Here is a 105,652-nt window from a genome sequence, read left to right on the forward strand (position 1 = left end):
ATTTTATTAAACATACAGTATAAAGAAATTGGCGTTCATTTAGGTTGAGGGGTGGATTTAAATTCACTCCACCCCAACATTTGATTTAGAACCGGTTTTTTACGTAACTAAACAGAGATGGATGTTTTCTAATAAATCTGCAAACATGCTATACTAGCAGGAATGTAGAAAAGGGGGTTGAATAAAACGTGTTGCAAACAAATCAAACGGTTTTCGTACTAGTAGATGTTCAAGGAAAGCTCGCACAAATCGTCAATGAAAGTAAGGAATTGCATGATAACCTGGAAAAACTGATTAAAGGATTACAAGTATTGGATGTGCCGATTCTATGGCTAGAACAATACCCTGATGGTCTAGGGCCGACTACTGAAACGTTATCGAACTTGCTTGAAGGCCAGCAACCGATTGCAAAAATGACATTCAGCGCAATGGGCAATGAAGAATTTGTTAATCAACTGGAGAAGCTGGGAAGAAAGCAAGTATTAATTGCGGGAATTGAAACGCATATTTGCGTTTACATGACAGCGGCTGATCTTGTGAAGCGTGGCTATGAAGTAGAAGTAGTAGTAGATGCAGTCACTTCCAGAACAGAAGCTAATAAAATGATTGGCTTGCAAAAGATGAAACATCTTGGTGTCTCAGGTACGTGTGTGGAAACAGCTTTGTATGAGTTGCTTGGCAAGGCAGGGACAGATGAATTTAAGCAAGTTTTAAAGGTAATTAAGTAAATTCAAATAGAAAAAGCGAAATGCCAGTTTTGGCATTTCGCTTTTTATTATTCCCATTGTTCTCGCTGTAAATCTTCCGCGATGAGTTGTAAATCATCAGCGGTTATAGACAATAACTCATAGTTGGTTGTCTCGGCTAATTGTACCGCCATTTTTTTAAGGAATTTCGGTGAACCTTCATTTTCTTCATCATATAGAAGTAATAAAGCATCCGAATTTCGAAGTAGAAACTTATTCTTCTCTACAAACTGCCAAGGTGCTTCATACGGTTTGTTGGTCAGGCTCACTGAATAATCTGCAAGTGATATGATTTGTTCATATGTTTCTTGCTTTATTTCATTCCATTTCGACTGTTGATCAAGAAATGGTGTAATGACTGCGTATTGTAAATTCGGGTAGTCTTCTTGCAACTCCCACACACATTCAATAATCCACGTTTCCACTCCAAGCTGTCCACTGACTATAACCCATTCGAGTCCTTGGTCTAGAAGAGATAGCAATTGATCTGTTAACGCTTTTTTGATGATAGGAATACCTTTATGGTCTTCATTGAAAATACCTAATTCATGGGCTTTATAACCGCTCACGAGTAGACGTTTAATCATTGTTGCCCACTAATTGCTGCCTGCGCCAGCTTTGTAATCGTCATGTCATCCATCGGCGGATTGTGAAGACCAGCCCGCACATCACGATAATATCGTTGAAGGGGATTCGACATTTCCAAACTTTTTGCGCCTACAATCCTCATTGCTAAGTTAACAATTTCTATCGCACTATTCGTTACAATGGATTTAGCTACGCCAAGTTCATTTTGTAAATGAACTCGACGAGCAGGATCATCGTAAATTCTCGCGATATCATAAAGTAAATGACGTGCTTTAATCAGCTCTAAATCCATCTTCCCGATTTGTGTTTGAATACTGAAAAGGGAAGCAATAGGTTCATTGAGGCTGTTTGGCTGATAAGTTGATGCAAAGTGTACCGCGTAATCACGTGCCGCTTGGGCAATTCCCATGTAACATGCGGGAATATGAAGAAGCCAGCCGTTTTGGTTGTTGCCACGTGGTGCTTCATTTACTTCGACTAACTGATCATCCGTTGCTACCACTTGATCTAGTACAAGTGTCTGACTTTCTGTACCGCGCATGGAAATCATATGCCAAGTATCTCTGATGGAAAGTCCCGCTGTATCACTTGGTAACAAGAAAAAACCTGTTTTTTGTTTTTCTTCAATCCAAACAGACACGAGGATATGGGTAAGGGCAGGTGCCATAGTCGTAAATGTCTTTTCGCCTGAAATCATCCATCCGTTATTAGTGCGTACAGCTGTTGTTTGTGGTCGGCCACCACGTGTAGGGCTACCGGTTTGCGCTTCAGTGACGGAGCGATTCACAAGGGCACCTTGCTGAATTGCCTCACTGAACTGAGCTAATTGTTCTTCCGTCCACTTACGATTCTCATACAGTTCCCCAACGACTCCTTGATGCCAACCAATGGCAAGAGCGGTAGCACTATCGAAACGAGCAATAGTCTCCTGGAAGAGCACCATGTCCGTTACTGTGGTACCCGCACCCCCGAACTCTTTAGGTAGAGTTAGTGTCGTATAGCCCATATTGATAAGCTTTTCTATATTCTCTAATGGGAATTTTGAGAGCTCATCCGATCGTTCTGAAAAGCTGCTGAAAAACGGACCTGCCTCAGTCAATTCATTGACCCATCGGCGTTGAAAGTCCGTTGTGATAAAAAGTTCTGTTGACACGAGTAACACATCCTAACCACTTCATTCTTATACTACTGATTTACTGTGAATTTATGTAGAAATGCAAAATTACCTTGAGTACATCTCTCAAGGGTCATGATATTCTAGTATACTAGAAAAGCGAAAAAAATACCATTCTGACGAAAGAAAAAAATTTATGTCATACTATGCGGGTTTTTACTGAATATTTAAGAGAATTGTAAAAAGATTCTTAGTAACAACGATAATGTTTAACACAAGTTGAAATTCATTTATAGACTATTTAAAGTCAATTTTAGCTTTGATCAGTATATCCTCAGATTTACTTATTGTATTTGTAGTGTATAAAGATATATTAATTGTGCTTACTTAAATATTAAGTATAACCAAATAACTATAACTGGGAATACGTATGTGATTCATTAAACCTATATATATAATACTTTATTTTAATAGAAACGCTAAATATACCTGTACGAATATGAATAGTGTGGAGTATAATTGGAAGTGCATACCAAATACATGCATATATTGATAATTGAATAAGGGAGAATGTAGAATATGAAGTTCACAGTAGGAAAAAAGTTATGGATTGGATTTATGAGTCTGGTCATTATTATCATTATTATCGGTTCAATAGGGTTCCTAGCATTGAAGAGTGTTAACGAAAAGTATTCATTTTTAATTAACGATCGAATGCATAAAGTTATATTGCTAGAGCAACAACAAAGCGATCAAAATAATTTAGCGAAAGATATCAGAGGATTTATGTTATATGGTTCAGAATCTTACATAAAATAATTAGAAGAAACTCAATTACGTATAGAAGACCGCTTAACTGAATTGGAGAAAATCCTTAGTAACAACACTATGCAGACTGCATTGGTATCTATTCGGGAAGCGAGTGTAGAATACGATAAAGTACTACTTTCTATAATAGAAGAGAAACGTGCAGGAAAAGATGATCAAGCGCTTGTGATTGGAACGAATGGAGCAAGTTATCAACAAACGATTTCTGATAATATCAATAAAATGACGAATTATCAGAGACAACAGCAAGAAGAATTGGAAAAAGAAGTGGCGAGCTATACTAAAAGCGCTAATATGCTAATGGTTATCTTAATTGTATTAGGAATCATTGGAAGTGTAGTAATCACGACGATCATCAATCGTTTGATTAGTCGTCCGGTAGGCAGAATGACACACGCGCTGGCTGAAGTATCGGCAGGAAACTTTGCTATAGAAGAAGTGAAAATCAAAAATAATGACGAAATTGGCGATATGTCAATTACGCTAAATGAAATGGTTGCTGATTTACGAGGCATTATCGATCGAGCGAAAAATTCCGCTTTGCATTTAGCGGCACAGTCGGAACAATTGTCTGCCAGTGCAGAAGAAAGTTTGGCAGCTTCTGAAATGGTAGCAGAAATCTCGGAAAAAAACCTACAGACGAGTGACATGCAAGCCAATATTGTCAATCAATCTACTGTATCCATGGAAGAGATGATAACAGCCATTGATGTTATTACACAGGATAATGAAGAGATGTTGAATTCAGCAGAAGACGTGGCACGATTGGTGAAGGAAGGTTCTGCTTTAATGGGAGAAACGACCGAACAAATGACCAATATCAGCGAGACGATTGATGACTCCATGGAAACCATCAATAAAATGTCCAAACATACTGAGAGTATCCGTGGCGTTACATCAATGATTGCAGCAATTGCCGAACAAACTAATTTACTTGCACTTAATGCAGCGATTGAAGCAGCGCGCGCAGGAGAACACGGTAAAGGTTTTGCTGTCGTAGCTGAAGAAGTACGGAATTTGGCGGAACAATCCAAGCAATCTACACAAGAAATTGGTCGAATGATTGATACGATTATTCATGATGTAGAAACAGTAGTAATGAGTACGGATGAAGGTAGAAAACGTGTGGCAGAAGGTTTATTCTCAACAGAGAAAACAAATGCCATCTTCATGGATATAGAGCATGCAACATCAGATGTCAGTGAAAAAGTATCTACAGTATCAGCGGCAATCGAGGAGATTCGCGCGATGACAGATGAAGTAACAGATGGAGCTAAACGAGTGGAAGAATTGGCAATCCAAGCCGCGGCGGAGGCTCAATCCACTAGTGCTGCAACAGAAGAACAGTTAGCGGCTAATGAAGAAATTACATCTAGTTTACAAACATTGGCAGAACTTGCAGAACAACTTCAAAATGACATGTCACGATTTAAAGTGTAATAACACAGTAAGGAGTTGATTGCGTAGTTTGCAATCAACTCCTTTTTAATGGGAAATAAGCGAGGGCTTCATACGAGGGGCTTGCTTTGGGATGAATCTTAAATAAAGTAAAACCTTCTATTATAAGGGGGACAGGTTCTATAGACTTTTTTTCTAATTGCAATTTATCTGTAGTCTTGCGCTTTTTAGCTATCGTAATGTGTGGAACGAAACGAGTATCTTTTTCTAACTCAAGTATCTTTTCTGTACGCCTGGCGATTTGCCTTTGTAATTCGTATAATGTCTCGGAAGCCTGAACCGCTAGAAAAACGACACGTGGTCCACTTGCGGATCCGAAAAATGATAAGCCTTGTAAATACACTATGAATTCTGTATGCGAATTAGCGATTTTCTGTAGATTGGATTTTAGCCAAGGAATTTTGTCGTCATCAAGCTCTCCGATATAGCGCATGGTCATATGCAAGTCCTTAGCATGTGGAATGTTTCTGTATTTCTCATTCAATTGATATTCTTTTCGAAATTGCTGGGCTATGTCATCGACAGGATGAGCAATAGAGATGCCGATAAAATAATGTTGTACCAATTCCAGCTCACCTCCTATTCAGTAGGTTCCCTTACTCTCCAAAATGTATGCATACTAGCACAAAAAAATCTGTGTATAGCCTTTGGTTTAGGGAACGTACTAACAAATCATGTAAGTAATGTGTATAATAAGAGAAGGAGATAACTGAATTATTACAATTGCAAAGGGGCTGTCACGATGATTAAAACCTTGATTTTTGATCTGGATGATACATTGATCTGGGACGCCAAGAGTATTTCTATGGCTTTTCAAAAAACATGTGAGTATGCGACGAAGAAAACAGGAGTCAATCCAGTAGAACTTGAGCGTGCGGTACGCCAGGAAGCAAGAGACTTGTATGCTACATATGAGATATTTCCACATACTCAAAATATCGGAATTAATCCCTTTGAAGGACTCTGGGGTGTTTTTGACGATGAGGGGGAAGAATTTCAGAAAATGAAAGAAATTGTTCCTGGCTATCAAAAGAAAGCTTGGGTCAATGGATTGAAGAAATTAGGCATTGATGATGAAGCGTTTGGTTGGGAATTAGCTGATGTATTTCCAAAAGAGCGCAAGAATAATCCATATATATACGAAGAGACGTTTGAAGTGTTGGATAAATTGAAAGGGACCTACCAGTTAATTTTATTGACAAATGGGTCGCCAAGTTTACAACAGATTAAACTAACAATCTCACCTGAGATACCTGGTTACTTTGATCATATTATCGTTTCTGGGGCATTCGGTAAAGGAAAGCCTGATGCTTCTATATTCAAGCATGTTCTTGATTTAAGTGGGATCCAAGCAGATGAAGCGCTAATGATTGGTGATAACTTGATGACAGACATTTTAGGTTCAAGTCGTGTGGGTATGCGTAATGTCTGGATTAATCGTGAAAATAAGCTTCCCAATGATGAAGTGAAACCTACGTATGAAATTGACAACTTACATGGTTTATTTTCTATACTTACCACATTAGAAAACCGATGAGATCATCTCATCGGTTTTGATTCTGTTATACTTATTTTTAATTGTTCGTACAGTAAGGAGGTAAATCATGTTAAGCTATTTCTTGGTGTTTTTTGGAGCGGCTATACCGTGGATTGAAATCATGATTGTCGTTCCGTTAGGGATTATTCGAGGTCTATCACCTATGTGGGTGATCATTCTTTCATTTGCGGGCAATATGGCAACTGTTCTTCTTTTGATTGTTGGTTTCCAACATATTAAAGAATGGATGGCACGTAGAAAACAAAAGAAGGGGAAAAGCCAGTCGAAACGCCAACAACGTGCAGAACAAATTATGAACACCTATGGATTACCGGTTTTAGCACTTGCGGGACCAATATTAATTGGAACACATATCGCGGCTTTTATTGGTCTAGTATTAGGTGCGAAAAAAATGAATACCGCAATTTGGTCGGCGGTAAGCATTGCACTATGGTGTTTAGTGTTCGGAATACTGACTGCTATGGGGTTTGATTACTTCGTTGATCGTACATAAAAAATCCAGCTGAATATCAGCTGGATTTTTATATTCTTATAAATCGATTGCTTTTGCATCATTTATATTTTGAACTTCTTTAATACGCTTGATAGAAGCTGATTCGACGTGGTTATCAACAGCTAGCATCATAATAGCATATCCGCCTTCAGTGGAACGTCCAACCTGCATCGCTGCAATGTTGATATTCTCTTCTGCTAGAAGTGTACCTACACGACCGATTGCTCCTGGTTGGTCCATGTGGCGGATAAATAATAAATGACCGCTTGGAATCACATCTACTACATAATCGTCTACTTTTACAATACGTGCGCCAAGCCCGTTTAGTAGTGTACCCGCTACTTTGCGAATACCTTTTTCAGTAACAATTTCTACTGTGATCAAGTTCAAGAAACCTTTTCCAGTAGTTGTCTTTTGCTCGTTCACTTTGATGCCATAACGATCGGCTAATAACTTCGCGTTTACATCATTGACAGTTTCTCCAAGATTACGCTTCAAAATACCTTTGACTGTGTTACGCGTTAATGCGCGTACATCGTAGTTTGCCAATTCACCAGCATATTGAATATTGATTTCATGGATAACCGAGTTTTGGATTTGTGATAAGAACATACCCAATTTCTCTGTCAGATCGAAGAAAGGCTCGATTTTTGCCAACACATCACGAGAAACAGACGGCAAGTTTACTGGGTTACGAACAGATCCGATTGTCAAGAAGTTCACTACATCACGGCTTACGTCGACTGCTACTGATTCCTGTGCTTCGAATGTACTCGCTCCTAAGTGTGGAGTCGCAATTACTTCTGGTAAAGTTAATAATTTGTGGTCAAGGAATGGCTCTTCTTCGAATACGTCCAATGCTGCACCCGCTACTTTACCGGCAACGATTGCATCGTAAAGTGCATCTTCATCAATGATTCCACCGCGTGCACAGTTGATAATTTGTACGCCGTCTTTCATTTTCTCGAATGCCTCTTTATTGATCATTCTACGCGTTTCTTTTAGTAAAGGTGTGTGAACTGTAATGAAGTCCGCTACTTTAAGCACTTCATCAACTGTTCCAATTTCAATACCTAATTTCTTTGCAACATCTTCCGTTAGGTACGGGTCATATGCCACTACGTTCATACGTTGTCCTCTTGCCCGTCTTGCAACTTCAGCACCGATACGGCCAAGCCCGATGATTCCCAAAGTTTTGTCTTTCAATTCTACACCAAGGAATGACTTTCTATCCCATTTATTGTTCTTCAACGAGTTGAAAGCTTGAGGGATTTTGCGTGCCATAGACATCATCATTGCGACTGTGTGCTCAGCTGCAGAGTTTGTGTTACCGTCAGGAGCATTCACAACAATAATTCCTTTTTCGGTAGCTGCGTCCAAATCAATATTATCAACACCTACACCTGCGCGACCGATAATCTTTAATTGATCAGCTGCTTCGAGCAATTCTTTTGTAACTGTCGTCTGACTACGAACTAATAGTGCATCGAAATCTTTGATACGTACTTTCAACTGATCGGGTGTCATGTCAGTTTCCATTACAATTTCAAATCCTACTGCTTGTCGTAATGGGAAAATTCCATCCTCGCTAAGTGGGTCACTAATAAGTATTTTAAAAGCCATAATATTCATTCTCTCCTTCGATTGTTTGTAGTGTTTTTGTTTGGAAAAATGTGAAGCAATTGACCGTATATGTATGTTTCGTGCTACCCCCCTTAAAGGTAAAATAAAAAAGCCTTCCATCCCTTACGTATAAGTAAGGGGCGAAAAGCTCGATAAACTAACGCGGTACCACCCTTGTTTCGCTGCAATTGCAGCCTTCATTCAGCATGCGTAACGTGCACGTGACGGATCAGCCTACTAGATGTTCAGCTAATCAATTCGGAAGTGCCCCCAACCGCGGAATTTGCTAACTTTCACCACTGCGTCAGCTCTCTGGAAAATTCTTTTTAGGAAGGTATCTCTTCGTCAAAATTGTTTAACAACTATTAATTTAGAATTAATCATAACACGTCAAAAACTATTGTCAATTGCTTTTCCAGAAAAAACGAAAAACTGTCAAACGCGAACGTAGTTATTGAATTATTTGTGAACGTTCGTGTTTGGGCGGTTAATTATAAAAAAACAACTTGAATTGAACTAAGTGGTAGGAAATAGCCTAAGTCGTCTGAAGGGGAAAAGTGCAGGTAAGAGTGTTATAGTGAGCTTATACTATTCAGTTAGAGGAGTGTTGGAAATTGAGAAAATTAGAATCTCTAGAGCAATTTGAGCAACTTAAACAACAAGAAAGAGTGATTTTCTTATTCACTGCAGACTGGTGTCCCGATTGCAGAGTGATAGAACCATTCTTACCGACACTAGAAAAAGAATTTGCAGAGTATGAATTTGTTTCGATTGATCGAGATGAATTTATAGATCTTTGTAGTCAGTTGGATATATTCGGTATTCCTAGTTTCGTGGCATTCAGCGAAGGAACAGAAACAGGCCGTTTCGTTAGTAAAAACCATAAAACTAAAGAAGAGATCGAAGAGTTTATTAATAGTCTAACGTAACGCATTAATTCTCCATGAGGGAATATTGGAGCAATTTAACAAGAGAACTGAAGACAACTGTAAAAGTTGGTTTCAGTTCTCTTTTTTATAAAAAGATATTCTAGCATAAGCTTTTAAGTCTTATGTTATGTGAAATCTTTCAGTTGCTCTATAAGGATTTTTGCGCCTTGTGGACTGATGTATAGACCGTTTGACAATTGTTTGTTTTCATCCATCACATCACCGGTGATAAAACACGCTCTGTTAACCTGATATTTTCTCAAAATGATTCTATCATCTTCTACGAAAATTTCAATCGGATCACCCTTATCGATCGACAAAGAATTTCGAAGTTCTTTTGGAATGACAATCCTCCCGAGATGATCAACTTTTCGAACAATACCTAAAGACTTCATAAGCTCCTCCTCGAAGAAAAGTAATTGGTATTTTCTATTATACACCAAAAAATACTATCTACAATTTACAAAACTTGAATGCGCAGAACAATTTGATAATTCTGCTATACAATTAAATTATTAATGCTATAATAGTCAGTAATTAAATATTTCTTATCAAGAGAAGCTGAGGGATTTGGCCTGATGAAGCTTCAGCAACCTCTGTGCATACAGGAAGGTGCTACCTCCAACAAGATTGTTGTCTTGAGAGATAAGAACGATGAACGGTCAACCCTCATTTTCTTATCTAAGAGAATTGAGGGCTTTTTTGTATAGAAATAGTAATAAAAGAACGTCAAGGGGGAAATGGCATGCCGATTAACATACCAAAACATCTACCAGCAGGAGAATTACTGAAAGAAGAAAAAATCTTTATTATGGATGAAGAACGTGCGATCACACAGGATATCCGTCCAATTAACATATTGATTTTGAACTTAATGCCTGAAAAAGAGAAGACGGAGTTACAATTGCTTCGATTGCTTGGCAATACACCTTTACAAGTAAATGTCACGTTCCTTAATACAGCTACCTATGTTTCGAAAAACGTCAGTCAGACCCATCTAGAAACCTTCTATACTACTTTTGAACATGTCAAAAATCGTCGTTTTGACGGTATGATTATTACAGGTGCCCCAATTGAGCTTCTACAATTTGAAGATGTAGTCTATTGGCAAGAGTTAGAAGAAATCATGGAATGGACAAAAACGAATGTTACATCTGTTCTGCATATTTGCTGGGGTGCTCAAGCAGCGCTTTATCATCATTACGGAATTGATAAGTTCGAATTGACAAAGAAGTGTTTTGGAGTATTTTCACATGACATTACCGATCCGACAGTGAATTTGGCACGCGGATTCAATGATGTATTTGTAGCGCCACACTCACGCCATACGGGTGTTTCATTAGAAGAGATAAAGAATCATCCCGATTTGACTCTTCTCTCATCTTCTGAAGAGGCAGGTGCATTCATCGTGATCTCAAATGATGCAAAGCATATTATGGTAACTGGACATTTAGAGTACGATGCACACACGTTGGGAGATGAATATTCTCGAGATGTAGAAAAAGGTGCCGATATTGATATTCCTGTAAATTATTATCCAAATGATGATCCATCAAAAGAACCTATGAATACATGGCGTTCCCACACGCATTTATTATTTTCCAATTGGCTCAATTACTATGTCTACCAGAAAACACCTTATAACTGGAGTTAAAAGAATTGCTGTATAAATTGCTATAATTTGCACATACTCCGAATACTGGAGGTGTATGCAGTGAACATAGATGAATTTTGGGAATTGGCTTTTTGGGAAATGACTTTACGAACGGTGATTTCATTTATTGTACTGTTAATCTTGGCGCGTTTCATGGGGAAGAAACAAGTGTCTCAATTGACTTTCTTTCATTATGTGACAGGTATTACAATCGGTTCGATTGCAGCCAACTTGGCAGGAGAGTCGGAAACACCTTTCTTAAATGGTTTGTATGGAATGGTTTTATGGGCAGTGTTAACGATCATTGCTAACTTTTTATCATTCAAATCCATCAAGCTTCGCGTATTACTTGATGATAAACCAATGATTGTCATTCAGAATGGAAAAATTCTAGAAGGTTCCATGCGTAAATTACGGTTAAGTTTCAATGATCTAAATATGATGTTACGAGAGCAGTCGGTATTTTCAATGAAGGATGTAAATTACGCGATATTCGAAACGAATGGTAATTTGAGTGTCATGCTAAATGCAGGCGAGAAGTATGCGACAAAGAAAGATGTCAAAGCCCCATCACCACCGCCAAAATATATTCCAACTGAAATCATTACTAACGGGAAAGTAGAAGAAAAGAATATGCGGGAACTTCAATTGACCGATACGTGGCTAACAGAACAATTAAAAAAGCAGGGGATTTCTAAGCCTGAGCATGTTCTCTATGCAGAAATTCAGACAGATGGTAGTTTATATATTAATACATTAAAATCCACTTAACGTGAAGAGCTCTGAAACTATCAGAGCTCTTCGCGTTTTTTTATAATATTTCCCAATTTCTTTGTTTGGCCACAGCAGTAAGTTTTTCATCTGGACGAACTGCCACAGGGAAGCCAACTTTCTCTAAGACTGGAAGGTCGGAAATGCTGTCTCCATAGGCATAGCTATTGACCCAGTCGATAGTTTCTCCATGTAGTGCTTGGTAAATTTGTTCATTTTTACGTGTACCTTGAATATGTAATAAGGGCTGATCCATAGCGAGTTGTTCGCCATTTGAAGGGATATCTGTGCCAATAATTTGATCAAATGTCAGGTGACTTGTAACTGCTTTTAAGAAAGGAGTGTAGGCTCCAGAAACGAGCAAGACATGGTATCCGTCACTACGATGCTTTGCCAGTCGATTAATGACTTGTTCATTGAAGTCCGGCAACATTACGGTATGCATGCTTTTAAAAAACTCTTGAAGTTCCGTTATCGTCAATGAGTCTAAGGCTTTAAGATAAATGTGCATCGAGCGCTCTTTCATAACAGATTCAGGCAGTATCTTTAATTTATAGCGAATGTAAAGTGGTAATATCGAACGATAGAACTTTCTATAATGCTGCTTGTACGTAGGATGATTCTTTAATTGTTCCATGAGTAATTTAAAGGTTTCTTTAGTGTACAACGTACCATCAAAATCAAAGATCGCAACTTTCATATAGACACTCCTCTATTGTATTCTTCTACATAGTATACAAATATAACGAGTGTAAAAGCAAAAAGCAGATGGAGAAAAACTCCATCTGCTTGAATCGTTAACTTATTGAAGGTTATTCGGCATACCCGGTTGACCTTGAAAAGATGCAAAAGAATTAAGCAACATATTCATATCCTGATCATTTAATTGTGGAACTTGATAATACTGATGCTTGTTTTGGTAAATGGACAATTCGTATGCCATCTCTATACAGTTGGGCACAGAATCTGCAAGTACACGGCGGACGACTGGATTACATACTTCTAATGAAGCAGCGGTTTTGCCTGTAGCGCCTTCTTTTGTAGCGCCTAGCAAAAAGCCGGAGATGATTTCATCATTGATTTCACCTGTAGATTGAATAGGTTTAGACGGTGCTTTTTCTTTCATCCCGTAAATGAAATCGCTGCCTGCTTTCATTTGATAGCGCTGTGTAGGATGTGAAGGGTCTTTTCCAGTCTTAAAACTTTCGACAAGGATATTGTACTCATCCAGCGTGAATCGGTATTGTCGATCAAGAATATCGAGAAGTTCTGGATCTTGGACATGTGGACGTAAAATCATCGCTTGGTTCAATGCTCCAAGAGTAGCGCTTAAAACCTCTTTGACATCAAATAACTCATGTCCACCGTGATTCATCGATGGGGGAACCGCTCCGCCTTGCATGTTTTGAGATGTTTCGAATTGATTTGTCAAATATATTTCCTCCTTTAAGAGTCATGTGCATCGAGAGTATTATGTGGAGTCATCGAAATTTTATACATATGAAATGACATTCACCACTCATGCATAGTTCGTAACGCACTAACATATCATAAGGATAGAACTCAAGAAGGGTAGTGGAGATACATGCAGATTCATGTAGTTTCGCAAGGTGAGAGTTTATATAAAATTGGTAACATATACGGTGTGCCATACGAGCAAATAGCCGAAGTAAATGAATTAGAAAGTGATATACGATTAGCTGTAGGACAAGCGCTTGTCATTCCAATAATAGGTTCTTATTACTGGGTGCGACCTGGAGATAGCCTATATACAATTGCACAAAAATACGGTTTAACAGTCGCACGCTTGGCGGAAATTAATGCAATTGACCCTACTAGAAGGTTAATGATTGGTCAGCGTTTGTATATACCACAAGAAGAGAAAACATTGATTGATTCATTATTATATGTAGAACCGCGTAATCCTGTCAGTCAAGATATGCTGGCAGAAGTTCGTGACCGTGTGGATGGTCTAACGTATCTTGCGATGTTCAGCTATGAAGTACAACGTGATGGATCGCTCAAAGCACCGGCACTCGCTGATATTCCGACTATCGCAAAAAACGCAGGTGTAGTAAATATGCTAGTTGTGACAAATTTGGAAGATTATTCATTCAGTGCAGATTTAGCGCATGTGATTTTTACCAATCAAGCGGCACAGAACCAGATGATTCAAAGTGCCATTGAAATAGCAAAAGAAATCGGTTATGGGGATATTCACTTCGATTTTGAGTTATTATTCCCTGAAGATCGGGAATTATATAATCAATTATTACGAAATGCGCGCGATCAAATCCATAAAGCTGGCTTGACGATTTCCACAGCACTTGCACCAAAAGCAGGGGAAGTAACTACAGGTATTTATGGTGCCCATGATTATAAAGTGCATGGAGAGATTGTAGATTTCGTTGTATTGATGACGTATGAATGGGGATATACGTATAGTGCACCACAAGCTGTGAGTCCAATCGGTCCAGTCACGAAAGTAGTGGAATATGCTGTAAGTCAAATCCCGAATGAAAAAGTTTTTTTAGGTCAAAATCTATACGGTTATGATTGGACCGCACCATTTGGTCAATCGGACAGTAAAGCCGCCAGGGCATTAAGTCCACGGATGGCGACCAATTTGGCAATCGAGCAGAATGTCGCTATAGAATACGATGCATTAGCCCAAGCGCCACATTATACGTATTATGATGAACAAGGAACCGAACATGCAGTGTGGTTTGAGGATGCACGAAGCATCAACGAGAAGTTTAACTTGCTGAAGAAGTTCAAGTTGCGAGGGATCATGTACTGGAAACTCGGCCTTGCATTCCCGCAAAATTGGTTGTTATTAGAAGATCGGTTTACTATTCGCAAGCTATAATTATAGGAGCCTTTCCTTAAGAAAAAGGAAAGGCTCTGTCATATGAGTTCTCACTCGTTATTTAATAATTTCATAGCACTTTGGAACATATCCATATCTGGATTTACGAGTAAAGCAGGTAGGAAAGCAAAAGTCATGATGAGGAGTAGGTTCGCTCCCAGGAATGATCGAATTGTACTTGTTTTCTTTGTCATGGCGCTTCGCCTCTTTCTTTTCGTATTGTTCTCACTAGTATGTGTATGCGCTTACATTTATGACTTCACATAGTTTGTTTGAATAGTTTAATAATACTCTGAATTCAGTCGAATGTAAATGATAAAGTTTAATATAGTACATAAAATTGACACAAAAGTTAAGTCAAAATAGAGATATTCTAAAAAAATCTTGTAACTTGCTATCTTTTCAGTGATAATATTGGAATACAAAGAAATATTTTGAACAATTAAAATTCAATTTATCTAGTAGAATTTACTCTTTAATCATATAAGTTAAGTATTTTTAAAATCATAGCCACTGAGTAAATGAGCGACTGGTCAGTCGACAGTTTTTAATGAACAACTAAGGAAAGGGATGATTGCAGATGACGAAGATTGGTGAGGTAGAATATAATAATCGTAAACGAGCAAATGATTACGTTCATAATGTATACGAATTGGTAAAGAAAAGGAATCCAGATGAGAAGGAATTTCTACAAGCGACAAGAGAGATTTTTGATTCTCTTCGTCCGGTCTTTGCAAAGCATCCCGAATTTATGGAAAATGGAATACTAGAGCGTATTACAGAGCCAGAAAGAATCATTTCCTTCCGCGTAGCGTGGGAAGATGATAAAGGTAAGGTGCAAGTAAACAGAGGTTTCCGCGTTCAGTTCAATAGTGATCTCGGACCTTATAAGGGAGGACTTCGTTTCCACCCATCTGTAAATAATAGTATTATGAAATTCCTCGCTTTCGAGCAGATTTTCAAGAATGCTTTAACAGGACAGCCAATCGGGGCTGGTAAAGGTGGGTCTGATTTCGATCCAAAGGGTAAGTCTGACCGAGAAGTCATGCGCTTTACGCAAAGCTTCATGACAGAACTTAGTAGACATATTGGACCGGACATCGATGTGCCCGCAGGGGATATTGGTGTCGGTAAACGTGAAATTGGCTATCTATTCGGTCAATACAACCGGATTAAAGGTGGCTATGAAGCAGGTATTTTAACTGGGAAAAATCCTGACCATGGTGGAAGCCTTGGTCGTAAAGAAGCAACTGGTTACGGTACAGTGTATTTCGTAGATGAGATGCTGAAAGAAAACAAACTTTCATTGGAAGGTCAGACTGTTGTAGTTTCAGGTTCAGGTAATGTATCGACATACGCAATGGAAAAAGCTATGCAACTTGGAGCGAAAGTTGTCGCGTGTAGTGATTCTGATGGCTATATTTATGATAAGAACGGAATAGATCTTGAATTAGTGAAGCAACTAAAAGAGTACGGCAATAAACGTATCTGGGAATATACGAAAGAACATCTTGATGCAGAATATCATGCAGATTGTACAGAAATTTGGTCTATTCCATGTGATATTGCACTTCCGTGTGCTACACAAAATGAAATCGATGAGATTGCAGCGCATATGCTGATCGCAAATGGCGTCAAAGCTGTTGGTGAAGGCGCGAATATGCCTTGTACAATTGAAGCGATTATAATTTTCCAGGAACACAACGTATTATTCGCACCTGCAAAAGCTGCCAATGCTGGCGGTGTAGCTGTTTCCGCTATGGAAATGTCTCAGAACAGTCAGCGTCTATCATGGTCAGCAGAACAAGTAGATATGCATTTGAAAGAAGTTATGCAAAATATCTATAAAGATTGCAGTACGGCGGCAGAGGACTACGGAAAACCAGGCAATCTCGTAATGGGCGCTAACGTAGCAGGCTTCCTGCGAGTAGCTGATGCAATGGTGGCACACGGAATTCGATAAGTGATATAAAGCAGACACATTTTTTTACATAATGTGTCTGTTTTTTTATTCTTTCCTATTGCGTTTCAATTGAAATATGTTATTATAAAAATACATTAAGTTGAATAAACATACATGCATGCACTTGCATGAAAGGGGATTTACCCATGGAAAAGAAGAAAGTTGTTTTAGCCTACTCAGGCGGTTTAGACACATCAGTTGCAATTCAATGGTTAACGGATCAAGGATATAGCGTAATAGCGGTTTGCTTAGATGTTGGTGAAGGTAAAGATCTCGACTTCATTAAGGAAAAAGCTCTTACAGTTGGCGCAGTTAGCAGCTATGTCATTGATGCACGTGAAGAATTTGCACAGGATTTCGTCCTTCTTTCATTGCAAGCTCAAACATATTATGAGAATAAATATCCACTTGTCTCTGCTTTATCCCGTCCTCTTATTTCCAAAAAGCTGGTGGAGATTGCCCATCAAGAACAAGCAACCGCTGTAGCTCATGGTTGTACAGGAAAAGGGAATGACCAAGTACGTTTCGAAGTGGCGATCAAGTCACTGGATCCAACGCTTGAAGTGGTAGCACCGGTGCGTTCGTGGAGCTGGTCACGTGAAGAAGAAATTCATTATGCACAAGAACATAATATTCCCATTCCGATTGACTTGGATAATCCGTACTCGGTGGACCAGAATTTGTGGGGGCGTGCAAATGAATGTGGAATTTTGGAAGACCCATGGGCAACACCTCCAGAGGACGCATTTGGTTTGACGGTTTCCATTGAAAATGCACCGGATACGGCTGATGTTATTGAGATTGGCTTTGAACAAGGTGTTCCGATTACAATTGATGGAGAAAAATATATATTAAGCGAATTGATCACAAAGTTGAATGAAATTGCTGGTAAACATGGTATTGGACGTATCGATCATGTAGAAAATCGTTTAGTCGGTATCAAATCTCGTGAAGTGTATGAAGCGCCTGGAGCCATCACGTTGTTAAAAGCTCATAAGGAACTTGAAGACTTAACGCTCGTAAAAGAATTAGCGCACTTTAAGCCAATCATTTCTCAAAAACTCGGTGAATTGATTTACAACGGTCTTTGGTTCTCTCCTTTACGTAATGCGCTTGAGGCGTTCATTAAAGAGACGCAGCAATACGTCAATGGTACAGTTCGTGTGAAGTTGTTTAAAGGTCATGCAATAGTAGAAGGTCGTAAATCTCCTAATTCGCTATATGATGAGAAATTAGCAACTTACACATCTGATGATGAGTTTGATCAAGCGGCAGCGGTCGGTTTCATTAAGCTATGGGGACTACCTACTGAAGTGCATAGTATGGTCAATAAAGAGCAAATCGTTAAGAAGTCTTAAGGTGGATATCAAGAGCAGAGTGGCGAAAAGATTCGCTGCTCTTTTTTTGGAACTACTTTTCATTCATCACCGTCTTATGAATATAGCAGGGGGTGTCTGAATGAAGAAGTTATGGGGTATAGCCATAATGGTAGTTTTCATCATTGTAGGACTGGGGATGTTTTGGATGTTACCAGGAGATCGAATAAAACAAGCGCAACAAATGAAAGCGAATGGAAACTATGACTATGCAATTATTCTAGGTGCTAAAGTGAACGGAGAAGTTCCTTCGCTATCATTACGTTACCGATTGGAGAGCGCTGTGGAGTATGCTACGCAATATCCGCATGTACAGCTGGTGCTTTCTGGTGGACAAGGAAAAGATGAGGGCATTAGCGAAGCCGAAGCTATGTATCGTTATTTACAAGAACATGGTATTGCGAAAGAACGCTTAATTATGGAAGATCAATCCACTTCTACAAATGAGAATCTACAATTCAGCCAAACTATCATTCCTGAAGTGGAAGGCGTGACCATAATCAGCAGTGATTATCACTTGGCTCGAGCGAGATTTCTTGCTAGACAGATCGGATGGGAGTCTGATGTCGTTGCAGCGAAGACTCCGGAATCTGTCAAAGCAAAAGTAGGATTTCGTGAACGCTTGGCTTTGTTGAAAACATGGTTGTTTAGACGATAGGAATATATTGAAAATTAAAAGTGACGAAACTCCAAAGAAGTTTTCGTCACTTTTCTATATCTCTTATAAAGAAGAGATTTTATGGAATTCTGGCTGACCTTCCGTAAATGTAGCCAAATAGTTAAAGCCGATCGACTGATATAACTCTAATGATTCTTTGAACTCATGTGCGATTTCTGTTGTCCTATGCGCATCTGAACCAAGTGTAATGATTTCGCCTCCGCATTGTTTATACAAACGCAAAATATCTTCACTTGGCATATTGTGTGGCAATCCGTAGCGAGTACCCGAAGTATTCAGTTCAATCCCTTTACCATCTGGTATAATAGTATTGAAGATCTTTTCTAAATAGTCATGAAATAAATTGGCTGGCGGCTGATCGGTATAGCGTTTGATCAAATCCGTATGCCCAAGCACGCTGTAACGCTTGTAATGCTGAACACAATATAATAGTTCTTTATAATACGTCTCAAACGCAGCCTCTGTTGAACGATCTTCAAATAGCTCGCGATAGTGTAAGGATTTATTTTCGACTGTGTGCAATGAACAGATGACGAAGTCAAATTCATGCTCGTCCATCAACTCTTCATAAAGATGCAATAGGTCAGGTTGTAAGCCGATTTCAACCCCTTTTTTAATCGTCAGTTGGCCATCGAATTGTTCATTCAATTGGAGTATCTTTTGTGCATATTCAGTTTTGTCAAAATCGAAATGAATCGTTTCATCCGGGTATTCATAATCAATGTGATCGGTAAAGCAGATTTCGGTAAGTCCTTTAGCGATAGAAGCTTTGGCCATCTCTTCCATAGGGATTTCACAATCCGCTGAAAATGCGCTGTGCATATGATAATCAAACATAGTTTCCAGTCTCCTTTTCTTTACTACATATTGTAGCAGATGAACGATGCTACTAACAGTTGACAATGCTCTACATAACCATTATAGTAATAATTAACTTTAGCGTAGTAAAGCAGTGAAGTATATTTTTCGCATGGAAGGCGGTAGAAGAAATCTTGTATTCTGAAATTCTTGGAAATGAACATGAAAAGCATGAAAAAATCATCGGCACACTAGGAAAAAGATTCACTACATACGGTTATAAGCGTATTAAAACATCCGCATTTGAACAATATGATCTGTATTCTAATGTCCGTACCTCAATCAATCAAAATGAAATGATCAAGGTGATTGACTATACCGGTGAAGTACTCGTATTACGACCGGATGTTACGATACCATTGACACAGCAACTCGTTCAGTTGAATGATAAATTACCCGAAGAAATGCGTTATTATTACGTACAGGAAGTCTTTAGACAGACATTCCAAGAAAGTGAACGTATCGGTAAAACGCAGGCGGGAGTCGAGTTCTATTGCAAGAGTTCACCCGCATCAGATGCAGAAACGATTATGCTTGCATGTCACGCATTACGGGACGTTGGTTTCACAGATGTGAAAATTGAAATTGGTTATGCAGGGTTCTTTAATGAATTAATTGCAGGCTCTGATATCACTGCAGAACAAACGACTGAACTCAAGACGTTGATTCAAGCAAAAAACGTCGTGGAAATAGGTCCGTTCTTACAGCGATTATCTATAGATCCTTCTATTAAAGAAGTACTCGAGCAATTACCTCTATTATACGGTGCACCTGAAGTAGTGTTTGAAAGACTACAAAACTTACAGGTTAGTGAATCGGTACAGGAAGCCATTAACTATTTACAGCGAACGTGCGATATCGTCGAACTATATGGCTTGAAGAAGCATATCGTCATCGATCTCGGCTTGATCAACCACATGGGGTATTACTCGGGAATCATCTTTCAAGGCTATGTAGAGAATTTCGGCAAGCCCGTACTGATGGGTGGCCGCTATGACGCATTAAGCGAAGAGTTTGGAATGAAATTACCGGCGATTGGTTTTGCATGTGAAATCGAATCATTAGTAAAAGCCTCATCTACTAGAGAACAGAAGGAACGATATAGTATCGACGTGACTGTATTATATGAAGAAAGCCGTATTAAATACGCAATCGATATTACGAATGAGTTGAGAGAACGTGACTATCGGGTCATTTCCAAACCTATGATCGATGAGAAACACCAGACAGACAGTCTCTACACAATTCAATTAACAGAACAACAAAACAAACTAGTGGATCTAGAAGAAGTAAATAAGTTCATCGACTTCAAACAATTGCTTGATTTGATCGCAAGCAAGAAAGGGGTACCTGAATGGATTATTTAACAGTAGCAATGGCAAAAGGACGAACAGCAGAACGGGCGATGAAGTTTCTCGAGAAATCGGATGTGCATTTCTCCGAATTCACAGATGAAAGCCGGAAGCTCGTCATTTATGATGACAAACAAAAGATCAAACTGATTTTTGTCAAAGCAGTGGACGTTCCAGTGTACGTTGAAAAAGGCGCAGCGGACGTGGGGATTGTGGGAAAAGACGTCATGATGGAAGACCCTCGTGATGTCTATGAATTACTAGACTTAGGAATTGGGCGTTGTAAGCTGGCTGTGGCGGGATATCCCGATACACCAATTGAAAACATTCCATTTCTGACGGTTGCTTCAAAGTATCCATTAGTAGCGAAAGAGTTTTTCGACAAAAAAGGTATCCGTACTGAAATGATCAAATTGAATGGATCTATTGAACTCGCGCCGTTGATTGGCATGTCAGATGTCATTGTCGATATCGTCGAAACGGGTACAACATTAAAAGAAAATGGTCTTGTTGTCTTGCAAGAGATGGCAGATGTTAGTGCACGTTTGATAGTGAATAAAGCAAGTTATGCTACGAAGACTGGTGATATCCAGCAGTTCATCAAAGATATGAAGGAAGGCTTGGAGGTGCGTTCATGAAGATCATTCGCGGAGCTGAGTTCATTGAAGAACTTCTAAGGCGCAATGATTCCAATCAAACGGATTTGGAATTTGATCGCAACGTCTTATCGATTATTGACAAAGTCCGTTCTGAAGGGGATAGCGCAGTTCTGGATTTCACTGAACGTTTTGACGGCGTGAAGCTAGACAGCTTAATCGTCACAGAAGAAGAAATTAATGAAGCGGAACAAGCAGTTCCAGCTGGTTTTTACCGTGCATTACGCGCAGCAAAAGAGCGTATCACGACTTATCATGAAGCGCAAAAAGAACAATCATGGTTCTTGAATCCAAATGAAGGTATCATGCTCGGTCAGAAAGTAACACCGATCGATAGCGTTGGACTATACGTCCCAGGCGGGAAAGCTGCCTATCCGTCGACGGTCTTAATGAACGCATTACCAGCGAAGATTGCGGGAGTCGGACGAATTTCCATGGTGACACCACCACAACGTGACGGCAAGATTAATCCCCACGTTTTAGTTGCGGCGAAAGAAGCGGGTGTCGATCGAATCTATAAAGTAGGTGGGGCACAAGCGATAGCTGCACTAGCTTACGGTACAGAGACAATTGAAAAAGTTGTCAAAATTACTGGCCCTGGGAATGCATACGTTGCAAGAGCGAAAAAGTGGGTGTTCGGTGATGTAGCCATCGATATGATTGCTGGGCCAAGTGAAATTTGTGTCGTAGCCGATGCCCACACAAATCCTATTTATGCGGCAGCAGATTTGTTATCCCAAGCAGAGCACGATGAGCGCGCTGCGGCAGTGTGCATCACGACAAGCGAAACATTTGCTTCTAAGCTATCTAATGAGGTAGCACGTCAACTGGCGGAACTTGAGCGCAAAGAAATCGCAACTCAATCAATAGAACAATTTGGCCGGATCATTATTGTCGATTCATTGAAAGAAGCATTTGATATCGTGAACCGTTTAGCACCAGAACATTTGGAGCTAATGATTGATCAGCCTATGGAACACTTGGCAGCTATACGAAACGCGGGAGCCATCTTCCTAGGCCAGCACTCACCTGAAGCATTAGGTGATTATATGGCTGGACCGAATCACACATTACCGACGAGTGGAACTGCAGCATTCTCTTCACCATTAGGTGTGTATGACTTTATGAAAAAGTCGAGTATTATCTACTATTCGGAGAACGCTTTGGCAGAAGTGGCGGAAGACGTCATTACATTAGCAGATGCTGAACAATTAACAGGACATGCCAACTCGATTAAAGTACGAAAGGCAGGATACTAATGCGCAAACAACAACTAACACGTAAGACAGGCGAAACATCTATTGAAATGGACTTTTCGTTAGATGGCACGGGAAAAACAAATATCAACACGGGCGTTGGCTTCTTTGACCATATGTTGACGGCATTCGCAAAACACGGACGCTTTGATCTTTCCGTAACATGCGATGGCGACATTGAAGTGGACCAACACCATTCTGTAGAAGATATCGGTATCGTACTTGGACAATTATTCAATCAATGTATTGGCACAAAAGAAGGAATAGAACGCTTCGCCTTAGTTTCCACACCAATGGACGAAGCACTATCCACTGCATCAATCGATATAAGCGGTCGCTCATTCCTCGTCTTTAACGTAGACGGAATGAAAGACAAAGTAGGGGAATTCGACACAGAACTAGTCGAAGAATTCTTCCTAGCGTTTACCAACAACGCCAAAATTACATTGCACATCAACTTGAACTACGGAAAAAACACACATCACATTATAGAATCCGTATTCAAAAGCTTCGGCCGCGCCCTACGCGTAGCCAGCACCATCAACCCAGACATAAAAGGCATTCCTTCTACTAAAGGGTCTTTGTAATTAAATATTTTACGGTTTTGAACTCTGAAAGATATTCTAGTTGGTCTTCACTGCGGGCGGCGACTCCTGCAGGAATGCGTCCGCCCAGAGTGCAGATCAACGCGCTTAATTCTTATTTCATTTATTAGGAGGACTAGTTGATGATTTTATTCCCAGCAATCGACATTAGAGACGGCAAATGCGTTCGCCTTATCCAAGGTGACTATGCACAAGAAATAATTTACAATGATTCACCAACAAACATGGCACAAGAATGGCAAAACCAAGGAGCGGAGTACATTCACGTCGTAGACCTTGACGGCGCAAAAACAGGAAACTCTGCCAACAAACAAGCCATCGAAGCCATTGCAAAAGCAGTCAGCGTACCCGTTCAAGTAGGCGGCGGAATTCGCAACATGGACATCGTCGACTCGCATATCGAAAACGGCGTGGCACGTGTCATTATCGGCACTGCGGCTATCCAAGATCCTGAATTCTTGAAAAAGGCCGTTGAAAAATACGGTGATAAAATTGCTGTCTCAATCGATGCGCGTAACGGTTTAGTCGCAACTGATGGCTGGACAGAAACTAGTGACGTCAAAGCAGTTGATTTATTACAAGACTTAGCGGAAATAGGCGTTAAAACTGTTGTCTATACAGACATCATGAAAGACGGCATGCTCCAGGGACCAAACTTTGAAGAACTGAAAATAATGGATGAAGCATCTTCAATTGATATCATCGCATCAGGTGGTGTATCGACAGAAGAGGATATTAAGAAACTCGCTGCTGAAGACATGTACGGCGCTATTATTGGGAAAGCATTATACGAAGGCAATCTATCCTTAAAAAAACTATTGGGGGACGACAGTCATGTCAACAACTAAAAAGATCATTCCGTGTTTAGACGTAGATAATCGTAAAGTTGTAAAAGGAAAGAAATTTCTAGACGTTCAGGAAGTAGCAGATCCCCTAACTTTAGCAAAAAAGTATGTTGCAGATGGTGCAGATGAACTCGTCTTCTATGATATTTCTGCATCGACGAAAAACCGTGGTATGTTCCTCGATTTAATTGAGGAAATTGCAAAAGAAGTGCCAATCCCATTCATCGTAGGCGGAGGAATTCGCACGCTTGAAGATGTGGACAAAGTATTTGAACTCGGTGGTAACAAAATATCTATTAATAGTGCAGCTTTGACTAATCCGGAACTAATTAAAGAAGTAGCAGATAAATACGGATCAGAGCGTGTGATGTTATCAATGGATGTTCGTCAAGAAGGCGAAAATAAGTGGTCGGTTTATGCAAAAGGCGGCATGGAAGAAACAGGGATTGATGCGATCGAATGGGCGAAGAAAATGGAAGCACTTGGCGCTGGCGAGCTAGTCGTCAATAGTGTGGACGAAGATGGCGTCAAAGACGGGTATAATCTTGCACTCAACCGTGCTATGGCCGAAGCTGTCAATATTCCAATCATCGCAAGTGGTGGCGCAGGAAAACCTGAACACTTTAAAGATGTACTGACAGAAGGGAAAGCAGATGCAGCTTTGGCCGCGTCCGTATTTCACTTCAATGAAATCAATATTCGCGATTTAAAAAAATACTTGGCAGAAGAAAATATTGCAGTTAGGAATGACTAAAATGACACTAGACATCAATGCATTACAATTCGACGATAAAGGTCTAATCCCAGCGGTTGTACAAGATGATCGCACAGGGGAAGTCCTAATGCTTGCTTATATGAACAAGGAATCAATTGAAAAGACGTTGGAAACAAATGAAACGTGGTTTTATAGCCGTTCAAGACAAGAACTTTGGAATAAAGGCGCAACATCTGGAAATACCCAGCAAGTGCAACGTATTTCTGTAGACTGTGATCAAGATACATTGCTAGTCCAAGTCACGCCACAAGGTCCTGCTTGTCACACAGGCGAAAAAACATGCTTCTTTACAACAGTAACCGAAAAAGAAGAATCTTTACGTGAAGTCGTCTATGAAGTAATTGACGAAATTGCAGATCGTAAAGCTAACCCAATAGACGGCTCGTATACGACGTATTTATTCAACGAAGGTATCGACAAAGTGTTGAAAAAAGTCGGAGAGGAATCTACAGAAGTCGTAATCGGTGCAAAGAACGCGGACAAAGAAGAAGTGTCCAATGAAATTGCAGATCTGGTCTACCATACACTTGTATTAATGAACATTCTTGACGTAGATCTAACAGATGTTCAGCAAGTGCTACGGGAAAGACGACCGAAAAAGGAAGTGCCACGCAAATGAGTAGATTTCTGAGCACAGTTGCGCGCCGTACAGAACCTTATGTTCCGGGTGAGCAGTTGAATCAGCCAGATATCATTAAATTAAATACGAATGAAAACCCTTATCCACCAAGCCCTAAAGTATTACAAGCTATTCAAGAGGAATTGAGCGGCAACACATTGCAACGCTATCCTTCACCAACAGTAGACCCATTGCGTCACGCGATAGCGGAGACGTACGGACTGACAAAAGATCATGTCTTTGTTGGTAATGGCTCTGACGAAGTGCTGGCCTTTTCATTTATGGCATTTTTCGAACCAGGAAAGACCATTAAGTTTCCTGAAATTAGCTATAGCTTTTATCCGGTCTATTCCAAGCTATTTAATATTTCATTCGAAAAAGTTCCATTAAATGCTGATTTCACATTACCTAAAAAGCAGTTCTATAACTCACCAGGCGGCGTCATTCTACCAAACCCGAATGCACCGACAAGTATTTATGCTGAGTTGGATGTAATCGAAGATATTTTGCGGAACAACCAAGATCAAGTAGTCATTATCGATGAAGCGTATATTGATTTTGCAGGTCCGTCTGCGATGAAGTTGATTGATCGCTATCCGAATTTACTTGTGATTCAAACCACATCTAAATCTCGTGCACTCGCAGGATTGCGTGTTGGATTTGCACTTGGACAACCTGAATTGATTGCAGGATTAACGCGCATCAAAGATTCATTCAACTCCTATACAATTGATCGTTTAGCTATGGCAGGGGCTACTGCTGCTTTTGTAGATCATGCATACTTTTCGGAAAGTACGAACAAAATTATTCGCACACGTGAATCTACAGTCCATACTTTAAAAGAATTAGGTTTTGAAGTGCTGCCTTCTGATGCAAACTTTGTTTTTGTGAAGCCTTTGCATAAGGAAGCAAAAGTATTGTATCAACAGTTAAAAGACCGTGGAATTTTAGTCCGCCACTTTGATCAAGCGGATATTCGTGAATATTTACGTATTTCCATCGGTACTGACGAACAGATGAATACACTGTTTGAAGTGCTTAAACAACTTAGTAAATGAATAAATCGACTAAAAGCCATTCGAGACTGAATGGCTTTTTCTTGTCTTTAATGTATATATAGAAGCATAAATTCTTGTTATAATAGCTTTTATGACGATATTTGACGTATAAAAGATGTATATGTATACAAAACCGTGTATTTTTAACTTTTTCTATTGTATTTTTATACATCTTGCCTTATAATAATAAAAAGAAGCTTGATTGGAGAGATAAACTTATGAAAACTAAAAATATAATCATTATTGGTGCAGCAGGAAGAGACTTCCACAATTTCAATACATACTACCGTGGTAAAGAGGAATACAATGTTGTAGCATTTACAGCTACACAAATCCCGGATATCGATGGACGTAAATATCCGACTGAATTAGCCGGCGAATTGTATCCTGAAGGAATCCCTATCTATTCACAAGATCAGTTACCGGAGTTAATTAAAGAACTAGAAGTAGATGAATGTGTATTTTCTTATAGTGACCTTAGTTATGAAAAAGTTATGGGAATTGGTGCAATTGTAAACTCTGCAGGCGCTAACTTTACACTGCTTGGATCAAAAGCAACAATGATCAAAAGTAATAAACCAGTTATTTCAGTTTGTGCGGTTAGAACTGGAACAGGGAAGAGCCAGACATCACGTAAAATCATCGAAACATTGCTTGAGCATGACTTGAAAGTAGTAGCGATCCGTCACCCAATGCCTTATGGCGATTTGGCTGAACAACGTGTACAGCGTTATGCAACAGTAGAAGATTTCAAAAAACATAAATGTACGATTGAAGAAATGGAAGAATACGAGCCGCACGTTGATCGTGGAAATATCATCTATGCAGGTGTAGATTACCAGGATATTCTAGACGCTGCTGAAAATGATCCAGACGGCTGTGACGTAATCCTTTGGGATGGCGGAAACAACGACTTTTCATTCTATGAGCCAGACTTGGCAATCACAGTTCTTGATCCACACCGTCCTGGCCATGAATTGAAATACTATCCAGGTGAAGTATGCTTGCGTACAACAGATGTATCCATCATCAACAAAATCGATAGTGCATCGGAAGAAGCGATTCAGACGGTTGAAAACAATATTAAATTTGCGGCACCAAACAGTACAATCATTAAAGCGGAATCGAAAATCTCTGTAGATAATCCAGAAATTATCACAGGCAAGCGTGTGTTAATTGTTGAAGATGGTCCGACATTGACTCACGGTGAAATGAAACTTGGTGCGGGTGTGATTGCAGCACAGCGTTTAGGTGCAGCTGAAATTGTCGATCCGCGTCCATATGCAGTAGGAAGTTTGATCACTACTTTCAATAAGTATCAGCACATTGAAAATATCTTACCTGCAATGGGCTACGGCGAAGAGCAGTTAAAGGATTTGGAAGCAACGATCAATGCAGCGGATGTAGATGCAGTCATTATCGGTACACCTATGGATCTTTCACGTGTTATCAATATCAATAAGCCATGCACACGTGTTTATTATGACTTGGATGAAATCGGAACGCCAAATCTTGAGACAGTTCTTACAGATTTCATCAAAAAGCATAATCTTACTGCAACAAATGTGTAACAATAGATAGCTTATCCAGCACCTACGTCGAATGGGAATTCGGTTGTAGGTGCTTTTTTCTGATATACTACGGTTAGGATAGTAAGGGGGTAGTAACTTGTTTAATTCAAAAATCATTGATCTCGTCATTGGTCTGGTGATGGCGTACTTTGCATATGACCGAATCGCTACAGGACATACCGGAATGGGAATATTCTTTGTCGTGCTTGCGGCATTAAATCTTTTGGCATTTTTCATGAAACTTAGAACGGACAAAGATGTCCAACAAAAACAGTAATAAAACGAATCAGTTGTTCCTTTCACCACAATCTTGTAGTATAATTAAAAGATTGTAATTTTTGAAATGAGGCTAGAAATCATATGAAAAAATCGATATACGGTTTGACAATTGAACAATTGACAGACTTTCTTATAGAAAATGGACAAAAAAAGTACCGTGCAGCACAAGTTTGGGACTGGCTCTATAAAAAACGTGTCTTATCTTTCGATGAAATGAATAACATTAATCAAGAAACCATTGATGTATTGAATGAAAACTTCTCGGTTCAAACACTTGAGCAAAATGTTAAGCAAGTTTCACAGGATGGCACAGTGAAATTCCTGTTCAAAATGCATGATGGCAACTTGATCGAAACGGTTTTGATGAAATTCCCTTATGGTCATTCTGTTTGTGTTACAACACAAGTTGGATGTAATATCGGATGTAGTTTCTGTGCAAGCGGACTCTTACGCAAAAATCGTGATCTTGATGCAGGAGAAATTGTGGGTCAAATCATGAAAGTGCAAGAGTATCTCGATGGCAAAGGCGAAGATGAACGCGTAAGCCATATTGTAGTCATGGGTATAGGCGAACCATTCGATAACTATTCCAACTTGATGGACTTCCTTCATGTCGTAAATCACCAAAAAGGTCTATCAATCGGTGCGCGTCATATTACAGTTTCAACAAGTGGTCTGACAGAGAAAATCAAGGACTTCGCAGATGAAAAACTACAAGTGAACTTGGCGGTTTCATTACATGCGCCAAATAATGAGTTACGTTCATCGATTATGAAGATCAACAAAGCATTCCCGATTGAAAAATTGATGGATTCAATCAACTATTATTTAGAAAAAACAAATCGTCGGATCACATTTGAGTATATTTTATTGCGTGACGTGAATGACCACGTTAAAGAAGCAGAAGAGTTGGGTCGATTGCTTGCGGATAAGCGTCACCTTTCATACGTCAACTTGATCCCGTACAATCCAGTAGATGAACATGGCCAGTATCAGCGGAGTGAACCGGAAGCGATTAAATCGTTCTACGAAGCTCTCAGACGCAAAGGTATTAACGGTGGGGTACGTCTTGAAAATGGTACGGATATCGACGCGGCGTGCGGTCAACTACGAAGTAAACAAATCAAAAAAACAAAAAAACAACCGGTCGGAGAATAATTCTCCAACCGGTTTTTACTTTTTACGCGCTAATTTTACGATAAATTGAACGATCACAGAGATGGCTAGTCCGAATGATGAAATAATGAACAGCGATAAAATACCAATAGCTTCCGAAAATTCATTATCCATCATCAGGAAGCTGCGGAACATCTCAGCAAACGCTAGAACCAGAACGACCATGAACATTTTAAATGCAATCGATAGCTGATAGAACAATAAAAGGGAAGTGACAATCCCGACCATCAGACCGAATACGGCAAACGTCAAATAGTTATTGACGACCAAGTCATGTCCAAGAACTGTCCGTACGCCTAAAATGAGTAGAACAAATGAAGTCAGCGCAGTAAAAAAACCGGCTTTCCAATAACGAGAATCCAACACGTACACCTGCTTTCCTTACCTAGTATAGCGGAATTGACGAAATTCGTCACGCAACCCGACTGTTATTTCATGCGGTTTAGATCGGCCAGTAACTCTTCTTTATAGGATTCATTCGAGAAATTATACTCCTTCAGAATATAGCCTTCCGAATCCAGTAGATAGAAGTTTGTACCATGGACAACTTGCGTAGAAGATTTATGTTTCAGCACAAAAGTCTGGAACTCTTCCCGAGCAAACGCTTCAAATTCTTGTTGTGAGTAGCCCGTTAGAAAATGCCAGTTTGATTCATCATCAGTAAAGTTTGCGATATAGTCTTTTAATACTGCAGGTGTATCGGTATCAGGATCTACAGTAAAAGAGACGAAGTTCATTTCGATGTCCTGATCTTTCAACTCTGCTTGTAGATCTGCCATCTCACTCGTCAAGGTCGGACAAACTGTTGTACAATTTGTGAAAATGAAGTCTGCAATCCATGGCGAACCAGAAAGCTCCTTGGAACTAAATGGTTGATCATGCTGATCCGTGAAGGTGAATTCACGGACTTGTTTCCCACGTTCGAGAGGTTGGCTGCACCCATTCATAAATAGTACGAGCATCAACAGAAAAGGAATCAGACGTTTCAACTCTTTTCACTCCTTTGTATTTGCTCAGGTAATTCAATGATCACAATGGTTTCTGTTAATTCATTGAAAATGGTGAATGTACCTCCGTGTAACCGGACAATCTCTTTGACGATCGATAGACCAAGTCCCGTACCGCCTGTTGTGCGAGTTCGTGCTTTATCGGTACGGAAAAAGCGTTCTCCGATTCGCTCTACGTCCTCTTCTTCTATGGTCACGCCGTCATTGGCTATGCGATATTGTACACCTTGCTTACTGGCGGTCAGATGAATAGTAATGGATTGCTCAGCATATTTTACTGCATTATCGATCGTATTATAAAAGACTTGTTGCAATCGTTTAGGATCACCTTCCAAAATCAATTCCTCATCAATCGATGTACGCAACTGAATATTTTTGTCCTGTAATCGAATCGCAAATAATTCCAACGTATCCAATAGTAATTGCGCAATCGCAATCGGTTCAGTTTCCAGTGTATATACATCCTGTTCCAAATGGTTTAGCTCGACTAAATCATGTATGAGCTTCTTTAGGCGTTCCGTTTCTTTCTCGATGGTTGATAAGTAGTGTTTTACATCGTCAGGAGACGAATCGATTTTATTGCGTGAAAGTTGCGCGTAGCCGCTAATATATGTCAATGGTGTCCTGAGCTCATGTACAATATTTGAAGTGAAATCTTTCTTGCGCTGATCTTGTTCTTCAAGGGAACGACTCATTGAATCGAATGCAGTCGCCAGTTTACCTATCTCATCTGTCCGTCCTGTATTGAGTCGATTCGAATAATCACCTTTAGACACTTCTTCTGAATAGGTCTGCAATGTTTGCAACGGTTCGAATAGCGAACGCCACACACGCCGCAAAATTAAAAATAGAACGAGGAAGAATAGGCTCCCGACGAGTATCATAATGGGTAAACTGTCATGAAAAACATCTTGGATCGCAGCGAGCGGAACATATATATATATGAAACCAATCAGTCCATTTTCTCCTTTAATAGGGAAAATGCCACCGAAGATTTCACGATTTAATTCATCTACGTAGCCTTCTTTCATAACGGGCTTGCCTGTTTCTAGGATCTTCTCATCACTATCATTGATGAGTGATTGATAATCGATCTGATAAGGGAAATAGGACGTTAAATCATCTAAGCGATCTACGACGATGATTTCATACTCCGAGACGATATTATACCATTGAATCTTTTCGATGATCGAATCACTGAGCTCACCGTAATGATAATGGGAAGCTGTTCGATTTCCTTGATATATGATCGACTCTTTAATTTGTTCTTTATATAATTCGGTATACAAGTAATGAATGAAGAAGAATGAAAATAATATGGTACACGTGATGCTTCCTAAAAATACAATCAACATCTTTTTGCTTAGATTTAAATTATTCATTCAGAGTCCTCTAACTTGTAGCCGATCCCCCATACCGTTTCAATCATTTTACCAGCGTCGCCTAATTTTAGACGAAGCGTTTTAACATGTGTATCAATTGTCCGCTCACTGCTTTGATGATCATCGCCCCAGACCAATTCAAGTAATTGTTCTCGGGAATAGGCACGTCCTTTATGTTTGACTAACAACAACAGCAAGCCAAATTCCTTCAAAGTTAGATTTAAAGGTTTTCCGTTAAGCTGTGCTGTATACGAGTCTTCATTAATGGTAAGTGGACCAGCTTGTAATACAATTGGTTCAGGATTATGACGGTATGTTCTACGCAAGACGGCTTCGATCCGCGCGACCAGTTCTCCTGGTAAGAAAGGCTTGACGATGTAGTCGTCTCCACCAAGTTTTAGACCTTGAACTTTATCCCATTCCTCACCTCGCGCAGATAGGAAAATCAATGGGATCGATGAAGTGCGTTTCATCTCCTCTGCAAATGTGAAGCCGTCCATATAGGGCATCATCACATCGACAATGCATAAATCTATCGTATGTTGTTTGACGACAGAGAGAGCCTGTAAACCGTCGCTGGCTTCAAATACGCTATATCCGGCATCCTCGAGGATCACACGAATTAAATCACGCATTTGCTGTTCGTCGTCAATGACTAATAATTGGTAACTCAATTTACTACGCCTCATTTCATAAAAGCTTATAGTTTAATTTTCCGTAAAAGATGTGAAATCTACATGAAGTTTCGAGAAGTTGTTAAAACTTCATTGAAATTTCGTAATCATATTTTATAATCATAACAGCTAAACGAATAGATAGGAGAATGAAAAGATGAAACGTTTCGGAATGTTAGTAATGAGCACGGCGATGATCGGAATTCTTGCTGGATGCGGTCAAGATGAAGATGTACCGACGGAAGCTGTTTTACCTGAACCAATTGAAGTAGAACTTACAGTACCCGAACAAGGAAATGTCAATGAACCGGTGATGATCACTACACTGGTGACACAAGGTGAAGAAAATGTAGAGGATGCATCGGAAGTAGAGTATGAAATTTGGGAAGAAGGCAAGAAAGAAGACAGCATTCACGTGGAAACAACCAATGATAAAGAAGGCATTTATTCAGCAGAAAACACATTTGAGACTGACGGGTTGTATCACGTGCAGGTTCACGTTACTGCACGGGGCATGCACGTCATGCCTGTAAAGCAAATCCAAATTGGAGAAGCTACCCAACATGCGGATGAACACGAAAGTGCACAAGAAGGTCAACATCATGAACATGGCGAAGGAGTAGAAGGACTTGCTCTTCACTTTATGCAACCTGAGGGAGCAAAAGCAGCAACAGAAACAGAGTTGATGACGCATGCGCAGCTCGATGGAGAAGCAATAGAGGCGCAGGTTCGTTATGAAATCATCTCGGCAGATAAAGAAACCACATGGGTAGATACGGAAGAATCCAAGCCGGGTGAATATACAGCAAACTATCAATTCCCTAAAGTGGGCAGCTATCAAGTGATTATTCATATTGAAAATGAAGATATTCACGAGCATGAAGAACATACAGTAGAAGTAAAATAAGTACCACCCCTCGTCACTCCGGTGGTGAGGGTATTTTATTGGGAAGTAAAAGCTGTAATTCATTGATGAAAAGGGTTACACTAGTATAGGTGAAAGATTAATGAATCAAGAGGAGTGTTAGCATGACAAATTATCCAGAAAAAACATGTTCCATTGAAAGACTTGTAACTATTCCGGAGGACGTACAAAAGGTACTCAACGGTGAAAAGTGGGCTACTAGACGTAATGGTGTCTATGCATACCCAGGCGAAACGATGACGTTAGAAGGCATAGAGTTCAAAGTTGAAAAATTATATGAACAAACACTCGGAGAACTAACAGATGAAGACGCCAAATCAGAAGGTCATGAAACAGTTGAAGAATATAAACAGGCGATGCTGTCGATCCACGACAAAATGCCTTGGCTTCCTAAAATGAAGGTTTGGGTGCACGAATATAGCCCAATTCAGAAATAATCTCTTAAATGAACTTTTATTACGGAGCGATTGTCTTTGCACACGTAGTGTCGGCCATAATTTCAGTAGGACCTTTATTCCTCCTGCTGCCATTAATACGCCGGCTACGTTCTGCTAAAGCAGAAGCAGAAGACATCTATCTGGCGATTATCCGAGTCATTATACGACTCGTTATGCATTCAGGCCATGTGCTAGTTGTGACTGGTATATTATTAATTTTATTTGGTCCGTGGCCATGGAACACGTCGTGGATTATTCTCACAATAGGCGTCATGTTGCTGTCCGGGTTCTTCCTGGCAACTGGTTTCTCTTCTGTATTGAAAAGATTCCATGAACCAAGCAATGACAGGGAAGCGGTACTCAACAAGTTACAACGCACTGCCTGGATTTATATTGGATTGCTTATGGTGATGCTTTGGCTTATGGTACAAAAACCGGCAGTCTGGTGAAATTACATAGCGAGCAAAAAGATGTGTACAATGTTGCACATCTTTTTAATTGCAAGATTTGGTTTGACAGTGAAAATTACAGCGAATATGATGAAGATAGCAGTTTTTTGAAAGGAACGATTTGAAGATGAAAATAAAAGTACTCGGTCTGATGACGATCGTTGGATTGCTATTAACAGCGTGCAGTCCAACCGACAGCAATGAGACGATAAAAATTGGTACGACGGCAGGAATTTATGCTAAAGTCATCGATCAGGCATTAAAACCGGCACTTGAAGAACAAGGGTACAAAGTCGAAGTAGAATCGTACGTAGATTTAATTGAACCGAACAAAGAGTTGGCTGATGGAGAAATAGATGCCAACATCAACCAACAACAAATTAATCTTCAACAGTTTAACGAAGAATATGATTTGCCTATAGTGGCTTTGACGGAAGTTCCAAGTGTGGGACTAGGCTTATATTCTAACTCGTTGACGTCGATGGATGATATTCCTAACGGTTCATGGATTACTATTCCGAATGATGAACTAGGCACAGCGAGAGCCCTACGTTTCCTTGAACAACAGGGATTAATTTCATTGAATCCAAGTGCACCCACTTATGCAGTTACAGAAAAACATATTGATAGTAATCCAAAAAACTTGAACATCCAGCCTATCTTGATTGCACAGCTGATACCATCTATGGCAAGTGGTGATTTAGCCATCATTCCAGACAATTATATTATGGTCAATGAAATGGAATTGGAAGACGCACTAGCACATGAAGAGCTTGGTGAAGAGTTGCAATATATCGTTGCGGTCAGAGAAGAAGATCGTGAGAAGGATTTTGCTTTAGCGATTAAAGAAGCAGTAGCATCAGAGACGTTCCAAGAAGCTATTGATGAACATTTCCAAGGCTTCGGAAAATAAAAACCACGTATGGACTCAACTATGAGCCATACGTGGTTTTTTCATCTACCTTATCTTTGCTGTCGCTTCAAAAAGTCTACATTTGGATAATAGGCATCTTTTACGAGTAAATTCGGTCCAAGACAACGCACTGCAGGACAATGACAGCTTACGCTTTTTGCTAAGGGATGTTGTTGCCATTTCGTATATAAATCCGTTAACTGGTCGGTTTGAATATTCCCTAGTGGAGGAACATCTCCGAAATCTGTCACGATCACGTCTCCGGTAAACATATTGACATTCAACCGAGAACGACCGTCTGGATCATTTCGCACCGTGACGTTTTCACTTGCTGCAAGTTTCGCAAACAATTCTTGATCTTTTGCGTCGTTACTACAATTATAAAACGGTAAAGTCCCAAATAGCATCCACGTTTGTGGATCACGGTATGACAGCAGATCGAACATTGCTGTACGTGTTTCATCCAAAGTTAGTACATCCAATGAAGAAGCGAAATCGCTAGGATACATAGGGTGTATTTCATGGCGACCACATTTCATTTCATGGACAATTTGTTCATGGATGGTCTGTAAATGAGGTAATGTTCGGCGATTCAACATCGTTTCCACAGATACCATAACACCCATTTCAGACAATGCGCGGCTGTTTTCGATCATTCGTTCGAATTGTGCTGCACGACGCTCACGTGGCGGCTTGCGTTCCATCCGAGCGAATCCACCATCGATGAAATCATCCACTGTACCCCAGTTATGTGAAATATGCAGGACATTCAAATACGGTGCAATTAATTCATAACGTTCAATAGGCATAGTTAGATTCGAATTCATCTGCGTCTGAACTCCGCGTGCATGTGCATACTGCAATAACGGTACGACATACTGCTCGACAGATTTCTTCGAAAACATCGGCTCGCCACCTGTTAAGCTAATCGTTCGCAAGTGGGGGATTTCATCCAACCGCTGTAATAGCAACTCGATTGGTAATGCTTGTGGATCTTTCGGTTGTAGCATATATCCTACCGCGCAATGTTCACAACGCATATTGCATAAATAGGTCGTCGTGAATTCTATGCTGGATAGAACTTGCTTCCCGTGCAAATCTACATCTTGATATGCTTCCCATGCATCTGATAAACGGGAATGTGATAGTACCATGTTCGTAACTCCTTATATCAATTAATTTTTATCACTAGCATATTCTGCTAGGTCCTTCGCATATTTACTCATCGATGAGGTAGAAACATCAAATGCTTCTGCGATCTCTTTTAATGTCATATCAAGCGGTTCGAAATATTTATTGTCTAAACCATAACGGATTGCACCGGCCGCAATCGCTAGTTTCTTTCGGGCTTTTGGCTGCTCATCTACTAAGAAATCTTCAAGCACTTCTAGCAAAGCTTGCGATTCTCGGTTATGTTGCTTTAAAAATTCAGCAGCCGACTCTATAACGCCTGCTTCGAATTCAGTAAACTCATCTCCGGTATAGCCACTTTCACCAAGCGCAATCCAGAATTTCATGATGGAGTCTTTGAGTGAAGGGTTTTCCGTGTCTGCAAGAGTTTTAGCAAACTGTTTGATCGCTTCCGAATGATCAGTCGGGAAGAAGATTAAACTGGAAACTGCTAGATAATTACCTTTAGACGTACCATCGGAAAGTATGAAGCAATAGAAGTGGACACCTACGGGAACAGGCTTATCGCTTTCTTTCCACAAATCAATCGTTTCATCACCTAGAATACTTGTAGCTGTTAAATATGTATCTCCAACAGCAGTTACTTCACCGACAAATACCCTCGGCTCTGACCATCTATCAAGTAATTCTAGAATCGATGGGCGAATATGTTTTTTCTTCTGCTTGGCCAAATAGTCGTCCCAAATATCTCTCCGTTGATGGAAGAAGAATTCATCAAGCGCAATCGTTTCAATCATTTCTTGTGGTAAATAACTATTCAATGAAGATTTCCATGTATTTGCAAATTCCACGAACGCCGGTACATCTGGTCGCTCTGGATGAATATCATAAAACGTCTGTAGTATATTCTCCATTTCATCTGTCAGTAAATCTTCGACTGTTACAGCATCTTTTCGTTCACAACACTTTTTATATTTCTTGCCACTGCCACAAGGGCACGGATCATTACGTCCAACCATAAAAACACTTCCCTTTTTAAAATTACTACATCTCTAAGTGTACCAAACGAGAGGCGAGTTCGCATGATATATGTGTGATGAATAACCTGCAGTGAAGTATTGGCATATTTGTACTAAATAATAGTGCTAGTAGTAATCAAGTAAATGGAAGAAAGCAAAGTACGTAGTTTGATTCTCTCATATATTCCCGGAAAAAATTAGGTAAACAGGTTACCATTTTGTTTAATCTTCCATATGCTAGTTCGAGGTGACCTATGGAGCAGTCTAACTTGCTGTTTTTATTGTATGCAGACATCTGTTTAATCATTGGCTTTTATATGTACATCCGAAAAATGAGGAAATTGATAGGTTTCCATTTAGGTATGAATATGAGCATGGTAATGGGCGGGATGGCTGCTTTGTTGTTTGGAATCATACTCATTACTCATATGCCGTTCCATTTCACGTATATTACATTACTCTCGGCGAGTATCGGAGGGGCAGTAGGGGCTTGCTTTGGCATGCTAATTGATTATCAGACGTTTGTGACTGGTTTGACGAATGGTCTGATTGTCGGACTAATGGCACCAATGATTGGCACGGTTATGGAAATGCAAATGTTGTTTATTTGGTTTCTACATGCATTCTTCATTGGTAGTTTAGGTATTTTATTTATTTCAATAAAAAGGGCGTGAAGGGGGCAATGCTACTTCTAATCTTGCTATTCATGTGGTGTGTTGGTGAAATACTAGTCAACTATCGAGTTGTAAAAAAGAAAAGACTGTTGTTTGATGACCGATTCACAAAAACTATTTGTATGGCGATTGCGTCCATCTCTTCTCTCGCGATGGCATTGTACCTAGAATTATTGTTGTCAGATAATCAACTAGTTACTTACTTATTGCCGGTACTTCTTGGAGTGTTTATCGGTTGGCGATTTGGTTCGCTTATTAAAGCACCCGCTTCCTTAAATGGTCTGTATAACGGCGCGATGGGAGGAGTAATGGGCATGATGCTTGGTGCAGTGCTGAAAAATCCTGCACTATGCAATATACCCATTGACGCTAATTCATTGATTGCGAGTAATCTTTTCATCATTACTATATTTATTGCCTTTTCCCATTCAGTAGTTTGTTTCTTCATCCGCTATTCAATGAGAGGGTGATGATCATGTTGGCAGGAGAGGAGTACAGTAGTGAAAAAAGTCATTATTATAATGATGTTGCCCATCATTTTCGGGCTTGTATATGCGATGTGGTCGAAGGCGGTGGAACTACCCCAAATTGGAAAAGTAATCGAATGGCCGTTTACAGAAGTGAGCGGGAGCGAAACGAACTTCCAGGGTAAACCGAAACTCGTCACATTTTTCTACACAAAATGTCCCGATGTTTGTCCGACTACTATGTGGGATCTGACCGCTTTACAGGAAGTAATGAAAGATAGGGGAATCTCTCAAGATGAGTACTTCATCATAGCTATCACCGTAGATCCTGAATATGACACGAAAGAGAAAATAGTGCGTTATAAAGAACTATTTAATATAGAAGACCCAAATTGGTTATTTTTTAGAGGGACAGAAGAAACAACCAAAGAATTTTCGAAATACCTGAATTTTTATTACGACAGGAATGAAGATGGATTCGTTACCCACTCGACGTCTATGTATATTGTGGATGGTCAGGATTTAGTAAGAGCTCATCATAATATGGCAACAGGGAAAAATAACGTAGCCATTGAAGAGATCGCTAATCATTTACAACAACTTATTAAATAGTTTTAGTGTTACTTTTCGAATGATAGTAAGGAGGTGATCTTCATGAAGGAAGCTAGTAGTAATCCCGCTTTTTCCTCGCCAACAAGTAATGGGCCTGATGAACAAACGAGAGTCTTAACAGATTATATTGGTCAGAAAAATTTATTTAAGATAGCCGGAATTCATGAACCACTCAGGAAATCATTAACACTTAAAAAGTTTTTCAAAAGCAAACGAAATCAGCAAGTTGTCATTGCATCACGCGGTGAAATGGACGGCTGTTTGGAAACTGAAGGTAAAGTCGCAGCCATCGGCAGAGATTTTGTTATGTTGACGAACCTACAGAAACGGATTTGGATTCCCTTTACGTATATTGAAACAGCAAATATCCCCTTTGGCTTTCCTTCTTATTCGAACACGCATCAGCATCACCTATATGATAATCATCTGCAAAAAAGACTAACTCTTCGATTTGGCGAAACCGTCAACGAAAGAGAAGCACTTGTGCAACAATTTTTCGAGGAGTCTTTTCGGACCAACTTTCTTTCATGGAAAGGAACAAGAGTGGAAGTCATTTCGCGCGAAGAAACGGTCAGTGGAAAGATCGTGAATACGACCAAGAGCGAACTAGAGCTTACAAGCTTTGGCACAGTGCGTAAAATCCCTTTAGAAAATATTCGCTTTGTATCTACTTTTTCCTTCGTTTCATATTTGAAGAAAGAGTTGAGAACACTGCTCCGATCATGGGATGAAAAAGTAAGAGGAGGCTGGAACAATGAAAAATAATAAAGGAATTCAATCTCAAGATTTCTCGGGTTTGATAAATCAAGAAGTACTCATTATCACTCAGGCGGTGCAGCTTAATCTATTAGGCCAAGTTTTTAGGCCGATTTTTTGCGGAACTGTTTCAGAAGTGGGGATAGGGCATCTCACCTTAACGCCTGTTACCGTCAAAATGGTAAATGCCCCTTTTTATAAGTTTCCGACACCCATCAGTATACCGCTGGAGAAAATTGTTTCATTCTCGACAGAAGTGCCTTGTGATTTAGTCTTTCCGTTAACGTGAAAAGGAGATGGATATATGACGCAACCAAACGAATGTCAACCAATCAATATAATTCGTGAAGAAGGGATTAGTACCCATTTCAGTCAGAACATTAACAAAAAAGTTCTAATTCTAACTGAAGCTTTCCCGTTTATGTTTATAGGGGAAATTATAAGTGTAGTGGATGATTTTGTGGAAATGAAAGTTCAGAATACATCCATTCCTGCATTGGAAGGAAAAACTTGGTTTGTGCATATCGATTCAATTGAAGTGTTCTATATCGAGACAGAAACAGGAATTAAAATCCCTGAATTAAAAGAGTAGAAAATGAGGTGAAGCGAGTGAAAAGACACTACCATGTAGTAGCCATTCCCATACGAATTGTCCTGAATACATTTGGGGACCACAATCCGAATGGCATGATGTATGTGCTGAAGGAAAATGAAGAAAAAGTGAAAAGGCTCGTAAAGAAAAACCCTTTCATGCCTGTCGATCTCGTTCAGCCGCTCTTTATCCGAGCGAATGAAGGAGACGTCGTGGAAATACTGTTTGAAAATAAACTCCCATTCCATGCAGGTATGCATTTTCAGGAAGCAGAATACGATGTCTGCCAATCGGATGGAGCGAATGTTGGATACAATAAGGAAACGACTGTAGCACCATGTGAAAAAATCTTATATAAGCTGCATTTGATGAAAGAAGGAAACTATTATTTCTCTGATCTAGGAAATGTCTCGAGTGACCAGAACGGTTCCAATTCAAATGGTCTGGTAGGAGGCTTATGCGTGCAAAGTCGTTTCTCCTGGTGGACCGATCCTGAAACAGGCAAGCCAATAAACAGCGGACAATATGCGGATGTCCATCACCCTTTGCTACCATCCTTCCGAGAATATGTGTGGATGTTTACAGATGAAATGGAAGTGGATGATTTAACAGGCAACAGACCGATCAATCATTTCTCCAACCAGGAAGAAGAGTCCTTCCACGGTGCGAATTACCGTTATGAACCGGAAAATAGACGTGAACAATTAGTGGCGGAAGGCGTCGTCTGTCCAAACTGCGAAGGGGAGGAAGTACACCATGATTCATGGGTATTCGGAGACCCATCGACTCCAATTTTGCGAGGGTATGTTGGTGACCCTGCAAAAATCCGGCTTTTCCATGGCGGAGTAAAGGAAACGCATGTATTCCATTATCACGTCCATCAGTGGTTTAGTGATCCGAGTGATTTGGCGTCAGAAATTTTTGATGCACAGGCTATTAGTCCGCAAAGTCACTATACAATTCAGCCCCTATACGGTCTTGGTAGCTTGCAAGGCTCTTTTGGTGACGCAGTGATCCACTGTCACCTCTACCCACATTTTGTTGCAGGGATGTGGGGGATGAACCGGGTCTTTAATACCCTTCAAGATGGCAGTCAGTGTTATCCGAACGGGGTTCCAATAAAGTCACTGAAGCCTCTTCCGGACAGACCTGCACCGCCAAAACCAACTAAGATGAAGCCTGGATTCCCGAATTTCATTCCAGGAAAAGTCGGTATGAAAGCACCACGTCCTCCAATGGGGATTGTTGGAGGTAGGGGACTAACAGAACTGGAGAGAAACGCAGCCATTACAAATCCGCGACCGGGTGCTGTTTTCACCGATCCATGTCCTGAGGGGGCCCCTGTGAAGGAGTTCAATATCTCTTTGATTGAGATCCCTCTTATTTATAACCGTGAAGGTTGGCATGATCTAACTGGCCGCATTTTCGTACTGGATGAAGATCTGGAGGATATTTGCTTGGGGAAGAAAGCGCCCGAACCGCTCGTCATCCATGAATCCAGTCATACTCGCTATCAAATTAATTTCACAAATCGGCTGCCGCATATTCTGGATGGTGATGCCTTCCAGCTTGTTACGCGAACTTATGAGGCGGGTATGCATATCCATTTTGTAAAGTTTGATGTGCTCGTAAATGATGGGGCGAATGTCGGCTGGAACTATGATTCTTCCGTTTTGTCAGGTGAGACCATTCAATACTCTTACTATGCAGATACAGAGCTTAAAGCATGGTTCTTCCATGATCATTTATTCCCTGGTGCCCATCAGCAGCATGGCGTCTTTGGAACGGGCGTTGTTCATCCGCGATTTACTAAATATCTTGATTCGACGACTGGAGAAGAAGTAGATCAAGGAACGGAAGTCACTTGTGTCAATCCGCTAATACCTGATTACAGGGACTTTGTGATCTTTGCACAGGATTTCACACATTTAGTCAATAAAGACGGTAAACCATTAGCACCTCCGCCATTCCCAGGTTCACCGGATGATCCAGGATTATTTGGAGTGAACTATAAAAATGAACCACTGCAATTCCGGTTAGGCAAAGACTGTGATCCTGCTTATAGTTTCAGTTCTTATGTAAAAGGCGATCCAATTACTCCGATTTTTAAAGCGTATGAGGGAGATTCCATCCGGATTCGGCTGCTGCAAGGGGCACAGGAAGAATCTCACAGCTTTAATGTACATGGTCTTCGTTGGCTACATGAACGAGGCGATCTGAATTCCAGATTGGAAAACCAACAGCATATCGGCATATCTGAATCATTTACGATGGAGATGAATGTGCCGCGATCGGGTGATTATTTATGGACTTTCGAAACAGAAGAGGATTTATGGAATGGGTTATGGGGTCTAATCCGCGCATTCGATGAAAAAGTGCCTGAATTGATCAAATTGCCAGATCGGCCTGAACCAAAAGAGCGTTCAACACCTTTGCCGGAATGTACAGGGATCAGACCGCCGTCAGCTGCTGATCCAACTGTGGAGATAGTGAAGGGGCCACTGAGGAAGTACGATGTTGTAGCCTTTCAAACCTCGATCCAATATAACTCGTTCGGTGATCATGATCCGGATGCCATCATCTTTGCATTGCGTGAGGATATGGAAGCGATACAGAATGGCGAAATAGAACCAGTACCACTCATCTTACGTGGCAATGTGGGCGATACAGTAGATGTTACGTTAACTAGCTATCTGAAACCAGAGCTGTTTCCATTCAAAGACGGAATCTATCCATATCCAATAGTGAAGGAGCAAGCATTTTATCCACCGTCTTTACGTATTTCCCTGCATGCACAATTACTTGATTATGACGTGAAGACGTCTGCAGGAGAGACAGTTGGATTCAATGGGGATCAAACAGTTGGACCTGGAGAATCTAGGACGTATCGCTGGTATGTCGATTCGGCTGTCGGTGTGTGTGGCATGTGGGATATGGCAGATATCCGCAATCACCGTTCGCAAGGCGCGTTCGGAGCATTCATTGCTGAGCCTAGGGGGACGGAATATTTGGATCCGTATACACTACAGCCCGCGTCGACCGGAGCAAGTGTTATTTTGCGGAATCCATACTTACCAGATACTAGGGAGTTCGTAATTGTGATGCATGACGGTGTAAGGTTGCTTGATAAAAATAACCAGGTCATTTTTGATCCTGTGGATGGTATATTGCTCGCTCCGCCTGGAATAGACGAAGATTTGCTTGATACGTATGATCAAGGATCGCGTGGCTTTAACTATCGAAGTGAGCGTCTAATCAATCGTTATCTAGAGCATGCAAAAATTCATGATTTATTTAGCTCAGATGTTTTTGGCGATCCTTCAACTCCTATATTTGAAAGCTATGTGGGGGATCCAGTCACTATTCGGCTAGTTACACCTGCCGAAAGACGTAGATCTCATACATTCCACTTACACGGCCATCGTTGGAAATCTGATTCGAAAAATATTCATTCTCGAACAGAATCAAATGTCGGATTTAACGTAGCGGGTGCTAAGAGAAATCTGCAATTGCTTGGCGGTGCGGGAGCTTATAACGGATTCTCGGGCGATTTCATGTATCGGTCAGGAAACATTCGCTGGGATATCGAGCAAGGGATGTGGGGGATTATGCGGGTGTTCGAAGAGCTTAAAAAACATCTCCCTAAACTAGATCAATAGTTTGTTAAGAACGGGGGGGTGTGAAAATGGGGAACAAGAGAATAAGGAAGAAACAAAAGAAAAAACAAAAGAAAAAACCAGACTTTTTCATACCCGTAAAATGCTGTCCAGAAAGGGCGGATAGTCCTGAACTGCCATCTCCAGAAAGCTGTCTTCCTCCTGAAAAGCGTGAGGAAGTAGACAGAAAAATTGCAGAAGCCAATAGATTATTACTGGATCTGGCACTTGATGATAATCGATCCATTCAAGAGACGTATCAACGGGCGTTTGACGGCTTGATTGGTCTGGAAGTAGAGATAGTAAATCCTTTAGATGAAACGATTTCGGGAGTAGTGATGATGGCGGCATTTGATTTCATTCTGTTAAGTCGAGACGATTATAAAATCATCGTGCCATATGAACAGATTGAATCGGTCAAAGCTTCCGGCTGCTATGCTGAACTAGTACCGGTGGCCAATTTACTGAATATCGGTCCACGCTTACGTAGGAAGCTGACATTTCAGTTTGGAAAAGTTGTCGGCTCATCTCCAGAGCTTATTCAGCTATTTTTCAAAATCCCGCTAGCAGTTTATCTATTGTTGTTCGAAGATCAAACTATAAAAGTTCGAGTGGGACGGTCACTAATTGAAGGGGTGCTAGTGGATGTGAATAAAGAGTCCATTGTACTGGAGATGAATAAAGAAAAAAGCATCATCGCCATTGGAAATATTGCCCACATCATGGTAGGTAAATAAGAAATCAGTCCCTATAGCTGGGGACTGGTTTTTTATTACTATACTACCTGCATGGGTTTTTGGAATGGCAATATCCTAGGGTTTTGATTTGTGAAATCTTGTCGATTGGTAAAATCAAAGTATTACCGATTGGATGATCTACTTTCTTTCCTTTTTCATCAGTAGTACAACCACAGTCTGCGGGCAATTCGCCTGGTTTCCCATTCACGAATATCTCGACAAAGTTAGAGCCGACAAAAATTATAGTACCCTTTACAATTTCCTCTTCCATCTGTAACTCCACCTCACAACAAACCATTTGGCGCAAACGGAAGTTAAGACCGTCTTGTAAACCACCTAAACGGACCATGAAGCATGGATTACATAAGTCTTTTCTACAACGGCTACAGTATTTGGCATCGCATTTTATTTTGAGGCACTTCTGACAGTAATGGTGATCTCCACATTTACAATTCTTTTCTTTTTTCAAAGCATTCACCTCCCACCGCTCTATGTAGTATATGAATATCTACTGCTCGAGAGATGATGGAACAACCTAAGAAAGTTGTAATGTCTAGAGATTCATTTTTTTATAACGGATAGTGGGTGAAATTCATTCCTCCACAAACGTTCTTTTCCATAATAATTATATAGCTAAGTATTCAAAATGAGAGGCGAGATCGTCTAATGCTTTTCTGATCAAAGGATGCTGGAGAAATGAAAAACCACTCTTTGAATCATCTAGATTCAAAGAGTGGTCCATTACGTAGTATTAGCTATCTAGACTTTTAATGAAGTGCAACACTTCATCCGCGGTAGATAGGGAAAGAATATGATCTATCTGATTTTCTAAGGTAACCTTAGATAGTTTCTGGATTTGTGAACGTGTACGAAGTATGGAAGATGCACTCATGGAAAACTCATCTAATCCCATCCCGAGCAGTATAGGAATTGCCGTTTCATCACGTGCCATTTCTCCACACATTCCCACCATCTTGCCTTCTTTGTGAGCCGCATCAATAATCATTTTGATAAAGCGTAAAATAGATGGATTATACGGCTGGTAGAGGTAAGAAACGTGCTCATTCATCCGATCAGCAGCCATCGTATACTGAATTAAATCATTTGAACCAATGGAGAAGAAATCTACTTCCTTGGCAAATACATCAGCCAATATAGCTACAGCTGGTGTTTCAACCATAATTCCGAGTTGAATCGTCTCACTTACTTCGATTCTTTCACTAATAAGTTGTTGCTTTACGTCTAAAAATAGTTCTTTTGCTTGCCTGAATTCATTAATCGTTGCGATCATCGGAAACATGATCCGCAAGTTTCCATATATACTGGCACGCAATAAAGCACGTAACTGTGTTCTAAACATCTCTTCATGATCAAGACATAGACGGATTGCTCGTAATCCTAAGAATGGATTGGCTTCATGTGGAAGTTGTAAATACGGTAATTCTTTGTCTCCACCAATGTCCAGAGTACGAACAATGGTAGCGCTTCCGTTCATTTGCTCTAGCACGCTTTTATATGCTTCAAACTGCTCATCTTCAGTAGGGAATTGTTCTTTTCCCATGTAAAGAAACTCCGTCCGGAATAATCCAATCGCTTCTCCGCCATTTTTCAAGACATTTTCCACATCGTCGGGTGTCCCAATATTTCCAGCTAATTCAACGCGATGACCATCAAGTGTAATAGCAGGCTCGTTCGCAAGTAATTGCCATTCTGCTTTTTGTTTGGCAAATGCCTGCTGCTTTTCTTGATAAACGGCTAATGTTTCTGCGTCAGGGTTTACAATAACCTTCCCAGCTTCACCGTCTACAATAATAATTTCACCGTTTTGAATCATAGCCATTGCGGTTTTACTTCCGACAACGGCTGGAATCTCCAATGTTCTCGCTAAAATAGCAGAGTGCGAAGTAGGACCCCCAATATCTGTTACGAAACCTTTAATTAGTTCAGGATTCAGTTGAACAGTGTGGGAAGGCGTTAAGTCTTCTGCAATGATGACGACCTCTTGCGTAATGTCTTCGGGCGTTTGAATGCTGACGCCGAGTAAATGGGAAAGGATTCGTTTTGTTACATCCCGAATATCAGCAGCACGCTCTCGCATATATGGGTCGTCCATCGCTTCGAAAATGGAAACGTATAAGTTTGCCGCTTCTTGTACTGCATATTCGGCGTTTACGTGTTGCGTCTGAATTGTATCTGTAATAGCCGCGCGTAATTCTGGATCGTCGAGAACAAGTACATGTGCACTGAAAATAGCTGCCTCCTGATCACTGAACTTTTCTTGTGTCTGTTTCTGAATCGTCGTCAATTCTGATCGGGATAGAGAAAGAGCGTTTTGTAGACGATCTATCTCTGTTGACACGTCTGAAATGGATTCCTTCAGTACAGTCAACTCCGCATTTTCTAGACGAAAGGCTTTGGCGATAGAAATACCATTGGAGGCTGCGATGCCCTGAAGGATTTTGTTCATTAGTCTTCTGCGCCTTCAGATCGTAATAATTCCTCCAGCTTGTTCATCGCGTCTATTTCATCTTCACCATCCGCAATCAATGTAATTGTAGATCCTCCAGCGACGCCAAGTGACATCACACCAAGAATAGATTTTAGATTTACCTTCTTTTCTTTATACTCAAGTGAAAGTTCTGATTTAAAAGGGGTTGCAGCAGCGACCAATTGGGCGGCTGGACGAGCGTGAAGCCCTTCACCATTGCTGAATACGAACTGTTTCTTTATCATTACGAAAACCTCCTATGAATTGTTTTGAATGTTTTTGACTGCTTATGAATGATTATGATGGATTTTATTGAAAAATTCAAGTAATATGGTGTTATTGATAGAGAAGGTGGGTTGCACATGCTAACAAATGAACGATATGAATTAATTTTGAATAAATTGGCTACTCATAAAACGGTGAAGATTACAGAATTAATAGAGGCAACCGACGCATCGGAATCTACCATTCGAAGAGATTTAACTGAACTCGAAACGCTCAATAAACTTCAACGAATTCATGGTGGAGCCACATTACCAGATCGAGATATGCAGGAATTAAGCATTTCAGCCAAGTCTGAAAAATATTTTTCAGAAAAAGTAAAAGTTGCTTCATTGGCAGCAAGTATAGTCAAAGAGGGTGATTTCATCTATCTTGATGCGGGTACCACTACGTTTCAAATGATCCCTTTTCTAAAAGACCGTAATATAACGGTTGTAACAAATGGACTGACACATGTGGAATCATTAACTGAGCATGGCATTTCCTCTTATTTAATTGGAGGCTATGTCAAAGCCACAACAGGTGCGCTTGTAGGACAACAGGCTAGGAACTCATTGAAACAATATCATTTCAATAAATGTTTTTTAGGTACGAATGGAGTTGACCCCGTTCATGGGTATACGACACCTGATCCTGATGAGGCAACTGTAAAAAGTTTAGCAGCAGAGCAATCAAGAACTACTTATATAGTGGCGGATCATTCTAAAGTGAAAAAAAGCAGTTTTATAAAGTTTTTATCTATAGAAGAGGCCGTCTTGATTATTGACGAAATGCCAGAAGATATTCTAAATGAACTGGAAGAGAAAACGTTAGTAAAGGTGGTGCAAAAATGATTTTCACATGTACATTCATGCCAACAGTTGACTATACCGCATATTTATCGAACTTTGAGCGCGGAGAACTGAATCGTACAAATGAAGTGTATTATTATCCAGGTGGAAAAGGTATTAACGTATCAAGGGTTGTTCACAGACTTGGTGCAGATACGGTCGCATGCGGGTTCATTGGTGGTTTCACAGGAGACTTTATTGAGGACTTTTTACAAAAAGAAGATATAAAAACCGATTTTATTCGCACAGCAGATATTACGCGAATTAATGTGAAAATTAAATCAACTGAAGAAACGGAATTAAATGGGCCTGGACCAAGTTTAAATGAAAACAATGTTCAAGGGCTCCTTGAGCGAATCGGTCGACTAACAGAAGATGACTGGTTAGTGATTGCTGGGAGAATTCCAGATTCTTTACCTTCGTCATTCTTATCTGAACTCGCTAGACTTTGTGAAAAAAATAAAGTGAGGCTTGTAGTGGATACATCAGGGCCTGCATTGAAACAGATCATGGAAGTAACTAAGCCATTCTTGATCAAGCCGAATGAACAGGAACTTGGAGAATTGGTTGGTAAGACCATTCATAGTAAACAAGAGGCAGTTGGTTATGCCAAAAGATTAGTAAGTGAAGGTATTCAACATGTAGTGATATCGATGGGGAAGGAAGGGGCGCTCTATGTATCAGCTGAAGAAACATTGGCAGCCACTGCGCCAAAGGGCAAGCTCGTCAATTCAGTAGGTGCTGGAGATTCGCTAGTATCAGGTTTTATCGCATCCTACTCTACAGATGGACATGCAGAAAATGCTTTCAAATATGGAGTCGCAAGCGGAAGTGCCACCGCATTCCAGTCCGATTTATGTAAAAAAGAAGATGTGGAGTCATTATTGAGCCAAGTGATCATTACGAAACTATAGGAAGAGGTGCTATTCTATGAAAATCACACAATTATTGACAGAGGATACAATCAACCTTCATTTGCAGTCTAAATCGAAGGATTCAGTCTTGTCCGAATTGGTTCAGCAGTTACATGTCGCGGGGAAATTACGTGACAAAGTGCAATTCACCAATGATATTCTCAATCGGGAAAGTCAAAGTACGACGGGTATTGGTGAAGGAATCGCTATTCCACACGCGAAGTCAGCAGCTGTTCAGACACCCGCTATCGCGTTTGGCCGTTCTACTGAAGGTATAGACTTTGATTCGCTTGACGGTCAACCTGCACATTTGTTTTTCATGATTGCTGCGAGTGAAGGGGCTAACGACGACCATTTAGATGCACTATCTAGACTTGCGACATTTTTGATGGATACTTCATTTCGTGATAAAATCATGTCTGCACAAACAGCAGCGGATGTATTACAAGCGGTCAATGACAAAGAGTCGGAATTGGATGATGAAGTAACAGAAGATGTACAAGCACCGAAAGAAGAGAAATCTACCGTACGTTTGCTAGCGGTTACGGCTTGTCCGACTGGAATTGCGCATACGTATATGGCTGCTGAAAAATTAAATGAGAGAGCAAAAGAACGTGGCCTTTCATTAAAAGTAGAAACGAATGGTTCATCCGGTGTGAAAAATAGATTAACAGATGCAGAAATTGCAGAAGCGGACGCCATTATTGTGGCAGCTGATACGAAAGTGGAAATGGCTCGATTCGCTGGGAAACATGTGATCCAGACGAAAGTCGGAGATGCTATCTATGAAACGGATGCATTACTGGATAGAGCGATTGAAAAAGATGCACCGATTTATCAGCTAGAAAAAGGTCAGGAAGATACTTCATCGAGTGACAAGAAGAGCGGTTTTTATAAGCATTTGATGAACGGTGTATCCAATATGCTTCCTTTCGTTGTCGGTGGGGGAATTTTGATAGCGCTCTCTTTCTTCTGGGGAATCGAATCTTCTAATCCAGACAGTCCTGAATACAATGCATTTGCAGCTATGCTTAACACTATAGGTGGAGGAAAAGCATTCTTCCTCATGGTTCCTGTGTTGGCCGGTTTCATAGCTTCAAGCATTGCCGATCGACCCGGTTTTGCTCCCGGTATGATAGGGGGGCTGATCGCCATCACGGTTTCAGGTGTAGATGAAGTGGGTGGCGGATCAGGATTTTTAGGCGGTCTTATTGCAGGGTTTTTAGCAGGGTATATCACTTTACTTGTTAAGAAGTTATTTGCTCGTTTACCTAATTCATTAGAGGGCTTAAAACCCGTGCTGTTTTACCCGGTTTTCAGTATTGCAGCGACAGGATTAATCATGTTGCTTATCAATCCACAACTGGCCAAGCTGTATACAGGATTTTCCTCGTTCCTTGAAGGGATGGGCGGTACGAATCAAATTTTAGTTGGTTTAGTCATTGGTGGAATGATGGCTGTGGATATGGGAGGACCGGTCAATAAAGCGGCATACACATTCGGTATTGCCATGCTAGATGCACAGAATTTCCAATTTATCGCAGCGGTAATGGCGGGCGGTATGGTACCGCCGCTTGGCATGGCGATTGCAACTACCTTATTTAAAAATCGTTATACAAAGACTGAGCGTGAAGCGGGGAAAACTGCGTATGTGCTCGGTGCTTGCTTCATAACGGAAGGTGTTATTCCATTTGCAGCAGCTGATCCATTGCGTGTCATTCCGGCTTCCGTAATAGGGGCAGCGACAGCGGGTGCACTAACGATGGCATTTGATATCGCCTTACGCGCACCACACGGAGGAATCTTCGTCATGGGACTCGTTGAAGGTGGAATTAGTAAGATCCTTCTGTATGCATTTGCAATAATCATTGGTTCTGTCATTACAGGCTTAATTGCTGGCATGTTGCGTAAGAAGCCTGTTTGATTACAATTCAAATCAGTTAATTAGTAAAAGCTAGCCGTGTAAAGTCATCAGTTGACGCAGCATGGCTAGCTTTTTACTTTTTCTATTCAATTCTTCTGCAACATGGTAAACTATTCAGACTGCACACATTCTCATGAACTGGAAAACCATTAGTAAGACAAAATTACAAGGAATTCCTTAGTGTATTGTGATGTTGAAGTGTGAATTATATTGAAAAGGGGATTCATTGTATGGGATTGTTTGATGCTCTTTTAGGGAATGCTTCCGTCGTAAACAATGAAGAAGTAAAGAAGGAACTCGACTTAATCTTAGCGGAAGGTGAGGAAGTAGAGGCTGCGTTTAAGCTCGTGCGGGATTTAATCGTATTCACGAAAACTCGATTAATACTCGTAGACAAACAAGGTATTACAGGAAAGAAAGTGGAATATCATTCCGTCCCATTCAAAAGTATCTCTCATTATAGTGTAGAAACGGCAGGTACATTTGATATGGATGCCGAATTGAAGATCTGGATATCAAGCTCACTGACTCCGCATATTGAAAAACAGTTCCGTAAAGATAAAAGTATCTACGATATTCAAAAGATATTGGCGACTGTTTGTGTGTGACTTTCGTTTGAAATAAATAAGTGGTACTTTCTTTAATAGAAAATACCACTTGTAGCTTATCTCTTTTCAGCTGGAACGACACTTTCATACGCAACAAGAGTCACGCCTATTTTATCCTCCAGACGATTTACTGCATGTAATTCTTCAGCACTTAGTTTCGCAATTGATGTGTCTTTATTTGTCATATAAAAACTTCCTTTCCCTGTTTAAGCATAAGATGGCTGAATCGCAATAAATTATACATACAAGAGGTAAGGAGGCCACGACATGTACGACCCAACTGTATTTGAAAATTTAAAAGTCGCATTTGAAAATCATATATATAATTTGGATAATCTGAAACAAACAGTTCATATTTTACATCGCAAAGATCAACTGGATGTAGCCGTGATGGCAAGAGAACTAACCATTCGTTTTTCCAGAGTCGGCTTTCCTTCTGTCATTGTCGACTTAAAATTACATTCATCACTCAAGGAGCTGGCGGATGAAATACTTGAAACCAAAGGCACGGATCCGGGCTGTACGCTTACATTACTCGTCCGCACGTTTATTCGAGATGTAGATAAAGAATGTGAAGAAATTGCGAGTATCCTTCGTACTGTATGGGAGAACGATATTAGTTTCACACAAACACTTAGCTTCCGTCATGAACAAACAGAACCGGGGTTCATGAACAGGATCAACATTCATTTCAAACCAAAACTAACTGAAGAGCATATGGGGGAAATCGGTGAATTCTTAAAAAGTGTACTGGACATGATGGAGCGAATTGGAGAAGTGTCATAAAGAATGAAAAAAACGCTTCCTGTTAATGGAGCATTTTTCAAATACTACTATAATACTGTTTGTGAAAAAGCCCAAATATAGTCTACACCATCTTCAGATGGACCACTTGGATCACCGAACTCGGTTACGCAACCACATGTACCGCATACTGCGGAATAACCGATCGATAGCACACCAATTCCTGGATCTTCCACGTTTGAGAAAGAACAATAAGGGATAAATTCATCATGCTTACAAAAGTGACAAATAAGTAGATGTTCTAAAATCGTTATACGGCTTCTTACGCTTTCTAGCTCTTCTACCATTACGAATCCACCTCCATGTAGACAATGTTTGGCTTGTCGTGGTGTGATTGCTCTTGGATCAACTGCGTTGTACTACATAGTTCACAAGCAAATGATTGCAATGTTAGCTGATTAGGTATGTCTTTAGCTGTTTGCTTCAAATCAATATATACTTCACGGTGAAAAAACGTTGTGCCACCGCAGAGTGTACAATGAAGCGGTATGCCAATAACTTCTATTTCAAATATTCCGCGTCTTCTAACCATCTTTCAACACCTACCTTATTTTTTAAACCGATTACCTGTATTGACATAGAGTAAAGTAAATGCGAGTACTAATAGGAACAGTGTTAATCCTACAATGAAGTATACATCTTCTTCCAACAGTTCACTTACGGCGAACAATCCGACACAAAAACTTAAAGCGAACATGATTTTCGCCATAAACTTGCATAACGCACGCTCGTTAATACGCATTTTTTTTTCGAAAGGCATCGTATTATAGCCTGACAGTAAGGATGCACCTTTACCTTGCCAAAGTGCTATGCCATAGACAATAAATGCAATCATTATAATAATATTAAGAAGTAGGCCGGTCATAGTGATCCCTCATTTCATGAAAAAGAATCGGCATTCAATAAAAAATGGAGCCAACTCTTAGACGAGTTAACTCCATTCTATCTTATTCCATAGCGGTCTGCCGAGTCTTTACAGCTATCGATAAAGAGATAGCTGCACATAAGAATGCGATGATAACAATTACGCCACCAACTGCCGGCATATTTGTGACACTACCTGTTTGACTATAAACTATCCCGCCAACTCCAGATCCAAGCGCAATTCCGACTTGTAGCGCCGAGTTATTGAAACTCTGGTGTATATCGGAAGTTACCGGATCACTTTGGATAATATAATCTTGCTGAGCAGGTGCTAGCGCCCAACTTAATCCACCCCAGATCATCATGAAGATAATGAAAAGTGGAATGGAGAATGTGGAATAGGGAAGCGCAAATAAACTAATCGCAAATGCCCCTAATATAATTAAAATACTTTTCTTCGAGCCAAGACGTGAAGCTAATCCGCCACCAAATGCTCCGCCTGCTACTGCTGCCAGTCCAAATAGGAAGTAGAATACACTGATCCAATACGGACTTAACTGCATCGTCGTTTCTAAGAAGGGGGTGAAGTACGCATATACCGTATAATGTCCAGCGAGCATAAACATGGTCGCTAAATGAGCAAAGAATATTTTTTTATTCGCTAAAGCTTTAATCTGAACAGAAAGTGGTTGTACTTTCGCGTTAGGAATTTTTTCGAGAAACTTTGCGATTAATAGTATAGAACCTACTGTCAAAATCGCAATTCCTAAAAACACTGAACGCCATCCGAATGCGTTCGTTACTACAATACCGATGGGTACGCCTAGGACAAGCGATGAACTGATCCCCATGTAAATATAGCCAAGCGACTTAGCTCTCACACGTGGCTCGACCATTCGTGCTGTAATCGTTAATGATAGCACAATGACAAGTGCTGCACTTGCAGCTGTCAATACACGAGCAGCCATCATCAAGCCGAATGTCGGACTGAAGTATGTTAGAATGTTTCCGAGTAAAAACACGACTAATGTAATTAAATATAATTTCTTGCGTTCCACTTTCGCGGTCAGTGACAATAATACAGGTCCTGCAACCGCGTACACGAGAGCGAATACTGTAATGAGTTGTCCAGCGGTTGCGATGGAAACATTCAAGTCATCCGCAATGACGGGCAAAATTCCTCCGACTACCAACTCAACTAGTCCTACTGTAATAGCAGACACTGCCAATAATAAAACACGTAAATCCAAAACAATTCCTCCTACTAGTGTCTCTACACTATTTTTTCGAATAGAAAAATCCTGATTACAAAAATTACTTTGTAATCAGGATTTGACGGTTCCTGGTAGAGACCCTCGAACCATATTATCGAGGTTATACATGTTGATTCCGTAATGAAATTTTCTATTGTTCAATTTATCATGGAATGTGAGATATGGCAAGTTGGAAAGCTACTACCTAAAAAGGTCCCCGATTTATCCAACAATGTAGAAGTGACGTTCGTTCTGCGTAATAGTATGGTTCGAATCGTCTCGAGTTGTAAAAGTCCTCAAAATCAAGTATACTTTTCCCGATAAACTTGTGCGGATCAATACACTAATAAAGGATGGATATGCATGACATTTGAAGAGGTATTACCACGTTTGAAGGCTGGAGAGAAAGTCATCCGTAGTAACTGGGGCGGAGCAGAGTTATACGTGAAGCTAGTAGGGGAAAGTGAACAAGACGGTAAAAAACTGAATCCATATTTCGTGATTGATGTAACGGGTGAAGGCTATACAATGTTCACACCAACAGTTTGTGACTTACTAGCCGAAGACTGGGTCATCGTAGAGTAAATCGGAAGAATCAAAGCTCATGAGTATTCATGAGCTTTTTTATATAGGAGGCCGTTATGAAATTTGCAGAATATGAAAATAAGACCATCGTAGTGACAGGTGGCGGGTCTGGTATTGGGTACGCACAAGCTGTAGCATTTTTGGAAAATGGAGCAAATGTTTTTGCATTTGATATACAAGAGGGGGATCTCCCGAAATTACAAACAGACTATCCGTCACAGTTTGCCTATGCGATTGGTAGTGTCAGTGTAAAGAACGACGTAGCACACGCGGTGAAGGAAGCGTGTAACGTATTTGGTACTATAGATATTTTATTAAACACTGCAGGGGTGCTCGATGGTTTTGCCAAAACATTAGATACTGACGAAGCGCTTTGGGATAAAATCATGGATACGAATGTAAAGGGTACATATTTTATGACGAATGAAATATTGCCACAGATGATCGCTCGTAAGTCAGGTGTTATTGTCAATATGGCGTCCGTTGCGGGCCTTGTGGCAGGTGGTGGGGGTGCGGCTTATACAGCATCCAAACACGCCATTGTTGGTTATACAAAGCAACTGGACATGGATTACTGCCGCAATGGAATTCGCGCGAACGCGATTGCGCCAGGTGCCATCCAGACACCGATGAACCAAGCGGATTTTGAAGGTGACGGTGAAATGGCGAAGTGGGTAGCAGAGGAAACGCCTGCAGGACGTTGGGCGCAGCCGAGTGAGGTTGCAAGCCTGACATTATACATAGCCAGTTCCGCAGCGGACTATATTCATGGAGCGGTTATTCCGATTGACGGAGGTTGGATTGCAAAATAAAGCTTTTGTATTATAAGGAAATCTGTTATAATACCGAAGCAAGCAAATTCTGTTTGCACTACGACACTTTTGATCGAGCGATAGGCTCTTTCTTCCTTTGGTCGTAGTTATTACTGGAATAGCATTTTCGCTATTTCACAAAGGAGAAAATAAAATGAGTATGTCTTATGTTAAAGATTCGCCTAAGAGTAAGAGTACGGTGAATGAACTGACAAAAACAGCGCTCGTCGCCGCTTTGTATGTGACGGTGACGTTTGTATTTGCAGTGATCAGTTTTGGTGCAGTCCAACTGCGTTTGTCAGAGATGTTCAATTATCTGGCTTTGTATAATAAACGGTACGTGATCGGTGTCACGCTAGGTGTCATGTTCGCAAACTTTATGTCACCGACTTGGATTTTGGATGTGCCGATTGGTTCTATGGCTACGTTAGTCGCATTATTAGTCTGTCGTGCACTGACTAAGAAAATTAAAAATGATATTGTCAAAATGGTGATTACTGCTATTGTGTTTGCATTATCTATGTGCGCCATTGCAGCTCAACTGACAATTTTACTAGGTTTCCCGTTCTGGGCTACATGGTTAACGGCTGGAATTGGTGAATTATTATCGATGACAATTGGCGGAGTTATTATATATACATTAAACAAGAAAATAGATTTATCCAAATAAAAGAGAGCATTCGCAGATTTGTGAATGCTCTCTTTTTTGTTTTCCTTAAAATGATCTCATTATATAAAGTAGGTGTACGTTCATGTATTAAGCGCGTTGCAAAACGGTAAATGAAATCGCGTAAATAATCAAACCACTAATTGGAATAGAAGCTACTGCGAATATTGGATACCAAATATAATCCAAAAAATAGTTTGGAATAAACATGAATGAACCGATCATGAAAAAGGAGTAAATTAATATACCCGAAAAAGCATAACTAATCGCTTTTCGTGTATTCGCCACTGCTCGTTCGTCTGTAGAGTCGTATTCGAACGTGATGAAATCACGTATATCGGTATTGTTATTTTTTCGCATACGTAAAAAGTGAATTAGATTAGCGATTATAAAAAGTATGAGTACAGCAATCATCAAAGCTCCTGGCCAAGTATTAACTTGTACTGTAAATCCTTCAATATATCCGCGATCCATCTGAATGAATTTCTGTTCAACCTGCAAAAAATCAAAAACCATGATAGCTAAAGCGATGAATAGCACGATTCGTAATGTAACAGAAATACATATATTCTTCATTCAAGCATCCTCCTTGTAAAAAATCTCTTCAATCGATAACTTAAATACTTCTGCAATGTTCATAGCTAGCAAAAGAGAAGGGGTATAGCTACCTTTTTCTAAAGCCACTATCGTTTGCCGTGTAACTCCAACTTGTTCTGCAAGTGCACTTTGTGTTAGATCCATCCGCGCACGTAATTCTTTCACTCGACTTTTAATCACTCCACTCATCACCTCGTCTTGTTAAATGTATATCAAACTTTACATATTGTCTAGTTGACTATACAATAATTTAAATAAAAAAACCGAAAATCAATAGGTTTTGTTGATAGAAAATCAAGCAAAAAAGGATGCCCAGAGAAGTGTTTCCACTTCATGGACATCCTATTATAGTTTTACACCTTTACATCGGTATCTTTTGGTTTTGGATTCTTGATCAGCAGCGCCAATAGTAGACCGACAATGGATATACAACCTGAAACGAAGAAGGCTGTATTTACACCTTGAATTTGACCAGCAATGGTTCCGTTATCTAGATCGGATGTGATCATGATTGTCACGAGCGCAGCAGTTCCAATAGACCCCGCAATCTGCCGGAAAGTATTATTCATAGCTGTACCATGAGAAATCAAGTGATTGGGTAGCTGATTCAGACCTAGTGTAGTCGAAGGCATCATAATCATCGCAATACCAAACATTCTTACAGCGTTTAATATGGCTAAATAGGTGAACGTTGTATCTACTGATAAGTTTGCGAACATGAATGTCGTAACGGTTAAGATGGTAAAGCCTGATAGCAGTAACCATTTGGCACCATACTTATCGAATATCGTCCCCGTTACCGGATTCATGATACCCATGACAATTGCACCTGGAAGTAGCATAAGACCGGAGTGGAGTGCATTAAAACCAAGCATAGTTTGCATGAACAACGGTAAGATCACTGTAGATGCAATCATGGAAGCAAATACAATCATACCTAAGCTAGTTGCCAGTGTGAATACGCCATACTTGAACACTTTAAACTCGAGAATGGGTTGTTCCAGTTTCAATTGTCTTAGAATGAACCAAGCAAGTGAAATTGCCCCAATGATTAACGAAAGTAAAACGTTCGCATGTAGCCAACCCGTATTACCTGCAATACTGAAGCCGTAGAGTAATCCACCAAAACCGAATGTAGAGAGCACAATCGATAAATAGTCCATTTTTGGATTGGTTAGTTTCGTTACGTTTTTCAGCAAGAAATAAGCGGCTACGATATTTAACAAAGCAAACGGTAAAACAACGTAGAATACACTGCGCCAAGGGTACTGATCTACGAGATATCCAGATAGGCTCGGCCCGATAGCTGGCGCAAATGCAATGACGAGTCCAAAGTACCCCATTGCTTTTCCGCGTTGTTCAATCGGAAATAGCAAGAACATAATAGTTTGCAGTAGCGGCATCATAATCCCGGCTCCCGCACCTTGGAGAACTCTACCTATTAACAATATAGAGAAGTTTGGAGATGTCGCTGCAATTAGTGTTCCTAAAGCAAATATACTCATCGCTGTCAAAAATAGTCGTCGAGTCGTAAACTTGCCGATGAAAAAAGCTGTAATAGGAATCATAATCCCGTTAACTAGCATGAAGATTGACTGCAACCACTGCACGGTACTTTCGCTAATCTGAAGATCCTTCATGATTGGCGGAAGGGCTGTAGCGAGAAGCGTTTGATTCAGAATTGTAATGAACGCACCCGATAATAATACAATCATCAAGGGAAGGTTCTTTTTAAAATCGAATTTTTGTGAGTTTACCATGTTCACGCATCACCTCATAATTAATTACAGATCACAAAATAATTCGGAGTTCGTTATAAATCTAACATACAGGCTATGTTAATTGTTATTTCGTAAGACCACAATAATCTTGCTTGACTATGTCTATAGGCGAAGTTGGAAAGGTACTACGTTTAAAAGAATGTAATGAGGATACTATGAATAGTAATAAGATCTTTTAATTGGGAGGAAATCTACTATGAAAAAAGCTGTATTCTTGGATCGAGATGGTGTGATCAATGAAGTGTTGACGGATCGAGTGAAATTTGTGAATGAACCTAATCAATTATATTTTTTACCAGGAGTGGCGGAAGCGATAAAGGAATTGAATCAATCGTTTGACTACATATTTGTAGTGACGAATCAAGGCGGTGTAGGTCTTGGTTACATGAAGGAGTCTAAGTTGAAATCCATACATGATCATATGATAGCAGAGCTAGCAAAGGAAGGTGCCATAATTGACGAAGTCGCATATTGTCCGCATAAGCCGAAGTCTGGATGTGATTGCCGCAAACCCCACAGTAAGTTGATAGAAAAACTCGCAAAGAAACATAATGTAAACTTGTCCACTTCCTATATGATAGGCGATACGGATACAGACATTATTGCCGGAAAAAGAGCAGGGACCAAGACGGTCTTCCTAGGTACAAAAGATCCACTGGCAGATGCAGTATTTCCAGATTTGCTTCATGCTGTTCCTTGGATCATAGATGATATGTCGAAGTGAAGAGCATTCAAGCACTAACCCATTACTAGTAAGGCAATCAATGAAGTAGCGCATCCAGATGCAAGAAAATACAGATAATATTTTTCTACCTGTGATCGTCCTAACTATTAATTAGGATAATAAATGCCGCAACATCACTAGATATTTGTGGCATTCATGCTTACTTTACAGAGGCTCATCCTACAGACTTTATTCACCACAAGCCCATGATTATCTAGTGTAAAGTAATCTCTCCAAGAAAGTACTAGTGCAATTGAGTAATAGTACTGAAAAAAACCATTTAATAGCAACACTTGAGAGAAAAATATAAGAAAGACTAGTGAAAAAGTATTATACTATGATATGATTATTAAAATAAATAATAGAATAATACTAATTACCCTTATCATTCTTACTAAGAAAATAATTAGATACCCTCTAATTATTTCAACCTATTTTAAGAAAGAAAAAGTGAAAGTGAAAGAGTACTAGTGAAAGGGGGGACTACTTATGAAGAAGTTAGTAATGGTTATGATGGTTATAGCATTTTTACTCATTGTGCCTGTAGGGTTATGGTTTTTGAAGAGTAATCCGCCGATGAAGGTAGCTATTATTGATAAGTCGGCTGTAGAAAACTTACATACAAAACATCTGGGGATTAGCTGGGTATTAAACTATTCAAAAGTAAAAGCACCGCATAACAAACCATTTGATCCTGCACGTGACTATTATGGCGGATTCACAGTAGTAGAAGGAAAAGGTATTTCAGAGTTGAAACCACTACCTAAAGAGTATGCGGAGAAAGATATAATTTACTTGGCAAATACCGCTAGTATCGATGAAAGTATGGTAGATATGAATGATCCTGTGCTTGCTGCATACGAAGATGATCATGGCGGACTAAAAGAAGTAGAGTGGCAAAGAATCTTGAAAAGACTTAATTCAAAAAAGCCTTCATTATTTATAGCGGAGTATAATTCGTTTTCTGCGCCCACTTCGGAGAAAGTACGTACGCGTGTTGAGGATCGAATGGGATTGAAGTTTTCTGGTTGGAAAGGACGTTATGTGGAGGAACTTGACCCACAAAAGAATGCGGAAATGCAAAGTATTCTTGCTGGACAAGCAGCAGAGTGGACATATAATGGTCCTGGGTTTTTGTTAGTTAATGATACTACAGGCGAAGTTCTAGCATTGGAAAAAGATGAAGAGCTCTCAAAAGAGGGTATTCAGCTAACATTTACGGATATTGGAACGGAACGATTAAACATCTCGGGGTCGCATCACTTTCACTCTTGGTTTGATATCGTAACAGCAGAGCAAGGGGAATCTTTAGCGGTGTACGATTGGAATCTTACTGAAAAAGGAAAACAGCTGTTAGCGAAGAAAGGAATTCCTACTCAATTCGATGCAGTAGTGCGTCATACATCAGGTGTTTCTGAGAGCATGTATTTTTCTGGGGATTTCAGCAGCGTGGAAAATGTCCCTTCTATCTATCAAGTAAAAGGAATAGCGAAAGTATATAAAATGATTCAAAGATCCTCTGAGAAAACATTCTTCTGGTCAGCATATGTACCCATGGTGCAAGGTGCGCTTGAAAAGTTTGGTCAGGTAGAATCAAAGGAAGAGAAAGAGCCTAAGCAAGAGGGAGTAAAGATGACCTCACGAATGAACGGAAAACATTTGGAAGTTTTAACAGATGGAAAGTGGACTCCGATGATTGTGAAAGGCGTGAATATTGGAATGGGGAAGCCGGGAGCATTTCCTGGGGAAGCTGCCATTACAGAAGAAGAATATTACAAATGGTTCGAAGCAATTGGTGAGATGAACGCGAATACTATCCGAGTCTACACGCTTCACCCACCTGATTTTTATCATGCTTTAAAAGCGTATAACGATGTACACGATACCCCTATATATGTCATGCATGGTGTCTGGATCAATGAAGAAAAACTGGAAGAGTCATTGGATGCCTTTGAAAAAGAGAACTTGCAAGACTTTCAAAAAGAAATGGTTCAGCTGGTCGATGTCATTCACGGAAATGCTACTGTGCCGTCCCGTCCAGGTCATGCATCCGGTGTATACGACGCGGATATCTCCCAATGGGTCACAGCGTGGATGATTGGAATTGAATGGTATCCTTTCATGGTAGAAAACACGAATAAGCTACACCCTGATTTAGGAGAATATAATGGAAAGTATTTTGAAACAAAAGGTGCCGCTGCATTTGAATATTGGCTAGCGGAACAAATGGATGTACTAGTGTCGCATGAAGTGCGTAACTACCAGCAGATTCGGCCGATGAGCTTCGTCAACTGGGTAACAACTGATATGCTGACACACCCGTCAGATTCTTCAGGTCAGGAAGATATCGTATCCGTTAATCCGAATCTACTCTACACTAAAGGAGAAATGGACAAGCCGGGTCAATTTGCTTCCTATCATGTGTATCCTTATTATCCAGACTTCTTGAACTACGAGAAAAAATATCGTGAGTTTATTGATTTCAGAGGCCAGAAGAATAATTACGCTGGCTATTTAAAAGATTTGCATGAAGCGCATCGAATACCGATTTTAATATCAGAGTTTGGAATCCCAGCATCTAGGGGAAAAGCGCATGAAAATCCATTTGGCTGGAATCAGGGCTTTATATCAGAGGATCGTCAAGGGGAGATACTAACACATTTATATGAAGATATTTTGCATGAGGATATGATGGGAGCGCTAGTGTTTTCATGGCAAGATGAGTGGTTTAAACGAACGTGGAACACAGCAGAATATGATAATCCTGATCGTCGTCCATACTGGTCAAACACGCAAACGAATGAACAAAAGTTCGGACTGCTCAGCTTTGACCCATTGAAAATAAAAGTGGCTGGATATGAAGAGGAATGGACAGGAGAACCGATGTACAAAAACAAGCAAGGCACGCTCGAAAAAATGTATATAGATCATGACGAAACATTTTTGTACATTCGGGTAGATTATGATGAATCCAAAATAGCTAAAACGGATGTAGTGAATATTCTCTTTGACACGATACCAGGGCGTGGAAATGCACGTGCTAGTAGAATAGAAGATATTCAATTTACTAACGGTCTAGAATTCATTGCTAAAATTAACGGGGCCAAATCACGTATGTTGATTGACCCTCATTATGATCTATTCCACCATGACTACGGTAAGGATGTAGGATATATTCCAGAAAATGAAATGAAAGATCGAACCAATCAGTTTATTCCGATGCAGTATGCGTTAAATCGAAAATATCTAGTGAAAAATGAAAAACGTACGATTCCTTTTAGTTTCTATGAAACGGGAAAGCTACAGGAAGGAAATGGAGACCCAGACTCAGCCGATTATGATTCTTTAGCAGATTATCGTATGCGTGACGGCATGCTGGAACTACGTATTCCATGGATGTTGTTACAAGCAAAGGATCCAAGTAGAAAAGAGTTTATCGAGAATTTGTTGGTGGATGGTACGAAAACAAGTATAAATATCGATGAAATATTTATTGGAGCGGTTTTAACATCAGAAGATGGCAAGGTACTGGAGTCATTTCCTCAGATACACGACAAAAAGCTAGATTCAATGGAAAGTTACACATGGGATAATTGGCAAGTTCCTATGTATGAAGAACGATTGAAGAAATCTTATTATTACTTACAAGATGCATTTAAAGCGAAGTGAAATTAAGATTCATAGTGGAAAAAGAACAGAAGTCTTTCTGAGACATCTGTTCTTTTTTTGTAAATTGAAATATTTACTTATGCTAATACTTGATAAAACCTCATTATATTAATAGAGAAAAATGAACGTTTTTGTAGTATTATGATATAGTATTAAATGCATTTAAAATTAAAAGAGCATATGTAACGGAGGAAGTTATGTCGGATCTAAAGTTACCAAATAAAAGATTTAGGCCCGAGATAGAAGGGGTACGAACGGTTGCAACATTATTGATCGCTATTTATCATATATGGTTTGGTAGGGTGTCTGGTGGAATCGATGTGTTCTTCGTTATTTCAGGGTATTTGATGACATTGTCCATCATCTCGCGAATAGAACGAACCGGATCAGTGAATTTCATCGAATATTTTCTGAACTTAATGAGAAGGCTATTACCCCAAGCCACAATCGTCTTGATTTTCACTGGAGTTTTTGCGGTAATTCTTCTACCCCAGTTTGAATGGGGAGAAATCATTGCACATATGATGGCTTCCACGTTTTATTTTGAAAACTGGCGGTTAGCATTGGATTCTGTTGACTATTTAGCAAAAGATAATTTTGCAAGTCCATTTCAACATTTTTGGTCACTCAGTGTGCAAGGTCAATTTTATCTGATCTGGCCAGCTTTACTGGCGTCTATTTATTATCTCGCCCGAAAGTTTTTGAAAACACCTGTATATAAGACATTACTTGGTTCGCTAATCGTAGTGTTTATTTGTTCGCTTGTTTTGTCCGTCTATCAAACGAATGTTAACCAACCTTTTGCCTACTTCAATACATTCACGCGGATTTGGGAATTTAGTATTGGCGGTATTTTTGCTTTACTATCACCGTACCTATTTTTCAATAAAAGATGGAGTGTTGTTTTAGGATGGCTAGGCTTAGCGATTATTGGACTTACTGGAATATTATTCCCAGTGTCCACTGTATTCCCTGGGTATTTGGCATTGATTCCTATTAGTGGAGTATTACTTATATTAATCGCCTCTGAAAGTATAACGATATATGGAGTAAATCGTTTTTTATCAACAAAGCCTCTTATCTATTTAGGAAGTCTTACATATGGTGTGTATTTATGGCATTGGCCGTTGCTGATTTTCTATCGTTCCTATATGGAAACAGAAACAGTACCTCTTGGAGATGGTATTTTACTTTTGATGACAACTTTTGTGTTGTCCATGATTTCTACAAAACTAGTAGAAAAACCCGTTCAAAAATTAGGTCGCAATCAGAAAAATGGAAAATTGCTAGTCGTATTGTCAACTATGGTAGTACTCGCGTGTAGCTCAATATTTTCTATTTCTGCTTATATTGAAGAGGCAACAGCTAGTTCGGATATTGTCCAGGAACAAGATTACCCTGGCGCTCAATCAAATCAGTTTAATATGAAACCTGTATCTCATGTAGACCTGATCCCATCACCTTCAGAAATCAAAACAGATCTTCCCGTATTTTATAATGATTTGGAATGCCAGTCGGCTAACCTCACGGAAGTCAGAAAATGTTCATATGGTGTATTGAAGGACTTTGATTTTACGTTAGCGCTCGTTGGTGGTTCACATTCCGGTCATTGGTTCCCAGCTTTAATAGAATTAGCGGAAGAAATGAATTTTAAAATTGATTTGTATAGTCATGATGGTTGTCGATTTACAGACGAAGATCCTAGAGGAAACTTAACGAAAGCTTGTATTCCTTGGAATAGTAACTTAATTGATACGTTACTAGAAGATCCCCCTGACTTGGTTTTCACCACTTCGACGGTGAATAAGCGACCAAAAGTACCTCGAGGATTTGTTAATCAATGGAAGAAATTAGAAGGTGTTACGACAATCTTTGCGATACGTGATAATCCTCGTATGCAAGAAATTATTCCAATCTGCCTTGAAAAAGCAGACGATCCATTGGAGTGTTCAGTGCCAAGGGATCAAGCGATTGCCAAGGAAACACCATGGGAAGTGACAGAAGGTATTCCATCGAATGTGTTCTTCGCAGACTTAACCAACTCTTTTTGTGATGAAACGACTTGTTATCCTGTCATTGGGAATATCATTGTCTATCGTGATGATAATCATATTACTGCGCAATTTGCAAAAACATTAGCCCCTGCATTAAAAGTACCATTGCAGCAGGCGTTCGACAGCTTAGGAAAACACACACGTAATGATGAGTGATCTGTTTGCCGTGAACTTTGTATAGTTCAACTAGATACGGGAAAGCTATCATATAGAACGAAAACTTCAAAAAGGAGTGTATATGATGACGAAGAACTACCCGAAACCGAATGATTCTGCTGACAACAAAGTCCGATTGAATAAGACGATTAGTAATATGGAAGCAGCAGAAGATGCGATGAAGTTTGCAGAGGGCAAAGAGTTCGAACGGATTAAAAAGAAAAATGAACGCAGAGCAGAAAGTATTGAGGACTTAGAAGAAGAAATTAGTGAAGAAGATAAGTCACGGATCAATGGTTATTTATAAATAATTTGTTACTACAATAGGTAGACCCTCACTTTTAAAAGTGAGGGTCTCTGCCGTTTGTCGAGATATAAATAAGCAAAAAAGAGGAATCAGTTCAGTACGCTCTATAGAATAGAAGAATCTACACTATTTAAGGTTTTGTCTATAAGGAGAGAATATAAAATGAAAAGAATTAAAAAGGTTGAAGAGTGGCGGGAACTACTTGAAAAGTCAGATGAGCAACCCTTTCTGTTGTTTAAATCTAGCATGACTTCTGTTAGTAGTTTAGCAGCTAAAAAAGAATTGGATGGACTTCGAACGGAATTGCCTGTTTACATCATCATCACACAAGTAAGTAAAAAACTTTCAGCGGCCATTGAAACAGATTTAAGTGTTCCACACGAAGTTCCGCAATTATTGATTTTAAAAGATAAACGTGCGATCTGGCAAGCTACCCATTATCAAATCAAAGAACAGATTTTATTGGATGCAATAAAAGAATACGTCTAAGATGTGTAAGGATTTTGAAGTGTCGTTTTCAAGACGTCCGGAAAGGTGCATGGACATTTTTAAATACATTGACGATGAATAGTAGAATGGAAATAGCTAATGCGCTACCGCCAGCCCAGATACAAAGTTGAATCCAAACCATAGGCAATCCTAGTGCTGGTTGTATGATAAACATGCCTATTAATAATACAGGCAATCCAATGTTATAGAGCCAAAAATGTACTTTTCCAAGTATACTGTTACCTGCTTGGGGATAGATCGTATATATTATTCCGATCATAGCCGTTGTAAGCCAACCAACCACATTAATATGTGCATGTGTGGCTCCCCACTGAAGTTGAATAGTAGCATGCATATATAGTCCAAAGCCTACACCGATTAAGAAATAAATCACTGCTGCTTTAATCCACCTTGCGCCCATCAATAATCAGCTCCTTTTCGTATATAGTACGTTTGCTTTCTATCAATTATGTACGGACTAATCTACATAATAAAACGTGTAGACAACTAGAATGGTAACAACTATTCATAGAAAATATTCAAGTGATAAAAGGAGTTATTATAATGGTAAGTGTATTTCCAAAAATATATGACATGGCCATGAAGCCTTTAGAAGCAACGCGATTTAAAAAAGTTCGAACGGAATTAATTCGTCATGCACAAGGGAATGTACTGGAGATTGGTTCAGGTACCGGTATTAATTTTCCGTATTATCAGCAAGCAAAACATGTAACAGCAATCGAACCGAATCCAGAGATGAGTCGCAGAGCTACTAGAAGAGGACGAAACGCGCATGTTCCTATTACTTTATATGAGGCAAATGCAGAATCATTACCATTTGCTGATCATACATTTGACACGGTCATCTCGACGTTAGTATTTTGTACAATACCCAATCCACTACTTGCATTAAAAGAAATCCAGCGCGTTAGTAAACCGGGTGCTACCATTTTATTTTTTGAACATGTCAAAATGAAGCAACCTACTCTTGCAAAAGCACAAGATCTAGTAAATCCATTATGGGAGAAAGTATGCGATGGCTGTCAATTAAACCGAGATACACTATCCATGATTGTGGATTCAGGTATATACATAGAACAGCTGGAATCACTTTATGGCGGCTTGTTTTTATCCATTAGATGTATAAATGATTACAAGGAACTTACGAAGTGATTTGTACGTACAGGCCTTAATTAAATGGAAAGGAGTGAGGGAATGAAAAAAATCATTGTATTCGCTCTAGCGACGGTTTTTCTACTTGCCGCATGTGGAAATAATAAGGTCGATGATTCTGCTGCCAAAGAGTATATTAAGAAATCAAAAGAAGCAATCTCGTTATTTAATGAAGAAAAGTTTGATGAAATGCGATCAATGTTTGATGCCACGATGAAAGATGCGTTATCTGTAGAACAACTACAAGAAGTGTCGGATATTGTAAAAGAATCTGGTGAATTCGTCAGCTTTGAAAAAGAGTCAGTCGCTAAAAAAGAGCAATACTTTGTTGCGACCATTGCTACGAAATACAAAGAAGACAATAGAGTGTACACTATAACATTGGATGAACAACAACAAGTTGCAGGGTTCTTCGTGAAATAATGAAAGCTATTGAAACTCTAACGGAAGTCATGTACTTCTTGTTAGGGTTTTTGTGTTATGTAAAAGCCACTGAACTTAAATCTTTATTTACACTTGCTAAAGAAATGAAAACTAGTTATTATAGTATTCAGAACATACCAACCAGTTAGTATAATGATAAAGAGGAGGAAAGATATGAATTCAAACGATGTGAAACGGATTACAGTAATTGGTGCCGGGCAGATGGGGCACCAGATTGCCATGCTATGTGCGCTAGGTGGATACCAAACCACTTTGCAGGATATTAATCAGGAAGCTTTGCAACAGGCAAAGAATAACTTGGAGCGTCTGATGAGTGATTGGGTAAGAAAAGGGAAGATTAATGAGCCGGCTGTAGAGAAAGCTTTTTCATTACTAACTTTTACAGATCAATTAGAAGAAGCGGCAAAAGATGCAGATCTTGTAATTGAGGCGATCATCGAAGTCCTTGAAGCGAAGCAAGAGCTATTTAAAAAATTAGATGAAATTACACCACCTCATGCTATATTGGCCACGAACAGCTCAACTATTATGAATTCATTAATTGCCGAAGTGACGGACAGACCGGATAAAGTATGTAATATGCATTTCTTCTTCCCGCCACTTGTAATGGATAGCCTTGAAGTAGTCATGAGTGAAAAAACTTCTGAAGAGACAAAAGATATCGCCATGGCAGTTTCAAAACAAATTGGGCGTACGGCAGTCCTACTGAGGAAAGAGATTTCTGGATTTGTTGCGAATCGTATACTTGGTGCAATTCATCGCGAAGCAACGTACTTATACGAAGAAGGAATTGCTGACTTCAAAGATATCGATCTCATTATAAGAAAGTCTCTTGGTCATAAACTCGGACCATTCCAATTAATCGATATGTCAGGAGCGGACGTCGTGTATTCGGCCATGCAACATCAATATCAGCAAAGTGGAGATGAAAGAGATAAGCCGCCTGCATGCATTAAAGAAAAAGTAGATAAAGGAGAACTAGGAAGGAAAACGAAAATAGGGTTTTATGATTACCGTGAAGTACCGGTGAAGTAAGATAAAAATGGTTTGGAATGTATTAGGCAACCACTCTATTTAATGAAGGGGCTATCTAGTAGATAGGAGAGGGGAATTACTATGCAAAAAACAGTGCGACCTTATTGGCCATCCACAGTACCGGAAACATTAACTTATCGTCTAGGTGAAATCCCTCTGCATGAATATGTAAAACACAATGCGCAAGCTCTATCAGAACAGACGGCATTCCAATTTTACGGCAATGCGATAAGTTGGAGAGAACTAGATGATCAAATTGATAGATTGGCACATTTCTTTATCGATAAGAACTTCAAAAAAGGAGACAGAATCGCACTGTATATGCAGAATTGCCCCCAATATATTATCGGACATTATGCGATTCAACGTATGGGTGGCATTGTAGTTCCACTGAATCCAATGTATCGAGAAGCAGAGTTGATCTATCTCATTCAGGAAGCAGATATTAAAGGCATAATTGCGGGACAGGAAATCTATAGCCGTATCGAAGAAATTGCGGATGAAGTTCCGGGGCTCCATTGTAAAATCACAACCAATTATATAGATTATTTACCATCGGAGCCTAGTCTTCCATTTCCACAAGGATATAATACAACGAAAATTTCATTTAAAGATACGTATGATTTTAGTGGAGTCATACAGGAAACCGAGCCACTTAAGGAATATCCTGCTATTGATTTGTGGGAAGACATTGCACTACTCGTGTTTACTTCCGGGACGACAGGGAGACCAAAAGGCGCCATGCTAACTCATGGAAATGCTTTATACAAAACAGCAGCTGCAGTTGCCGGCAATGAACTGAATCAACATGAAGTGTTGCTATCGATTGCACCGCTAAGCCATATTGCTGGCATGCTAATGGGCGTAAATATTCCTGTCTATAATGCTAGTGAAACGGTCTTGATGACAAGGTTCGATCCACAAGCGACAGTTCTAGCGATTGAAAAGTATAGAGTTACAGCGTGGTACAGTATAGCGATTATGAATGGTGCTCTTCTACAAATACCTGGTATTGAAAACCGTGATTTTTCTTCATTGAAAAAGAATATGTCTACTAGTTTCGGTGTTCAAGTCACAGCAGAACTAGCGCATAAATGGGCATCAGTTACAAAAGGATGTCCGATGTTTGAAGCTGCGTATGGGCTGAGTGAGACACATACAGGCGATACATTTATGCCGCAGGAGAATATTAAATTTGGAAGCTGTGGTATCGCTGTGAATGAAACGGAAATTAAAATCATTGATCCAGCGACTGGCGAGGAAATGCCAGCCTTGCAAGAGGGAGAAGTCCTCCTAAAAGGGCCAGGTGTGTTTAAAGGGTATCTGAACAGACCGGAAGCAACTGAGGAAACTTTACGGGATGGCTGGCTGCATACGGGTGACTTCGGGAAGTTGGATGACGAAGGGTATTTATATTATTTAGGACGCATTAAAGAGCTCATTAAGTGTTCTGGATATAGTGTATTCCCTGATGATGTGGAGGCTTTGCTCAGTAGTCATCCTGCTGTTTCACAGTCTGTTGCAGTAGGTGTGCCAGACCCTAAAAGAGGAGAGAGCGTCAAAGCGTTCATTGTATTGAAAAATGATTACAAAGGCAACATCGAACCACAAGAAATAATAGACTGGGCGAAAAATAATATGGCGGCTTATAAATATCCTCGGGAAATTGAATTCATTGAGGAATTACCTACCACGAGCTCAGGGAAAATTCTGAGAAGGCTTTTGAAAGAGGGCGGTGGTCAACGTGACGCATAAACCAGCGGAAAATGAAGTGCATCTATCTGTTGAAGATTTAAAACGGAGAAAAGAGCAAGCGTTGCAAGGTGGAGGAGTAGATAAGCTAAAGAAACAGCGCCAATCAGGTCGCTATACTGCAAGGGAACGTATCGATCTGCTTGTCGATAAAGATTCGTTCATGGAACTCGGCTTGCTGAATTACTCAGATCAAATGGGGGTAGGAAGCGATAGTGCGGGTGACGGTTTAATTGGTGGTTTGGGGAAAGTAAATGGCAGACATGCAGTTATTCAAGCCGGTGACCAAACTGTTTTCGCAGGTACGGAAGGGACTGTCCATCTTCGGAAGTCAAAATCATTGATGGAATATGCAATTAAGCGTGGTCTGCCTATGTTCAACTTGAATGAAGGTGGCGGCCTCAGGATGCCTGATGGAATGGGTTCTGACGGAATTAGTACTAAATTATTCCCTCAAGAGCTTTTAACATTAAGTCGAGAAATCCCTATGATTACAGGGATTTTCGGAGACAGTTTTGGTGGGCCGACTTGGATTGCGGTATCGTCTGATTTTGTGACACAAGTAAAAGGTACATGTCTTGCAGTGGCGGGTCCGCGTATGCTAGAAATGGCTAGCGGTCAAAAGGTATCTAAAGAAGAGTTAGGCGGAACGGAAGTACATGTCAGACAGACTGGACAAGTAGATGCCACGGCAAACTCTACTGAAGAGTGCATAGAGCAAATGAAAAAGTTCTTTGCGTACATGCCGTCAAATAGCTCGGAATTACCACCACGCAAGCAGACAAATGATAGTCCTACCCGCCTGGCGAACAATGTACTGTCCATTCTTCCACCGTTAGCGAATCGAGTTTATGATATGAAACGTATTATCGAGGATCTAGTAGACGACGGGGAGTATATGGAGTATAAATCTGGCTACGGACAGGCACTGATTACGGTTCTGACACATATGGATGGGCGTGCGGTCGGAATCATTGCGAATCAGCCGAATAAATACGCGGGTGCGGGCGGTCCAGAAGAATGTGAAAAGGCAACCGATTTCATTTGTCTTTGTGACTCTTACCATATTCCGCTGATTTTCCTTCATGATACACCGGGATTCAGAATCAGTACGCAAGCTGAAAAAGAGAAAATACCTACTAAGATTATGGTGTGGAATCAAGCATTAGCGCAATCAACGGTGCCTAAAATCTCCGTCATTATACGTAAGAGTATTGGGGCAGCTTATGGCAATATGTGTGGTCCGACGATGGGTGCAGATTTCGTCGTCGCCTGGCCAACTGCGGAAATCAATTTCACAGGACCAGAAGTCGGGATTAATGTTGTATATGGTAGGCAATTAGAAAAAGCAGAAGATCCGAAAGAGGAACGGAAGAAGTTACTGGAAAATTGGGCGTTTGATAGTTCACCTTATAAGGCTGCAGCAAGTCATTATATAGATGATGTAATCGATCCCCGGGAGACGCGTAAATTTATCTGTCAGTCATTGGATTTTGCGTGTGTGAAAAACGATGGCAGGAGCGAGCGGCGTTTAGCCAATTGGCCGACTGGATTTTAATAGAATTATTCAAACGACGACACATGTAGTATGGATGTGTCGTTTTTCATATGTATTCTAATTCGGAAGCAGCTGTGAAAATTTCTCTTCAGTGCGTAGATTTCCCTCTTCATTCATTAGCACAATTGCCAAGTGACAGGTACATACAGTAATCCTTTATTGACATGCCAACTAAATGAAAATCGTGACTTTTTGATTTCAGCAGAGGTTAGTATATACTGAAATCAAATACGACAAGGATAGTCTGATTTGAAGTAGCGACACCCCCTTTTTTATTGACAGTAGGAACTGGAGGCTAAATGTTGAAGAAATTAGTATGGTTGATCGCAACTGTTTTAATACTGGCGGCTTGCGGTTCGACAGATAAAGCATTTGAAACAGTAAATTTAGAAGATATTGAAGCCTTACAAAAGGAAGGCGCCTTAGTGATGGATGTGCGCGAAGTAGATGAATACAATGTAGGTCATATTAGTAGTGCAATCAATATCCCGTTATCGCAACTACAAAATGGTGCAAGAACCGGTTTGGAGAAAGATCAGAAGTATGTAGTCGTTTGTCGTAGTGGAAGCCGTTCATAAACAGCAAGTGAGATTTTGCATGAAGAAGGATACGATGTGACCAATGTTTCAGAAGGTATGTCCACTTGGCAAGGTCCCGTAGAATAATGAAGGAAAAGGCGACGGGATGCTTACCATCGCTTTTTGGTAAATGCTTATTCTGTCGGCGGACCTATTAATTGCGAAGGAGAAATATCTTTCACAGCGGTAGCCCATTGTTGTTCATTTACTCCATAAGAGTAAGCAAAAACGTCAGCTGGTGTAGCGGTTAGGATATCGGAACCTAAGACAACCTCTGGAGTATTTGCATTAAATATCCCTTGTAGATGTGTATCATCGCTATGTGCGATTTGGTAATGCCACCATCCTTGAGGAATATTAACGACTTGACCAGCTAGTATTTTATAATGTTGAAAGTTTTTTGTGTCAATATTCATAATAGAAATAGTAGCCGAGCCTGAAACGCAGTAGGTTAGCTCGGAGGCATTTGGATGATAGTGAGGTTCAATAATATGATCTTTACTTAGGAAGATATCCAACATCGACAAATGATCCAACGTGTTTAATTGTTTGCTACTCAAAATATTAATAAAGTTCTTATCATTTTTCTTGAAAAAGGGACTAGTATTCAAATCCGCTGCGTACTGAGGATTATTTGAAATCAAATTCATCCAACCTTTCCTGTGTGCTGTTATATAGTATGTACGTAGGGAAGTAACGTGATGTAAATTGTATAATTGTTTCCAAGTGTGATATAGGACAAAAAAGGGTAATTGATTACAGAATGGATAAACAGAATGAGCAAGAAAAGTTGGAGGAGATAGAGTATGGTCAAAGAATATGATTTGCTTGTAATTGGAACAGGCAGTGCGGGTTCTATTACAGCGACGAAGTGTAAGAAAGAAGGCTGGAGCGTTGCAATTATCGATGATCGGCCATTCGGGGGCACATGCTCTCAGCGAGGTTGTGATCCGAAGAAAGTATTAGTAGAAAATGCTGAACTAATGGATTGGAATAAACGTATGCAAGGAAAAGGAATTGAAGAAGATAGCAAAATCAATTGGCCCGAATTAATGGAATTTAAACGAACGTTCGTTCAAACGATACCTGAAGATACGGAAGAAAAGTTTGGCAAATTAGGGATTGATATTTATCACGGCAAGGCGGTCTTCCAAAGTGAAACGGAATTGAAAGTCTGCTCAGATGTATTAAAAGGGAAACATATCTTAATTGCGACGGGTGCAGAACCTATGAAAATGAATATCGAAGGTGAAGAATATTTGACGCTGAGCGATGATTTCATGGAACTAGAAACACTACCTAAAAAGATTGTCTTTATAGGTGGCGGGTTTATTTCATTCGAATTTGCGCATCTTGCCGCGAGAGCAGGTTCAGAAGTGCATATTTTGCATAGAAGTGAAAGTGCTCTGAAGAAATTTGATCAAGATTTAGTGAAAATGTTGATTAAACGTTCTGAGGAAGTTGGCATTCATGTGCATTTGAACACACCGGTAAATGGAATTGAGAAATGCGGTAATTCATTTGTGGTCAAAGGTGAACAAGACGATCGCCAAGTGGAATGGAAAGCAGATCTTGTTGTACACGGGGCGGGTCGCACACCAGCATTAGATATTGATTTGGAAAAAGGAAATGTAAAGCGCGATAAGCAAGGTGTATCTGTCAATGAATACATGCAAAGCGTAAGTAATCCACATGTATATGCGGCTGGAGATGTCGCTTCAAGTGATGCGCCTCCATTGACACCCGTCGCTACAATTGAGTCACATATAGTGGCTTCTAATCTTCTGAAAGGGAATCATAAAACAGCAGATTATCCAGTCGTCCCTTCTGTTGTATACACGGTTCCAAAGTTATCATCCGTCGGAATGAGCGAACAAGAGGCGAAAGACTCCGGTTTGAAAGTGTATGTGAAATCACAAAACATTACTGAGTGGTTCACATATAGACGAACAAATGAAGGGGCGGCCGCATTTAAAGTCATTATCGATCAAGAGAAGGACGTCGTACTCGGTGCTCATTTCTTAGGTGGAGGAGCCGATGAACTGATCAATCTCTTTGCAATGGCTATTCGATTCCAAATTCCTCTCGCAGAATTAAAGCAAATGCCATTCGCATATCCAACGGTAGCTTCTGATATTTCCTATATGTTGTAAATAAAGATAAAATGACTCTCTATCTTGCAAGTGGATAGGGAGTTTTTCGTTTTCGATAAATAGAAGAGGACCTAGTAAAGAACGATGAAATTGACTCATTAAACCTCCACACGTTATCCTGTACAATGACGCCTTTATATAATAAGTAATCGAAGAATTACATCTAAGACAGGAGAAAAAGAGATGATGATCAAGCGAGCATTAACTATCGCTGGTTCCGCTGCACGTGGAGGAGCAGGAATCCAAGCGGATTTGAAAACATTCCAGGAATTTGATGTCTTTGGTACCACAGCAGTCACAGCGATTGTTGCAAAAAATCCACGTACTGGACAAGGCATATTCCCACAATCTTGGGAAGCGGTCGAAGCACAATTAGTGACGATAGAAGAAGATATAGGTATAGATGCTATGAAGACTGGCATGTTGTTTACAAAAGAAATTATTGTCAATGTAACGAAGTGGATTCAGCAGTCTGACATTCTAAATGTAGTAGTAGATCCCGTGATGATTGGAAAGATGGGCTCTGCATTATTAAAAGACGATGCGATGGAAGCGATGCAGAAACAATTGATTCCTCTGGCGACGGTTATTACGCCGAATATGCCCGAAGCATCTTACTTATTGGGTGGTATGGATTTGGAATCTGTAGCTGACTTAAAAGAAGCTGCACGTCGTTTATTTGAATTCGGACCGAAGTTTGTATTAGTGAAAGGTGGAAGATTGGAAGGACCCGCAGTGGATGTGCTGTTTGACGGAGAACAGTTCTATCTACTCGAAGCCCCAAGAATTGACACACCGAATACAAATGGTGCCGGTTGCAGTTACTCTGCTGCGATTGCGGCAGGCTTGGCGAAGGGGCAAACGGTGCAAGATGCCGTGATTGAAGCAAAGAAGTTCATCACCGCAGGCATTCGCCATTCACTCACCTTCAAACAAGGCGTAGGGCCAACCTATCACGCGGCATATGGTAAATATGACGAAACAAGTTGTAAAGTTACTATTGAGCAGGCTTGAATGTAAGAACAAGCATAAATAAGAGGATGTTCTAGGAGTAGTAATACTTCTAGGACATCCTCTTTTGCATTAGTTTAGTTCAAGTGTTTTTAGTAAACTGATTACAATCCTACATGTACAACAAGAAGTGACATCCATTCAGATTGCACCAATTCCCACCTCAACTGCCCGCCTAACATCTCCCTTACATATAAGTAGTAATTGTATCAATAGGAAGACGCGTAGAACCATAAGCCGGTGTAGCGGCTTTACCTAGCGCTATTAGCACTAGAGGCTCGTAGCGAGATTCAAGTTCAAATGACTCAGCAAATTGTTGCTTGTCGAACCCGCCCATCGGAACAGTATCGTACCCTCTTGCTTTAGCAATCAACATCAGTTGCATAGAAACCAAACCTGCGTCAAACGTCGCGATATTCCGTCTCACTTCAAGTGGTGCATTCGGATAAGCCGCTTTCGCATTTTGAATCTGAATTTGCACATGCTCTTCATCGATATTTCCTGCAGCCAAATTAGAAAGATAGATCTCATCAATGTTGTGATACATTTCTGTATCGCCAATCACAGCAATAATAGCGGATGAGGTTTCGATTTGTTCTTGATTAAATGAAAAGCGATTGATCTTTTTCTTTAATTCTTGATCTTGTATGACAAGAAAACGCCATGGCTGTAAGTTGCTTGAAGACGGAGCGGAAATCGCTTCCTCCAGCATAGATGTAATCTCTTCTTGAGCGATTGTATAGTTCGGATCAAATTTTCTAACGGATTTCCTTGCATGCATGACTTCTAGTAATTCTTCGTAATTTTGAGACATATTGATAAACTCCCTTTAAAATATATTGATTTATACTTACTAATAGTAAGTTCTTTTTAAGATTACTATTAGTAAGCTTGTTTGTCAAACCTAGGTGTGATAAAGTGAAAGGAGTACAGGATTGGGGTTTTGCTAATGAAGAAAAATGAAGAGTTTGTTCAGTCGGTAAATCCTAAAGGTCAAAAAAGTTGCGATAGTTTCCATAACACGATCGAGTTTATCGGTAAGCGGTGGATGGGAATTATTATTTATCATTTATTAGACGGACCGAAAAGGTTCTTTGAATTATCAGCGGAGATCGACGGGATATCAGATCGTCTTCTAACGGAGAGGTTGCGCGATTTAGAAGCGCACGGCTTGGTCGTTAAAAACCAGTCCGATCCAAAGGTCAGAAAAGTCGAGTATGAGCTTACGCCAAAAGGTAAAGAGTTGGAAGATATTATTCAGGCCATTTTTGAATGGGTAAAGAAAAATGGTTGCTGTTATGAGGAGTGAATGAATTGATTAGAGAAAAGGCAAAACAATTTAACGGAATTCCGTTATCGATATTAGACTTAGCCATGATCAATGAAGGAAGTCATGCGGGGCAATCATTTAAGAATAGTGTAGATCTTGCACAGCATGCAGAAGATTGGGGATTCAATCGTTATTGGTTAGCAGAGCATCATAATATGCCCGGTGTTGCGAGTTCTGCAACGTCTATCATTATTGGACATGTAGCGCAAGAGACGAAAGAAATTCGAGTAGGTTCTGGCGGTGTCATGTTACCAAACCACGCGCCACTTGTTATTGCGGAACAGTTTGGTACACTCGATGCAATGTATCCAGGTCGTATTGACTTAGGGCTAGGTCGTGCACCAGGTAGTGACCAGGCTACAGCGTATGCGCTTCGCCGTACATTACAAAGTGGTGGGGAAGACTTCCCGCAACAAGTGGAAGAATTACGTAAGTACTTTGCGGGCAATCCAACTGATCGTGTTCGAGCATTTCCTGGTGCGGGACAAAACGTTCCGATTTGGTTGCTTGGTTCAAGTGGCTTCAGTGCGCAGTTATCTGCTGAACTCGGCTTGCCGTTTTCATTCGCCAGTCACTTTGCACCGCAATTTATGATGCAAGCACTGCAAATTTATCATCAAAACTTCCGACCGTCTAAAGATCTTCAGAAGCCATTTGCCATGATGGGGGTTAATTTAATTGCGGCGGATACGGATGAAAAAGCACAATTCTTGGCTACATCGATGCAGCAGCAGTTCTTAAATATCCGTCAAGGTAAGATGACGCAATTTAGTCCTCCAATTGAAGATATTCATGCGGTATGGTCGCCATTTGAACAAGAAGCGGTTGCACAGCAAAGTCAAGCACCGTCTGTCATTATTGGTAGTCCGGAAACTGTGAAACGGAAGCTGGAAGAGTTCGTAGAAATGACGAAAGCGGATGAGCTAATTATCAGCTCAGGAATCTTCGATCATGAGGAACGACTTCGTTCATATGAAATCTTAAGTGAAATAATGAAGTAAAAGAAAAAACATCGGCCTTGCAGGAAAAACCTGCTTGGCCGATGTTTTTTTCTTATTGTGCTTCAATCTCTTTTGTCAGTTTCTCAATTTCATCGATTAATCCACCAATATATGAAATCGTGTCACGCAACGGTTTGTCCGTTGTGATATCGATTCCTGCCATCTTTGCGAGTTCAGCTGGTTTTTTTGAACCGCCTGCACGAAGGGTGTGGAGCCAGTCTTCAACAGCAGGCTCTCCTTCATTCAATACACGCTTTGCCATCTCAGTAGAAATAGTCAATCCCGCACTATATGTGTACGGGTACAAGCCCATGTAATAGTGTGGTTGACGCATCCAAGTTAACTCAGCGCCATCATTCATTTTCACGCTATCGCCCCAGAATTCTTCGAGTACACCGCGCTTTAATTCGTTCAAGATCGTTGCATTGACATTACCGCCTGCATCCACTAACTCATAGACTTTGCGCTGGAACGCAGCTTCAAGTAAATGCGTTACGAAGTTATGGTAATACGTTCGTGCCACGATGGAGGACAGTACCCAGCGTTTGAATTTCGGATCATCCGAATTCTTCAATAAGTGATTGGCCATCAGCATTTCATTCATCGTAGAAGGTGCTTCAATAAAGTACAGTGATGATTCCGAATTAAACAGGTTTTGTGCTTCATTGGCATAGTGGAAGTGTCCGGCATGACCTAATTCATGAGCCAGTACAAAGACGTCTTCCATGCTGCCTGTCCAAGAAATTAAAATAAACGAGCCGTTGCCATAAGGACTTGCACAAAATGCACCTGTGGATTTACCTTCATTTTGAGCGAAATCAATCCAGCGTTCTGAATAAGCACGGTTCACCATGTCAAGATAGTCATTGCCCATTACAGCAAGAGCATCATGCATATATTTTTTCGATTCTTCCACTGTAATGGAAGGCTCATATACTGGATCGATTGGCATTTTTAAGTCCGCAAATGTTATTTCGTCGAGATTATATATTTTTTGAAGGAGTTTCGCGTACTTTCGCATATGTGGTGCAAGTTCTTCCATAATCACATCGATTTGGCGATTGTACATCGATCGATCCACATCTTGTTCCATCAATAAATAGTCTATAACAGAGTCATACCCACGTAAGTCAGAAGTCGTTTTCTCCATCTGTACATGCATGTCATAGGTTTTCGCTGTTGTGTGTTGATACGAACGCAACGTATTACTGAACGTTTCAAAAGCAGCACGTCTCACTGGTGTATTGGGTTCGGACTCCCATTTCCCTTCGAATGAAACATAGCTCAGTGGGTAGACTTTTCCGTCTGCCGTGAAGTCGGGGAAGTTGATGTCTGCCATTTTCGTCGTATTATACAATGAATAGGGTGCTTGAAAAGAAGAGGAGAATGCTGCAAGTGTTTTCTCGACTTCGGGATGTAGTTGATGTGGCTTTTCCCGAATGATTTTATCGAATACCGTTGCATACTCCTCAGACTGTTTACTTGCTTGTTGCAAAGTCTCCTCGGAAAGCGCTGTTAATTCACTCATAACGAAGGACGTTTGGCTACCGATTTTAGCAGCGATTGAACCAAATTTACTCTCTCTCATTTGAGCTTCATCATTTGTAAGATCAACACTTGCTGCAAGCTCAGCATAACTAGAGATTTTGACGAGTTTCTCTTGTAAACTGCGATAGGCATCCAATGCTTGAATAGCGGAAGTTGAATCTATAATCGTACCTTTATAGTTTTTCTCAAAAGCAGTTGATTCCATTACTGTATCTTTTACTGCTTTTTCGTAATCCTGTTCATTTTCAAATAAAGTTTTTAAATTCCACGTCTCTTGTTCGTTTACTTGTGCGCGTTTAGGTAAGCTTTTCACCAATGTGAATCTCTCCTTCAAATCGATTATTCGGTTATCGAATTAACGAATAGTATAATACAATGAATCTTCAGAGTACAAAATTACGGTTTATTGGAAAGCATGAATTCCATTAGCCAATCGACTTGTAAGGGGCCATTAACAACCTCATAATACAGACGGTCATTGTGGATCAACACTCCTTCTTCGATCAATATCGTCATACGATTTCCTGTGTCATCATGTAGATCGATTGTGAAGTGTGGTTGATCATCAAATAATTCCAGTGAGTCTGGATCCACACGCTCATAATCATATGCTTGGAGAAATTGAAGTAAGCGGTCAACTTCTTCCACTTGGTCAACTTTCCATGTAACGGCTCGCTGTTCATGCAGACCAGGTTGCCGGAAAGTGATGAATGAATAGGGGGATAAACCATTCAGTTGTTGTTCTTGCAATCGCTCAAAGGGATGGGAGGAAGCTTCGTCGATTGTCTGCATCATGACATAAAATCCTCCAGCCACTAGTAATGCCAATATAACGCCACGTATTTTCATACTATTTCCCTCCTTCCGCAACATATCGTTTCTCCCTAGTATATGAATGTAGTGAGTAAGATACGCACAGAACTGTCCGTCCTATGATAGATATTTCGTTTTTGGTCGATATTTCAATTTTCGGAATGTATAATAGAGAGAATTCATTTGAAAGGGAGGTAATTTATATGAAAGAATATGTTACACATGCGATTCAAGACAGTTATGCGGATGATTTTTCATGGTGTTATGGTTGTGGGCGGCTCAACGAGGAAGGGAATCATTTCCGCACTGGTTGGGAAGGAGAGCAAACCGTCACATATTCATTACCACCTGAGAAATATACGGCAATACCAGGATTCGTGTATGGTGGATTTCTGGCTTCATTTATGGATTGCCATGGCACAGGTTCTTGCGCACTTGCGTTACATCGAAAGAATGGTCATGAACCGGGAGACGGTTCCGTACCGCCACGCTTTGTGACAGCTTCCTTGCAGATTACATACAATAAACCGACTCCACAAGGAAAAGTATTGAAAGCAATTGGAAACGTCACGGAAATCCATCCGAAGAAATGGAAAGTAGCTGTAGAAATTTACGCTGAGGATGAATTATGTGTTTCTGGAGAAGTGGTTGGAGTCGTAATGCCTGCTACATTTACAAAGTAAACTAGATAAGGTGTGAATAGATGGTATGAATAAATCACCACAAACTGCCGTAGCGAATCCAGTATTTCCGATCATGATTGCGATCGCTGTCTGTCACTTATTTAACGACACGTTACAGGCAGTGATTCCAGCTATGTTGCCGATTTTGGAGAAAGAATATCAATTTAGTTATAAACAATTAGGTTATATTGTGTTCGCTCTAAATATCGTAGCTTCTTTACTTCAACCCGTTGTAGGCTATTTAAGTGATCGTAAACCTAAGCCGTTTGCGTTGCCGATCGGCATGACTTTTTCTTTAATTGGAATGGCAGGTCTAGCGTTAGCACCGAGCTATTGGCTGATCATTGTATCCGTTATGTTGCTCGGGTTAGGGTCGGCGATCTTTCATCCAGAAGGTTCTCGAGTGTCATTTTTGGCAGCGGGGGACAAGCGTGGTCTTTCACAGTCTATCTATCAAGTAGGAGGGAACTCCGGACAAGCACTTGCACCGTTGATCAGCGCGTTCGTCCTCGTTCCTCTTGGCCAAATAGGAGCAGCCGTTTTTGTACTAGTAGCTGCCGCTGGGATTGCCTTATTAACTCGTATTTCTTTCTGGTATAAGAATCAGCTGAATGAAGAGCGTTTAGGTAACCGGAAAAAAGTTTTGTTAACGACGATGGAAAGTTTATCAAAGAGACAAGTCACTATTGCACTGATTTTATTAATGATTATTATATTTGCTCGTTCATTCTATGTGACGAATATTACGAGCTTCTATATTTTCTATTTGATTGAATATTACGGCATGACAATTCAACATGGTCAGTTGTATATTTTCTTATTCTTGGCTCTAGGAGCAGTCGGAACATTTTTCGGCGGACCGATGGCAGACAGGATAGGACGGAAAAAAGTAATCGTCTTATCGCTAGTTGTGCCTTTACCACTTAGTTTATTGTTGCCGTATGCTCCTGTATGGGGAATCATTTTACTACTAGTAACGATTGGATTCTTTATTATGCTTAGTTTTTCCGTCACGGTTATCTATGCCCAAGAACTTGTACCTTCCAAAATTGGTACGATGGCGGGACTAACTGTAGGATTAGCGTTCGGGATGGGGGCAATCGGTGCAGTCGCCATTGGAACGCTTATCGACTCGATCGGTATTTACCAAACGATGATTATCACATCATTCTTACCGTTCATTGGGCTAGTCGGATTAGCTTTACCACGAGATCAAAAGATTACATCAGCTTCATAAACAGAGTACCAATTTCATCATCATGAAAAGAAGGTGTGCACAATGAAAGTAGTCAATAATATGGCGGAATTGATCGGTGATACTCCGCTAGTAAAAGTACGAACACTCGGAGATGCGACTGGAGCCGAAGTGTATGTGAAATTGGAGTACTTTAATCCAAGCCGCAGTGTAAAAGATCGCGCGGCGTATCAAATGCTTGTAGAAGCCGAGAAAACTGGCGTTCTGAAACCGGGTGCCACGATTATTGAGCCGACGTCCGGCAACACGGGAATTGGCTTGGCAATGAACGCTGCTGCAAAAGGATATCCAGCCATTTTTGTTATGCCGGATAACTCGACGATTGAACGTATTAACTTAATGAAAGCGTATGGAGCAAAGGTTGTATTGACACCTAGCTCAGAACGTATGCCAGGTGCGATCGCTAAAGCGAATGAAATCTCAGAGTCCATCGACAATAGTTTTATTCCGATGCAATTTGAAAATGAAGCGAACCCTGATAGTCATCGTCATACAACCGCTGTAGAAATTATAGAAGCCATTCAATCCATCGATCGTACATTAACTGCATTTGTTTGTACTTCAGGAACGGGTGGCACAGTAACAGGGACAGGTGAATCATTAAAGGAACATGATCCGGCCATTACAGTTCATGTGGTTGAGCCTGCAGGGTCACCGGTATTATCAGGTGGTAAACCAGGAAAGCATAAACTGGTAGGTACAAGTCCTGGGTTTATTCCAATTGTCTTAAATACCAATGTCTATGATGAAATTTTCCGTATTGAAGATGATGACGCATATAATACGGTCAGACAATTTGCAAGACAAGAAGGTGTGTTGCTTGGGCCGTCAGGTGGTGCCTCTCTGTATGCTGCATTGCAAGTGGCAAAACGTTTAACACCCGAAGATACAGTCGTTTGTATTGCGCCAGATTCTGGTGAAAGATATTTATCAAGTGATTTATTTCAATAACGCCTACTAGCAAAAACCTCTTCCAGCTTTGGGAAGAGGTTTTTTAGCGTAGGATTTCATGTTGAAAAGTTATGAAAACCCATTACTTATAGCGTTCAATCTATTGATTTCAAATAGATTGAAAAAATAATCAGGAATTCTATTGACAAAACATACGTAAATGGTAGATTATATATATACAAAACATATAAAGTTAGTAGGAATTAAAAAACGCGATGAAACGAAAAGTATTTACGAGGGGGAATCGACATGTATTTGGAAATTGAAGGCATTGAAAAGAGCTTTCCCCACAAAGAAAAGGGAACGGTCAAAGTACTGGATAACATCAATCTGGAAATAGAAAAAGGACAGTTTGTTTCCATTGTAGGTCCTTCTGGTTGCGGCAAGTCGACTATGTTGTATTTAATTGCGGGACTGGAAAAAGCGGATCAAGGGAAAATCAGCATTAACGGTAAAGAAGTAAAAGGTTCAGGATCAGATCGAGTAGTCGTTTTCCAAGAAGCGGGGTTATTTCCTTGGCTGACAGTCCTCGATAACGTTACATACGGATTACATCTAAAGAAGATGTCAAAGAAAGAGGCGGAACAAAAAGCGATTGACATGCTGAAAATGGTGCACTTAGGAAATTACGTAGATGCTTATCCGCATCAATTATCCGGAGGAATGAAGCAACGTGTAGCGATCGCCCGTGCGCTTGTGATGGAGCCAGATATTTTGTTGATGGATGAACCCTTCGCAGCATTGGATGAACAGACACGCATGGTGCTTCATAAGGAGCTATTGGATATTTGGAGAAAAACAAAAGTAACGGTACTCTTCATTACGCATAATATTCGGGAAGCAGTATTGCTTTCACAAAAAATTGTCGTCTTTGCGACACGTCCAGGGAAAATCAAAAAAACGTTTATTTCAAATGATTCAAAGGATGGCGTTATGCCGAGTGATGTGACGTTGCAACTTGAAAAGCAGATTTTAGCTGAGCTTCAAGAAGAAATAGAGAAAGTGTTGAAGGAGGAGATGGGCGATGACTACAGCTTTAAGACGAATAGTGTTTCTCGGGATACTAGTGGCGATATGGGAAGTCACATCTAAGCTATCGGATTTACCCGATTTTATGTTTCCGAGTTTTACACAAGTCATGTCGACCTTAATTTCTGGTCTCATCTCCGGTCAAATCCTGATTGCGATCGGTGCAAGTCTAAGCAGATTATTAATCGGATTCACCATTGCTTCCATACTTGGTTTGGTGCTTGGTTATTTAATTTGGCGTTACAAAATAGTGGAAGACACACTTGGTTTTCTTGTAACAGCTTTACAATCTATTCCAAGTATCGTCTGGTTCCCGCTAGCAATTATCTGGTTTGGACTCAATGATTTTGCTATTTTATTTATCGTTACACTAGGGGCTACTTGGACAATGATCGTCAATGCAACGAGCGGATTTAAAAACGTACCGGTATTATACCAACGCGTTGCTAAATCACTTGGGTCTAGTGGCTTTCACTTTTTGCGGACGGTGATTTTGCCAGCATCCGTACCCCAATTGATTTCTGGTTTACGTATCGCTTGGGCATTCTCATGGCGCGCACTCATGGCAGGGGAGCTATTAGGTGCGAGCGTCGGTCTCGGTCAACTACTAGAATCAGGACGCGCACTTGGTCAAATGGATTTAGTTATTTCTGTCATGATCATCATTGGTGTGATCGGTACGATTATGGATAATGTATTATTCTTACGTTTGGAACGCAGTGTAGAAAGAAAATGGGGAATACGGGCGTAACACGCTCAAAGAAAAGGGGATTATTATATGAATAAGAAACGATTAGGTGTACTGCTTTCTGTATTGGCAATTGTGGGGATTTTATCAGGATGTGGGAAAACAGAAGAAGGCAGTGCAGATAAAAAGGAAGTAAAGATTGGATACTTTCCAAATTTAACACATATCGCAACAATTGTCGGACTAGAGAATAATTATTTCGCAGAAGAATTCGGTGAAGATATCAAGATCACAACGAAGACAGTGAGTAACGGTGGATTATTCATGGAGGCAATGGCTTCTAATTCCATTGATATCGGAACAGTTGGACCTGGACCTGTAATTAATTATTATGTAAAAGATCCAAAGTATCATATTGTCTCTGGCGCAGTAAACGGCGGTGCGGTATTGGTAGCTAACGGTAAAAGTGGAATTAATGAATTGGCGGATCTAGACGGCAAGAGAGTTGCGATTCCCGTAATTGGTAGTACACAGGATGTTATGTTGCGTAAAGCGTTGAAAGATGTGGATCTAAAGGCAAAAGCTAACGGTGGAACAGTTGAGTTTTTCGCAGCGGCACCAGCGGATACAGCTACCTTATTTATTCAAGATTCAGTTGATGCAGCAGCAACACAAGAGCCTTGGGGATATATTTTACAAAATCAAGCAGGTGGCAAACTGATTCTCGATTGGGAAGATTTTGCTTGGGGTAAAGAATCTACGAACACTGTTGTCGCAACAAGCGATGCGTTTTTGAAAAATGAAAAACTATCGACAGCTTATTTAACAGCTCACGCAAAAGCAGTTCAGTTCATTCGTGATGAGCCTGAAAAAGCACAAGAACTAGTAGTGAAGCACATCAAAGACCTAACGGGTAAAGAAATAGCTAGTGATGAATTAGAAGCAGCTTTCACTCGAATTGAAGTGACTACAGATGTAAATGAAGAGGTATTGCAAGAGATGGCTGATATTAGTCAAGAAGCAGATTATATCAAGACGAATGAAATTGATGGCTTGATTGATCTTGAAGCAATTAAAAAAATTACAGCAAACTAATACCAAGCGGGTATCCATTGTGGATACTCGTTTTTCTATGTCCGTATCGTTTGATAAGTAGCGATAAAACAGGATATGCTAGTATATAGATAGAACATAATTTCGCTAGTTGAAAGGATGAGGACAGTGCTGGCAGATTTATTAAACGAATCGAAACGTACTATCGTCTACACAGGAGCAGGGATGTCGACAGAAAGCGGGCTACCCGATTTTCGTTCCGCTAAAACGGGCATGTGGGAAACAGAAGATCCTGCCAAAGTGGCAAGCGTAACAGCTCTCAATCAGCAAGTGGAACAGTTTTTCCAGTTTTATAAACAACGTGTCATTGCGGCAAAAGAAACAGGACCGCATAAAGGACATGATATTTTAGCTAAGTGGGAAAAAGACGGTTTGATCAATGGAATTATTACGCAAAACGTCGATGGTTTCCATACGATGGCGGGCTCGAAAAACGTCATGGAACTTCATGGCACCCTTCGCAATGTCCATTGTGAAACATGTGGAAAAGCATATGGGAACGAACGTTACGAACTTGATGAGTTTTACTGCGATTGTGGCGGTACGTTACGTCCGTCCGTTGTGTTATTCGGAGAAATGTTGCCGGAAGAAGCATTTATTCAAGCGATATTTGAAAGTGAGAAAGCAGATCTTTTCATTGTCCTTGGATCATCATTAACCGTTACACCTGCAAATCAATTTCCATTGATCGCAAAAGAGCAAGGCGCGAAGTTGGTCATTATCAATATGGAACCTACAGAAATGGATCGCTTTGCCGATCTCGTTATCAATGAACGTAAAATTGGAGAAATACTGAATGAAGCAGATCAAAAAGTAGATAGTAAGTAAGTTGAGACAGAAGAATGAGCGTAGTAGACGAGTAATTTTTATACCACTTCTCTAGTACGCTATTCTTCTTGTCTCCATTTTTACAGATAAAGAGAGGGGAAACATCTTGAAAATTTTCCACACTGCAGACTGGCATCTCGGCAAGCTCGTGCAAGGAGTGTATATGACTGAAGATCAGCGTTATATTTTACAAGCCTTTATAGAAGAAATTAAGAGAGAACAACCGGATGCGATCATTATCGCGGGGGACCTGTATGATCGTGCAATACCGCCAACGGAAGCGGTAGGGCTGTTGAATGAGGTTTTACAGGAAATTGTCATCGATTTGAAAATTCCTGTCATGGCTATTGCAGGAAACCACGATAGCCCTAGCCGCCTTCATTTTGGAAGTACGTTCATGAAAAATCAAGGGTTATACATAACAGGAGAATTATCTCCGCACTTGTCACCAATAAAGCTCCAAGACGAATATGGTGATGTCTATTTTCATTTAATTCCATACGCAGATCCTTCGATCGTTCGTCACGTGCTCGGAGATGAGTCGATTTCTAGTCATCAGCAAGCTATGAAAAAAATCATCGAGCGTATAGAACAGTCAATGGACAAAGATGCTCGACATGTTCTAGTGGGTCACGCGTTCATTACGAAGCATGGTGAGAAAGAAGAGAATACTAGTGACGCAGAACGACCATTATCGATTGGTGGAGCTGAATATATTTCATCAGATGTATTTGAGCCGTTTCATTATACAGCGCTTGGTCATTTACATCAGGCGCATTTTGTAGGCAATGAAACTATTCGTTATTCTGGTTCGCCATTAAAGTATTCTATTTCCGAAGAGAATCATCAAAAGGGCTACCTCATTGTGGAGTTAGGAGAAAATGGCGAAGTGGAAATTGAGAAAAGGCTACTGACTCCTCTTCATGATGTACGAACAGTTGAAGGCACGATGGAAGATATAGTAGAGATGCCACACAATGAAGATTATGTGTTCGTCAAACTGCTGGATACGGTGCCGGTCATACAACCGATGGAGAAAATTCGTTCCGTCTTTCCGAATGCGATGCATGTAGAACGTAAACTATTTGCTTCTTCTACAGACAGCCTAGGCGGAACAGTTAATGTGGAGAAAAAAGAAGACGACCAAACGATGTTTGCTTCCTTCTTTAAAGAACTTCAAGGCGAAGAAGTAGATGAAGAAACGAAAGAGCTATTCGCTGAAGTTTTGTGGGATGTTATGAAGGAGGAAGATCGTGCATGAAACCCATTACATTAACGATGACGGCATTTGGGCCGTATAAAGATAAGGAAATAGTTGATTTTCGTGATTTGAAAGATCATCGTTTATTTGTCATTTCCGGAAAAACGGGTGCAGGAAAAACTACGATCTTCGATGGCATTTGCTTCGCATTATACGGACAGGCAAGTGGAGAGGATCGCACCGATACGAAAGCATTGCGCAGTCAGTTTGCAGACGATGAAATTCAGACGACTGTAGAATTGACGTTCGATATCCATAAGCGTAGATTCCGAGTCGTGCGTCAAATTCCTTACAGAAAAAAGGGCAATAAATCGGATACTTTAGGTCGCTGTGAATTATTTGAAGAAAAAGATGGGCAATTCATTCCGGCGGTTGATCGCCAAATTGTTACCGAAGTAAATGATAAGATTGAACAATTGTTAGGCTTTACGCATGCACAATTTAGTCAAATCATGATGTTGCCTCAGGGAGAATTTCGTAAGTTCTTGACATCTGATACAGCGAATAAAGAAGCGATCATGCGTAAAATATTTAAAACTGAACCGTATCAGAAAATTGTTGAACGGTTAAAAGTGAAAAAAGAAAAAGCGAACGTGGAATACCTTCGAGAAAAACAGATGAGTGATGCGATTCTTCATCAAATTCCAGCAAAGTTACCTGCGCGCGACTCTTTAATCTTTACAGAATTACAGTCAGAGTACCCGAATTACTATCAGCTCGTATTAGGTCTTCAACAAGAACATGCACATCATGAGACGCAATCTAAAGAAACACATAAAGAATACACTAGACTCTATACCTTTCATAACGAAAAACAACAGGCGCTACATGATGCGCGTTCAATTAATGAACAATTTACAAAGCTGCTCCAACGACAAAACGAATTAGATGGCTTGCAGGCGAAACAACTAGAGATGAAAAGTCTTGAACAGCAATTACAGCAAGCTGAACGGGCTGCGAGATTAGAAGATGTAGAACATCAAGTAAAGACGAATCAGATTGAATGGCAGAAGAAAGAGCGTAGCTACTCTGATGCTGTTACGTTTCTAGCGGATGCAGAAGAAAAGCTAGTGTCCGCACAGGCTTCTTACAATGAGGAACTAGCGAAAGAATCTGAGCGAAATGAAGTAAAAGAACAGTTGCTTACGCTACATAATTTACTTCCAACCGTTTCGGGACTCACTGCACAACGTCAAGTGTTAGAGTCACTCAAGAACACGGTCGACCAAGTGGAGAAATCCTTGCTAGTAAATCAGCAATCATCCACGCAACAAAAAGAATCTATTATAGTTCAAAAAAATGAAATTAAAGAGTTGGAAACTTCATTAGAAGAATATGAACAGTTGTTGGACCAACTTGCGATTAGCAAAGCCATTGCAAAACTAGTAGCTTCATACAGCCAACAACTAGCACAACGACAAGAACTTGAGGCGCAGTATGAAACGGCTAAGCAACAAGTGGGGCATTATACAGATGCCTATCAAGCCCTTGAGAATCGTTGGATTAGTAATCAGGCGGTAGTTCTTGCTGCTTCACTTCATGATGGAGAGTCTTGCCCAGTTTGCGGGAGTATCGACCATCCAGCTAAAGCTGGTGGTGTAGAAGCCGAGCACGTATCAAAGCAACAAATAGACACGGCTAAGCTGGAGTTAACGAATAAAGAACAGATTTTCCATACTAAGCAAGCGGAATTGCAACAAGTCCAGCAACGTATTGAATTAATTGAAGCGGAATTGAAAGAGCACCAAGTAGATTTGCATCGCGATTATCAAAAAGAACATGTAGAACTGACGGAGAAAGTAGCTGTCCTTAGAAATAAGCGAGAGTTATTGAAACAAAAGAAAGACAAGATAAATGAAGCGGAAAAGTCCATGGAAGAACTTACCGAAGAAATGAAGAAATTAGAATTGCAGCGAAATGAATCAAAAGGAGAGCTTGAAACGAAGCGAGCCCTCTATAACTATGCACTCACTAAGATTCCTGAAAACTTACAGGAACTATCCGCATTGCAACAACAAATTGCATCTAAAGAAACAACTAGTCAGAAACTTGAAAGTGCTTGGAAGGCTGTTCAACAGAACTTACAAGACGCTTCAACTGAGGTAACAAAATGGGAATCTCGTGAAGTTCTGGAGAAAAAGTCTCTAGCGGATATGAAAGAGAAATTGGATCAAAGTTCGGCTTTCTTTTCAAAACGGCTGACCGAAGAGGGCTTTACTTCGGAAGAGAAGTATATACAAGTGAAACTGCCAACGTCAAAACGCCAGGCTATACAACAACAACTTCAAGTGTTTGCCCAAACGCTTCATACGTTAAAATCTTCCATAGAAGAACTCAAAAAGACAGTTGAAGGCAAACAGCCAACTGATATTGAAATCATAGAGCAACAAGTAGAAGCGCTGAAAACACAATATGAAGAAGCATTTGCGCAGTACAATCAATCAAAGGCATGGGAACAAGCGGCACAGGATCTTCATAATGAATTAGAAACAAGTAAAACTAAGGAAGCAGAGCTAGAAAAGACCTATGGAAAGATTGCGAATCTCTATGATATAGTCCGCGGTCAAAACCATTTGAAGATTTCCTTTGAGCGTTATATTCAAATCGAGTATTTAGAGCGTATCATTCAAGCAGCGAATATTCGTCTTCGCGACCTATCAAATGGACAATATGAACTCGTCCGCAGTGATCGTCAGGAAACCAGAGGGAAACAAAGTGGATTAGGTATTGACGTTCATGACGCGTATACAGGACAGACACGAGACGTTAAGACGTTATCAGGTGGTGAAAAGTTTAACGCCTCCTTATGTTTGGCGCTGGGTATGGCAGATGTCATTCAAAGCTTCCAAGGTGCTGTTCGTATGGAGACGATGTTTATTGATGAAGGATTTGGTGCATTGGATGAGGAGGCTATCCAAAAAGCTATTGATACACTGATCGCTCTTCAACAGTCGGGTAGAATGATCGGTATTATTTCACATATCGATGAAATGAAAGAGGCTATACCTGCTACATTGCAAGTAACCAAGTTGAAAGAAGGTTACAGCAAGACGAAATTTGTTTTGACTTGATGGAATAGTTTTTGAATCGTAGGCAAGTTTTGGGGGAGTAGCGTGGCACTGTTAATCGACTCTGCTATGGAAACCCAAAACTGCTTTCTATTTAATTTAGTTGTTTACATTTATTTTCTTATTAGTCTAAACTGATCTCTTTTGAGGTCAGTTTTTTCTGTTTTGAGAACTCTATTGTAATTCAGCTTAAATAGTCAGTAAGTTAGCAATATAGACAAAAATTAAATGATTTGACTGGCTGTTGATTTTCTAAATAGGGAAGAGTAATATAAGGGAACGTGATATATTGCATACAAATAAGTGCTGTTGACTTTGGGAGGAATTTTATACATATGGAGAAGAAATTATCATTTTCATCGAGTCTCGTTATTGGGGTTATGCTATTCGCATTGTTTTTTGGAGCAGGTAATTTAATCTTCCCTGCAGAGCTAGGACAGCTAGCTGGAGATCAAACGTGGAAAGCGATGGCCGGCTTTTTGTTTACTGGAGTAGGTTTGCCTTTCTTAGGTATATTGGCTATCGGTTTTTCTGGAAGGAAAGATTTGCAAGACTTAGCAAGCCGAATTCACCCAGTATACGCTATTCTATTTACAGCGATACTTTACTTAACGATTGGGCCTTTCTTTGCAGCACCACGTACAGGAGCTGTAGCATTTGATATTGGTGTTGCGCCATTTTTAAACGGATTTTCAATCGATCTCGCACGTTTTATATTTACATTAGCTTTCTTTGGTATTAGCATGTGGCTATCATTGAACCCTGCAAAAATTGTCGACCGGGTCGGTAAGTATTTGTCGCCACTTATCATTATCATATTGATTGGTTTAATTGGTATGACTCTTCTTAGTCCGATGGGAAGTGCGCAAGTATCGCAAGCGCCTTATAATGAAACGCCGTTCTTTACAGGTTTTCTTGAAGGCTATAACACGATGGATGCACTAGCTTCGTTAGTATTTGGAATCATTGTGATTAACGCATTGCGTGCAATGGGCATTACTAGTAAGAAGCAAATATTGGCTTCTACGGTTAAGACAGGATTTGTAGCAGCTGGATTTTTAGCCATTATATATATCGGTATTGCTTATCTGGGTGCCACATCGGTTGATTTATTTGGCTATCTGGATGGTGGAGGTTCTGTGTTAAGTGAAACTTCCTCGCATTTATTCGGTACAACAGGTCTAGTGTTGCTCGGTGTAGTGATTATGCTTGCTTGTTTAACAACGGCTATAGGGCTACTGACTGCATGTGGAGAGTATTTCCATACGATTATCCCGAAAATAAGTTATAAATTCTTTGTAGTTTTCTTTTCAGTATTTTGTTTGGTCGTAGCGAATTTCGGTTTAGCGAACATTATTAATTACTCGCTTCCTGTACTCGTTCTACTTTATCCACTGGCAATGGTTTTAATTCTGTTGACGTTCACTGGCCCTTTATTCCATCAATCCAGTTTGGTATATCGAACAGCGACCATAACGGCTTTCTTTGTCAGTTTCATTGAAGCGCTTGTGAAATTTTATTCACTAGTAGAGAAGCCTATGCCGAATTGGCTTGAGACTGTACAAGAGGCGTATACAGCGTACATCCCATACTATACAGAAGGTATCGGCTGGTTAGTTCCAGTATTGATTGTGATAGTTGTAACGGCTATTGTAGCGATAGTAAACAATAAAAGAGCGCAAAGTGTCCAAGTGATCTCTACAAATGAAAAAGCATAAAATGAAAACAGGATCCGATTATTCCGGATCCTGTTTTCCTATCTATTTACGAATCGACTTTTTCAATCGAATGAAACTCCTCGATCGCGCGTAACCAATTTTCCCTCATAACTTTTGTAACTTGCTCACCATCACGCTTACTCATTAAATCTATAATCTGATCATGTTCTGTAATCGATTTCTCCGTCAGTATAATGGAATTATGAAAGAAGAGTCTACGTACATGGGCTTGTAATGAGACAAGCATCGAAGAAATATATGGATTATTCGCTGTGTCTACAATGATTTGATGGAATTTTTCATCTGTTTTCAAAGCTTGGAAATAATCTTCCTTTTCAACTGCTAGCGCGAATTTCTTATTCGTTTCACGTAATTTCTTAATAATACTTTCAGTTAGATTGGGTATGCAAAGTTCAGCTGATAATGCTTGCAACGCAGCGAGTGGAGGGAGCAAATCTGAAATAGATTCACGATCTACATCTGTCACTTGGGTTGCTTTACCCGGAAACATTTGAACAAATCCTTGAACTTCTAATAATTGTAGTGATTCCCGTATAGGTGTCCGACTTACTCCAAGTGCTTCTGCTAATTCAACGTCATTTAACTTTTCTCCGGGCTGTAGGGTACCATCGATAATCCATTTTTGCAGTTGACTAAACGCATTTTCCTTGGCCGTCTTTCGTATGGGTAGTGCATGGTTAGTTGGTATAGGCAATTTATCCCACCATCTTTCTCCAAAAGTTGTCTTCACGTAAAGCTATTTTTACTGATAACCAATATACAATATACTACAACTTTTTTCTGTTGTTTAACAGTATTAAGCAAAATTCAAAGAAATAATTGGAAATCTTCATAACGTCATATAAGATAATATTTAAAAATGTTGAGATAAATGCAAATAGTTCTTGTAGTTTCCGCTTGTATTTGATAGATTAATGTCTATAGTGGATTTGCTTCCTTTAGTAGATCAAATTTTACAAATCTTCTAAAAAGTCATTGCAAATCTAGTAAACGTTTGGTATCGTTTACATGTGTACTATAACAAATGGATATCCGAATACGCTGTAATACATTATCGATTTAGCTTGATGATGAAAGCGGTTTCAGTGAAATGGGGGGAATATGAACTACTTTACTTCGTAATATAAAATAGAAAGGGGATTAACTAATGACTAATCAAGTGGCACGTGGGAAATCCACGATGGACTATGAAAAGCTCGTTCAATCAGAAGACTTTAAAGGTCTTGTAAAAAGAAAGCAAAACTTCTCTAGACCGTATGTTGTTTTCTTCTTCGCGGCGTACTTCCTTCTTCCATTATTAACTGGTTATACAAAAATTTTAGAAAAACCTGCAATTGGTGCGATGACATGGACTTGGATCTATGCATTCTCTATGTTCGTGATGGTATGGATATTCACATCCATTTACATGAACAAAGCAAAACAATTTGATATTGAAGTAGATAAGATTATAGAGAAAAATGTTTTAAAATAAGGGGGTTTAGTTCATGAGTTGGATTTCATATGTTATATTCTTCGCAGTAATTGCGCTGACGCTCTACATTACATACTGGGCGGCACAGCAAACGACTACCGCAAGTGATTTCTATACTGCCGGTGGTTCATTAACAGGTTGGCAAAATGGTATGGCGATTGCTGGTGACTACTTATCAGCCGCATCGTTCCTAGGTATCGCAGGTGCGATTTCACTTAACGGATTTGATGGTTTCTACTATAGTATTGGTTGGTTAACAGCTTATCTAGTTGTTTTATTCTTGATTGCTGAACCACTACGTAACTTGGGTAAGTTTACGATGGCAGATATGATTGGTGCTCGTTTCGGCGCTAAGAAAGTGCGTGGAGCAGCAGCATTGAACACAATTACAATCGTAATGTTCTACATGCTTGCACAATTAGTTGGTGCAGGAGCTCTTATTAAATTATTATTCGGTATCGAGTATTGGATTGCTGTTCTAATCGTTGGAACGATGATGTTAATCTACGTTCTATTCGGTGGAATGACTGCAACAAGCTGGGTACAAATCGTAAAAGCAATTCTTTTGATGTTGGGGACAATCATTATCTCCTTCTTGGTACTTATGAAGTTTAACTTCAATTTTATCAGCATGTTCGAGACAATGAAAACTGCTACTCCACATGGTGAAGCATTCCTTCACTCAGGTGTTGTCTACACAGACACAATCGGTCTTATATCAGTATTGATCGCACTAGTTTTAGGTACTGCTGGTCTTCCACACATCTTAATGCGTTTCTTCACAGTTAAAGATGCGAAAACAGCACGTTCTTCCGTAATTTATTCTGTATGGATTATTGGTATCTTCTATGTATTGACGATCTTCCTTGGATTTGGCGCAGCTAAATTCGTTGGAGCAGACGCAATCATTGCAGAAAACGCCGCAGGTAACATGGCAGCGCCAATGCTAGCTGGAGTTCTTGGCGGAGACGCACTTGAATCCTTCGTAGCAGCTGTTGCTTTCGCGACAATCCTAGCAGTTGTTGCAGGCCTTGTACTTTCAGGTGCATCTGCAATCGCTCACGATATTTATGGACAAATCTTTAAAAATGGTAACGTAACAGAGAAACAACAGGTAAATGCTGCGCGTTGGGCTTCCATCGCTATCGGTGTATTCTCTATCCTTCTAGCACTTGGTTCAGAAAAGTTGAACGTTGCGTTCTTAGTATCACTAGCATTCTGTGTTGCTGCATCCGCAAACGTACCAACTATTCTTTTAACAATCTATTGGAAGCGTTTCAATACAACAGGTGCGGTTGCATCTATGTTGACAGGTCTTATCGTTGCGTTAGTTCTTGTTGCGATCAGTCCTTCTGTAATGAACCCAGTTGAAGGTGCTACTCTAATCACTGGTAATCCAATCTTCCCGTATGCTAACCCGGCTATTGTTTCCGTCCCTGCAGGTTTCCTTGCTGCAGTTATTGGTACACTTGTTAGCTCTAAACGTCACGAGAAAGATGAAGTTTCATATGCAGAAGTTCGTTTCAAAGCAGAAACTGGCTACAAAGAGCTCGATCTTTAATAACTAGCTTGATTTTCAACAAATGGTTCTCTCTTCTACAAGCACGACAGAAGAGGGGGCCATTTTTTATTAAAATGACACACTGCAGAAGTAGGCTAGACATTGATTGTTTATGGAACATTCCCGCTTGAAGAGTACTAGGAGGAAACATATAGGTACTGATGACATTTGCATTTGAATAATATGAAGTGAAGTCGTGTGATAGCTAATACGAAACAGGGGGTTTTGAAATGCTGAAGATGGTGAAAGATCAGGAATGGTATGATAAAATTCATGAAAATCCGTTATTTATAAACACGCCAAACAAGGAATTTGAACAGTTGTTGCTTGAATGCAAGCTGAGAATGTATGAAGAAGCGGAGAAATCTAACTATTTCAAAACACCCCAAGAAGGGTTGCTCATTGTGTTGAAAGGGTCTGCGGAGGTTCAGATAGAAGGACAAGATGGCAGCTCGGTAACACTGGAGTTTATTCAAGAAAATGAAATCATTGGCTTTTCCAACTTTGCTTACTATTTAGGGGAAATGGCTCGACCATTGGATAAACATCATATTGATATGGTCGTGGCAGAGGGCTCCGTTTGTCTCCAAGTTCCGTATGAAGTAATTAAGCATCGGATGGACGATCAAAATGTGCGCGATTATGTCTTGCGCAAAATGTCGATTCGTTTAGCGAATGTCTATACTTCATTAGGGGAGCAAGTTCGTTTGGCTGACGAATATGGTGAAAGTGAACCGTATGTCCGTCGAGTACAGGATTTCATGAGCAGTCCAGTGGTGACAATCCATGCGGAAGCGGAAACGAGAGAAATCGCTGAATTGATGATTAAACACTCCATCAGTTCCATTATTGTTACAGATCAGTCCGGTAAACTACTTGGAATCGTAACGGAAAAAGATCTGGTCGAACGAGTAATAGCGGGTGGAGGTTCTCCCATCGGACTTAAGGCAAAAGATGTCATGACGAAAAAACCGCATACGATCAAGGTATCCGATTATTATTATGAGGCTTTGACTAAATTTTATAAACATGGTATCAAGCATTTACCTGTAGTCAAAGCAGGCAAGCCTATAGGGATCGTGACATTTGCTACGTTGATGACGAAACGCGATCGTAACTCCATGAATATTTTAAAAACGATAGAAGAAGCTTCCTTTGAAAAATTACCTGTTGTTAAAGCGGCGATTTACGATGTGTTGTCCAACTTAATACAGGATGAAATATCCACGATCCATACATTGGAAATCATTACGAAGTTCTATGATCGTCTAGCTAAGCACTGCGTTATGCTGGCTGTGCAGTCACTTGAAGATCAAGGGAAAGGTAGACCACCTGTTGCGTTTGCCTGGTACCAGATGGGCAGTGGTGCACGTGGAGAGCAGTTTATGCTGACAGATCAGGACCACTTCCTTGTTTATGAAGATGTAACGAGAGAAGAGTCTCAACAAGTAGAGAACTATTTCGAACTTCTGGGCAATGAAATTGTCGTTCATCTTGAGCAAGCTGGATATACTAGGTGTATCGGATTCATGATGGCTAGTGAATCGCAGTGGCGTGGCACGATGGCAATTTGGCACGAGCGTATTCGCCAATGGGCGCTGCAATCTACACCTGAACAAATCTTGCTCGGATACAACTTCCTGTCATTCCGATTCCTCTACGGTGAAACTGCTGTCAATGATCGGTTTATTGAAATGGTCCATGATTTGTTAAGAAAATCTGCTACGTTTATTTACTATATGGCACAACAGGAAAGAGAAAAACCGATACCACAATTGCAACAAAACTTTTTGAACATTTTCAGGGGCCGCAGTAAAGCGGATGTGATTGATATTAAGAAACATGCTTTATTCCCGCTTCATCATTGTTTGCAAATCTTAGCGGTCAATAATGGGATTATCAACGCGACACCTCTTGAGATTATATCGGCTTTGCAGAAAAAGAAGAAATTCACTAAAGACTTTGCGGAAGAAATTCGCCATGCGTATGAAATATCCTTGAGTATTCGTATTTCCATGTCGTGGGAGAAACATTTACGCGGGGAGAAAATATCTACAGAAATCGACTTGCGCAAGCTGAGAAGATGGGAATTGAACGAATTACGTACAACGCTAGATACAGTCAGAGCACTTCAAACGCATTTATTATCAAAACTTTAAGATAATATAGATAAAGGTCCCTGTACAAAATTGGCGCATAATGTACTATAGAGGTAGGGGGCGATATCGTGTTTTGGAAAAAGAAGAAATTGACATACGAATTACAGCAATCAATTCAACTAAATACGCCGCTGCAAGATATGAACTTTACAGTATTTGATACAGAAACTACCGGTTTTGCTATTGGTGCAGGCGATCGAATGATTGAGATAGGTGCCGTACAAGTTGAAGGATTTGAGGTTACGGATCATGTATTTCAAACATTCGTGAATCCATCCAGAGATATTCCTCCTGTTATTAGCAAACTGACGACTATACAGCAATCACAAGTCGACCATGCACCGATGCCTCTTCCGGCTATCGAAGAATATTTTGCTTTTATTGAAAAACATAAAAGCGCAGGGTGGGTTGGGCACCATGTTAGTTTTGATGAAATGGTCATTAAGAAAGAATTAAGTCGTCAGAAATGTACATTTCAAACCCCTACATCATTCGATACGATGCATTTGATTAATTATTTGAATCCTACGGGTGAACAGCAGGACTTGGAAGACTATGCACGTTTATTCGGCACGGAGATTTTTGAACGCCATCGTGCATTAGGTGATGCGTTGACGACAGCGCATGTATTTACAGCATTACTAAGAAAACTCGATCGTCAAGGCGTGAAGACGCTGGCAGATTTACTACGTATTAAAAATGGTGGAGCACATACATTTGTTTCTCAATCTTAAATTCAGTGAACGGGTTTGTCATTCAATGAAACGTGAGTGACGGACTCGTTTGTTTATTATGATATAGTAGAAAGTAGAGAGTCGAATGGGTGGGGGACGTGAAATAATGAATAAACGTCAAGCGATTTTATTGATCATCATTATAGTGGCTATTGCAGTGTATTGCTGGATACTATTTTTTGAGTTACCAACTAAGACAGTGGAAGGTGCAACAACATACATAGAATCACTAATTAGTTGATTCGTATAGAAAGGGAGCAGATACAAATGGATATTATCATCATTACAGGCGCTTCAAAAGGAATCGGTCAACAATTACTTAGTCAATTTAAAGAGACGGGAGCAACAGTGTACGGTATGGCACGGACGAATCCAGATCAGTTACATACGATGTATGAAGTAGATCTCGCAGACTGTGAGAGAGCGACTGCCATTCTTGGAGGAATAGTGAGTCAACATATGGACGAAGCTAGTTCATTCACATTGATCAATAATGCAGGTATGGTAGATCCGATCAGTTTGGTAGGTTCATTGGATGCTCAAAAAGTGGAGCAAGCGATTAAATTGAATTTAACGGCACCGATTCACTTAATGAATACATTTATCGATACATTGAAAGATTTCAAGGGAACAAAAAAGATCATGAATATTTCTTCTGGAGCCGGGCGCAGTGCGTATGAAGGTTGGGGGATTTATTGTACGACGAAGGCTGGACTTGATCAGTTTTCACGTGTCGTTGCAGAGGAGCAGAAAATGGCGGATTATCCAACTGGAATTGTATCGATTGCACCAGGCATTATCGATACAGGGATGCAAGAGACGATTCGTTCATCATCTGAACACCAATTTCCACACTTGAAGCGTTTTGAAGCGTATAAGCGGGAAGGCCAGTTAAGCTCAGCCTTTGAAACTGCAGAAAAACTAATGCGATTTGTGAATGAAGTAGACTTTTTAACAATTGATCCAATTGCAGATATCCGTAAATTTGATTAACTAAAACCCGTTGCCACCATGTTAGGTGGCAACGGGTTTTATGATTCTCCAGCTTCTACTGTACGCACTTCTGTAAAATCTTTCATTTTCTCGAGTGCAAGTAAAAATGGAGGGTTTCTTCTTTGATTTAGCAATTCATAGCGGATCGCATGCACATCACCTTGGTGCAAAGTCGAGACATAGTCAAGCAGTGCATCACGTTCTTCAGCTCCACCTTCATGCCCATCGTATACGGTGATCGTGATAATGCCGGACTTTTTTAGTAAACCAAGTAACGCATCGAGTGCGGCAATCGTAGATGAAGGCGTCGTGATGATACTGGGATCTTCACTGTATGGTAAATAGCCTAAGTTGAACATAGCTCCGCTAATTTCGCCCTCTACGTATTGGCGGACATTCGCATGGCTATCATGAATGAGTGTAGCGCGACTGGCTAGCTCACCAAGATGTTGCTCCGTTGTTTTAAGGGCTTGTTGCTGAATATCAAATGCTAGTACTTGTCCTTCGTCACCGACTAAGTCAGCTAAGAAGAGTGTGTCGTTGCCGTTACCAGCGGTCGCATCGACGACTGTATCTCCAGGCTGCACGCGTTCAGTAATTAGCCGTTTCGCTATCGGCAATACGCGGTGCAGCAATATGTTTGTCACATTATTTCACCTCTTGCAAATATTTTTTCCCTTGCCAACTATTACGTCTCTCCAGTTCTTGATCAATTCCATTCAATACTTCCCATTTCGTGACGCTCCACATCGGTCCAATTAATAAATCGATTGGGCCGTCACCCGTGATGCGATGCACGATCATTTCAGGAGGCATGATTTCCAGTTGATCGACGACTAGATTGATATACGCTTCCTTCGTTAAAAATTCAAGTTTGCCTTTTTCGTATTGTTTGACCATAGGTGTTCCTTTTAATAAATGCAGTAAATGAATTTTAATACCTTGAACATCAAGTTCAGCAACGGCTTGAGCGGTTTCCATCATCATTTCCTCGGTTTCACCAGGTAAGCCGTTGATGATATGACTGCAAATATTAATATTATGTTTACGTAACTTGTCGACGCCTTCTTTGTAGCATTCGAAATCATGCGCGCGGTTGACGAGTTTTGCGGTAGATTCATGAACCGTCTGCAAGCCGAGCTCTACCCATAGATAGGTGCGTTCATTGAGCTCAGCTAAATACTCTACTACGTCATCCGGTAGGCAGTCAGGACGCGTCGCAATTGATAATGCCACAACGCCTTCTTGTGCCAACGCTGCTTCGAACTTTTCTTTTAGAACGGGAAGAGGGGCGTGGGTATTCGTATAGGCTTGGAAATACGCCATGTATTTTGCATCTTTCCATTTTCGTTGAGAACGTTCTTTGATTTCGGCAAATTGAACTTCAATGGCATCTACGCGATCTCCTGCGAAATCACCTGAGCCTGCCACGCTACAAAACGTACAGCCGCCATGTGCAACCGTACCGTCACGATTCGGGCAATCAAACCCCGCGTCAAGCGCTACTTTCGCAATTTTACAACCGAATGTATCCTTTAAATGTCTTGACCATGTATGGTATCGTTTCCCTTCACTTGGAAACGGAAGATTGATTTCATTCATTATGTACAGCTCCTTTACATCAGACATTGTACCACGGAATATACAGGGATATCACACAACAAACCGCGGGAACTATTTAGTATACGACAAAAAGCAACAGAGAAGGCTTGTATTCAGCTTGCGTTTCGGGTAAACTGAATAAAATAATGAAGGCCATGATGAGGAATAGTACTTCTTACGCTACTTTTTAGAGAGCAGACGGTTAGTGCAAGTCTGTATGAGTGAAGAACGAACTCGCCTTTGAGCCTGTATTGGTGAATACTTGTAACTAATACCGTACTCCGCGTTAAGGAATCAAGTTGGACGGCATAATCCGTCAATTTGGGTGGTACCGCGGGAAACTATATAGACTCTCGTCCCTTTACAGAGGGACGGGAGTCTTTTTTTATCTGTACGCGCCAATACATGAAGCAGAAATTGAATCTTATTGGAGGAGTTTTGGACATGAGTTATCAACACACGAAAATTGAAGAGAAATGGCAGAAGTATTGGAAAGATCACGATACATATAAAATGATTGATGATCCATCCAAGCCTAAATTTTACGCATTGGATATGTTCCCTTATCCGTCAGGCGCGGGTCTGCATGTTGGGCATCCGCTTGGCTATATCGCGACAGATATTTTAAGTGCATTCAAACGTAAGCAAGGATATAACGTATTGCACCCTATGGGATGGGATGCGTTCGGATTGCCTGCTGAGCAGTATGCGATTGATACAGGAAATGATCCAGCTGAATTCACAGCGAAGAACATTGCAACGTTCAAACGCCAAATGCAGGATCTCGGATTTTCTTATGACTGGTCTCGTGAAATCAATACAACGGATCCAAGCTATTACAAATGGACGCAGTGGATTTTCATTCAACTATATAAGCGTGGTCTCGCGTATATCGATGAAGTAGCTGTCAACTGGTGCCCGGCACTAGGGACAGTTCTTGCGAATGAAGAAGTCATCGATGGCTTGTCTGAGCGTGGAAATCACCCAGTTGAACGTCGTCCGATGCGCCAATGGGTTTTGCGTATTACGGAATATGCAGACCGTTTGTTAGAAGACTTAGATGATTTGGATTGGCCGGAGAGCTTAAAAGATATGCAACGTAACTGGATCGGTCGTTCTGAAGGTGCACAATTAAAGTTTGAAATTGCGGATACTGAGCATTCATTCGAAGCGTTCACTACACGTCCAGACACGATATTCGGCGCGACATATGCAGTATTGGCACCTGAACATAAATTAGTCAGTTCGATTACTACCGATGCACAGCGTAAAGCAGTCGAAGAATACATTGATTCAGTAAAATCAAAGAGTGATCTTGAGCGTACAGATTTGGCTAAAGACAAATCAGGCGTATTCACTGGAGCGTATGCAATCAACCCAGCAAGCGGTGAGAAAATGCCGATTTGGATCGCGGATTACGTCTTGGCTACTTATGGAACAGGTGCAATCATGGCGGTTCCTGCACATGATGAGCGTGACTATGAGTTTGCGAAGAAATTTGATTTGCCAATTGTGGAAGTAGTGGCAGGCGGCAACATTGAAGAAGAAGCCTATGCAGGGGAAGGCGAGCACGTGAACTCGGACTTCTTGAATGGTTTAGGAAAAGAAGAAGCCATCTCAAAATCGATCGAATGGTTCGAAGAGAATGGTACGGGCGAACGCAAAATTACGTATCGTCTACGCGACTGGTTATTCTCCCGTCAGCGTTATTGGGGCGAGCCCATTCCTGTCATTCACTGGGAAGATGGCACGATGACTACTGTCGATGAATCGGAATTGCCATTGATGTTGCCGGTAACAGACAATATCAAGCCGAGTGGAACAGGTGAATCACCACTTGCAAACATTACGGAGTGGGTCAATGTAGTCGATCCGGAAACAGGTATGAAAGGTCGTCGTGAAACGAACACGATGCCACAATGGGCAGGAAGCTGCTGGTATTACTTGCGTTATATCGATCCGAATAACGATGACATGATCATTGATCCAACATTGGCTGAGCGTTGGTTGCCGGTTGATATTTACGTAGGTGGAGCGGAGCACGCGGTACTGCATTTACTATACGCTCGTTTCTGGCATAAAGTATTGTTCGATATCGGTGTTGTACAAACGAAAGAGCCGTTCCAAAAGCTCTTCAACCAAGGGATGATCTTAGGCGAAGGACATGTGAAAATGTCTAAGTCACTAGGTAACGTCATCAACCCGGATGATATCGTTCATTCACACGGTGCAGACACGTTGCGTATTTATGAAATGTTCATGGGACCACTTGACGCATCGAAAGAATGGTCAACGAATGGTTTAGACGGATCCCGTCGTTTCCTAGATCGCATTTGGCGTCTACTCGTTAATGAAGATAATACATTGACGGATAAATTGACGGATGAAACAGGTGGACCTCTAGAGAAAATCTATAATCAAACAGTGAAAAAAGTTACGGAAGATTACGAAGCTATGCGTAACAACACAGCAATTTCTCAATTGATGGTCTTCATCAATGAAAGTTATAAAGTGGAGAAGTTGCCAAAAGCATACATCGAAGGATTCTTGCTATTAATTTCACCGATCACGCCTCACTTAGCGGAAGAACTGTGGTCGAAACTAGGTCACACGGACACGATTGCTTATGCACAGTGGCCGACATTTGATGAAACAAAATTAGTAGACGACACAGTGGAAGTGGCGGTACAGATCAACGGTAAGATTCGTGCGAAAATTACTGTAGACAAAGATAGCTCGAAAGAAGAGTTAGAGCAAGTAGCTTTAGCGAACGAAGACGTGAAGCAGTGGATGGAAGGTAAGGAATTGAAGAAAATCATTGCGATTCCTGGACGCCTTGTCAATATTGTAGCGGGTTAATGAAATGCGGAAAGCCGGTTGGAGATTCATTTCTCCAACCGGCTTTTTTTGTTGTGATCGTATTTTTCGGTTATGTGCTCTAACATGCTGGTCAAGCGCTCTATCGGCGGGGCTAAGCGCTCAAAGTGTCGTGCTGTCCGCTCTATCGGCTGGGCTAAGCGCTCAATGTATCACGCTATCCGCTCTATCGGCCGGGCTGCTCGCTCAAAGTGTCGTGCTATCCGCTCTATCGGCTGGGCTGCTCGCTCAAAGTGTCACGCTATCCGCTCTATCGGCTGGGCTGCTCGCTCAAAGTGTCGTGCTATCCGCTCTATCAGCTGG

109 protein-coding genes, 2 riboswitches and 1 other annotated feature are annotated in these 105,652 nt (G+C 40.4%); of the genes, 75 read left to right on the top strand and 34 right to left on the bottom strand.

The annotated features are described in order from the left end of the window. Positions 1 to 188 precede the first annotated feature (188 nt). Positions 189 to 728: a hydrolase gene (locus CSV64_RS08030; protein WP_099632660.1), complete on the top strand. Its 540-nt coding sequence runs from the start codon at positions 189 to 191 to the stop codon at positions 726 to 728. A gap of 47 nt (positions 729 to 775) precedes the next feature. On the opposite strand, the gene CSV64_RS08035 is transcribed toward CSV64_RS08030, so the two are convergent. Both CSV64_RS08035 and CSV64_RS08040 read right to left on the bottom strand, forming a co-directional pair. Further along, entirely contained in the window at positions 776 to 1,333 is a 558-nt protein-coding gene (locus CSV64_RS08035) for an SLOG family protein (protein WP_099632661.1), read from the bottom strand. After that, entirely contained in the window at positions 1,330 to 2,487 is a 1,158-nt protein-coding gene (locus CSV64_RS08040; RefSeq protein ID WP_199168330.1) for an acyl-CoA dehydrogenase family protein, read from the bottom strand. Before CSV64_RS08040 ends, CSV64_RS08035 begins: the two co-directional genes overlap by 4 nt. Before the next feature lie 540 nt (positions 2,488 to 3,027). Here CSV64_RS08040 and CSV64_RS08045 point away from each other — a divergent pair. After that, positions 3,028 to 3,267 carry an MCP four helix bundle domain-containing protein gene (locus tag CSV64_RS08045; protein ID WP_099632663.1) on the top strand — a complete coding sequence of 80 codons (240 nt, stop codon included), beginning with the start codon at positions 3,028 to 3,030 and terminating at the stop codon, positions 3,265 to 3,267. Between the two features lie 69 nt (positions 3,268 to 3,336). Beyond that, the gene (locus CSV64_RS08050) at positions 3,337 to 4,716 is read left to right on the top strand and encodes a methyl-accepting chemotaxis protein (RefSeq protein WP_099632664.1); all 1,380 of its coding nucleotides are present in this window, start codon (positions 3,337 to 3,339) and stop codon (positions 4,714 to 4,716) included. A gap of 34 nt (positions 4,717 to 4,750) precedes the next feature. On the opposite strand, the gene thpR is transcribed toward CSV64_RS08050, so the two are convergent. Beyond that, a complete protein-coding gene (gene thpR / locus CSV64_RS08055) occupies positions 4,751 to 5,299 on the bottom strand; it encodes an RNA 2',3'-cyclic phosphodiesterase (RefSeq protein WP_158232173.1) in 549 nt (182 codons plus the stop codon). Positions 5,300 to 5,476: 177 nt separating this feature from the next. On the opposite strand from thpR, the gene CSV64_RS08060 reads away from it, so the two are divergent. Together CSV64_RS08060 and CSV64_RS08065 are read left to right on the top strand one after the other, a co-directional pair. Further along, positions 5,477 to 6,271, top strand: a complete 795-nt coding sequence (locus tag CSV64_RS08060) for an HAD family hydrolase (protein ID WP_099632666.1) — start codon at positions 5,477 to 5,479, stop codon at positions 6,269 to 6,271. A 67-nt stretch (positions 6,272 to 6,338) separates the two neighbouring features. Then, the gene (locus CSV64_RS08065) at positions 6,339 to 6,785 is read left to right on the top strand and encodes a small multi-drug export protein (protein ID WP_099632667.1); all 447 of its coding nucleotides are present in this window, start codon (positions 6,339 to 6,341) and stop codon (positions 6,783 to 6,785) included. A 36-nt stretch (positions 6,786 to 6,821) separates the two neighbouring features. Here the strand turns inward: CSV64_RS08065 and serA are convergent, their stop codons facing one another. Continuing rightward, entirely contained in the window at positions 6,822 to 8,408 is a 1,587-nt protein-coding gene (gene serA, locus CSV64_RS08070; protein WP_099632668.1) for a phosphoglycerate dehydrogenase, read from the bottom strand. Between the two features lie 614 nt (positions 8,409 to 9,022). Between serA and CSV64_RS08075 the strand changes: the two genes are divergently transcribed. Then, positions 9,023 to 9,337, top strand: a complete 315-nt coding sequence (locus tag CSV64_RS08075; protein ID WP_099632669.1) for a thioredoxin family protein — start codon at positions 9,023 to 9,025, stop codon at positions 9,335 to 9,337. 125 nt (positions 9,338 to 9,462) lie between these two features. Here CSV64_RS08075 and CSV64_RS08080 read toward each other — a convergent pair whose 3' ends face one another. Next, entirely contained in the window at positions 9,463 to 9,732 is a 270-nt protein-coding gene (locus CSV64_RS08080) for an AbrB/MazE/SpoVT family DNA-binding domain-containing protein (RefSeq protein ID WP_099632670.1), read from the bottom strand. 150 nt (positions 9,733 to 9,882) lie between these two features. Then, a riboswitch (SAM riboswitch) is annotated at positions 9,883 to 9,989 on the top strand. A gap of 93 nt (positions 9,990 to 10,082) precedes the next feature. Between CSV64_RS08080 and metA the strand changes: the two genes are divergently transcribed. Together metA and CSV64_RS08090 are read left to right on the top strand one after the other, a co-directional pair. Continuing rightward, positions 10,083 to 10,991, top strand: a complete 909-nt coding sequence (metA, locus tag CSV64_RS08085; protein WP_099632671.1) for a homoserine O-acetyltransferase MetA — start codon at positions 10,083 to 10,085, stop codon at positions 10,989 to 10,991. A gap of 66 nt (positions 10,992 to 11,057) precedes the next feature. After that, positions 11,058 to 11,762 (top strand): YetF domain-containing protein, encoded by a 705-nt coding sequence (locus CSV64_RS08090; protein ID WP_369823461.1) that lies wholly within the window; start codon positions 11,058 to 11,060, stop codon positions 11,760 to 11,762. 40 nt (positions 11,763 to 11,802) lie between these two features. On the opposite strand, the gene CSV64_RS08095 is transcribed toward CSV64_RS08090, so the two are convergent. Next, the gene (locus CSV64_RS08095; protein WP_099632672.1) at positions 11,803 to 12,462 is read right to left on the bottom strand and encodes an HAD family hydrolase; all 660 of its coding nucleotides are present in this window, start codon (positions 12,460 to 12,462) and stop codon (positions 11,803 to 11,805) included. 102 nt (positions 12,463 to 12,564) lie between these two features. Then, positions 12,565 to 13,200, bottom strand: coding sequence for a spore coat protein (locus CSV64_RS08100; RefSeq protein ID WP_369802890.1), 636 nt, complete (start codon positions 13,198 to 13,200; stop codon positions 12,565 to 12,567). A gap of 147 nt (positions 13,201 to 13,347) precedes the next feature. Here CSV64_RS08100 and CSV64_RS08105 point away from each other — a divergent pair, with 147 nt between their 5' ends. Beyond that, entirely contained in the window at positions 13,348 to 14,631 is a 1,284-nt protein-coding gene (locus tag CSV64_RS08105) for a LysM peptidoglycan-binding domain-containing protein (RefSeq protein WP_099632673.1), read from the top strand. A gap of 50 nt (positions 14,632 to 14,681) precedes the next feature. Here the strand turns inward: CSV64_RS08105 and CSV64_RS16730 are convergent, their stop codons facing one another. Further along, positions 14,682 to 14,825 carry a hypothetical protein gene (locus CSV64_RS16730; RefSeq protein ID WP_199168332.1) on the bottom strand — a complete coding sequence of 48 codons (144 nt, stop codon included), beginning with the start codon at positions 14,823 to 14,825 and terminating at the stop codon, positions 14,682 to 14,684. Positions 14,826 to 15,211: 386 nt separating this feature from the next. On the opposite strand from CSV64_RS16730, the gene gdhA reads away from it, so the two are divergent. From gdhA to CSV64_RS08120, 3 genes are all read left to right on the top strand, one after another. Beyond that, positions 15,212 to 16,594, top strand: a complete 1,383-nt coding sequence (gene gdhA, locus CSV64_RS08110; RefSeq protein ID WP_099633005.1) for an NADP-specific glutamate dehydrogenase — start codon at positions 15,212 to 15,214, stop codon at positions 16,592 to 16,594. Between the two features lie 146 nt (positions 16,595 to 16,740). Continuing rightward, positions 16,741 to 17,952: an argininosuccinate synthase gene (locus tag CSV64_RS08115; protein WP_099632674.1), complete on the top strand. Its 1,212-nt coding sequence runs from the start codon at positions 16,741 to 16,743 to the stop codon at positions 17,950 to 17,952. Between the two features lie 100 nt (positions 17,953 to 18,052). Further along, positions 18,053 to 18,628, top strand: coding sequence for a YdcF family protein (locus tag CSV64_RS08120; RefSeq protein ID WP_099632675.1), 576 nt, complete (start codon positions 18,053 to 18,055; stop codon positions 18,626 to 18,628). Between the two features lie 63 nt (positions 18,629 to 18,691). Here the strand turns inward: CSV64_RS08120 and CSV64_RS08125 are convergent, their stop codons facing one another. Beyond that, positions 18,692 to 19,486, bottom strand: a complete 795-nt coding sequence (locus tag CSV64_RS08125) for a histidinol-phosphatase HisJ family protein (protein ID WP_099632676.1) — start codon at positions 19,484 to 19,486, stop codon at positions 18,692 to 18,694. Between the two features lie 155 nt (positions 19,487 to 19,641). Between CSV64_RS08125 and hisZ the strand changes: the two genes are divergently transcribed. From hisZ to rlmN, 11 genes are all read left to right on the top strand, one after another. Then, positions 19,642 to 20,874, top strand: coding sequence for an ATP phosphoribosyltransferase regulatory subunit (hisZ, locus tag CSV64_RS08130; protein WP_158232969.1), 1,233 nt, complete (start codon positions 19,642 to 19,644; stop codon positions 20,872 to 20,874). Further along, positions 20,862 to 21,497, top strand: coding sequence for an ATP phosphoribosyltransferase (hisG, locus tag CSV64_RS08135; protein WP_099632678.1), 636 nt, complete (start codon positions 20,862 to 20,864; stop codon positions 21,495 to 21,497). Before hisZ ends, hisG begins: the two co-directional genes overlap by 13 nt. Then, positions 21,494 to 22,774: a histidinol dehydrogenase gene (hisD, locus tag CSV64_RS08140; RefSeq protein ID WP_099632679.1), complete on the top strand. Its 1,281-nt coding sequence runs from the start codon at positions 21,494 to 21,496 to the stop codon at positions 22,772 to 22,774. The genes hisG and hisD overlap by 4 nt, the downstream gene beginning before the upstream one ends. Further along, positions 22,774 to 23,358 (top strand): imidazoleglycerol-phosphate dehydratase HisB, encoded by a 585-nt coding sequence (gene hisB / locus CSV64_RS08145; protein ID WP_099632680.1) that lies wholly within the window; start codon positions 22,774 to 22,776, stop codon positions 23,356 to 23,358. The genes hisD and hisB overlap by 1 nt, the downstream gene beginning before the upstream one ends. Positions 23,359 to 23,498: 140 nt before the next feature. Next, positions 23,499 to 24,224, top strand: coding sequence for a 1-(5-phosphoribosyl)-5-[(5-phosphoribosylamino)methylideneamino]imidazole-4-carboxamide isomerase (gene hisA / locus CSV64_RS08150; protein ID WP_099632681.1), 726 nt, complete (start codon positions 23,499 to 23,501; stop codon positions 24,222 to 24,224). Continuing rightward, positions 24,211 to 24,975: an imidazole glycerol phosphate synthase subunit HisF gene (hisF, locus tag CSV64_RS08155; protein WP_099632682.1), complete on the top strand. Its 765-nt coding sequence runs from the start codon at positions 24,211 to 24,213 to the stop codon at positions 24,973 to 24,975. Before hisA ends, hisF begins: the two co-directional genes overlap by 14 nt. Beyond that, positions 24,968 to 25,615 carry a bifunctional phosphoribosyl-AMP cyclohydrolase/phosphoribosyl-ATP diphosphatase HisIE gene (gene hisIE / locus CSV64_RS08160; RefSeq protein WP_099633006.1) on the top strand — a complete coding sequence of 216 codons (648 nt, stop codon included), beginning with the start codon at positions 24,968 to 24,970 and terminating at the stop codon, positions 25,613 to 25,615. The genes hisF and hisIE overlap by 8 nt, the downstream gene beginning before the upstream one ends. Further along, positions 25,612 to 26,673 (top strand): histidinol-phosphate transaminase, encoded by a 1,062-nt coding sequence (gene hisC / locus CSV64_RS08165; protein ID WP_099632683.1) that lies wholly within the window; start codon positions 25,612 to 25,614, stop codon positions 26,671 to 26,673. The genes hisIE and hisC overlap by 4 nt, the downstream gene beginning before the upstream one ends. 218 nt (positions 26,674 to 26,891) lie before the next feature. Continuing rightward, positions 26,892 to 28,244, top strand: a complete 1,353-nt coding sequence (locus CSV64_RS08170; protein ID WP_099632684.1) for a cyclic 2,3-diphosphoglycerate synthase — start codon at positions 26,892 to 26,894, stop codon at positions 28,242 to 28,244. Between the two features lie 97 nt (positions 28,245 to 28,341). Then, positions 28,342 to 28,521, top strand: a complete 180-nt coding sequence (locus tag CSV64_RS08175) for a hypothetical protein (RefSeq protein WP_099632685.1) — start codon at positions 28,342 to 28,344, stop codon at positions 28,519 to 28,521. Between the two features lie 83 nt (positions 28,522 to 28,604). Then, a complete protein-coding gene (gene rlmN / locus CSV64_RS08180; RefSeq protein ID WP_085426671.1) occupies positions 28,605 to 29,681 on the top strand; it encodes a dual-specificity RNA methyltransferase RlmN in 1,077 nt (358 codons plus the stop codon). Positions 29,682 to 29,696: 15 nt separating this feature from the next. Here rlmN and CSV64_RS08185 read toward each other — a convergent pair whose 3' ends face one another. From CSV64_RS08185 to CSV64_RS08200, 4 genes are all read right to left on the bottom strand, one after another. Next, positions 29,697 to 30,062: a hypothetical protein gene (locus CSV64_RS08185; protein WP_099632686.1), complete on the bottom strand. Its 366-nt coding sequence runs from the start codon at positions 30,060 to 30,062 to the stop codon at positions 29,697 to 29,699. A gap of 65 nt (positions 30,063 to 30,127) precedes the next feature. Further along, a complete protein-coding gene (locus CSV64_RS08190; RefSeq protein WP_233190358.1) occupies positions 30,128 to 30,688 on the bottom strand; it encodes an SCO family protein in 561 nt (186 codons plus the stop codon). Beyond that, positions 30,685 to 32,088 (bottom strand): sensor histidine kinase, encoded by a 1,404-nt coding sequence (locus CSV64_RS08195; protein ID WP_099632687.1) that lies wholly within the window; start codon positions 32,086 to 32,088, stop codon positions 30,685 to 30,687. Before CSV64_RS08195 ends, CSV64_RS08190 begins: the two co-directional genes overlap by 4 nt. Continuing rightward, positions 32,085 to 32,777, bottom strand: coding sequence for a response regulator transcription factor (locus CSV64_RS08200; protein ID WP_099632688.1), 693 nt, complete (start codon positions 32,775 to 32,777; stop codon positions 32,085 to 32,087). Before CSV64_RS08200 ends, CSV64_RS08195 begins: the two co-directional genes overlap by 4 nt. Positions 32,778 to 32,919: 142 nt before the next feature. On the opposite strand from CSV64_RS08200, the gene CSV64_RS08205 reads away from it, so the two are divergent. The 4 genes from CSV64_RS08205 (at position 32,920) to CSV64_RS08220 (ending at position 35,486) form a co-directional block, all read left to right on the top strand. Beyond that, positions 32,920 to 33,669: a FixH family protein gene (locus CSV64_RS08205; protein ID WP_099632689.1), complete on the top strand. Its 750-nt coding sequence runs from the start codon at positions 32,920 to 32,922 to the stop codon at positions 33,667 to 33,669. 122 nt (positions 33,670 to 33,791) lie between these two features. Beyond that, positions 33,792 to 34,124 (top strand): ASCH domain-containing protein, encoded by a 333-nt coding sequence (locus CSV64_RS08210; protein ID WP_099632690.1) that lies wholly within the window; start codon positions 33,792 to 33,794, stop codon positions 34,122 to 34,124. An 8-nt stretch (positions 34,125 to 34,132) separates the two neighbouring features. After that, positions 34,133 to 34,573, top strand: a complete 441-nt coding sequence (locus CSV64_RS08215; RefSeq protein WP_099632691.1) for a DUF2269 family protein — start codon at positions 34,133 to 34,135, stop codon at positions 34,571 to 34,573. Positions 34,574 to 34,700: 127 nt separating this feature from the next. Then, positions 34,701 to 35,486, top strand: coding sequence for a MetQ/NlpA family ABC transporter substrate-binding protein (locus tag CSV64_RS08220; RefSeq protein ID WP_099632692.1), 786 nt, complete (start codon positions 34,701 to 34,703; stop codon positions 35,484 to 35,486). A gap of 50 nt (positions 35,487 to 35,536) precedes the next feature. Here the strand turns inward: CSV64_RS08220 and yfkAB are convergent, their stop codons facing one another. Together yfkAB and CSV64_RS08230 are read right to left on the bottom strand one after the other, a co-directional pair. After that, entirely contained in the window at positions 35,537 to 36,640 is a 1,104-nt protein-coding gene (yfkAB, locus tag CSV64_RS08225) for a radical SAM/CxCxxxxC motif protein YfkAB (protein ID WP_099632693.1), read from the bottom strand. Positions 36,641 to 36,661: 21 nt separating this feature from the next. Then, on the bottom strand, positions 36,662 to 37,636 hold the full coding sequence (locus CSV64_RS08230) for a YecA family protein (protein WP_099632694.1): 975 nt from the start codon (positions 37,634 to 37,636) through the stop codon (positions 36,662 to 36,664). Positions 37,637 to 37,890: 254 nt separating this feature from the next. Here CSV64_RS08230 and CSV64_RS08235 point away from each other — a divergent pair, with 254 nt between their 5' ends. The 8 genes from CSV64_RS08235 to CSV64_RS08270 are packed head-to-tail and all read left to right on the top strand — an operon-like array spanning position 37,891 to position 45,130. After that, positions 37,891 to 38,310, top strand: coding sequence for a hypothetical protein (locus CSV64_RS08235; protein WP_099632695.1), 420 nt, complete (start codon positions 37,891 to 37,893; stop codon positions 38,308 to 38,310). 8 nt (positions 38,311 to 38,318) lie between these two features. Beyond that, complete coding sequence (locus tag CSV64_RS08240; protein WP_099632696.1) at positions 38,319 to 38,780, top strand: hypothetical protein; 462 nt, start codon at positions 38,319 to 38,321, stop codon at positions 38,778 to 38,780. Positions 38,781 to 38,810: 30 nt separating this feature from the next. After that, entirely contained in the window at positions 38,811 to 39,389 is a 579-nt protein-coding gene (locus tag CSV64_RS08245; RefSeq protein WP_233190359.1) for an SCO family protein, read from the top strand. Positions 39,390 to 39,431: 42 nt separating this feature from the next. Beyond that, complete coding sequence (locus tag CSV64_RS08250) at positions 39,432 to 40,154, top strand: hypothetical protein (RefSeq protein ID WP_199168334.1); 723 nt, start codon at positions 39,432 to 39,434, stop codon at positions 40,152 to 40,154. Beyond that, entirely contained in the window at positions 40,144 to 40,434 is a 291-nt protein-coding gene (locus tag CSV64_RS08255; protein ID WP_099632697.1) for a hypothetical protein, read from the top strand. Before CSV64_RS08250 ends, CSV64_RS08255 begins: the two co-directional genes overlap by 11 nt. Positions 40,435 to 40,449: 15 nt before the next feature. Continuing rightward, positions 40,450 to 40,737: a hypothetical protein gene (locus CSV64_RS08260; RefSeq protein WP_099632698.1), complete on the top strand. Its 288-nt coding sequence runs from the start codon at positions 40,450 to 40,452 to the stop codon at positions 40,735 to 40,737. Positions 40,738 to 40,754: 17 nt separating this feature from the next. Continuing rightward, the gene (locus CSV64_RS08265; RefSeq protein WP_099632699.1) at positions 40,755 to 44,396 is read left to right on the top strand and encodes a copper oxidase; all 3,642 of its coding nucleotides are present in this window, start codon (positions 40,755 to 40,757) and stop codon (positions 44,394 to 44,396) included. A 26-nt stretch (positions 44,397 to 44,422) separates the two neighbouring features. Then, complete coding sequence (locus tag CSV64_RS08270) at positions 44,423 to 45,130, top strand: hypothetical protein (RefSeq protein WP_099632700.1); 708 nt, start codon at positions 44,423 to 44,425, stop codon at positions 45,128 to 45,130. Between the two features lie 43 nt (positions 45,131 to 45,173). Here the strand turns inward: CSV64_RS08270 and CSV64_RS16550 are convergent, their stop codons facing one another. The 3 genes from CSV64_RS16550 to CSV64_RS08285 form a co-directional block, all read right to left on the bottom strand. Then, entirely contained in the window at positions 45,174 to 45,599 is a 426-nt protein-coding gene (locus CSV64_RS16550; protein ID WP_143565183.1) for a hypothetical protein, read from the bottom strand. A 282-nt stretch (positions 45,600 to 45,881) separates the two neighbouring features. Further along, positions 45,882 to 47,597: a phosphoenolpyruvate--protein phosphotransferase gene (gene ptsP, locus CSV64_RS08280; protein WP_099632702.1), complete on the bottom strand. Its 1,716-nt coding sequence runs from the start codon at positions 47,595 to 47,597 to the stop codon at positions 45,882 to 45,884. Then, a complete protein-coding gene (locus tag CSV64_RS08285) occupies positions 47,597 to 47,863 on the bottom strand; it encodes an HPr family phosphocarrier protein (protein WP_099624731.1) in 267 nt (88 codons plus the stop codon). Before CSV64_RS08285 ends, ptsP begins: the two co-directional genes overlap by 1 nt. A gap of 117 nt (positions 47,864 to 47,980) precedes the next feature. On the opposite strand from CSV64_RS08285, the gene CSV64_RS08290 reads away from it, so the two are divergent. The 4 genes from CSV64_RS08290 (at position 47,981) to CSV64_RS08305 (ending at position 52,176) form a co-directional block, all read left to right on the top strand. Beyond that, positions 47,981 to 48,733, top strand: a complete 753-nt coding sequence (locus CSV64_RS08290) for a DeoR/GlpR family DNA-binding transcription regulator (RefSeq protein WP_099632703.1) — start codon at positions 47,981 to 47,983, stop codon at positions 48,731 to 48,733. Continuing rightward, complete coding sequence (gene pfkB / locus CSV64_RS08295; RefSeq protein WP_099632704.1) at positions 48,730 to 49,644, top strand: 1-phosphofructokinase; 915 nt, start codon at positions 48,730 to 48,732, stop codon at positions 49,642 to 49,644. Before CSV64_RS08290 ends, pfkB begins: the two co-directional genes overlap by 4 nt. Positions 49,645 to 49,660: 16 nt before the next feature. After that, positions 49,661 to 51,568, top strand: coding sequence for a PTS fructose transporter subunit IIABC (locus CSV64_RS08300; RefSeq protein WP_099632705.1), 1,908 nt, complete (start codon positions 49,661 to 49,663; stop codon positions 51,566 to 51,568). Positions 51,569 to 51,798: 230 nt separating this feature from the next. Beyond that, complete coding sequence (locus tag CSV64_RS08305; RefSeq protein ID WP_099632706.1) at positions 51,799 to 52,176, top strand: PH domain-containing protein; 378 nt, start codon at positions 51,799 to 51,801, stop codon at positions 52,174 to 52,176. A gap of 56 nt (positions 52,177 to 52,232) precedes the next feature. Here the strand turns inward: CSV64_RS08305 and CSV64_RS16960 are convergent, their stop codons facing one another. Further along, entirely contained in the window at positions 52,233 to 52,361 is a 129-nt protein-coding gene (locus CSV64_RS16960; protein WP_255397633.1) for a hypothetical protein, read from the bottom strand. 82 nt (positions 52,362 to 52,443) lie between these two features. Here CSV64_RS16960 and CSV64_RS08310 point away from each other — a divergent pair, with 82 nt between their 5' ends. After that, on the top strand, positions 52,444 to 52,962 hold the full coding sequence (locus tag CSV64_RS08310; RefSeq protein WP_099632707.1) for a hypothetical protein: 519 nt from the start codon (positions 52,444 to 52,446) through the stop codon (positions 52,960 to 52,962). A 47-nt stretch (positions 52,963 to 53,009) separates the two neighbouring features. On the opposite strand, the gene CSV64_RS08315 is transcribed toward CSV64_RS08310, so the two are convergent. The 4 genes from CSV64_RS08315 to CSV64_RS08330 all read right to left on the bottom strand — a co-directional run bounded on the left by CSV64_RS08315 (position 53,010) and on the right by CSV64_RS08330 (position 55,094). Continuing rightward, complete coding sequence (locus tag CSV64_RS08315; RefSeq protein ID WP_099632708.1) at positions 53,010 to 53,267, bottom strand: hypothetical protein; 258 nt, start codon at positions 53,265 to 53,267, stop codon at positions 53,010 to 53,012. Beyond that, the gene (locus CSV64_RS08320) at positions 53,267 to 53,512 is read right to left on the bottom strand and encodes a hypothetical protein (protein WP_099632709.1); all 246 of its coding nucleotides are present in this window, start codon (positions 53,510 to 53,512) and stop codon (positions 53,267 to 53,269) included. Before CSV64_RS08320 ends, CSV64_RS08315 begins: the two co-directional genes overlap by 1 nt. A 15-nt stretch (positions 53,513 to 53,527) precedes the next feature. Beyond that, positions 53,528 to 53,845, bottom strand: coding sequence for a DUF3784 domain-containing protein (locus CSV64_RS08325; RefSeq protein ID WP_099632710.1), 318 nt, complete (start codon positions 53,843 to 53,845; stop codon positions 53,528 to 53,530). An 82-nt stretch (positions 53,846 to 53,927) separates the two neighbouring features. Then, the gene (locus CSV64_RS08330) at positions 53,928 to 55,094 is read right to left on the bottom strand and encodes an MFS transporter (protein ID WP_099632711.1); all 1,167 of its coding nucleotides are present in this window, start codon (positions 55,092 to 55,094) and stop codon (positions 53,928 to 53,930) included. Positions 55,095 to 55,146: 52 nt separating this feature from the next. Continuing rightward, positions 55,147 to 55,246: riboswitch (purine riboswitch) on the bottom strand. Between the two features lie 214 nt (positions 55,247 to 55,460). On the opposite strand from CSV64_RS08330, the gene CSV64_RS08335 reads away from it, so the two are divergent. From CSV64_RS08335 to CSV64_RS08345, 3 genes are all read left to right on the top strand, one after another. Continuing rightward, the gene (locus CSV64_RS08335) at positions 55,461 to 55,682 is read left to right on the top strand and encodes a DUF2829 domain-containing protein (protein WP_099632712.1); all 222 of its coding nucleotides are present in this window, start codon (positions 55,461 to 55,463) and stop codon (positions 55,680 to 55,682) included. Positions 55,683 to 55,738: 56 nt separating this feature from the next. Beyond that, entirely contained in the window at positions 55,739 to 56,494 is a 756-nt protein-coding gene (locus tag CSV64_RS08340; RefSeq protein WP_099632713.1) for a 3-oxoacyl-ACP reductase, read from the top strand. Between the two features lie 154 nt (positions 56,495 to 56,648). Continuing rightward, positions 56,649 to 57,164 (top strand): QueT transporter family protein, encoded by a 516-nt coding sequence (locus tag CSV64_RS08345; RefSeq protein ID WP_199168336.1) that lies wholly within the window; start codon positions 56,649 to 56,651, stop codon positions 57,162 to 57,164. An 87-nt stretch (positions 57,165 to 57,251) separates the two neighbouring features. On the opposite strand, the gene CSV64_RS08350 is transcribed toward CSV64_RS08345, so the two are convergent. The 3 genes from CSV64_RS08350 to CSV64_RS08360 form a co-directional block, all read right to left on the bottom strand. Continuing rightward, positions 57,252 to 57,737, bottom strand: coding sequence for a hypothetical protein (locus tag CSV64_RS08350; RefSeq protein ID WP_099632714.1), 486 nt, complete (start codon positions 57,735 to 57,737; stop codon positions 57,252 to 57,254). After that, entirely contained in the window at positions 57,738 to 57,938 is a 201-nt protein-coding gene (locus CSV64_RS08355) for a helix-turn-helix transcriptional regulator (protein WP_369823450.1), read from the bottom strand. Positions 57,939 to 58,111: 173 nt separating this feature from the next. Beyond that, positions 58,112 to 59,518: an MDR family MFS transporter gene (locus CSV64_RS08360; RefSeq protein ID WP_099632716.1), complete on the bottom strand. Its 1,407-nt coding sequence runs from the start codon at positions 59,516 to 59,518 to the stop codon at positions 58,112 to 58,114. 217 nt (positions 59,519 to 59,735) lie between these two features. On the opposite strand from CSV64_RS08360, the gene CSV64_RS08365 reads away from it, so the two are divergent. The 5 genes from CSV64_RS08365 to CSV64_RS08385 all read left to right on the top strand — a co-directional run bounded on the left by CSV64_RS08365 (position 59,736) and on the right by CSV64_RS08385 (position 66,938). After that, entirely contained in the window at positions 59,736 to 60,263 is a 528-nt protein-coding gene (locus CSV64_RS08365; protein ID WP_099632717.1) for a D-glycero-alpha-D-manno-heptose-1,7-bisphosphate 7-phosphatase, read from the top strand. Positions 60,264 to 60,752: 489 nt separating this feature from the next. Further along, positions 60,753 to 63,932, top strand: coding sequence for a hypothetical protein (locus CSV64_RS08370; RefSeq protein WP_099632718.1), 3,180 nt, complete (start codon positions 60,753 to 60,755; stop codon positions 63,930 to 63,932). Between the two features lie 197 nt (positions 63,933 to 64,129). Beyond that, entirely contained in the window at positions 64,130 to 66,142 is a 2,013-nt protein-coding gene (locus CSV64_RS08375) for an acyltransferase family protein (protein WP_099632719.1), read from the top strand. Between the two features lie 85 nt (positions 66,143 to 66,227). Next, entirely contained in the window at positions 66,228 to 66,449 is a 222-nt protein-coding gene (locus CSV64_RS08380; protein WP_099632720.1) for a small, acid-soluble spore protein tlp, read from the top strand. A gap of 162 nt (positions 66,450 to 66,611) precedes the next feature. Then, the gene (locus CSV64_RS08385; RefSeq protein WP_099632721.1) at positions 66,612 to 66,938 is read left to right on the top strand and encodes a monothiol bacilliredoxin BrxC family protein; all 327 of its coding nucleotides are present in this window, start codon (positions 66,612 to 66,614) and stop codon (positions 66,936 to 66,938) included. Positions 66,939 to 66,966: 28 nt separating this feature from the next. Here the strand turns inward: CSV64_RS08385 and CSV64_RS08390 are convergent, their stop codons facing one another. Then, positions 66,967 to 67,359 carry a hypothetical protein gene (locus CSV64_RS08390; protein ID WP_099632722.1) on the bottom strand — a complete coding sequence of 131 codons (393 nt, stop codon included), beginning with the start codon at positions 67,357 to 67,359 and terminating at the stop codon, positions 66,967 to 66,969. Between the two features lie 143 nt (positions 67,360 to 67,502). On the opposite strand from CSV64_RS08390, the gene CSV64_RS08395 reads away from it, so the two are divergent. The 6 genes from CSV64_RS08395 to CSV64_RS08420 all read left to right on the top strand — a co-directional run bounded on the left by CSV64_RS08395 (position 67,503) and on the right by CSV64_RS08420 (position 73,478). Further along, a complete protein-coding gene (locus CSV64_RS08395) occupies positions 67,503 to 68,111 on the top strand; it encodes a class I SAM-dependent methyltransferase (RefSeq protein ID WP_099632723.1) in 609 nt (202 codons plus the stop codon). A 42-nt stretch (positions 68,112 to 68,153) separates the two neighbouring features. Further along, positions 68,154 to 68,534 carry a DUF3887 domain-containing protein gene (locus CSV64_RS08400; RefSeq protein WP_158232970.1) on the top strand — a complete coding sequence of 127 codons (381 nt, stop codon included), beginning with the start codon at positions 68,154 to 68,156 and terminating at the stop codon, positions 68,532 to 68,534. 174 nt (positions 68,535 to 68,708) lie between these two features. Continuing rightward, complete coding sequence (locus tag CSV64_RS08405; protein WP_099632725.1) at positions 68,709 to 69,590, top strand: 3-hydroxyacyl-CoA dehydrogenase family protein; 882 nt, start codon at positions 68,709 to 68,711, stop codon at positions 69,588 to 69,590. Between the two features lie 81 nt (positions 69,591 to 69,671). Beyond that, entirely contained in the window at positions 69,672 to 71,345 is a 1,674-nt protein-coding gene (locus CSV64_RS08410; protein ID WP_099632726.1) for an AMP-binding protein, read from the top strand. Further along, positions 71,335 to 72,900 (top strand): acyl-CoA carboxylase subunit beta, encoded by a 1,566-nt coding sequence (locus CSV64_RS08415; protein WP_233190360.1) that lies wholly within the window; start codon positions 71,335 to 71,337, stop codon positions 72,898 to 72,900. Before CSV64_RS08410 ends, CSV64_RS08415 begins: the two co-directional genes overlap by 11 nt. A gap of 302 nt (positions 72,901 to 73,202) precedes the next feature. Beyond that, entirely contained in the window at positions 73,203 to 73,478 is a 276-nt protein-coding gene (locus CSV64_RS08420) for a rhodanese-like domain-containing protein (protein WP_199168338.1), read from the top strand. Positions 73,479 to 73,612: 134 nt separating this feature from the next. Here the strand turns inward: CSV64_RS08420 and CSV64_RS08425 are convergent, their stop codons facing one another. Further along, positions 73,613 to 74,128, bottom strand: a complete 516-nt coding sequence (locus CSV64_RS08425; protein WP_099632727.1) for a cupin domain-containing protein — start codon at positions 74,126 to 74,128, stop codon at positions 73,613 to 73,615. Positions 74,129 to 74,284: 156 nt separating this feature from the next. Here CSV64_RS08425 and CSV64_RS08430 point away from each other — a divergent pair, with 156 nt between their 5' ends. Both CSV64_RS08430 and thiD read left to right on the top strand, forming a co-directional pair. Then, on the top strand, positions 74,285 to 75,631 hold the full coding sequence (locus CSV64_RS08430; RefSeq protein WP_099632728.1) for a dihydrolipoyl dehydrogenase family protein: 1,347 nt from the start codon (positions 74,285 to 74,287) through the stop codon (positions 75,629 to 75,631). Positions 75,632 to 75,814: 183 nt separating this feature from the next. After that, a complete protein-coding gene (thiD, locus tag CSV64_RS08435; RefSeq protein ID WP_099632729.1) occupies positions 75,815 to 76,645 on the top strand; it encodes a bifunctional hydroxymethylpyrimidine kinase/phosphomethylpyrimidine kinase in 831 nt (276 codons plus the stop codon). A gap of 184 nt (positions 76,646 to 76,829) precedes the next feature. Here thiD and CSV64_RS08440 read toward each other — a convergent pair whose 3' ends face one another. After that, entirely contained in the window at positions 76,830 to 77,456 is a 627-nt protein-coding gene (locus tag CSV64_RS08440; RefSeq protein ID WP_099632730.1) for a nitroreductase family protein, read from the bottom strand. A 135-nt stretch (positions 77,457 to 77,591) separates the two neighbouring features. Here CSV64_RS08440 and CSV64_RS08445 point away from each other — a divergent pair, with 135 nt between their 5' ends. Together CSV64_RS08445 and CSV64_RS08450 are read left to right on the top strand one after the other, a co-directional pair. Continuing rightward, a complete protein-coding gene (locus CSV64_RS08445; protein WP_083032469.1) occupies positions 77,592 to 77,951 on the top strand; it encodes a winged helix-turn-helix transcriptional regulator in 360 nt (119 codons plus the stop codon). Continuing rightward, the gene (locus CSV64_RS08450; RefSeq protein ID WP_099632731.1) at positions 77,948 to 78,973 is read left to right on the top strand and encodes an LLM class flavin-dependent oxidoreductase; all 1,026 of its coding nucleotides are present in this window, start codon (positions 77,948 to 77,950) and stop codon (positions 78,971 to 78,973) included. Before CSV64_RS08445 ends, CSV64_RS08450 begins: the two co-directional genes overlap by 4 nt. Before the next feature lie 52 nt (positions 78,974 to 79,025). Here CSV64_RS08450 and pepF read toward each other — a convergent pair whose 3' ends face one another. Next, entirely contained in the window at positions 79,026 to 80,837 is a 1,812-nt protein-coding gene (gene pepF, locus CSV64_RS08455; RefSeq protein ID WP_199168342.1) for an oligoendopeptidase F, read from the bottom strand. Between the two features lie 80 nt (positions 80,838 to 80,917). Further along, positions 80,918 to 81,370: a hypothetical protein gene (locus CSV64_RS08460; protein WP_099632732.1), complete on the bottom strand. Its 453-nt coding sequence runs from the start codon at positions 81,368 to 81,370 to the stop codon at positions 80,918 to 80,920. Positions 81,371 to 81,537: 167 nt separating this feature from the next. On the opposite strand from CSV64_RS08460, the gene CSV64_RS08465 reads away from it, so the two are divergent. The 10 genes from CSV64_RS08465 to brnQ all read left to right on the top strand — a co-directional run bounded on the left by CSV64_RS08465 (position 81,538) and on the right by brnQ (position 93,928). Next, the gene (locus CSV64_RS08465) at positions 81,538 to 82,017 is read left to right on the top strand and encodes a PaaI family thioesterase (RefSeq protein WP_099632733.1); all 480 of its coding nucleotides are present in this window, start codon (positions 81,538 to 81,540) and stop codon (positions 82,015 to 82,017) included. A gap of 25 nt (positions 82,018 to 82,042) precedes the next feature. Then, the gene (locus CSV64_RS08470) at positions 82,043 to 83,254 is read left to right on the top strand and encodes an MFS transporter (protein WP_099632734.1); all 1,212 of its coding nucleotides are present in this window, start codon (positions 82,043 to 82,045) and stop codon (positions 83,252 to 83,254) included. Between the two features lie 42 nt (positions 83,255 to 83,296). Then, positions 83,297 to 84,223: a cysteine synthase A gene (gene cysK, locus CSV64_RS08475; protein WP_099632735.1), complete on the top strand. Its 927-nt coding sequence runs from the start codon at positions 83,297 to 83,299 to the stop codon at positions 84,221 to 84,223. A gap of 249 nt (positions 84,224 to 84,472) precedes the next feature. Further along, positions 84,473 to 85,315: an ABC transporter ATP-binding protein gene (locus CSV64_RS08480; RefSeq protein WP_099632736.1), complete on the top strand. Its 843-nt coding sequence runs from the start codon at positions 84,473 to 84,475 to the stop codon at positions 85,313 to 85,315. Beyond that, complete coding sequence (locus CSV64_RS08485; protein ID WP_099632737.1) at positions 85,248 to 86,003, top strand: ABC transporter permease; 756 nt, start codon at positions 85,248 to 85,250, stop codon at positions 86,001 to 86,003. Before CSV64_RS08480 ends, CSV64_RS08485 begins: the two co-directional genes overlap by 68 nt. A 27-nt stretch (positions 86,004 to 86,030) precedes the next feature. Beyond that, positions 86,031 to 87,035 carry an aliphatic sulfonate ABC transporter substrate-binding protein gene (locus CSV64_RS08490; protein WP_099632738.1) on the top strand — a complete coding sequence of 335 codons (1,005 nt, stop codon included), beginning with the start codon at positions 86,031 to 86,033 and terminating at the stop codon, positions 87,033 to 87,035. 126 nt (positions 87,036 to 87,161) lie between these two features. After that, positions 87,162 to 87,881: an NAD-dependent deacylase gene (locus CSV64_RS08495; protein ID WP_099632739.1), complete on the top strand. Its 720-nt coding sequence runs from the start codon at positions 87,162 to 87,164 to the stop codon at positions 87,879 to 87,881. Positions 87,882 to 87,987: 106 nt separating this feature from the next. Beyond that, positions 87,988 to 89,142, top strand: coding sequence for an exonuclease SbcCD subunit D (locus tag CSV64_RS08500; protein WP_099632740.1), 1,155 nt, complete (start codon positions 87,988 to 87,990; stop codon positions 89,140 to 89,142). Then, on the top strand, positions 89,139 to 92,213 hold the full coding sequence (locus CSV64_RS08505; protein WP_099632741.1) for an AAA family ATPase: 3,075 nt from the start codon (positions 89,139 to 89,141) through the stop codon (positions 92,211 to 92,213). Before CSV64_RS08500 ends, CSV64_RS08505 begins: the two co-directional genes overlap by 4 nt. A 332-nt stretch (positions 92,214 to 92,545) precedes the next feature. Continuing rightward, a complete protein-coding gene (gene brnQ / locus CSV64_RS08510) occupies positions 92,546 to 93,928 on the top strand; it encodes a branched-chain amino acid transport system II carrier protein (protein ID WP_099632742.1) in 1,383 nt (460 codons plus the stop codon). A gap of 46 nt (positions 93,929 to 93,974) precedes the next feature. Here the strand turns inward: brnQ and CSV64_RS08515 are convergent, their stop codons facing one another. Further along, the gene (locus tag CSV64_RS08515; RefSeq protein WP_099632743.1) at positions 93,975 to 94,643 is read right to left on the bottom strand and encodes a GntR family transcriptional regulator; all 669 of its coding nucleotides are present in this window, start codon (positions 94,641 to 94,643) and stop codon (positions 93,975 to 93,977) included. Between the two features lie 453 nt (positions 94,644 to 95,096). On the opposite strand from CSV64_RS08515, the gene CSV64_RS08520 reads away from it, so the two are divergent. The 6 genes from CSV64_RS08520 to CSV64_RS08540 all read left to right on the top strand — a co-directional run bounded on the left by CSV64_RS08520 (position 95,097) and on the right by CSV64_RS08540 (position 100,870). Further along, a complete protein-coding gene (locus CSV64_RS08520) occupies positions 95,097 to 95,423 on the top strand; it encodes a DUF485 domain-containing protein (protein WP_099632744.1) in 327 nt (108 codons plus the stop codon). A gap of 13 nt (positions 95,424 to 95,436) precedes the next feature. Beyond that, positions 95,437 to 96,984: a solute symporter family protein gene (locus CSV64_RS08525; RefSeq protein WP_099632745.1), complete on the top strand. Its 1,548-nt coding sequence runs from the start codon at positions 95,437 to 95,439 to the stop codon at positions 96,982 to 96,984. A gap of 230 nt (positions 96,985 to 97,214) precedes the next feature. Then, entirely contained in the window at positions 97,215 to 99,143 is a 1,929-nt protein-coding gene (locus CSV64_RS08530; protein WP_099632746.1) for a DUF294 nucleotidyltransferase-like domain-containing protein, read from the top strand. Between the two features lie 68 nt (positions 99,144 to 99,211). After that, a complete protein-coding gene (locus CSV64_RS08535; protein WP_199168344.1) occupies positions 99,212 to 99,877 on the top strand; it encodes a 3'-5' exonuclease in 666 nt (221 codons plus the stop codon). Between the two features lie 106 nt (positions 99,878 to 99,983). Continuing rightward, the gene (locus CSV64_RS16965; protein ID WP_255397634.1) at positions 99,984 to 100,118 is read left to right on the top strand and encodes a hypothetical protein; all 135 of its coding nucleotides are present in this window, start codon (positions 99,984 to 99,986) and stop codon (positions 100,116 to 100,118) included. Positions 100,119 to 100,144: 26 nt separating this feature from the next. Next, positions 100,145 to 100,870 carry an SDR family NAD(P)-dependent oxidoreductase gene (locus CSV64_RS08540; RefSeq protein ID WP_099632748.1) on the top strand — a complete coding sequence of 242 codons (726 nt, stop codon included), beginning with the start codon at positions 100,145 to 100,147 and terminating at the stop codon, positions 100,868 to 100,870. A 38-nt stretch (positions 100,871 to 100,908) separates the two neighbouring features. Here CSV64_RS08540 and mnmM read toward each other — a convergent pair whose 3' ends face one another. Together mnmM and mnmL are read right to left on the bottom strand one after the other, a co-directional pair. Further along, on the bottom strand, positions 100,909 to 101,517 hold the full coding sequence (mnmM, locus tag CSV64_RS08545; protein ID WP_369823451.1) for a tRNA 5-(aminomethyl)-2-thiouridylate-methyltransferase MnmM: 609 nt from the start codon (positions 101,515 to 101,517) through the stop codon (positions 100,909 to 100,911). A 1-nt stretch (position 101,518) separates the two neighbouring features. Continuing rightward, complete coding sequence (mnmL, locus tag CSV64_RS08550; protein WP_029052824.1) at positions 101,519 to 102,472, bottom strand: tRNA modification radical SAM protein MnmL/YtqA; 954 nt, start codon at positions 102,470 to 102,472, stop codon at positions 101,519 to 101,521. Between the two features lie 146 nt (positions 102,473 to 102,618). Further along, positions 102,619 to 102,836, top strand: a binding site (T-box leader). Positions 102,837 to 102,916: 80 nt separating this feature from the next. On the opposite strand from mnmL, the gene leuS reads away from it, so the two are divergent. After that, positions 102,917 to 105,331 (top strand): leucine--tRNA ligase, encoded by a 2,415-nt coding sequence (gene leuS, locus CSV64_RS08555; protein ID WP_099632749.1) that lies wholly within the window; start codon positions 102,917 to 102,919, stop codon positions 105,329 to 105,331. The last annotated feature ends 321 nt before the right edge of the window (positions 105,332 to 105,652 follow it).

It is taken from the genome of Sporosarcina sp. P32b (assembly GCF_002743335.1).
Lineage (GTDB): Bacteria > Bacillota > Bacilli > Bacillales_A > Planococcaceae > Sporosarcina.

Bases quoted from the DNA above. Each gene is read 5' to 3' on its own strand.
- CSV64_RS08375 (WP_099632719.1), top strand. From the start codon at position 64,130: ATGTCGGATCTAAAGTTACCAAATAAAAGATTTAGGCCCGAGATAGAA.
- CSV64_RS08285 (WP_099624731.1), bottom strand. From the start codon at position 47,863: ATGATAAAGAAACAGTTCGTATTCAGCAATGGTGAAGGGCTTCACGCT.
- CSV64_RS08105 (WP_099632673.1), top strand. From the start codon at position 13,348: ATGCAGATTCATGTAGTTTCGCAAGGTGAGAGTTTATATAAAATTGGT.
- CSV64_RS08365 (WP_099632717.1), top strand. From the start codon at position 59,736: ATGAAAAAAGCTGTATTCTTGGATCGAGATGGTGTGATCAATGAAGTG.
- CSV64_RS08335 (WP_099632712.1), top strand. From the start codon at position 55,461: ATGACATTTGAAGAGGTATTACCACGTTTGAAGGCTGGAGAGAAAGTC.
- CSV64_RS08045 (WP_099632663.1), top strand. From the start codon at position 3,028: ATGAAGTTCACAGTAGGAAAAAAGTTATGGATTGGATTTATGAGTCTG.
- CSV64_RS08340 (WP_099632713.1), top strand. From the start codon at position 55,739: ATGAAATTTGCAGAATATGAAAATAAGACCATCGTAGTGACAGGTGGC.
- CSV64_RS16960 (WP_255397633.1), bottom strand. From the start codon at position 52,361: ATGACAAATAAAGACACATCAATTGCGAAACTAAGTGCTGAAGAATTA.
- CSV64_RS08440 (WP_099632730.1), bottom strand. From the start codon at position 77,456: ATGTCTCAAAATTACGAAGAATTACTAGAAGTCATGCATGCAAGGAAA.
- CSV64_RS16965 (WP_255397634.1), top strand. From the start codon at position 99,984: ATGAATAAACGTCAAGCGATTTTATTGATCATCATTATAGTGGCTATT.
- CSV64_RS16730 (WP_199168332.1), bottom strand. From the start codon at position 14,825: ATGACAAAGAAAACAAGTACAATTCGATCATTCCTGGGAGCGAACCTA.
- CSV64_RS08305 (WP_099632706.1), top strand. From the start codon at position 51,799: ATGGGATTGTTTGATGCTCTTTTAGGGAATGCTTCCGTCGTAAACAAT.
- CSV64_RS08210 (WP_099632690.1), top strand. From the start codon at position 33,792: ATGACAAATTATCCAGAAAAAACATGTTCCATTGAAAGACTTGTAACT.
- CSV64_RS08470 (WP_099632734.1), top strand. From the start codon at position 82,043: ATGAATAAATCACCACAAACTGCCGTAGCGAATCCAGTATTTCCGATC.
- CSV64_RS08400 (WP_158232970.1), top strand. From the start codon at position 68,154: ATGAAAAAAATCATTGTATTCGCTCTAGCGACGGTTTTTCTACTTGCC.
- cysK (WP_099632735.1), top strand. From the start codon at position 83,297: ATGAAAGTAGTCAATAATATGGCGGAATTGATCGGTGATACTCCGCTA.
- CSV64_RS08300 (WP_099632705.1), top strand. From the start codon at position 49,661: ATGAAAATCACACAATTATTGACAGAGGATACAATCAACCTTCATTTG.
- CSV64_RS08235 (WP_099632695.1), top strand. From the start codon at position 37,891: ATGGAGCAGTCTAACTTGCTGTTTTTATTGTATGCAGACATCTGTTTA.
- CSV64_RS08170 (WP_099632684.1), top strand. From the start codon at position 26,892: ATGAAAACTAAAAATATAATCATTATTGGTGCAGCAGGAAGAGACTTC.
- CSV64_RS08520 (WP_099632744.1), top strand. From the start codon at position 95,097: ATGACTAATCAAGTGGCACGTGGGAAATCCACGATGGACTATGAAAAG.
- CSV64_RS08385 (WP_099632721.1), top strand. From the start codon at position 66,612: ATGAAAAGAATTAAAAAGGTTGAAGAGTGGCGGGAACTACTTGAAAAG.
- CSV64_RS08410 (WP_099632726.1), top strand. From the start codon at position 69,672: ATGCAAAAAACAGTGCGACCTTATTGGCCATCCACAGTACCGGAAACA.
- CSV64_RS08065 (WP_099632667.1), top strand. From the start codon at position 6,339: ATGTTAAGCTATTTCTTGGTGTTTTTTGGAGCGGCTATACCGTGGATT.
- CSV64_RS08220 (WP_099632692.1), top strand. From the start codon at position 34,701: ATGAAAATAAAAGTACTCGGTCTGATGACGATCGTTGGATTGCTATTA.
- CSV64_RS08270 (WP_099632700.1), top strand. From the start codon at position 44,423: ATGGGGAACAAGAGAATAAGGAAGAAACAAAAGAAAAAACAAAAGAAA.
- CSV64_RS08530 (WP_099632746.1), top strand. From the start codon at position 97,215: ATGCTGAAGATGGTGAAAGATCAGGAATGGTATGATAAAATTCATGAA.
- CSV64_RS08125 (WP_099632676.1), bottom strand. From the start codon at position 19,486: ATGTTTGATTATCATATGCACAGCGCATTTTCAGCGGATTGTGAAATC.
- thiD (WP_099632729.1), top strand. From the start codon at position 75,815: ATGATGATCAAGCGAGCATTAACTATCGCTGGTTCCGCTGCACGTGGA.
- CSV64_RS08360 (WP_099632716.1), bottom strand. From the start codon at position 59,518: ATGGTAAACTCACAAAAATTCGATTTTAAAAAGAACCTTCCCTTGATG.
- CSV64_RS08095 (WP_099632672.1), bottom strand. From the start codon at position 12,462: ATGAAAGTTGCGATCTTTGATTTTGATGGTACGTTGTACACTAAAGAA.
- CSV64_RS08350 (WP_099632714.1), bottom strand. From the start codon at position 57,737: ATGAAGAATATATGTATTTCTGTTACATTACGAATCGTGCTATTCATC.
- CSV64_RS08465 (WP_099632733.1), top strand. From the start codon at position 81,538: ATGAAAGAATATGTTACACATGCGATTCAAGACAGTTATGCGGATGAT.
- hisA (WP_099632681.1), top strand. From the start codon at position 23,499: ATGATTTTATTCCCAGCAATCGACATTAGAGACGGCAAATGCGTTCGC.
- CSV64_RS08390 (WP_099632722.1), bottom strand. From the start codon at position 67,359: ATGGGCGCAAGGTGGATTAAAGCAGCAGTGATTTATTTCTTAATCGGT.
- CSV64_RS08320 (WP_099632709.1), bottom strand. From the start codon at position 53,512: ATGGTTAGAAGACGCGGAATATTTGAAATAGAAGTTATTGGCATACCG.
- mnmL (WP_029052824.1), bottom strand. From the start codon at position 102,472: ATGAATGAAATCAATCTTCCGTTTCCAAGTGAAGGGAAACGATACCAT.
- serA (WP_099632668.1), bottom strand. From the start codon at position 8,408: ATGGCTTTTAAAATACTTATTAGTGACCCACTTAGCGAGGATGGAATT.
- CSV64_RS08505 (WP_099632741.1), top strand. From the start codon at position 89,139: ATGAAACCCATTACATTAACGATGACGGCATTTGGGCCGTATAAAGAT.
- CSV64_RS08195 (WP_099632687.1), bottom strand. From the start codon at position 32,088: ATGAATAATTTAAATCTAAGCAAAAAGATGTTGATTGTATTTTTAGGA.
- CSV64_RS08430 (WP_099632728.1), top strand. From the start codon at position 74,285: ATGGTCAAAGAATATGATTTGCTTGTAATTGGAACAGGCAGTGCGGGT.
- CSV64_RS08115 (WP_099632674.1), top strand. From the start codon at position 16,741: ATGGAAAAGAAGAAAGTTGTTTTAGCCTACTCAGGCGGTTTAGACACA.
- CSV64_RS08035 (WP_099632661.1), bottom strand. From the start codon at position 1,333: ATGATTAAACGTCTACTCGTGAGCGGTTATAAAGCCCATGAATTAGGT.
- CSV64_RS08325 (WP_099632710.1), bottom strand. From the start codon at position 53,845: ATGACCGGCCTACTTCTTAATATTATTATAATGATTGCATTTATTGTC.
- CSV64_RS08445 (WP_083032469.1), top strand. From the start codon at position 77,592: ATGAAGAAAAATGAAGAGTTTGTTCAGTCGGTAAATCCTAAAGGTCAA.
- CSV64_RS08405 (WP_099632725.1), top strand. From the start codon at position 68,709: ATGAATTCAAACGATGTGAAACGGATTACAGTAATTGGTGCCGGGCAG.
- CSV64_RS08345 (WP_199168336.1), top strand. From the start codon at position 56,649: ATGAGTATGTCTTATGTTAAAGATTCGCCTAAGAGTAAGAGTACGGTG.
- hisF (WP_099632682.1), top strand. From the start codon at position 24,211: ATGTCAACAACTAAAAAGATCATTCCGTGTTTAGACGTAGATAATCGT.
- CSV64_RS08290 (WP_099632703.1), top strand. From the start codon at position 47,981: ATGCTAACAAATGAACGATATGAATTAATTTTGAATAAATTGGCTACT.
- gdhA (WP_099633005.1), top strand. From the start codon at position 15,212: ATGACGAAGATTGGTGAGGTAGAATATAATAATCGTAAACGAGCAAAT.
- hisD (WP_099632679.1), top strand. From the start codon at position 21,494: ATGAAGATCATTCGCGGAGCTGAGTTCATTGAAGAACTTCTAAGGCGC.
- CSV64_RS08240 (WP_099632696.1), top strand. From the start codon at position 38,319: ATGCTACTTCTAATCTTGCTATTCATGTGGTGTGTTGGTGAAATACTA.
- pfkB (WP_099632704.1), top strand. From the start codon at position 48,730: ATGATTTTCACATGTACATTCATGCCAACAGTTGACTATACCGCATAT.
- CSV64_RS08120 (WP_099632675.1), top strand. From the start codon at position 18,053: ATGAAGAAGTTATGGGGTATAGCCATAATGGTAGTTTTCATCATTGTA.
- leuS (WP_099632749.1), top strand. From the start codon at position 102,917: ATGAGTTATCAACACACGAAAATTGAAGAGAAATGGCAGAAGTATTGG.
- metA (WP_099632671.1), top strand. From the start codon at position 10,083: ATGCCGATTAACATACCAAAACATCTACCAGCAGGAGAATTACTGAAA.
- CSV64_RS08080 (WP_099632670.1), bottom strand. From the start codon at position 9,732: ATGAAGTCTTTAGGTATTGTTCGAAAAGTTGATCATCTCGGGAGGATT.
- CSV64_RS08050 (WP_099632664.1), top strand. From the start codon at position 3,337: ATGCAGACTGCATTGGTATCTATTCGGGAAGCGAGTGTAGAATACGAT.
- CSV64_RS08205 (WP_099632689.1), top strand. From the start codon at position 32,920: ATGAAACGTTTCGGAATGTTAGTAATGAGCACGGCGATGATCGGAATT.
- CSV64_RS08250 (WP_199168334.1), top strand. From the start codon at position 39,432: ATGAAGGAAGCTAGTAGTAATCCCGCTTTTTCCTCGCCAACAAGTAAT.
- CSV64_RS08200 (WP_099632688.1), bottom strand. From the start codon at position 32,777: ATGAGGCGTAGTAAATTGAGTTACCAATTATTAGTCATTGACGACGAA.
- brnQ (WP_099632742.1), top strand. From the start codon at position 92,546: ATGGAGAAGAAATTATCATTTTCATCGAGTCTCGTTATTGGGGTTATG.
- CSV64_RS08315 (WP_099632708.1), bottom strand. From the start codon at position 53,267: ATGGTAGAAGAGCTAGAAAGCGTAAGAAGCCGTATAACGATTTTAGAA.
- hisIE (WP_099633006.1), top strand. From the start codon at position 24,968: ATGACTAAAATGACACTAGACATCAATGCATTACAATTCGACGATAAA.
- hisG (WP_099632678.1), top strand. From the start codon at position 20,862: ATGGATTATTTAACAGTAGCAATGGCAAAAGGACGAACAGCAGAACGG.
- CSV64_RS08255 (WP_099632697.1), top strand. From the start codon at position 40,144: ATGAAAAATAATAAAGGAATTCAATCTCAAGATTTCTCGGGTTTGATA.
- CSV64_RS08215 (WP_099632691.1), top strand. From the start codon at position 34,133: ATGAACTTTTATTACGGAGCGATTGTCTTTGCACACGTAGTGTCGGCC.
- ptsP (WP_099632702.1), bottom strand. From the start codon at position 47,597: ATGAACAAAATCCTTCAGGGCATCGCAGCCTCCAATGGTATTTCTATC.
- yfkAB (WP_099632693.1), bottom strand. From the start codon at position 36,640: ATGGTACTATCACATTCCCGTTTATCAGATGCATGGGAAGCATATCAA.
- CSV64_RS08230 (WP_099632694.1), bottom strand. From the start codon at position 37,636: ATGGTTGGACGTAATGATCCGTGCCCTTGTGGCAGTGGCAAGAAATAT.
- CSV64_RS08370 (WP_099632718.1), top strand. From the start codon at position 60,753: ATGAAGAAGTTAGTAATGGTTATGATGGTTATAGCATTTTTACTCATT.
- CSV64_RS08260 (WP_099632698.1), top strand. From the start codon at position 40,450: ATGACGCAACCAAACGAATGTCAACCAATCAATATAATTCGTGAAGAA.
- CSV64_RS08540 (WP_099632748.1), top strand. From the start codon at position 100,145: ATGGATATTATCATCATTACAGGCGCTTCAAAAGGAATCGGTCAACAA.
- CSV64_RS08525 (WP_099632745.1), top strand. From the start codon at position 95,437: ATGAGTTGGATTTCATATGTTATATTCTTCGCAGTAATTGCGCTGACG.
- CSV64_RS08480 (WP_099632736.1), top strand. From the start codon at position 84,473: ATGTATTTGGAAATTGAAGGCATTGAAAAGAGCTTTCCCCACAAAGAA.
- hisB (WP_099632680.1), top strand. From the start codon at position 22,774: ATGCGCAAACAACAACTAACACGTAAGACAGGCGAAACATCTATTGAA.
- CSV64_RS08395 (WP_099632723.1), top strand. From the start codon at position 67,503: ATGGTAAGTGTATTTCCAAAAATATATGACATGGCCATGAAGCCTTTA.
- CSV64_RS08485 (WP_099632737.1), top strand. From the start codon at position 85,248: ATGACTACAGCTTTAAGACGAATAGTGTTTCTCGGGATACTAGTGGCG.
- CSV64_RS08380 (WP_099632720.1), top strand. From the start codon at position 66,228: ATGACGAAGAACTACCCGAAACCGAATGATTCTGCTGACAACAAAGTC.
- rlmN (WP_085426671.1), top strand. From the start codon at position 28,605: ATGAAAAAATCGATATACGGTTTGACAATTGAACAATTGACAGACTTT.
- CSV64_RS08060 (WP_099632666.1), top strand. From the start codon at position 5,477: ATGATTAAAACCTTGATTTTTGATCTGGATGATACATTGATCTGGGAC.
- CSV64_RS08425 (WP_099632727.1), bottom strand. From the start codon at position 74,128: ATGAATTTGATTTCAAATAATCCTCAGTACGCAGCGGATTTGAATACT.
- CSV64_RS08490 (WP_099632738.1), top strand. From the start codon at position 86,031: ATGAATAAGAAACGATTAGGTGTACTGCTTTCTGTATTGGCAATTGTG.
- CSV64_RS08310 (WP_099632707.1), top strand. From the start codon at position 52,444: ATGTACGACCCAACTGTATTTGAAAATTTAAAAGTCGCATTTGAAAAT.
- hisC (WP_099632683.1), top strand. From the start codon at position 25,612: ATGAGTAGATTTCTGAGCACAGTTGCGCGCCGTACAGAACCTTATGTT.
- CSV64_RS08460 (WP_099632732.1), bottom strand. From the start codon at position 81,370: ATGAAAATACGTGGCGTTATATTGGCATTACTAGTGGCTGGAGGATTT.